This is a genomic window from Pseudoduganella namucuonensis, assembly GCF_900116645.1.
Taxonomy (GTDB): domain Bacteria; phylum Pseudomonadota; class Gammaproteobacteria; order Burkholderiales; family Burkholderiaceae_D; genus Rugamonas; species Rugamonas namucuonensis.
On record NZ_FPBO01000006.1, the window covers coordinates 57,672 to 173,014 of the forward strand.

Below are 115,343 nucleotides of genomic sequence, written 5' to 3' on the forward strand. Positions count from 1 at the left end.
ACACCCTGCCGCTGGTGGTGAACTTCGACCTGCCCACCGTGGCCGAGGACTATGTGCACCGCATCGGCCGCACCGGCCGCGCGGGCGCCGAGGGCGAGGCGATCTCGCTGATCTGCGCCGACGAGGTGGACCTGCTGCGCGCCATCGAGAAGCTGACGCGCCAAACCCTGCCGCGCCAGGAAGTGCCGGGCTACGAGGCCGACCACCGTGTGCCGGAGACCGGCCCCGCCGCCGTGAAGGCCGCCGCCGCGGCCAAAGCCGCCGCGAAGGGCGGCGCGAGGGGCGGCGTGAAAGGAGGCACGAAAGAAGGCACCGCGGCGGCCGACGCGCGGCCGCCGAAACGCGTTCCCGCCGGCCCGGAGGCGAAGCCGGACCCGGAACTGCCGCTCAGTTCCGATCCTCGCTTCCGCGACGGCAGCGAGCCGTTCGCGCTTCCGGTTGCGGCGGCCCCGCGCGCGGCCAGCCCCGGCAAGGCCCGCGCGCGGCCGGCGGGCGGCCATGGCGCCACCGGCCGGGGCGGCGGCAAGGCATCCGCGCCGGCGGTTCCCAAGGGCGCGGTGGTGGTCACCGGTGGACGCGGCGCGAAATCGACCGCGCGCTCGGCCGCGAAGGCCGCGGCCAAACCGCCGGCCTACGGCCCCAAGCGCGGCGCCAAGCGCTGAGCCACCGGCTGATACAATCGCGGATTCCCGAACACACGCACCACCGCAGGAGATTCAAATGAAGCAATACCTGGACCTCATCCAGACCGTCCTCGACACCGGCAGCTGGCAAGACAACCGCACCGGCATCCGCACCCTCAGCGTGCCCGGCGCCATGATGCGCTTCGACCTGTTGAACGACGGTTTCCCGGCCGTGACAACCAAGAAGCTGGCGTTCAAATCGGTGGTGGGTGAACTGTGCGCCTTCCTGCGCGCCTCCAGCAGCGCCGCCGACTTCCGCGCGCTCGGCTGCAAGGTCTGGGACCAGAACGCCAACGAGAACCAGCAATGGCTGGACAACCCGCACCGCACCGGCACCGACGACCTGGGACCGGTCTACGGCGTGCAATGGCGCCAGTGGCCCGGCTACAAGCTGCTGGACGCCGGCGCGTCCGCGCGCATCGCCGACGCCGAAAGGAACGGCTACCGCCAAGTCGCCCCGCTGGAGGAAAACAGCGTGAAAAAGGTCTTGATGTACAAGGCCATCGACCAGCTGCGCGAATGCCTGGACACCATCGTCAACAACCCCGGCAGCCGCCGCATCCTGTTCCACGGCTGGAACCCCGCCGTGCTGGACCAGGTCGCCCTGCCCGCCTGCCACCTGCTGTACCAGTTCATCCCGAACGCGACCACCCGGGAGATTTCGCTGTGCCTGTACGTGCGCAGCAACGACATCGGCCTGGGCACGCCGTTCAACCTGGCCGAGGGCGCCGCGCTGCTGGCCCTGGTGGCGCGCCTGACGGGCTACACGCCGCGCTGGTTCAGCTACTTCATCGGCGACGCGCACATCTACGAGAACCACATGGACATGGTCAAGGAACAGCTGACCCGCGCGCCCTTCCCCGCGCCGAAGCTGGTCATTTCCGACCGCGTGCCGGACTTCGCCAAGACCGGCAAGTACGAACCCGAATGGCTGGAAAGGATCGAACCGTCCGACTTCTCGCTGGAAGGCTACCAGCACCACGCGCCGATCACGGCCCCGATGGCGGTGTAGTGCGGCTGGACTTCATCCCCGGCACCATGTGCGACGAGCGCCTGTGGGGCAAGCTGGCGCCGCTGCTGCCCGCGGATGCCGAACCCAATTTCGTGCCGCTCCACACGGCGCGCACGCGGGCCCGGATGCGGTCCCTCATCGCGGCGCACACCGCGCCGCGGGCCAACCTGGTCGCCTTCTCCATGGGCGCCTATCTCGCGCTGGAGCACACGCTGGCCCATCCCGAACGGGTGGCCTCGCTGGTGCTGATCTGCGGTTCCGCGCGCGGCTTGCGTGAAGAGGAAAAGGAACGCCGCCAGCGCACCATGGCCGCGCTGGAAAAGCACGCCTTCGCCGGCATGCCGCCCAGCCAGCTGCGCGGCTTCCTGCATCCATCCAACGTGGACGACGCCTCCATCGCCGGCGTGATCCAGCAAATGTCGCTGGACCTCGGCAAGGAGACCATGCTGGCGCAGTTCGGCGCCTCCATGGAGCGTCCCGACCTGATGGAGCGCCTGCGCGAACTGCGCTGCCCCGTCATGATCGTGGGCTCCGAGGACGACGCCATGGTGCGCGCCGACGACCTGCGCGCGATGGTAGCCGCCCTGGATGGTTCGCCGCGCGCCACGCTGCACCTCATCCAGGGCAGCGGCCACATGGTCCCGCTGGAGGCGCCGGCGCCGCTGGCGGACTGCCTGCGCGGCTTCCTGGACGGCGCGCCGCCAACAACAAACGCGGCATAAAGGGCGCGCGGTGGGTTGCCAATGCGGCCCAAGAATGCGACCATGCGTCAGCCAACATATCAACCAAGTACGGAGACAGGATGACAAAATCGCTCGACATGGGCTGCGGCACCAACCCGCGCAATCCATTCAACGCCGAGGAGCTGTTCGGCGTCGACATCGCCGACGGCCTGGGACCCAACGTGCGCAAGGCCGACCTGGCCATTGAGCCGATACCCTTCGACGACGACACCTTCGAGTTCGTCAGCGCCTACGACTTCATCGAGCACTTGCCGCGCGTGGTGTACGCGCCGCACCGCCGCAACTCCTTCATCGAATTCATGAACGAAGTGTGGCGCGTGATGAAGATGGGCGGCTACTTCGTCTCGTCCACGCCCTGCTATCCGCACCAGGAAGCGTTCATGGACCCCACCCACGTCAACATCATCACCGAGATGACCTTCCGGGCCTATTTCGACAACGTCAACCGCTGGGGCCAGATCTACGGCTTCAAGGGCGCGTTCGCGATCCTGCAGCACGAGGTGCGCGGCTCGCACCTGTTCGTCATCATGCAAAAAGTGGAGGTCCCGCCGCCCAAGGAGGCGGCCGCGCCACCTGTGCCGCCAGGCGCGCCGGGCGCCCCGGTCTAAACTCCCCCCGAAGGAACTGAAGTAATTGGCGAGTCAAACAAATAATCCCCCCTTGGCCGCGCGTTTGCACGAAACCTCCATTCGGTATATTCTAAACCTCTGAATGGAGGCATGCCATGCGCATCGAAGCAGTGACAGCACCGGCCGCCGAAGACGACAACGCGTTCGCCGCGCTCATGCGGCAAACGGCGGACGACCGTCTCGGCGCGATGACGGCGATCCGCGAAGGCTTTCCCGCCAGTATGCTGAAGGAGGCCGGCACTTATTTCGAGGTGCCCGCCAGCCGCATCCGCGCCGTCGTGCGCCTGCCGGAAACGACCGCGCACTCGCTCGTCAAGCGCGGCGGAAACCTGGACGCGGCCGTGTCGGAACGCTTATGGCGGCTGGCGGATCTGATGTGGATGGCGCGGGATGTTTTCGAGGACGAGAACGCGGCCAAAATCTGGCTGCGCACCCCCAGCCTTGCGTTTCGTAGTTTGGCGCCCATGGATTACCTGGACACGGAGCCCGGGGCGATGTCGGTGCGCCAGGTGCTGAACGCGATCGCCACCGGCGGCGCGGCATGAGGCTATGGCGCATCTCCCGGTACAAGCACGCCCTGGACAGGCAATGCGCCGGATCGGCACTGTACGGCGGCCGATGGAACCCGATCGGCATGCCTGCGCTTTACGGCGCCACCTCGATTTCGCTGTGCAGCCTTGAGAAGTTCGTCCATGCCGGCGCCGGACCGTTCCCCCCGCTGGCGCTCGTCGCCATCGATCTTCCCGACGACAGTCCCCTGTATGTGCCGGAGATCGCCGCGCTGCCGCACGGCTGGGATGCCATGCCGACGTCGGGTCCGGCCCAGGTGTTTGGCGGCGCCTGGCTGGCCAGGGGCGCGGAACTGGCGATGAAGGTCCCTTCGGCGATTGTTCCGGAGGAGGCCAACGTCGTCGTCAACCCGCGCCACCCCGGCTATGCCCGGATCTTGCTGTCGATAGTACGGCCATTCGCGTTCGACCGGCGAATGTTCAAATAGGCCGGCCGCAAGACGGCGCTGGCCGGCTTTCCGCTCAGGCGACTTCGACCCGGTTTCTCCCGTTCGATTTCGCCGCGTACAAGGCACTGTCGGCGCGCGTGATGGCGGCGCCGATATCCTCTTCCGGTTTCAGCTCGGTCACGCCGAAGGACGAGGTGACACGCAGGCCATGCGGCCACTCCTGCGTGGTCATCGCGACCCGCAGTTTTTCCGCCAACATCGCGGCGTGCTCGATGTGGGTCTCCGGACACACGAGCAGGAACTCCTCACCTCCCCAGCGGACCAGCTTGTCGCTCGCGCGGACCTCGCGCCTGATGATGGCGGCAAAATGCCTCAGCACCTCATCGCCGGTGTTGTGCCCATGCCGGTCGTTGATCTGCTTGAAATGGTCGAGATCCATGAACACCACCGCCATCCCCTCGCCATAGTGCTCCGGAGTTTGCAGGCGCCTCATCAACGCCTCCCTGAGGCCCTGGCGATTCAAGGCCCCGGTGAGCGGATCGGTGTGGGCCTGGTCGGCCAGCTCGCGCGCCTCCAATTCCAGCGCCTTGTTGATGGTGGCCAGCAGTTCGAGGCGGGACTGGCTGGCCAGGAGACCGGACCGAAAGTGCAGCAGGCTGAGCGACAACCCGAATATCCCGCAGGCTATCCACGCGTACACCAGATACATGAGCAGTCTGGTCTTCGAAATCCATTTCCCCCGGAACTGGATCGAGCGCAGCTCCATCGTGACCACCTGGGCGCGCCCGATGCCTCCGGTCGACAGTTCCACCGCCGTCACGTTGTCCAGCCGGGTGTAGGTCTGGGCCAGCGGCACCTTGCGCATGTCCTTCCACCAGTCCGCCGTGCGCAGGAGGTTGACCGGGATCGTGAAGGTGGGCTGCGCGGGGAGCTCGAATTCGATCTGGTTGAAGCGCTGCGAGTTCCAGTCGTCGACGGTGGACAATTCCGGTTCGAAGTTAATGAGATAGAGCCTGATCTTTCGCGGCGATGGACCCTCGTAGTTCATGTCGAACGTGATCGTGTCGAACTGGGAAAAGTCCACGCCCTTGCCGCCCTCGCCCAACAGGAATTGCAGCTTGCAAAATGGCCACTGATAAGCCATCCCCAGCTCGCAGCGCATGACGAGGGCGTCCCTGGTTTGCACCAGGGACGCCACGGTATTGCCCTTCTCGTAGCGGTCGTCGGTCACCCTGGCGCCGTGCGGTTGGCGCGGCGAAAGCTCGAGCACCCGGGTCATGCCGAAGTGCTGCCAGATCAGCAGCGTGGGAGTCAGCAGCAACAACAGCCCCACCAGATACTGGGCCATCTTCATCGCGCGGGAGGGCGGCTGATTCATTCGCAGGCTAATGGTTGCTCACAGCAGGGATCATATATCGATACGCCACCGCGGGGCTAGTCGGTCTTTTTCCACACCGCCGGATTCGCCTCGATGGCCTGGATCAGGGCGTCCGAGATGGTCCTGTCGTCGGCGACCGACGGATGCCAGTTGCAGCCGGAGAACGTCAGGCCGTTCACCGCGATGAAGCCGACCCGGTCCTCGCCCGCCGCCTTCAGCCTGGCCACGACGGCCTTCACCTCCGCCTGGATTTCGCCGTTGGCGCCGTCCGTCGACCACAGCAGGAAGTGCGCCTGCGGATTCCTGGCGCGCAGCGCGTGGACGAACTGGACGTAACTCGCCTCGTAATCCGCATGCAGTTCGGCCCTGGTCTTCCATTTTTCGCCGGGATTCAGCGGGGTGGAAAAATCATTGGTCCCGAGCGAGATCACGATCAATTGGGGGCGCCAGGAAGCGGCCGTGTCGCGCGTGGCCTTGTCGAACAGGATGAAGGGATAGGCGACCGGCAATGGATCGCCGGCGAAGCCATTGAAGTTGCGCACGATACCGCGGCCGGAAATGGCGTGGACCCTGTAATCGGCGTTGTAGCGGGCCGCGGTGAGCGCCCCCAGGCCTTGGGTATTGTCGGTGGTGGACCAGATTTTCTCATCGTTGCACTCCCGTTCCGCCGAGGTATTGCCATACCCCACGGTGTGCGAATCGCCGATGAATTCGATTTGGCGCGCACGTCGCGGCGCCGGCAACGGGCGCGCGTCCGGGGCCAGGGCGAAGCCGCCAAACAGATTGGGGCCGGCCTGGCTTTCGTTGGCCACCGCGACGCGAACGGTATGCGCCCCGGCGTCCAGCCCTTCGATCACGTACCAGCCCGGGGCGGGTTTGCTCAAGGTGGCCGGCTCCTGCGCGTCGACGGTCACCCGCAGGTTGACATCGCCAGGGCCGACCCTGAAGTACAGGCTTCGCCCTTCGAAGGCGGTCTCGAAATAGGCGCCGGGCCACTGATATTTATAGCCGCCCGCCGCGCCCTCGCTCGACACGCGCCCGCCAATCGACGCGGGCAGGCTGGCAAATCCGGTTGGCGGCGCCGCGACCGCCGACACGGAGGGCTTGCCGGCGAACGCGGCCCCCGCCGCCAGGGCGCCCAACAGCGCCGCGATGATACCTCGCATCAATTGACTTCCCCTTCACGATGAAAACGATTTCACGCGAGACTATTACGCAAAGGCGCGCATTTGTAAAGGCGTGGACGGTTTTTTAAGCGAAGGGCTGGCCGATCGGGGCACCCTATTCCATCGACGCCATCAGCGCGTGGAAATACTTCGGCTCGCGGGTCTGGTACAGCTTGAACCAGGCCTCCAGCGTCGCCGGACGGAACACGTTCAACAGTTTGAACACCTCGTACGCGAACTCCAGCGGCGCCAGGCCGCTCGCGGTGATGAGGTTCCCGTCCCGCACCGCGGCTTGCTCCCGGTAGTGCGGACCGCCCGCGTAGGCGGGGCAGGACATGGCCAGGAATTCCCTTGCGTTGCTGGTGTGGGGCCGCTCGTCGAGCGCGCCGGCGCCGGCCAGCGCCGCGGTGGCGCCGCAGATGGCGGCCACCCGCTTGCCCTGGTCCAGTTGCTCCCGCGCGTAGCGAGCCATGGGTGCCGTTTCCGGCCGCTGCCAGGTCTCGCCTCCCGGCATCAGCAGCAGGTCGTCGGGCCCCATCCGCAGCGCGTCCAGGGCGATGTCGGGCTTGATCCGCATGCCGCCCATGGTCACGATCTCCTGGTCCGACAGGCCCACTTTCACGAGCGCGAAGTCGGCCGCCGGGTCGGCGAACATGCGCTTGCTGTGCAGTTCGGCCGTGATGTAGCCGATTTCCCAATCGGCCAGCGTATTCAAAACAACCAGGAACACTTTCATGTCTGCCTCCTGTTTTTCGAAACCTTTCGGAACCTTTCGAAACCTTATTTGCGCGCCAGTTCCGTCACCAGCACGAATATCTCGTGGCGTATGGCCGGTTTGGCGGCCTGCAACTCCTTGTCGGCCTTGATGTAGGCCGGCTTCGCCAGCTCGGCCTTTTCGGCGGCGCTGGGCTTGGGCGTGGTGTCGCCGATGCTGGGACCGCTGTTGTAGGTGTTCTTCAGCACCTTCTGGCCATAGGCGGACTGATAGAAGCGGACCATCTCCACCGCCGTCTCGGGCGTGACCAGCTTGGCCACCGGCGCGGCGAGGCGGCTGTAGACCTCTTCCGGCGTCACCTTGTCCAGCTTGGCCATCACGGCCAGGCGCTGCTGCTCGGTGGGATAGCGGCTGGAGCCGGCGACGGTGCGCATCAGCTTCTCGGCCTGCATGGCGGCCAGCAGGTCGTGCGCGGCTTTCACGGCCAGCGGGCTGGGGGCGGCGGCAGTGGCGGCGGCCGGCGCGGCGGTGGCCGCGCCCGGCAATACGCAAGCCGCGAGGGTCATCACGCCGCTTGCGGCCAGTGCTTTAATCGATTTCAAATTCAACTCCTTGTGTATGGGTACGTATGTCTACGGCGCATGCCGCCAGCCTCGCATCGTACCGCGGGGAGCCGAAAAAACGCTACACATTTGCCAACGGATGGCCGACACCGGCCTGTGTTGCGGGGATGACGGCGGCCGCCTGTCTTGCATGCAATTCGGAAACTATGATGCGATAATGACTCTGTTTATGGAAGTTCCCGCCTCTTAACGAACCACGGATAAAGAACGTGCCGCAGATCGAACGCAAGCTGGCCGCCATCATGGTGGCCGACATAGTCGGCTACAGCAGCATGATGGAACGGGACGAGTCGCGCACCTTCGCGCGGGTGCGCGCCGTGCGCGAAGGCCTGTTCAATCCCATCGTCGCGCAGTACGCGGGCCGCATCATCAAGACCACCGGCGACGGCTTCCTGGCCGAATTCCCCACCGGGACGGCCGCCCTGCACTGCGCCATCGACATCCAGCGCCAGAACCACGCCAACGAGGCCGGATCGCCCGAGGGCGAAAAGCTCCTGCTGCGCATCGGCATCAACCTGGGCGACATCATCATCGACGGCGACGACGTCTCCGGCGACGGTGTCAACGTCGCCGCCCGGCTGGAGCCCTACGCGCCCAAGGACGGCATCTGCGTCTCCAGCGCGGTGCGCGACCAGGTGCGCGGCGACCTCGACGTGCTGTTCGAGGACATGGGCGAACTGCACATCAAGAACATCACCCGTCCCATCCGCGCATACAGCATCAACCTCGCCAACACGCCGCTGGCCAAGCCCGGTCCGGCGGTGCCGGCGGCGCGGCGGAGCAAGCCCTTGCTGATCGCGGGCGCGGCCCTCGCCTGCCTGCTGGCCGGCGGCGGCTACCACTGGCAAAAATCGAACACGCCGCCAGCCACGCCGGCCGTCGCCGGCGAGGCCACGTCGGCCGCCGCGCTGTCGATCATCGTCCTGCCCTTCGCCAACCAGACCGGCGACCAGCAAAAAGCCTACGTCGCCGACGCGCTCACCAGCAGCATCACGGCGGACCTGTCGCGCATCCGCGACGCCTATGTGAGCTCGCCGGCGACCGCGCTCAGCTACAAGGACAAATCGCTGACGGCGCAGCAGATCGGCAAGGACGCGGGCGTGCGCTTCATCCTGCAGGGCAATGTGCTGAGCAGCGGTGAAAAGGTCCGCATCAGCGTCACCCTGACCAACGCGCAGACCGGCGCCACCCTGTGGGCCGACACGCTGGACGGCGACCTGACCAACCTGTTCGCGCTGCAGGACCAGGTGACCAACCAGATCGGCAACAGCATCGGCCGCCAGATGGTGATCGTGGCCGCCAGCGACAGCGAAAAGCATGTGGCCAGTCCCAAGGTGGCGGACCTGCTGCTGCGTTCCGCCGCCCTGCGCCTGCGCTCGCAGACCCTGCCCGTGCTGCAGCAGATCGAGGCGCTGGACCGGCAGGCGCTGTCGCTGGAGCCGAACAACGTCAACGCGCTGTCCGAGCTGGCCGTGTCGCTGTTCCGCCAGGCCTACAACTTCGGCAACCAGATGGAGCCCGAGCCGAAGGAAAGGAAATGGGCGGAGGTGCGCGACATCACCAAGAAGGTCAAGGAACTGGACCCGAACAACGCGGACATCCTGTACCCGATCGGCTTCTACGCCTCCAAGCACGACGACTTCCCCGGCTGGCGGCGCAGCGCCGAGGCCTACCTGGCGGCGCGGCCGAAAAGCCTGCTGCCGTATATCGGCATGGCCAATATGTACATCGCGATCGCGGAGCCGAGGAACGCCATCGACATGCTGAAAAAGGCCATCACGCTCGACCCCAGGCATCCACCCGAAACCATCTTCACCAACATGGCCCGCGCCCACATGGCGCTGGACGACAACGACGCGGCGCAGGAGTGGTGCCTGAAAGGGACCGAGATCCACCCCGCCTACGCCAACTGCTACGCCATCCTGGCCATGGTGTACGCGTCCAAGGGCGACACCGCCCGAAGCCGCGGCTCGCTCGACGACCTGCACCGGGTGGCTCCGCGCTACGGCATTCCCGAGTTCATGAAGCCACAGCCTTCCAGTCCGGCGGCCTACAAGACCTTCTACGAGGCCAAGTACCTGCCCATGTGGCGCAAGGCCGGATTGCCCGAGTAGCCGGCGCGGGCCGCGCTCTGGCTGTCGCCGGCGAACGCCCATGTTCGTGTAGACTCCCTTGCTTTCTTGAAAGGTTTTGAATGAAACATCTAGTGCTGGCAACCGCCGCCCTTCTCAGCTTTGCGCACTCCGCGAGCGCGCTCGACAACTCCGCCGCCGTCAAGGTGACGCCTCTGCTGAAAACCACCACGAGCTGGGATGGCAAGCCCATAGTCTATCCGCAGGGACAGGCCGAGGTAACGGCGTTGATCGTGGAGATCACCGCCGACGCGCAAACCGGCTGGCACGAGCATCCCGTCCCGTCGTTTGCGTACGTGCTCGAGGGGACGCTGGAGGTCAAGCTCGGCAAGGGAGAAACCAAGATCATGCGCGCCGGCGAAGTGCTGCCGGAAGTGGTCGGCACGCTGCACAATGGCCGCGCCCTCGAGGGGAAAAACGTCAAGCTGCTCGTGCTCTATACCGGATCGGTGGAAAAGAAACTCACCATCACGCATCCCGAGTTCACACCGGCGGCGCCGAACGCTCCAGCCACACGCTGACACTCCTCGTCATCCCGGCGCGAATGGACGTGGCCCGGCCGGCCCGCGGTGCGCGGCAACCGCCCGGCTTCGGCTATAGTCATCTCTTCAGCCCACAGCCGCCCGCCATGCCCAACCATACCGCGCCGTTTTACATCGTCATGAACGCCGGATCGGGTCACGAGGAGACCGATCTGCGCACCAGCACCATCACCGATGTGCTCAATGGCGCGGGGCGCGCCTTCCATCTCCGGATCGTCGAGCACGGGAACGAACTGGCGGACATCGCCGCCTGGGCCGTGCGCGAGGCGCGCGCGAACAACGGCGTGGTGGTGGCGGCCGGCGGCGACGGCACCATCAACACGGTGGCGCACCAGGCGGTGGGCTCGGGGTGCCCGTTCGCGGTGCTGCCCCAGGGCACCTACAACTACTTCGCGCGCACCCACGGCATTCCCGAGGACCTGGGCGACGCGGTCCGCGCCCTGCTGGACGCGCGCACGGAGGCCGTGCAGATCGGCATGGTCAACAATCGCGTCTTCCTCGTCAACGCCAGCATCGGCCTTTACCCGACCATTCTGGAGGAGCGCGAGATCGACAAGAAGCAGTACGGCCGCAGCCGGCTGGTGGCGCTGCTGTCGGCGCTCAAGACCATCCTGGGATCGGTGCGCCAGATGCGCATCGTCATCGAGCAGGACGGCGTCCAGCGCAAACTGCGCACGCCCACCCTGTTTGTCGGCAACAACCGGCTGCAGATGGAGCAAGTCGGCATCACGCCGATGTCCGAGGCGCTCGAGGATGGGGAGTTGGCGGCGCTCGCCCCCAAGACGGCGGGCAGCCTGGCCCTGCTGGGCCTGTTTCTTCGCGGCGCGCTGGGACGCCTCGGCGAGGCGGAGGACGTGGTGGTGTTCAGCTTCAAGCGCATGACGGTGAAGAAGCGCAAGCTGCCCGGCCGCCCGCGCATCAAGGTCGCCACCGACGGCGAGGTGAACGTCATGACCACGCCGCTGGAATTCAAGGTGGTGGAAGGCAAACTGCTGCTGCTCAAACCGGCGCCGGTTCCGGCGCCGGACATGTGACCGGCCGCCGATCGGCGACCGGCCAGTTTCTCGCACCGTCAGCTCCGCGCCTTGCGGTACGCGAACCGCGCCAGCACCGGCAGCACGAACAAGGTCAGCACGGTGGACGACAGGATGCCGCCGATGACCACCGTGGCCAGCGGCCGTTGGACCTCGGCGCCGGTGCCGACCGCGATCGCCATCGGCACGAAGCCCAGCGACGCGACCAGCGCCGTCATCAGCACCGGCCGCAGGCGGCTGGAGGCGCCTTCGACCACCGCGTCGCCGGACGGCATGCCCTGCGCCATCAGCGCGCGTATCTGCGAGATCATCACCAGCCCGTTCAGCACCGCCACGCCGCACAGCGCGATGAAGCCGACGCCGGCCGACATCGACATCGGCAACCCGCGCAGCCACAGCGCGAGCACGCCGCCCGTCAGCGCGAACGGCACGCCGGTGAACACCAGCAGCCCGTCCTTCAGGTTGCCGAACATGGCGAACAGCAGCGCCGCCAGCACCAGCAGCGTGAGCGGCAGCACCACTTGCAGCCGCTTGCCGGCGGACTGCAGTTGCTCGAACGTGCCGCCCCAGGTGGTCCAGTAGCCGGCGGGCAGCGGCACCTTGGCGCGGATGCTGCGCTCGGCCTCGGCGACGAAGCTGCCGATGTCGCGGCCCCGCACATTGGCCGTCACCACCACGTTGCGCTTGCCGTTCTCGCGTCCCACCTGGTTGGCGCCGGGCGTGGTGTCGAACACCGCGATCTCGCCCAGTTCCACGTAGGACGCCGGCGCGCCCTCGCGCGCGGGCAGCCGGACCGGCAGGCGGCGGATGTGGTCCGGGTCGTTGCGCAACTGTTCCGGCATGCGCACCACGATGCTGAAGCGCCGGTCGCCCTCGAACATCACGCCGGCCTCGCGGCCGCCAACGGCGGTCGATATGGTGGCTTGCACGTCGCCGATGCTCAGGCCCAGGCGCGCGGCCTTCTCCCGGTCGATGCGGATGGTCAGCATCGGCAGGCCTGTGGTGCGGTCGAACTTCACGTCCGCAGCCCCGGGCACGCCCTCCATCACCTCGGCGATGCGTTCGGCCATGTCCTGCATCGCGGCCATGTCGTCGCCGAACACCTTCACGGCCACGTCGCTGCGCACGCCGGAAATCAGTTCGTTGAAACGCATCTGGATCGGCTGCGTGAACTCGTAGTTGTTGCCCGGGACCTTGGCGGCCACCGCCTCCATGGCCGCCACCAGGGCGGCCTTGGGCCGGCGCGGATCGGGCCACTGGTCGCGCGGCTTGAGCATCACGTAGGTGTCCGTCACGCTGGGCGGCATCGGATCGCTGGCGATTTCCGCCGTGCCCAGCTTGGAGAACACCGTGCTCACCTCGGGGAAGGCCTTCAGCGCCGTCTCCAGCTCCAGCTGCATCGTCACCGCCTGCGTCAGGCTGGTGCCGGGGATGCGCATGGCGTGCAGCGTGATGTCGCCCTCGTCCATCGTGGGAATGAACTCCGTGCCCAGGCGGAAGGCCAGCAACACGCTGAGGGCCACGGTGACGGCGGCGCCGGCGGCGATGGCCGGCGCGTGCCGGAAGGCCTTGTTCAGCGACTGCACGTAGCGGCTGGTGGCGGCCTCCATGACGCGGCCCGGACGCTCTTGCACCGGCTTGTCCAGCAACAGCGCCACGGCGGCGGGCACGAAGGTCACCGACAGGATCATGGCGCCGACCAGCGCCGCCACCACTGTGAAAGCCATGGGATGGAACATCTTGCCTTCGATGCCGCCCAGCGCGAACACCGGCAGGTAGACGACGATGATGATCAACTGCCCGAACAGCAGCGGGCGGCGCGCCTCGCGCGCGGCGGCGAACACCTCGGCGTAACGCTCCTCGCGCGTGAGCGCCCTGCCCGCCGCGGCCTGCGCGTGCGCCAGCCGCCGCACACAGCTTTCCACGATCACCACCGCGCCATCGACGATGATGCCGAAGTCCAGCGCGCCAAGGCTCATCAGGTTGGCGCTGACGCCGTTACCCGCCATGGCGCTGAAGGTGAACAGCATGGACAGCGGGATCACGGCGGCCGTCAGCAGCGCCGCGCGGAAGTTGTGCAGGAACAGGAACAGCACGGCCACCACCAGCGCCGCGCCCTCCAGCAGGTTCTGGCGCACGGTGGCGATGGCCTTGTCCACCAGTATCGTGCGGTCGTAGACGGGGCGCGCCTGCACGCCCTTGGGCAGGCTGCGGTTCACTTCCGCCAGCCGCGCGTCCACGGCGCGCGAGACTTCGCGGCTGTTCTCGCCCACCAGCATGAACACCGTGGCCAGCACGACCTCGTGCCCATCCTCGGTGGCCGCGCCGGAGCGCAGCTCCTTGCCCAGGCCCACTTCGGCCACGTCCTTCACCCGCACCGGCACGCCGGCGCGGGTGGAGATCACCACGTTCGCCAGGTCCGCAATCGAGGTGGCCTGTCCCGGCGCGCGCACCAGGTACTGCTCGCCGTTGCGTTCGATGTAGCCCGCGCCCACGTTGCCGTTGTTGCGCTCCAGGGCCTCCACCACGTCGCCGATATCGAGACCATAGGCCACCAGCTTGCCCGGCACCGGCGCCACCTGGAATTCCTTGGCGTAGCCGCCGATCGGGTTGATGTCGGTGACGCCCGGCACGGTGCGCATCTGCGGCTTGATGACCCAGTCCTGGATCTCGCGCAGGTCCATCGGCGTGTAGGGCGTGCCGTCCGGCTTGAGCGCGCCCTCGCGCGCCTCCACGGTCCACATGTAGATCTCGCCCAGGCCGGTGGCGATGGGTCCCATCTGCGGTTCCAGTCCGGCCGGCAGGCGGCCGCGCGCCTCCTGCACGCGCTGGTTCACCAGCTGGCGCGCGAAGTGGATGTCGGTGCCGTCCTTGAACACCACCGTCACCTGCGACAGGCCGTAGCGCGACAGCGAGCGGGTTTGCTCCAGGTTGGGCAGGCCCGCCATCACCGTCTCGATGGGGAAGGTGATGCGCTGCTCGGCCTCCAGCGGCGAATAGCCCGGCGCGGCCGTGTTGACCTGCACCTGCACGTTGGTGATGTCCGGCACCGCGTCGATGGATAGCCTGGTGTAGCTGAAGGCGCCCACCGCCGTCATCACCAGCACGGCCATCATCACCAGCCAGCGCTGGCGTATCGAGAACTGGATGAGGCGGTCGAAGAGATTGGAGTCAGTGCTCATGGCTGGCCGCCGCCTTTCCGAGTTCCGCCTTGATCAGGAAGCTGTTCTTGGCGGCGTACTTCTCGCCAGCCTGCAGCCCTTCCAGCACCTCGGTGGACTGGCCGTCGCTCCGGCCCAGTTTCAGGGGGCGGGCCTCGAAGGCGTCGCCGTAGCGGCCGAAGACCACCGTGGCGCCGTTCAGTTCCTGCAGGGCCTCGTTCACCACTGCCACCTTCACCGGTTCCTCGGCGGCCACCAGCTCCACCTGCACCGGTATGCCGGGACGCCACAGGCCGTCCTTGTTGGCCAGCACCACGCGCGCCCTGGCGCTGCGGCTTTCCTCGCCGACCACGGCGTCGATGTGGGAGACGATGCCCTTGCCGTCGGCGTCGAACGACGTCCCGCGGACGGACACGCGCTGGCCGCGCTTCACGGCCGACAGGTCCTTCAGCGGCACGGTGACCTCCACCCACACCTCGGACAGGTCGACGATGGTGAAGATGGGCGTGTCCTCCTTGACCGCCTCGCCGTTGCTGACGTGGCGCGCCGCCACCGTGCCCGCGATCGGGGCGCGGATCTCGTAGCGCGTGAGCCCCGCGCCGCCGCCGGCCGCCGCGCCGTAGGAGGCCAGCTTGTCGCGCGCGGCGCGGTGGGTGATCTCGGCCTCCTGCATGGCCGCGCGGGCCTGCTGGTAGTCCTGCTCGGCCGAGATCTTCTCCTCCCACAGCCTGCGTTCACGCTCGAAGGTCTGCCTGGCCAGCTCCAGCCTGCGCTGCGCCGCCAGCAGGTCGGAACGCTGGTCGGCCAGGCCGGTGCTGGACAGCACCGCCAGCACCTGGCCCTTCGCGACCTTTTCGCCCGCGCTCACGCGCACCTGCTCGGCCACGCCGGACAGGCGCGGCACCACGTGCACCTGGCGCTCGTCGTTGGCGCGCACCTCGCCCGCCAGATTGAGCACCGTGCGGATGCTGGCCGGACCGGCGGCGTGCACATCCACGCCGCTGCGCTGCAGCTGTTTCGCGTCCATCGTCACGCGCGCCTCGACCTGCTCGAACGCGAAGCGGTGCGCCTTGCCCGCCGCCTTCGCGTCGATGGTGGCCTTGAAGGAATGGGGTTCCTCGATGATGGCGCGGCTCTTGTAGTGGTCCTGCTCGCGCGCGAACTCGATGCGTTGCGGCGCCCTGCCCAGGCGTTCGAGCTGCACCGTCACCGCCAGGTCGCCCGCCAGCGGCTTGCCGCCGGTGTAGGCGTAGACATGGAACTCGGGTTCGTGGCCCTCTTCCGAGATCTTCAGCTCCAGGCCGAAGTCGCCGTCGGTGAACATGCGGCCGCCGTGCGGCCCCTTCACGGTCTGGTCGCCCGTGTCCTCGGCGCGGACCTCCTTGGCCGCCGGCTTGGCGCCGGGGCCGGCTGCGGATTCGGCCGCGTGCTCGCCGCTTTCGGCGTGGCCGTGGCCATGCTCGTCTTCCTCGTGGCCGCCGCCTTCGCGCAGCAATGCGAACGCGGCGATGGCGCCGACCAGTACGACGGCGGCGATGCCCGTGATGTGGCGTTTTGCGATGGGGAGTTTCATGGATTTTCTTTCGTCTCGTCCGGGCCCAGGATGCGTTCCAGGCGGGCGTAGGCCCGCCAGGCTTCGCGCAGCGCCTGGGTGTATTGGGTGCGTGCGGCGACCAGCGTGCGCTGGGCGTCCAGTACGTCGATGAGGTTGAATTTGCCGTATTCGTAGCCCTTGGCGCTGGCGTCGAACGCCGATTGGGCGGCGGGAATCACGGTGTCGCGCACCAGGCGGGCCTCCTCGGCGCGCTGGATCACCTGTTCCCGCGCGAGGCGGTACTCGCCCTCGACGCGGACGGCGGCGCTGCGCAGTTCCGCCTGGGCGGTGTCGGCGCGGCCCAGGGCCTCGGCCAGCCTGCCCTGATTGCGGTCGAACAACGGCAGCGGCACCGAGATGCCGATGATGTTCTGGCGGCGCTGGGCCTCGCCCTCGCGCTTCACGCCCACGCTCAGCGTCAGGTCCGGGGACTGGCGCGAGCGTTCCACGCCGGCCAGCGCGGCCGAGTGGGCCGATTCGGCCTGGGCCTTGGCCAGCAGCGGCGAGCGGGCGTAGCGGGCGGCCAGCAGCGCCGGCGGCGGCAACTCGGGAAGCGCCACCCCCTCCGCGCCCAGGCGCGATTCAGGGGACAGACCCTCCGCGCCACAAGCCGAAGCGGGGACGGGCGTCCCGGAACGCGGGTCTGTCCCCGGCCCACGCCGGCTCTCGCAAGCACTTGATTCGCCGGCACCGACATCCGAGCCGGAAGTCAACCGCGCGTATGAACGTCCCAGCAACTGCGCGAGCTGCTGCCTCGCAGCGGCCAGTTCACCCGCCGCCTGCGCCGCCTCGATTCGCGCGGCGGATTCGGCCAGGCGCGCCTTGGCGTCCTCCACCGGCGACACCTTGCCCGCCTTCACCCGGCGCGCGACCGTGTCGGCCGCGCGCGCGGCCAGCGCCTGGGCGTCCCGCGCGTACGCCAGATGCGCCTCGGCGGCGATGGCGTCGTAATACGCCGTCGTCACGCCGGCGCGCAGTTCCGCGCCGCGCAGCTCCAGTTCCGCCCGCGCCAGCGCCTGCGCCTCCGAGGCCGCCTTGACGCGCGCGGAACGCTTGCCGCCCAGTTCCACGGTCTGGTTGATCTGGTACGTGGTGCTGCGCGTGGCCGCGTCCCCGCCCTCGCGCAAGGCGCTGAGTTCGGGGTTGGGGATGGCGGCCGCCTGCGACGCCAGGCCGGGAGTGGCCGCCAGCGTGTTGCGGGCGGCGGCCAGGCCGGGATCGGCGGCCCAGGCTTCCTGCAGGGCGCGCGCCAGCGTCGGCGGCGGGAATGGGGGCGCGGCCGGTCCGCCTTGCGGCTCCGCCTGCGCAAGCGCAGGGGCGGAGGCAAGCAGGCCGGCGCACACGCCCAATGTGAGCATGATGCGATGCATATGAATTCTCCAAGTCTTACGGCGAGGGAATCCGGCGGGCGCGTGGGCGCCGTGGAATCAAAGGGAGGGTGAAGCCCGCCGGATCAGGCGGGCAGCCACTTGGGCCGCTCGGGCCGTTCGAGGTAGGAGTTGGAGTGCAGCGGGTCGGTATGGGAGCGGATCGCGGCGGTGGGCATCAGCGGTCCGTCGAAGTCGCCGGCCCACGAGGTGGGCACGACACTGCCGCCATGGCAGGCGACGCAGCAGTTGCAGCAATTGCAGTAACCGTTCTTCTCGTGCAGCTCGTCGGCGGCGCTGGCCGCGTCCGCGGCCGGGCCTTGCTGCGCCACCACGGCGCCGGGCAGTTCCACGCACAGATCGACCATCGCCCAGGCGGACTGGAACGACATGGAGATCAGCAGCAGGAGAATGACGAGGCGGCGCATGGGGCCGATTATATAGCAGAACCGTCCCGCCCCGCGCAAGCCGTAAACGAACACCGGCCCCGCGGGATACGCGGGGCCGGATTGGCGGGGCCTGGCGCGGCCTGGCGCCGGCCTACGCGATCAGAACTCTTCCCAGTCGCTGTTCGCGCCGTTGGCGACCGCGCGCGGCTTCTGGACGGGCGCGGGGTGGGCCACCGCCAGCTTGCGCACCGGCGCGGCGGGCTTGACGGCCTGCTTGGCCGCGGGCCGCGGCGCGCGCGCCACCGGGGCGGCCGGCGCCGCGGTCAGGTACACGTCGTCGAGCTTGAACACGCTGACCACCTGCGACAGGCCGGACGCGCGCTCGTGCAGCGAATCGGCGGCCGACGCGGCCTGCTCCACCAGGGCCACGTTCTGCTGCGTCAAGCCGTCCATCTGCGTGATGGCGGAGTGGATCTGGTCCAGGCCCGCCGTCTGCTCCTGGCTGGCCGTGGTGATCTCGCTCATGATGCTGGTCACGCGCTGGATGCTGGTGACGATCTCCTGCATCGTCGCGCCGGCCTGGTCCACCAGCTTGGCGCCGCTGTCGACCTTGTTCACGGAATCGTCGATCAGCGCCTTGATCTCCTTGGCGGCCGCCGCCGAGCGCTGCGCCAGGTTGCGCACCTCGGACGCCACCACCGCGAAGCCCCTGCCCTGCTCGCCCGCGCGCGCCGCTTCCACCGCCGCGTTCAAGGCCAGGATGTTGGTCTGGAAGGCGATGCCGTCGATCACGCCGATGATGTCGACGATCTTCTTCGACGAGTCGTTGATGGAACCCATGGTGTCGACCACCTGGGACACCACCAGGCCGCCCTTGACCGCCACCTCGGAGGCCGACTGCGCCAGCTGGTTGGCCTGGCGCGCGTTGTCGGCGTTCTGCTTGACGGTGCCGGTCAGCTCCTCCATCGAGGAGGCGGTCTGCTCCAGCGAGCCGGCCTGCTCGGCGGTGCGCTGCGACAGGTCCATATTGCCGGCGGCGATCTGCCCGGAGGCGGCGGAGATGGTGTCCGTGCTGCCGCGCACCTCGGACACGATGTCGGCCAGGCTGCCCTTCATCTTGTCCAGCGCCGTCAGCAGCGAGCCGATCTCGTTGCTGCTGCGCGCCTCGGCCCGGCCGGTGAGGTCGCCCTCGGCCACGCGATTGGCCACGTCCATGGCCTGCTTCAGCGGCGCGGAAATCGCGCCCACCAGCACCACGCCGGCGGCCAGGCCGAGCCCGGCGCCCAGCACCACCACCAGGAACATGACGTTGCGGGTGCGTTCCAGGCTGGCCTTGACCGCCTCGTCGTTCGCTTTCACGCGCTTCTCGGTGAAGGCGGTGAAGGCCTTCATGGCCTCGTCGCCGACGCGGTAGGACGGGTTGATCTTCTTGATCAGCACCATCTCGGCGTCGTCCCACTGCTCGGCCTTGATGGCGGTGGCGGCGGCCTTGATGTGGTCCAGGCCCAGGCCCCCGCTCTTGTTGAACCACTCCTCGGCGAGCTTGCGCTCCTCGTCCGACTTGATGCTGGCGAGGTATTTCTCCCAGTTCTTGGCCAGCCGCGCCGACGTGGTGTCGATGATGGTCCAGTGGTTGGTCAGCGGGTGGTCGTGCAGCTTGTGCCACTCGAAGGCCGTGTTGTGCTGCAGCGCCTGGAGGATCTGGCTGCGGTTGGTTTCCATGTCCAGCCGGACGGCGGTGCGCTCGGTGGCGTTTTGCTGGTCCGCCAGGGTCACATCATTCAGCAGGGCGGCCGAGTGATTGGCTCCGTAGATGCCCATCACGCCGATCACCAGCATGAGTGTTATGAGGAACGCCAGTGCGACCACCACCAGGTTCTTGATCTTGATATTAGCCAGCATGTAATACTCCTTACTTGATAACTGCGCGCCTAGTGGACTTGCAGGGATTTGCTGCTGAAGAAGCGATGTAGCGCTCCCCTCAGCTCTTCGACTTCGTCAAACTCGATATAGGTCGCGTCGCACAGGTCGTCGAGCTCCCGTATCAGGGTGGTCTTGATCGGCGCGCCCTTCCACACCAGGAACAGCACCGGCGTGCGCCGGCCCTTGAACACGTGGTAGGCCAGTTCGAACGCGCTGCTCTCGCTCATGCCGACGCGGATGTTGATCATCACGTCCGCCTGGTCCAGCAGCGCCAGGCGGTGGCGGCGGAAGTTCTTCGGCGTGAACGGCAGATGGTGATTGCGCTCGAACGACTTGCGGAAGGTGTCCGCGCTTTCGGCCTCGGTCCCCGTCAGGTACTTGAACGGGTGCGGGATGCCGTTGGCGCTGTCGATCAACTGCAGGATGTCGGCGATCATGCGCTGCTGCCGCGCGTCCGACTCCGTGAACGGCTGGCGGATGAACAGTTTCAGCGGCGGCACGCCCACGCTGCGTTCGCGCGCGGCGCGGCGACGCTCCGGCAGCTTGGCCGAGGCGGCCGCCAGATCGGCCTCGGTGGGCTCGAGCCGGCCCCGCGGCCGCAGGGCGGTGGCGGCCTGCGCGGCGTGGCCGGCGTTACCCGCGTTGGCTGCCAGCGCGTGCAGCTCCTGCAGCGAGCTCAGCGCGAAATCGTCGGCGTGGCCCATCGCCTCGGCGGCCGCCTCGGCCGCCGCGATGGTGGTGTAGTAGACGGCGCCGGAAGCCAGCGTGGCCACCCGCAGCGCGCGCGAGGCGCCGATGGCGGTGCGCTTCTCGTCCACGGTGACCACCACCAGCGCGATGGACTTCGCGGCCAGCATCGCCATCACATCCTCGTCGCGCACCTCGCGCACCGGGATGTCGGCGGCGGAGATCACCAGCGAGGTGATGTGGCTGCCCAGCAGCTCGAACCCCATGGCGGCCAGCTGGCGCGCCAGCGCCACGGCGCGCGCCTGGTCGCCCTTGCGCACGCGCAGGTAGGCCTTGCCGCCGCGCGGCAGGCGCACGCCCGCGCCCAGTTGGGCCTTGTAATAGGCCTCGCCGAAGGTGCGGCCGCAGCCCATCACCTCGCCGGTGGATTTCATTTCCGGCCCCAGTATCGTGTCCACGCCGAGGAATTTGGCGAACGGCAGCACCGACTCCTTGACGCTGAAGTAGGGCGGCGTCACCTCCGCCGTCACGCCCTGCTCCAGCAGCGTCTCGCCGGCCATGCAGCGCGCGGCGATCTTGGCCAGCGGCAGGCCGGTGGCCTTGGAGACGAAGGGCACGGTGCGCGAGGCGCGCGGATTGACCTCCAGCACGAACACGGTGTCGCGCACGCGGCCGTCCACCTTGTTGCGCTGGACCGCGAATTGCACGTTCATCAGGCCCACCACGTTCAGGCCCTTGGCCAGGCGCACCGTCTGGCGCCGGATCTCGTCGACCGTTTCCCCGGACAGCGAATACGGCGGCAGCGAGCACGCCGAGTCGCCGGAGTGGATGCCGGCCTGCTCCACGTGCTCCATCACGCCGCCGATGACGACATTGCCGCCGTCGGACACGCAATCGACGTCGACCTCGATGGCGTTGTCCAGGAAGCAGTCCAGCAGCACGGGCGAATCGTGCGAGACCTTGACGGCCTCGCGCATATAGCGTTCCAGGTCGGCGCGCTCGTGCACGATCTCCATCGCGCGGCCGCCCAGCACATAGGACGGTCGCACCACCAGCGGGTAACCGATCTCCTCGGCCAGGCGCACCGCGTCCTCCTCGGTGCGCGCGGTGCGGTTGGGCGGCTGGCGCAGGTCCATCTCGTGCAGCAGCTTCTGGAAGCGCTCGCGGTCCTCGGCGGCGTCGATCATGTCCGGCGAGGTGCCGATGATGGGCACGCCGTTGGCCTCCAGCGCCAGCGCCAGTTTCAGCGGGGTCTGGCCGCCGTACTGCACGATCACGCCGGCCGGTTTTTCCAGCGCGACGATCTCCAGCACGTCCTCCAGCGTCAGCGACTCGAAGTACAGGCGGTCCGAGGTGTCGTAGTCGGTCGACACGGTCTCGGGGTTGCAGTTGACCATGATGGTCTCGTAGCCGTCCTCGCGCATGGCCAGCGCGGCGTGCACGCAGCAGTAGTCGAACTCGATGCCCTGGCCGATGCGGTTCGGACCGCCGCCCAGCACCATGATCTTGGTCTTGCCGGTGGGCTGGGCCTCGCATTCCTCGTCGTACGTGGAATACAGGTAAGCGGTGCGGGTGGCGAATTCGGCGGCGCAGGTGTCCACCCGCTTGTACACCGGCCGCACGCCCAATTGGTGGCGGTGCGCGCGCACCGCGTCCTCGTGCCGGTTCAGCAGCGCGGCCAGGCGGCGGTCGCCGAAGCCCTGCTGCTTCAGGCGGTACAGCACCGGCTTGTCCAGGCCCTCCAGGGTCTGGGTCTGCACCCACTGCTCCACCTCCACCAGGTCCTGGATCTGCGCCAGGAACCAGGGGTCGATGCGCGACAGGCGCTGCACCTCGTCCCGCGTCATGCCCTGGGCGAAGGCCTCGCCCACGTACCAGATGCGCTGCGGACCCGGCACCGCCAGCTCCTCGGCGATGACGGCGGCGCCGGTGTTGGCGCGGCGCAGGCCGTCCATGCCCACGTCCAGGCCGCGCAGGGCCTTCTGGAACGATTCCTGGAAGGTGCGGCCCATGGCCATCACCTCGCCCACGGATTTCATCTGCGTGGTCAGGCGCTCGTCGGCGCCCGGGAATTTCTCGAAGGCGAAGCGCGGCACCTTGGTGACGACGTAATCGATGGACGGCTCGAACGAGGCCGGCGTGGCGCCGCCCGTGATGTCGTTCTGCAGCTCGTCGAGCGTGAAGCCGACGGCCAGCTTGGCCGCCACGCGGGCGATCGGGAAGCCGGTGGCCTTGGAGGCCAGCGCCGAGGAGCGCGACACGCGCGGGTTCATCTCGATGACGATCATGCGGCCGTCCACCGGGTTGACCGCGAACTGCACGTTCGAGCCGCCCGTGTCCACGCCGATCTCGCGCAGCACCGCCAGCGAGGCGTTGCGCATGATCTGGTATTCCTTGTCCGTCAGCGTCTGCGCCGGGGCCACGGTGATGGAGTCGCCCGTGTGCACGCCCATCGGGTCCAGGTTCTCGATCGAGCAGACGATGATGCAGTTGTCCTTGCGGTCGCGCACCACCTCCATCTCGAACTCTTTCCAGCCCAGCAGCGATTCCTCGATCAGCAGTTCCCTGGTCGGCGACAGTTCCAGGCCGCGGGTGCAGATGCTGTGGAAGTCCTCGGCGTTGTGGGCGATGCCGCCGCCGCTGCCGCCCATGGTGAACGAGGGACGGATGATGGCGGGGAAGCCCAGTTCGGCCTGCGCGGCCCAGGCCTCGGCCATGCTGTGGGCGATGCCGGAGCGGGCCGAGCCCAGGCCGATCTTGGTCATCGCGTCCTTGAACTTGGCGCGGTCCTCGGCCTTGTCGATGGCCTCGGGCGTGGCGCCGATCAGCTCCACGCTGTATTTTTCCAGCACGCCGTTGCGGTACAGGTCCAGCGCGCAGTTCAGCGCGGTCTGGCCGCCCATGGTGGGCAGCACCGCCTGCGGGCGCTCCTTGGCGATGATGCGCTCGACCACCTGCCAGGTGATCGGCTCGATGTAGGTGACGTCCGCCATCTCCGGGTCGGTCATGATGGTGGCGGGGTTGCTGTTGACCAGGATGACCTTGTAGCCCTCCTCGCGCAGCGCCTTGCAGGCCTGCGCGCCGGAATAATCGAATTCGCACGCCTGGCCGATGACGATCGGGCCGGCGCCGATGATCAGGATGCTGTTGAGGTCTGTACGCTTAGGCATGCTGCTGGTCCTCCATGAGGCCGATGAAACGGTCGAACAAGGGCGCCAGGTCGTGCGGACCGGGCGAGGCTTCCGGGTGGCCCTGGAAGCAGAATGCGGGACGGTCGGTGCGCGCGAAGCCCTGCAGCGAGCCGTCGAACAGCGAGATGTGGGTGACGCGGCAGTTGGCCGGCAGCGATTCGGCGTCGACGGCGAAGCCGTGGTTCTGCGAGGTGATCATCACCTGGCCGCTCTCCACGTCCTGCACCGGATGGTTGGCGCCGTGGTGGCCGAACTTCATCTTGACGGTGCGCGCGCCGGAGGCCAGCGCCATGATCTGGTGGCCCAGGCAGATGCCGAAGGTGGGGATGGCGCGGTCGATCAGCTCGCGCGCGGCGGCGATGGCGTAGTCGCAGGGCTGCGGGTCGCCGGGGCCGTTGGACAGGAAGACGCCGTCCGGCTTGAGCGCCAGCGCGGCCTGCGCGCCCGCCTCGGCCGGCAGCACCGTCACGCGGCAGCCGCGTTCGGCCAGCATGCGCAGGATGTTGGCCTTCACGCCGTAGTCGTAGGCCACGACGTGGAAGCGCGGCCGCGTTTGCGCGCCGTAGCCCTGGCCCAGGCGCCATTCGGTCTCGGTCCATTCGTAGGCGTGCGGCGTGGTCACGGTGCGCGCCAGGTCCATGCCGTTCAGGCCGGGGAAGGCGCGCGCCAGCGCCAGCGCGCGCTCGGCCAGCTGTTCGCGCTGGGCGCCGCCGCCGGTGGCGATGGCGCCGTTCTGGGCCCCGCCCTCGCGCAGGATGCGGGTCAGCTTGCGGGTGTCGATGCCGGCGATGGCGACGATGTCCTGCTGGCGCAGCCAGTCCGACAGGCTCAGCGTGGAGCGGAAATTGGACGCCAGCAGCGGCAGGTCCTTGATGATCAGCCCTGCGGCGTGGATTTTCGGGGATTCGCCGTCCTCATGGTTGACGCCGGTGTTGCCGATGTGGGGATAGGTCAGCGTGACGATCTGGCGGCTGTAACTGGGATCGCTGAGGATCTCCTGGTAGCCGGTCATGGCGGTGTTGAACACCACCTCGCCGCTGGTCTGGCCGGCGGCGCCTATCGCCACCCCTTCGAACGTGCTGCCATCCGCCAGCGCCAGTACGGCCAATTCCACCTCGCCCAGGGCGTGCATGAGTGGATGCTTCATCTGCGTTTCCTCCGATCCAACTAGTGACTGTGAGCGGCATTCGATTTCCTTGTGGGAATAAAACACCGGCTCGGGAAGGTCACGATACGGGAAAAACGCAGGGATAAATCTATCCAATGCTCACATTAAAGTGTTTTCATGAGCCGCGTCCTAGACAATGGAATTGCCGTGATGCAATTGCGCAACGGTCGTTATTCGAAGCGCAATCTTCCCGCGCCCGGCGCCGCGGCAGCGGCGCGTATCGGGGGACGCTATAATGTCGGCCTTGGCCACACACCGTCCCGCAAGCGCAAAAAATGACACTACTGACCATCATCGTCGCCACCGACGCCGGGCGCGGCATCGGCATCGACAACACGCTGCCGTGGAAGCTGCCGGAGGACATGGCGCGCTTCAAGCGCCTGACGACCGGCCACCCCGTCATCATGGGCCGCAAGACCTACGACTCGATCGGCCGTCCGCTGCCGAACCGCCGCAACATCGTCATCACCCGCAACGCCGCGTGGCGCGCGGACGGCGTGGAGGCGGTGCACTCGCTGGACCAGGCGCGCGCGCTGGTCGCCGCCGAGGCGGAGGCCTTCATCATCGGCGGCGCCCAGGTCTACGCCGAGGCGCTGGCCGTGACCGACCAGGTGATCCTGACCGAGATCGGCCAGGCCTTCGCGTGCGACGCCTTCTTCCCGCCGCTGGGCGCGGAATGGCAGGAGCTGGAGCGCCAGGAGCACGTGTCGGCCAACGGCCTGCCCTACGCCTTCATCACCCTGCGCCGCCGCCCGGCCTGAGTTCATACAACAAACAGCATCAAAGGAATCCCATGTCAGGACACGGTTTTCACGTGCACGGCCCGCACGACCACGCGGTGGAACACGCCGCGCACAGCGACGACAAATTCTCCGGCAACATCGCCGTCACCACGGCCATCCTGGCCACGGTGGGGGCGCTGTTCGGCTACCAGGGCGGCGCCACGCAGAACGAGGCGGCCATGTTCAAGAACAACGCCGCCATCGACAAGACGCAGGCCGCCAACAGCTGGAACTACTACCAGGCCAAGTCCGGCAAGCAGAACCTGGCCGAGCTGGCCATCACGCTGCCGCTGGCGGACCAGGAGAAGTACAAGGGCGAGATCGCCCGCTACAAGGCCGAAAAGGAGGACATCAAGAAGGAGGCCGAGAAGTGGGAGGCCTCGTCCGCCGAATGGAACCGCAAGTCCGACGCGGCCATGCACACCCACCACCAGTGGGCGCTGGCCACCACCGCCGAGCAGATCGCGATCTCGCTGGCCGCCATCACGCTGCTGACGCACCGCCGCTGGCTGCTGTACGCGACCTACGCGGTGGCGGCGGCCGGCATCGCGCTGGGCGCCTTCGCCATGCTGCACGTGGACCCGCTCGCCCTGCTGACTGGCGGCGGCGCGCCCGCCCACTGACGAATCCGCTAAGATGGCTGCCAGCGGTCGCCGGCGGCGTATTTTTTTCACATGATTCCCGCGTTTTCTGCGAGAATCCCGTTCTTCTTTTTTTCGCCCAGCCCGCTCCGGACACCAAGCCCCGGGGCGTTTCTTCTTTTTGGAGACATGCATGAAATTTCGTTTCCCGATCGTCATCATTGATGAGGATTTCCGCTCTGAGAACACGTCCGGCCTGGGCATCCGCGCCCTGGCCGCCGCGATGGAAAAGGAAGGCATGGAAGTGCTGGGCGTCACCAGCTACGGCGACCTGAGCCAGTTCGCGCAGCAGCAGTCGCGCGCCTCGGCCTTCGTGCTGTCCATCGACGACGAGGAATTCGGCGGCGGCACCGTGGAGGAGACCGACGTGGCGCTGAAGTCGCTGCGCGCCTTCGTCGAGGAGATCCGCTACAAGAACGCCGACATCCCGATCTACCTGTACGGCGAGACGCGCACCTCGCGCCACATCCCGAACGACATCCTGCGCGAGCTGCACGGCTTCATCCACATGTTCGAGGACACGCCGGAATTCGTGGCGCGCCACATCATCCGCGAGGCCAAGTCCTACCTGGACGGCCTGTCGCCGCCCTTCTTCCGCGCGCTGGTGCACTACGCCAACGACGGCTCCTATTCCTGGCACTGCCCCGGCCACTCGGGCGGCGTGGCCTTCCTGAAGTCGCCGATCGGCCAGATGTTCCACCAGTTCTTCGGCGAGAACATGCTGCGCGCCGACGTCTGCAACGCCGTCGAGGAACTGGGCCAGCTGCTGGACCACACCGGCCCGGTGGCCGCCTCCGAGCGCAACGCCGCCCGCATCTACAACGCCGACCACTGCTACTTCGTCACCAACGGCACCTCCACCTCGAACAAGATGGTGTGGCACTCGACGGTCGCCCCGGGCGACATCGTGGTGGTGGACCGCAACTGCCACAAGTCCATCCTGCACTCGATCATCATGTGCGGCGCGATCCCCGTGTTCCTGATGCCGACCCGCAACCACCTCGGCATCATCGGCCCGATCCCGCTGGAGGAGTTCTCGATGGAGAGCATCCAGCGCAAGATCGACGCCAACCCGTTCGCGCGCGACGCCAAGAACAAGAAGCCGCGCATCCTGACCATCACCCAGTCGACCTACGACGGCGTGGTGTACAACGTCGAGACGCTGCGCGAAATGCTGGACGGTAAGATCGACACGCTGCACTTCGACGAGGCCTGGCTGCCGCACGCCACCTTCCACGATTTCTACAAGAACATGCACGCCATCGGCAAGGACCGTCCGCGCGCCAAGGAATCGATGATCTTCTCCACCCAGTCCACGCACAAGCTGCTGGCCGGCCTGTCGCAGGCCTCGCAGGTGCTGGTGCGCGAATCGGAATCGGTCAAGCTGGACAAGGACGCCTTCAACGAGGCCTACCTGATGCACACCTCCACCTCGCCGCAATACTCCATCATCGCCTCGTGCGACGTGGCCGCGGCCATGATGGAGGCGCCGGGCGGCACCGCGCTGGTCGAGGAATCGATCCTGGAGGCGCTGGACTTCCGCCGCGCGATGCGCAAGATCGACGAGGAATGGGGCAAGGACTGGTGGTTCAAGGTCTGGGGTCCGGACACCTTCGCCGAGGAGGGCATCGGCAAGCAGGAGGACTGGATCTTCGGCGCAGACAGCAAGGAATGGCACGGCTTCGGCGACCTGGCGCCGGGCTTCAACATGCTGGACCCGATCAAGGCCACCATCGTCAACCCGGGCCTGTCGCTGGACGGCCAGTTCGGCGACTCCGGCATTCCGGCCTCGATCGTGACCAAGTACCTGGCCGAGCACGGCGTGATCGTGGAGAAGTGCGGCCTGTACTCCTTCTTCATCATGTTCACCATCGGCATCACCAAGGGCCGCTGGAACACGCTGCTGACGGCGCTGCAGCAGTTCAAGGACGACTACGACAAGAACGCGCCGATGTGGCGCATCCTGCCGGAGTTCTCGCAGGCCAACCCGCGCTACGAGCAGATGGGCCTGCGCGACCTGTGCCAGCAGATCCACGACTTCTACAAGGCCTACGACGTGGCGCGCCTGACGACGGAAATGTACCTGTCGGACATGATCCCGGCGATGAAGCCGTCGGACGCCTTCGCCAAGATGGCGCACCGCGAGATCGAGCGCGTGGCGATCGACGACCTGGAAGGACGCATCACGTCCATCCTGCTGACGCCGTATCCGCCGGGCATCCCGCTGCTGATCCCGGGCGAGCGCTTCAACAAGACCATCGTCGACTACCTGCGCTTCGCGCGCGACTTCAACGAGCGCTTCTCCGGCTTCGAGACGGACGTGCACGGCCTGGTCAAGCGCGAGGTGAACGGCAAGCGCGACTACTTCGTCGACTGCGTCCAGCAGTAAGCCTTTACCGGCCGGCCTCACGGGCGGGCCTTCCCGGAAATCCCCCGGCCCCGCGACGCGGCGCCGGGGGATTTTTCATTGGTCCGCCCTGTCCTTGGGCCTTTGCGCGCTTGCCCGCGCTCAAACGGCGCGGCACGGCGCGGCCTACATTGGTGCCATGGAGACGATGGTAACGACCGATACGACCGATACGGCGGCGGCGTGGCTATATGTGGCGGATCCGTCGCTGAACGCGGCGGGCCAGCGGCTGGGGCGTGAACTCGCCGCCGCGGGCGTGGCCGTGCTGCCCAAGCCGCCGGGCGAACTGGGGGTGGTGCTGTTCGCGGCCTGGGACGCGCCAACGACGGCGCTGCTGGCGCAGCTGTCCGCGCGCGCCACCGTGCTGGCGATCTGCTGCGCGCCCTCGCCGCCCTCCCGCGGCTCGGCGTGGGAGGCGCTGGACGCCGGCGCGGCCGACTGCCTGCACTGGCCCGGCGGCGCCGGCGACGCCGCGCAGGTGACGGCGCGGCTGCGCCGCTGGCGGGCCGTGGCTCGGCTGATGGCCTCGGACACCGTGCGCGACTGCCTGGTCGGCGACAGCCCGGCCTGGCGCGCGCTGGTGCGCAGCGTGGTGGAGGTGGCGGCGTTCACGCAATCGCCCGTGCTGATCACCGGCGAGACCGGCACCGGCAAGGAGCAGATCGCCCAGCTGATCCACCGCCTCGGCGGCGCGCGCGGCGAGCTGATCCTGCTCGACTGCGCCACGCTGTCGCCCGAACTGTCGGGCAGCGAATTCTTCGGCCACGAGCGCGGCGCCTTCACCGGCGCGGCGGCCGCGCGCGACGGCGCGTTCGCGCTGGCCGACGGCGGCATCCTGTTCCTGGACGAGGTGGGCGAACTGCCGCCGTCCATGCAGGCGCAGTTGCTGCGCGTGATACAGGAGCGCCAGTACAAGCGCGTGGGCAGCAACACCTGGCAGCCCACCCGCTTCCGCCTGGTGTGCGCCACCAACCGCGACCTGGAGGCGGACGTGGCCAGCGGCGCCTTCCGGGCGGACCTGTACTACCGCATCGCCGGCTGGCGCTGTCGCCCCCCGGCGCTGCGCGAACGTCCCGGCGACATCCTGCAACTGGTGGACCATTTCCTGCGCCAGCTGGCCGGCGGCGAGCCGCCGCGGCTCGATCCCGCCGTGCGCGAATACCTGCTGACGCGCGGGTATCCGGGCAATGTGCGCGACCTGCGGCAGACGGTGGCGCGCATCTGGCACCGCCATTGCGGACCGGGACCGGTGACGATAGGCGACGTGCCGCCGGACGAGCGCCTGCACGGCGCGCGGGCCTGGCCGGACGCCGCCTTCGCCGCGGTGGTCGGCCACGCGGTGGACCTGGGCGTGAGCCTGTCGCACATCAGCCAGGCGGCGGCCGACGCGGCGATCCAGCTGGTGCTGGCGCAGGAACAGGGCAACAACCAGCGCGCCGCCGCCCGCCTCGGCATCACCGACCGGGCGCTGCAACTGCGGCGCAAGGCGGCGGCGCGGGAACCCGATTAGCGCCCCGTCAACGCCCCATCAGCCGCAGCAGGTTCTCGCCCAGCACCAGGCGCTCGTCGGCCTCGGACAATCCCAGCAGCTTCACCTTCTCCAGCTCCAGCCCGGGATGCAGCCAGGGGCCGTCCGTGCCGAACAAGACCTTGTGCGCGCCGGCGCGCTGCACCGCCTGCTCCAGCAGGTCGAAGCGGCGCACGGCGGAGGTGTCGGTGTAGATGTTCTTGTGCCGGACCAGGTGGTCGATCAGCGCCAGCTGCGCGGCCCAGTCGTCGGCGAAGCTGCCCAGGTGCGGCAGGATGAAGTTCACGTCCGGGTACTGCGCCGCCAGCAGCTCGGCCACCGCCACCTCGCCCACCGGGTCGTACAGCACCGGCACGCCGAAGTAGCGGGCCGCCGCGCACACCTCGCCGCTGATGCGCGCGTCGTGCCGGTGCACCTTGATGCCGGTGAAGCCGTACTGCTCCACCGCCGTGCGCACCAGGTCCGCGATCCGGCCCCGGTCGCGCCGCGTGTGGACGAAGGCGAAGCCGTAGAACTGGCCGGGCCGCGTCGAGACCAGGCGCGAGACCGCGCTGTTGGCCTCGGCGTAGTCCGAGTGGAAGGTGGCCAGCAGCACGGTGCGCGCGATGCCAGCCTCCTGCGCGCGGCGCAGGTAGCGGCCCAGCCCCGCGTCGCTGTCCCATGGGCCGGACAGGCCGTCGCCGGGGCCGGCGTGGCAATGGCAGTCGATGATCATCGCGGCCTCAGAAGTCGATGGGCTGGATGCGGGCCGCGCGGCGCTGGCGCCAGCGGCCGCGGTAGGCCTCGTCCTCGGACTCCCGGGCCGGCGCCATGTGCGGCGCGTGGCACTGCACCGCCTGCATCAGCGCGTCGCGCATGGCGGCCGGGCTGCCGTCGCTCCGCGCCGCCAGCTGCCCGGCCGTGCCGGCGATGCGCACGATGCGCCGCGCCACCTCCAGGTCGCAGTCCTCCTGCGCCAGGCCGGCCATTTCCATCTCCACCTCCAGCGCCTTGGCCACCGCGCCGCCCAACGCGGAGCCCAGCGCCGTGCCAACGCCCGGTATCGGGATGAAGGAGCCCAGCGCGCCGCCCACCATCGGCAGCGCCTTCTTCGCGATGCCCTTCAGCGCGCCGCCTATGGGCTTGGCGATCTTCTTGATGCCCTTCCATATCTTGCCCAGGAACTGGTCCAGCTCCGCCTCGCTGCTCACCGCCAGCAGTTCATAGGCCAGCTCCATTTCCTCCGCCTCGCTGAACATGGCCTCCTGCGCCAGGCCGAATTCCATCACCTCGAAGCCCCCCGCCGCCGTGTTGCGGCAGGACGCGCATTTGCAGTTTGTGCCGTACATGATTTCCTCCGTCGCTGGTTCCTCATTGCCGCCGGCGGACGGTTCGGCCCCGTCGTCCGCCGGCTCGTCCGGTTCAGCCGGTTCGTCCGCGCCATCCGGCGGCGGCTCGTCCGCCCGATACGCGCCGGCGCCCACGGGCCAGATGCCGTAGTACGGGCCGGGATAGGGCCATAGACCGGGCCACGGCCGCCGCCAGGTGCTCGGCCATGGCCGGGGCCAGGGCGGCGCCAGTCCAGGCCCGGGGCCCGGCCGCGGTCGCGGCCCGGGACCGCCGGGACGGCCCGGGCGGCCAAGGCTGCCCGGGCGCGCCAGCCCCACGCCGGCCCTGGGACCGCCCGCGCCGCCCGCGCGCCCCATCGACCCGGTTGCGCCCAGCCGTCCCGGCGCACCGGGGGCGGCTGGCCGGCCGGGAGGCCCCATGCGCCCGGCTGGCGCGGCGCGCGGCGCGGCCTGCGCGCGCGCGGGCCGCTGCATGCCGGCGCGCGGGGCCGCGGCCTTGCCCGCGGTTCTGCCTGCGGTTGCGCCGGCGGTCTTGCCCGCCATCTTGCCCACGGGCTTGCCGGCCGGCCTGCCCACCGACCTGCCCCCGCCGGGGCGGCCACCCCCGCCCCCGCGCACCGGGCGCATGCCGCGTTCGGACTCCATCTCGTCGCCGGACTCCAGCCCCAGTATTTCGAATTCCTCGCTCATGATGCCTCCCTCAGATGATGGATAAGCAGCGCGACCACGTGGGCCACGTCGTAGGGCGCGTGGTCCGCCCGCAGCAGGAACGCCAGCGCCGGGCCGGCGCCGCTGCGCAGCGGCACCGCGTTGAGCGCCGCCGCCATCGCCGCCGCGTGGCCCTCGTCCAGCCCGCGCGCGGGCAGCGGCACCACCTGCACCGGGAAATCCCCGCCCAGGCAGGCGACGCCGGCTTCGGCCAGGCCGCCGCGGAACTGCCGCACCCGCGCCAGCAGCATGCCGCGCAGATGCTCGCCGCGCTCCTGGTTCTCGCGCAGCGCCTGCCGCGCGGCGGCGATGACGGCGGCCGACGGCGGACTGGCGTGCGCGCGGCTCGCGCTTTGCCGCTCGAAACGCGCCACCAGCTCCACCCCGCCGCCCAGCACCGCCAGCGGCGCGCCAAAGCCCTTGGCCAGCGAGGCGCCCACCGCCACCGGCGCGCCCGCCAGCCCGTGCAGCCGCACCGAGCCCCCGCCCCGCTCGCCCAGCACGCCCAGCGCCTGCGTGTCGTCCAGCACCAGCAGGCCACCGGCGCCGCGCGCGATGCCGGCGTAATCGGCCAGCGGCGGCGGGCGCCGGTCGCCGGGGCTGTAGCCGTCGGCCAGCACCACCGGTGACAGATCGCGCTCCCGGCACTCCCCGGCCAGGCGCGCCAGGCCGGCGCTGTCGCCGTGCCTGAACACCCGCGGCGCGGGACCCGCCTTGAACGCGCACGCCGCGCACAGCCTGGCGATCGGATAGGCGGCGCCGTCCACCAGCAGCGCGGTGCGGCCCCGCGCCAGCATCTCGAACAGGTCGAGGTAGAGGTGCAGCGTGGACGGCAGCAGCGTGGCGGCCTCGCAGCCCTGCAGCGCGGCCAGTTCCCGCGCCAACTCGGCCGCCCCGGGCGGCTCCTCCAGCGCCGCCGGCTTGCCCAGCGTGAGCGCGCCCCGGGCGCGGGCGTGCCGCATGCCCAGGTACAGCGCGCTGGCGAAATCGACGCACCGCGCGCCGTCCTCCGGCCTCATGTCCGCAACTGCTGTGCGAGGCGCTGGCGCAGCAGGATCGACGGCAGCGTGGCGTCCGCGGTGGCGTCGGCGCTGTCGGCCGACAGGTCGATACCGGTCGCCGCGCGGTAGGCGTGGATGTAACCCTGCGCCTGCGGCCGCCAGAAGCGCGCCCAGTTGAAGGCCTGGGTCGATTCGTAGATGTCGCTCCAGTTGCCGTAGCGGATGGACAGCAGCAGCTGCTCGCCGAACATGGCCAGCGCGCGGAAATGCATCACGCTGGTGTCGGTCCAGTTCTGCAGCTTCTTCATCGCGTCCACCCGGTCCATCCACGGCTCGGGATAGGCCACCATCACGCGCGTGGGCAGGAACTCGCGGAACTCCGGCCGCGCCAGCAGCCATTGCTGCATCAGCATCTCGATGCGCGCGGTCGAGGGCAGATCGCCGAACTGGTTGTGCGCGCCCTGCGACAGGATCAGGTGCACCTCCTTGAGCGCGTTCAGCACGGGGAAGGCGTCGGCCTTGACGGTGGTGTCGTCGTCCTGCCGGTAGAAGGAGGTCAGCAGCCGCAGCAGGTGGTGGAAGGCCTCCAGGAACTTGGAGCGGCTGTCGGCGGGCCGGAAGTGCTGCACCGCCTTGCCGTCCAGCCGGATGCCGTAGTGGTGGTCGTACTCGTAGTTGCGGCGCACCACCGTCAGCCGGTGCTGCTCGTCCTGCGTGTAGCCCCACAGCAGGTTGTTCAGGGGCCGCAACGGATCGATCTCGATGTTGGCCAGCGGGTCCGGCCCCATGCCCGGCGCGCGCACGTTCTGGAAGCGCTGGGTGATGGCGTTCATGGTCTGCACCAGCATGCCCTCCTCCTGCCAGTACGACCAGATCAGCTCCAGCAGGCAGGGGTTCGACAGCCGCTCCTGGATGATGCCGAAGCACAGGTCGGCCTGCTGGCCCAGGTTGCCGATGTTGAGCGGAATGTCGGGCAGCTTGCGCCGGATCACGGCCAGGTAGGGCAAGGTCAGCGTGGTGCCGTCCACCTTCTCCAGGTAATCCTGCGCCAGCACGCTGGCCAGGTCGCCGCCGTTGGGGATGTCGCGCCGGTCCAGGTAGGCCGCGTCCTCGGCCGCGTTGAAGGCCAGCGGCAGGCTGAGGATGCCGCAGTTGACCATCACGAAGGCCTCGGTGGCCGCCTTCAGCACGCGGTAGGCGTCGCTGTCGTTGAAGGGCAGGAAGCGGCGCCCCTTCAGGCCCTGGAAGGCCGCGCCCTTGGTCAGGAAGCGCTGGCGCTCGAACTCGGGCGAGCCGGCGTTGCTGGCGTCGCAGAACAGCTGGTCCAGGAACTGCAGGTAGTTGGTGAAGGATAGCGCCTCGGTGCTGTTGCGGATCAGCGTCCACAGCGGCAGGTCCTCGGTCGGCTCGGTCTCCGTGCGCGTCAGCGAAACGCCGACGTTGCCCGAGATCGGGCTGGGCGTGCGCTGGTCGACGTCGACCTCCCCCGCCACCCCCAGCGAGGCCATGGCGCCGGGCGACACCGCGCCCGCCAGCTCGTCCACCGTCAGCAAGGCGCCCGCCGAGTCGCGCGCCATCGGCAGCCCGGCGGCCGAGATCACGCCTCGCGGCGCCGCGCCGCCGATCGCGGCCGCGCGGCCGCGCCGCGCGAACAGGATCTGGCCGTCGAAGCGGTGCAGGCCCGCGTGGCGCAGCGCCGAGATGAAACGGTGCCCGTCCGCGCCGTAGGGCAGCCAGGGCGTGCGCGCCACCACGCGCAGCTGGGTCGCGTCCAGGCCGGCGTCGCCGTCCACGTGCACGTCGGCGATCGCCTTGTCGCCCACGAAGGCGCAATTCTGGTCGACCTCCTTGCAGTTGGTTTCGAACGTCATCTCGATCCGCGGCCGGAACGGAAAGTCGAAGCACACGCTTTCGGTGCAGCCGTTGCGCACCGAGGCGCACTGGTAGTACAGCGCGTCCAGCCGCATCGGGACGATGTTGTCGTAGGCGGCGATGTAGGCGCCGGGGTCCAGCAGGTCGAACAGCGCCACGCCGTCGGCGTTGGTGAAGCCGGTGGCGGCCAGGTGCTCCTCGTCGGGCAGCCAGTTCTTCACCTCGTCCACATTGCAGGCCTGCATGCGCACGCCCTGCTGGTTGTACGCGTGATACAGCTTGATGGCGGCGTTGACGACGGGGGTGCCGGTCAGCGTGTCGTGCACCGTCGCCTGGATCGCCCCGCGCAGGTCCGCCCGGGCCGCCGCGTTCTTGATGTTTGCCATGTCTTTCTCCTTAAGGGATTGCTACGGTGTTCGGGCGGCCCTGGCCGCGATGCGTCGCCGCGTCGCTGCACAGCGCGCTGATATCGAGCGTGCTGCGCAGAGCCCAGTGCGTGAGCAGCCGGGCCAGCAGCACGCTTTCGTCCCCGGGCTCCAGGCGGCCGTCGGCGCGCGCCTGGCCCAGCACGGCGAACGCCAGCGCCGGCGCGGCCTCGTACATCTGTTGCGGCATGGCGCACCACAGCCGGAACAGGGCCGCCAGCCGGCGCGGCTGGCGCGCGCGCACCGCCAGCGCCTCGGCCAGGGCCCGTCCGCGCAGCGCCGCCGGCCGGTGTCCCGCCACCAGCGCCGCCAGCGCCGGCATGCTGTCCTGCAGCTGCGCCAGCAACACCCGCTGCGGCGCGGCCAGGCCGTCCAGCGGGTAGAACGATTCCCACAGCGCGGCCAGGCGGCGCCATTGCGGATGCGGGAACAGCAGCGCGCCCATCGCGCAACTGAGCTTGACGCGTATCCACGGCGCCGGATGCGGATCGTCCGGGTTGATGCGGAACACGAACACGCGCGGCAGGCTGACCACGCCGATCAGCCCCAGCGTGGCCGCCACGCCCACCCGCGCCAGCGACCAGAAGTCGGCCACGATCTCGGAGATCCACCGCTCCCACAGGCGCCACACCACCGGCGGGCCGCTGGCGCCGCTCTGCATGGCCTGCAGCACCGGCCGCATCGAGTTCACCAGGTCCAGCAGCGCGGCGCCCTGGTGGCCCACCTCGTGCACCAGCGACGAGGCGATGCTGGTGCCCACCATGCGCTCGCGCGGCACCCGCACGATGGCCACAGGGTTGTCGCCGCCGCCCGGCAGGCGCGTGCGCGCGCGCCGGATGGCGGCGCCCGGCCCCCGGTCCAGGTAGCACACCACGGGCGGCGCCTCGTAATAGCCGCCGGGCAGCGCCAGCGCGTCCGCCGACACCACGTCCAGGCCGGACAGCCAGACCCCGTTCTCGTGCTCGCTGCGCTGCGTGATGACGTCGTTGAACAGGTCGAACTGCGTCAGCGCGGCGTTGAACTTCAGGCGCAGGAAGGTGAAGCGGCGCTGCGCCTCGGCCGCCGTCGCGCCGCGTGCCGCCGGTCCCCGCAGCCAGGCCAGGTAGCCCTCCACCATGCGTTGCAGATCGTGCCGGCCTTGCGCCAGGTGGGCCTCGATGGCCGCTTGGGCGCTCGGCAGCAGGGCCGCGGCGGGCACCATCGGCTCGATCAGCGCGAAGGGACGCACCCGCGCCAGGCGCGCCAGCAGGGCGCGCGCCTCCTGCGACAGCATCCACACGGCGTAAGTGCTGATGGCCATGGCGGTTCAGGCGCCGTGCAGGATGATCTTGCCGCCCTGGCGCGTCCAGCGCCCCGACGCGCCGCCGCCGGCCGCGCCACCCATGCCACCCATGCCACCCATGCCGCCGCGCTGCATGCCGGATGCCTGGCCGCGTCCCTTGGGCCCGCACGCCGCGGCGCCCTGCGCCCCCGCCTTGGCCAGCAGCCCCGGGGCGTGCTGGCGCGCCGCCGCCGTCGCCGCCGCCTGCGCCACGGCGCGTGGATCGCCGCCGCGCGCCTGCGAGGCGCGGTTCACGGTGTCGGCGGCGATGCGCACGAAGGTTTTCGCGCCCTCGTACTCGCGGTCCTCGCCCATCATCTCGCCCTCCGCCTCCAGGCCCAGCGCGCCGCCGGCGGCCGAGGCCAGGCCGCTGCCGATCTTGGCGCCCAGCGGGCCGCCGAAGTAGCCGCCGATGGCGCCGCCGGCCATCGGCAGCGCCTTCTTGGCCACGCCCTTCAGTACCCCGCCCACCGCCTGCCCGATCGGCGACTTGATCACCGAGCCGGCCACGGAGGCGGCCTTCTTCAGGAAGTTGCCCAGGAACTGGTCCAGCTCCGCCTCATTGGTCACCGACAGCAGCTCGTTTGCCAGTTCCATTTCCTCCGACTCGGTCAGCAGGCCGCCCTCGCCGCTCCACTCGCCCTGGCCGAACTCGTACTGCTCGCCTTCATATCCCATCTCCTGGCCGAATTCCAGGGTCGTACGATCGATGTCATGCATGATTAGCTCCCGATGAAGGTGAAACGACAAACACACGAACAACGCCGGCGCGGACGCTCCGCGCCGGTTCAACAATCGAGCACCACCAGGCGCCCGCCCTCGCGCCGCCAGGCGCCGCCGCGCGGGCGGGCCTCGAGGCCCTGACGCAGCAGTCCGGGCGCGTGGCGCCGCGCCGCCAGCACCAGCGCGGCCTGCACGCGCGTGGCCGGGTCGGCCGCTCCGCCCGGCGCCAGCGCGCCGTCGACGACCGCCCGCAACAGCCGGGTCACCTGGCGGGCCAGCGCGAATTCCTTGTCCTCGGGGCTCAGGCCTTCGAGCTCCAGCCCGAAGATGGTCGCGGCCTTGCGCTTCAGGTCCGCCATGTCGCGCGGCAGCGCCGCCCGCGCCGCCCGGTCCAGCGCGGGCAGCAGGGCCGCGCCCAGCGGGCCGCGCAGGGCCGCCCTGCCGGCGGGTCCCGCGCCGGCCACCAGCCGCGCAAGGAAGCGTCCCAGGGCCGGGCCCGCGCCCGCTTCCAGCAGGGCCGCCCCATGCTCCATCTCGGCGCCCTCCTCCAGGCCCTCCTCCAGTTGCGCCGGGGCGGACGCGGACGGCGCGGAGGGCATCACTTCGGGAACGTAGTCAAGCAGGCGGCGGTTCATGTCTGGGCTCCGTTGGCGGCGCCACGCGGCGCCTGATCCTGACTTTGCAAACGCCATGCCAGCGCGCCGCCCCCAGGGAACGGGGCGGCGGCGGCGAAGCCAGCTTCGCCGGGGCGGCGCCTGGCGCGGAAAGCGGCGAAAAGCGCTTCGCGGCCGCCATTCCCGCGACGCCGAAAGGACTTTCATTCACCGCCGAAACGACTTTTATTAAAAAAGTCACCCACCCCGGAACGCCCTGCCGCAGCGCACCACAGATAGATGAATTGACTATTAGTTTATAAATACATACCAATAATCACCATAGCGAGCGTGGGGCCGTGCGGCTCGGCGGGCCCATGCTTCTTCGGTATCACCTCAGCCAGGGGAAGCGATGATTACCACAAGCAAGATGTTCCAGCCCATGATGTCGATCTTCCACAAGAAGCCGGCGCCAACGCCCGCGGCGGCGGACCAGCCTGGGCCAACCGCCCCGGCCGCCGCGCCGGAAACGCATGCGCGCGACCAGGCCGCGAAGGGCCGCAAACGATTCTTCCTCAGGCAGAAAAAGACCAGGAACGAGCAGCAGCAGCCGGCGGTCAGCGAGCCGTCCGGCCAGGGGACGAGTCGCGGCGGCTGGTTTGGACGGGGCAAGAGGCAAGAGTCGACGCCGATCGCCCCGCTCGGCCTGGCGCACGACGCGACCTTCCAGGGCCTGCTCAAACAGCTCAAACCGCTCCCTCCGGCGCCGAACGCGGACGCGGAGGCGATCGCGCAGGCGCATGTCCGGGACGACGCCGAACCCGCGGGACCGCAACTCATCGATCCGAAGACCAAGGAGGTCAGGCCGGAACTGCTGGGTGACCTGTCCGTGAAATTCAAGCACTTCCTGGACGGCGCCGCCGACTCCCTGGGCGCCAAGGCCGCCGGCGAATTGCGAACCGCGCTGGACGAACTGGCCCGCCTGGGCGCGGAAAGCCTCGCCGCCGCCGGCGCGCTGGAACGGATGACCGTCGCCGAGGACAGGATGATCGCCGAGAAGATGGCCGCCCGCTTCCTGGGCGAGGCGGTCCGCGACTGCTACGCCAGGGCGGCGGACATTTGCGAGGCCCACGCCGGCAAGGCCGGCAAGGGCAGCGAGCGGCAGAACAAGCTGGCGGCGATGACGGCGCTGTTCACCGAACTGAAACGCCACCACCTGTCCGCCTCGGCCACGCCGGCCTTCGAGGCCTTCACCAAGGCGGAAATACAGAACATGAAGGGGGTCAACCCCGGCATGGTCAGCGGCCGCTCCGGGGCCGCCCTCAGCAACACCAAGGCGCTGTCGGTCGACATCGCGTTCGGCAAGGACAAGATCACCAAGGCGGACCCGCTCAAGATCACCGGCGAAGCCGGCCTGGAATTCGAGGCGGCCGAGGAGCTGTCGGTCGACGACGACGGCGACCAGAATCGATGGGACAAGCGCAGCCTGACGGGCAGGATCGCCGCCATCTTCGACGGGGGTATCCTGGGCGGCAAGATAGCGGGCAAGCTGAAGGTGTCGATGGGCTCGAACTACGCCGAATCGGGATCGTTCCCGGAGCAGACCAAGATCTACGGCAGGCAGAAGGCCGACGAATCGTATATGAACCGGCTGTCGGATTCCGCCAACCCGACGGCGCGCAACTTGAAGAACTGGAGCAGGTCCGCCCAGAAGGTTCCTAAGACGCTGACCCTGGCCGACTACACCTCGGTCACCCTCCCCGTCCACCTGACGGAGCAAAAGGTCGCCAAGGGGGCGCAGAACACGGGCGCCATCCATGCGATGGCGAGGAAGGTCGGCCCCGAACTGGAAGCGCTCATGAACGACGCCTATCTCCCGCTGCAGCGTCCCATGGCCTATGGCGCCATGTCCGTGCCGGCCGGCGGCACGGGCCAGCGCGGCAAGGAGAAGACCACCAGCACCGTCGTCGAAGGGGTGATCGAGGGCTCGATGAAGGCCCTGGTTCCCGACGTGGGCGAGGACTACCTGAGCGTCGGGATGAGCGAATTGAAGGGGGCGATGATAGGCAGGAGAAAGGAGTTTTCCCTCGAGCGCCTGAAGCCCAGCCACGTGCACCTCTCCACCGCCTACACCAAGGACATGCGCAAGAGCCTGGACCTGTGGAAGGCGATCGAAACCAGCGCCCAAACCGACACCCGGCTGGCCTCCAAACTGGCGCAATACCACACCGTGACGAACAGGATCGCCCGGGCGACCGGCGGGCACGACCCGGAAACGCCCTACGACGCCGCCCTCTTCGGCCCGGTGACCGATATTCCCAAGGCCTACCTCGACACCATACTCGCGCCCGAGGAAACGCTGGAGGAACTGGCCCGGGCCATCTCGGAGGAATGCGACAGGCTGGGGCGGGATTACGACGTGTTCCAGCGGAACGCCGGCCTGCTGAACGCCGTGCCCGAAAAACGCGCCAGCGATCCGGTCAAGGCGCAGTACGCCACCTTGCACGGCGACGCCTACGGCAAGATCACCGGCAGCAGCTGGGCGCCCCCTGCGGGGGCCGGCGCGAGCCACCTGGAGGAACTGATTTCCAGTCCCGCCAAACGGGGCGAATTCCTGGCCGACGGCTACGACGCCCTCAGCACCGCGCTGGCCGGCGCCGGCAGCCATCTGGAGATCCTCAAGATGCGGCTTTCGCAAATGGACGACGTGCCGCCCGAACTGGCCAGGAGCATCATGGCGGCCGACGCCAGCTACGGCAGGACGAACGCGGCGCTGGTGCAGGCCGAACTCCCGCTGCACGAGGACACGCTGCACCGTTACAACACCATCGCCTGGACCTCGGTGTCCGCCAAAAACGAACTGGAGATGCAGGCCACGCTGACCGCCGGCGCCCAGCCGGATCTGGTCTCGAATCTCATGGATCAGCAAGACACCGAGGCCAACCTGTCGCTCGACACCGGCGTGGCGGGCCTCACGGCGACACTGGCCTGGAAGAACGTCACGGCGCGGCATCAGAACGTCGCCCGCTCGGGGGACTTCCGCGAATGGTCGCTGACCCTGGGCGGCGGCGGCCCGCTGGGCGGCGCCGCCGTGGAGCGGCTGGTCCTGCAGGCCCTGCACGCGATGAGGAAGGACGGCGGCGCCGACATCACGCCGTCGGAACGGGACGGGCTGAGGGACGCCTTGAAGACGGCGGCCAGCGCCGGCGCGCTGGACAAGGCCTCGAATATCGTCCTGACGTGGAAGCACCACAAGTATTCCAAGGCCGGGGACGACGCCTACCGGCAGCAGTATTTCCGCATCTCGGAACAGGACAAGCACACCTTCGCGCCGAGCGTCGCCATCCCCCTGGACGCGGCGGCCGTCACCAAGGTCAAGGCCGGCGTGCGCAGCACGCAGGAGATGAAGTACCCGATCTTTGAAATGATGGGCACCGATCTGTCGCACCACATCCTGTCCCTGGTGCGCCTGGACGAGCTGCAAACGAAAGCGAAGAACAAGGCCGCGGAGGCGGAGGCGGAGACATCGCCGCTCGACCTGTTGCGTGCGGAGTTCGAGGCGGAGCCTTACCGGAAGAACCAATTCTTCAGCTCCATGGCGATCCTGGATGTCGTCAAGGAATACAAGGACTTTCTCGCCTGGAAGTCCGACCCCATCGGCCACGATAGGCCCAACAGCGGCTTCGTCTTCTTCGACCTGGCCGAGATACAGGACCTGGTGCGCAACGCTCGGCAAGCCGAGGGCATGGCGGCGGGGAAGCAGTCGTTCACGATCGACGAGGAGAGCGGCGAGGTGAGGACGGAGCGGCGCGCCTCGCTGAGCGATCCGCTCGACATCCCCATGGAACAGCTGGAGGCGTTCGACAAAAAGGTCGAGGAGCGGATAGAGGAAAAGCGGCGCAATGGCCAGGAGGCCAGGTTGACGCCCGACGACCGGGCCGACCTCTTCCTCGGCACGCCGGAAGGCAAGGCGGTGTTCCAGTCCTACACGAAGCTGATCAGCACCTACAAGGAACTGAGCGCGACCGCCTCCACGCTGGCGGGATGGGATGGCCACCTGCGGGAGGACGAGCCGGATTGGCAAAGGACGAAACGCATCGCGACCTCGGGCAAGAACGCGGCCGCGGCGCTGATGGACATCGCCAAGGGCACGGGGCTGCGCCCGTCCCCCGGCGGCGGCGACGCGGCCACGCGGGTGCTGGATCAGCGCGGCTATTTCGCCGGCGAGCCCAGCAACCATGACGAGCTCTGGTACGATCGGCAATCCCAGGCGCAAACCGACGCGTGGCTCGCGCGCCATGGCCTGGCCAAGGCGGAGAATAAGCTGACCGGCATACATAGCTTGGTGGTCGCGCACCTGCAGCACGCCACCGGCGATTACGGCAGCCTGCACGTGCGCGAGGCGGCCGAGTATGTGGAGCGCCTGGGCGGCAACGAGCCCTCCGAGGCCGCGATGCGCCAGGTCGTCGAGGCGATCAACAGCAAGCACGGCGCCGTGCAGGCGCGCATGATCGCGCCCAACGACGAGAACAACGGGGCGCCCGTCTGGACGGGCGATCTCGGCGCGTCGGAACAGCCGGACGCGCGCTCCGTCGTGATCCTGCGCGGCCAGAATAGCGAAGGCGGCATCGAGTTCTCGGCGGTGGTGCGCTTGAAGGCCGCATCCGGTCCGGATATCCCCGAACACCTCAAGAAGCTGGACGGCGCGGTCGATATGCGTGAAAAAATCGTCGGCGCGCCGGGGCATCAGGTCGGCCACGATTCCGGCTTGACCGGCACCCAGTTGCGGGCGGCGATGGCCAAGCTGGGCGTGGAAAGAGGCCCGCTGAAGACCATGACCGCGAAGGCCGCCGACGGCATGCGGCCGGAGCGCAAGGCGCTGCGCGAGCTGGACGACACGCGCTTGCGCGCGCAGGCCGCGACCGCGGCGCGGCTCCAGGTGGGCGGCGCGGGTCCCTGGCGGGAAGCCGTCAAGGAATTGAAAAAGCGCGACGATATGCGGGACTTGTTGACCGCCGCGGCGACGGGACGTCCCGCCGAGCTGAAGACGGGGAAGGAATTGCGCACGGGCCAGCGGCGGGATGGCAAGACCGCCGAGGTGATGGCCCGCTTGAACCTCGGCGAGGTCGCGCACGAGGCGGAGCAGGCGCTCAATCCGAAAGTCAAGGCGGCCGCGGTGGAGGAACTGAGGAGGCGCGCCGGCCAAGCCGGGAACCCGCCGGAGACGGTCCCCGAACCCGACGCGCAGGCGGCGGAGGGCGGGTCCGCGCTCATCGAAACATCGAGCGCGCATCCCACCCCCACCTTCGCGGATATCCTTCGCTCGGAGCGGCCTTAGGCGCCAACGGGGCCGCCAAGGGCGGCTCCGGCGCATCGAAAGCCCCCGCGCCGCACCATGGGCGCGGCTTTCGCGCCACAAAATTGTAAAAAATACGAGGCTACGTTCGTTTCCGCACAGAAGCGCGGCGCAAATTCGGCCATTTCACTGCTAAGTTCGCTTAAATCGCGCAACATTTCTTCGCACCATTGCAAGCTTCCAGACAGCAAATTTCACGACCTCCCTAGAATCCTGCAAGTCTGAAATTGCCCATGGTAAAACAATGCTACGGATCACATTCGCCACCTCCCTGACCCTGCTGTTGGCCGCCTGCGGCGGCGACGGCGCCGACTCCCCAAGCACCCAAGCCCCTCCCCCGCCCGCGGTCAAGCGACTGCTCGCCGGCGGCACCACGGCGGCCAGCGCCATGACTTCCGCGCAGGCCTCGCGCTTCCTCGCGCAGGCCACCTTCGGCCCCAACGCGGAGGGCATCGCCGACGTCGCCGCCAGCGGTCCCGCCGCCTGGATCGACACCCAGTTCAAGCTGCCGCAAACCCTGCACCGCACCATGTACGAACAGCTCGCGGCCACGCTGCCTAGCGGCGAGAAAGCCGGCGCCGGCGAGTTCTACGCGAGCTTCTGGCACCAGGCCATGCGCGGCGAGGACCAGTTGCGCCAGCGCGTGACGTTCGCGCTGTCGCAGATCTTCGTCGTCTCCATGCAGGACGGCACGGTGGCCAACTACCCGCGCGGCGTGGCCACCTACTACGACACGCTGGCCACCCATGCCTTCGGCAACTACCGCGAGCTGCTGGAGGCCGTGGCACTGCATCCGATGATGGGCCTCTACCTGTCCCACCTGCGCAACCGCAAGGAGACCGGCACCCAGGTCCCGGACGAGAACTTCGCGCGCGAGGTGATGCAGTTGTTCACCATCGGCCTGTACGAGTTGAACCCGGACGGCAGCCGGCGCACGGCGAACGGCAGGTACATCGACACCTACGGCCGCGACGATGTGGCCGGCCTGGCCAAGGTGTTCACGGGATGGAGCTGGGGCGGGCCCGACAAGATCGGACACCGCTTCTACGGCGCCATGCCGGACCCGAACCGCGACTGGCTGCCGATGCAGAACTACCCGGACATGCACTCGAGCTCCGACAAGCAATTCCTGGGGCAGCGCGTGGCCGGCGGCGGCAGCGGCGAGGCGGACCTGAAAGTGGCGCTGGACACGCTGTTCAAGCACCCCAACGTGGGTCCCTTCTTCGGCCGCCAGCTGATACAGCGCCTGGTCAAGAGCAACCCCAGCCCCGCCTACATCGCCCGCGTTTCCGCCGCCTTCGCCGACAACGGCTCGGGCGTGCGCGGCGACATGCGGGCCGTGATCCGCGCCGTGCTGCTGGACCCGGAGGCGCGCGACGCCGCCATCCCCGCCTACAAGCTGCGCGAACCGGTGCTGCGCCTGGCGAACTGGCTGCGCGCCTTCGACGCGCGCTCCGCGTCGGGCCGCTACCGCGTCGGCAACCTGGACGATCCGCTGGAAGGCATAGGCCAGTCGCCGATGCGCGCGCCGTCTGTGTTCAACTACTACCGGCCGGGCTACGCGCCGCCGCGCACGGAGATCGCCTACTCGGGCCTGGTGGCGCCGGAGATGCAGATCGCGGGCGAACCCTCGGTGACCGGCTACCTGAATTTCATGCAGACGGCCATCCAGTTCGGCATCGGCAGCGGGCGCGATATCACGGCGAACTACTCGGCGGCAGCGGCGCTGGCCAGCCAGCCGGCCAAGCTGGTCGAGCACGTGGGCCTGCTGATGCTGAACGGGACCATGTCCCAGCGGCTGCGCAAGCGCATGCTGGCCGCCGTGGAATCGGTGCCGCAGCCCGCGCCCACCGGCTACAACGACGGCGCCGTGGAGAACGGCAAGAACAGCCGCGTCTACGCCGCCGTCTTCCTGGCCATGGCCTCGCCCGAATACATCGTGCAACGATAAGGACAAGCATGACTTCACACATGACTTCACATCACCCCTCGCGCCGCCGCTTCCTGCGCTCCCTCGCCACCGTGACCGGCATGGGTGCCATGCCCTTCGCGGCCAACCTCGCCGCGCTGGGCTCGGCCGCCGCCGAGGGGGCCGGCGACGACTACAAGGCGCTGGTGTGCCTGTTCCTCGCCGGCGGCAACGACCATTACAACACCGTGCTGGCCACCGACAGCGCGTCCTGGAGCGAATACCGGCGCCTGCGCGTGACCGAGGGCGCAAGCTCCATCGCGCTGCCCGAGGCCGGGGCGCCGGGCGGCGTGCTGCCGGTCTCGCCGCTGAACGCCCAGGGCCGCGCCTACGCGCTGCACCCGCAGCTGGGGCCTTTGAAAACCCTGTTCGACGAGGGACGCGCCGCCGTCGTCGCCAACGTGGGGACGCTGGTCCAGCCGACCACGCTGGCGCAGTTCCAGGCCCTGTCCGCGCCGCTGCCGCCCAAGCTGTTCTCGCACAACGACCAGCAATCGATGTGGCAGGCCTCGCGCCCGGAAGGCGCCAGCTTCGGCTGGGGCGGCCGCATCGGCGACCTGGTCGCCGGGGGCAATGCGCAGGCCACGTTCACCTGCATCTCGGCGGCGGGCAACGCGGTCTACCTGTCCGGCCGCGAAATACGGCAGTACCAGATCAGCGCGGCCGGCGCCATGCCGATACGCGGGCTGACCGGCACGCTGTATGGCGCCACCGTCAATCCGCTGCCGTCGGTCTCCTCCGGGCTGCAGAACAACATCTTCGAGAACGAATACGCGGACGTGGTGGAGCGCGCCATCCGCGCCCAGGCCACGCTGGCCGGGGCGATGGCGCCCGCCGGCGCGGGCGGCGTGCCGGATCCGTCGCCCTTCGTCACGCCGAACACCAACGAGGTGGCGCCGAACATGCTGGCCAAACAGCTGCAAACGGTGGCGCGCATCATCGCCGGCCGCGGCGCGCTGGGCGCGCGCAGGCAGGTGTTCTTCGTCAGCCTGGGGGGATTCGACACGCACGACAACCAGAAGGGCAACCACGCGGAGCAGATGGCGCGGCTGGCGCACGCGCTGTCCTACTTCGACGGCGTGCTGGCCGGCCTCGGCGGGACCGACATGCGCCGCAACGTGACCACATTCACGGCCTCGGACTTCGGCCGCACGCTCACCAGCAACGGCGACGGCACCGACCATGGCTGGGGCGCGCACCATTTCGTGGTCGGCGGCGCGGTCAAGGGGCGCGACATTTACGGCCAGTTCCCGCAAATCGGGCTGGGGCACGCGCTGGACGTTGGGCGCGGCGCCCTGCTGCCCACCGTGTCGGTGGACCAGTACGGGGCGACGCTGGGGAACTGGTTCGGCCTCTCGGCCACCCAGATCGCCGACGTGTTCCCGAATATCGGCAACTACGCCAGCCGCGACCTGGGCTTCATGGGCTGAGGCAAACTCAAACCGGGGACAGACCCGCGTTCCGCGCCTCATACCTTCTACGAGACGCGCGGCGCGGAGGGTCTGTCCCCGACGTGGCTGGCGTCGCGGGCTTCAGGCGATGACCGCCAGCGTCAGCGTGGCGACGTAGCCGTCGGTGACGTTGCCGGTCACGGTGGCCAGTTGCAGCGAATAGCCGTCGCTGAAGATGTTGTCGGTCGCGAAGCTGATCTGCGCGAAATTGCGCACGCTGGCGCTGTAGCCCGTCGTCGCGTAGACCTCGTTGCAGGTCGCGTTGGGGAAGGCGAACTGCGAAGTCTTGATGCGGTTGGACGCGTTGGTGCTCTTGGCCAGCGTCGGGTAGACCTCGAAGTGCACGTGCGGCATGCGGCCGGAGTAGCAGCCGGGGAAGATGGTGACGAAGGTGACTTCGCCGTTCGCGTCCGCCTCCTGCACGCCGCGCAGGTAGTTCTGGTCGGTGACGCCGCTCGAGTACAGCGAATAGTTGCCGTCGCGGTCGCAGTGCCACAGGTAGACCGCGAAGCCGGACCCCGCGCCGCAGCTGGCGTTGGCGTTCTGGATCTTCAGCTTGATGGTCAGTTTCACGCCGGCGGCCACGCCGGTGGCGCCATTGAAGCTGCCGCGGATGTCCTGGCGCACCACGCCGCTCTGGGTCAGCACGTTGACCACGCCGCTGCTGTTGCTGTTGGTGCCGTCGCCCGGATACGGGCCGCCCGTTTCCTCGGGGATCACGGTGCACGCGCCGGTGGTCGTGGTGGTGGTGCCGGTGGTCGTGGTCCCGGTCGTGGTGGTGGTCGTGGTGCCGGTGGTGGTGGTGCCGGTCGTGCTGGCGGTCGTCGAGCTGGCGTCCGAACCGCCGCCACCGCAACCCAGCACGGGCAGCGCCGCCGCGCCTCCCATCAACCACAGCAGGGACTTGCGGCGGCTGGTCGAGAGCTTCAACATTTTATCGAGATCGGCCGCGAGGCCTTGGTCGTGGTCGTGGTCGTGATGTTCCATCTGGTTCTCCTGCTTTGTTGGTTATACCGAAGTGTTGATCAGGTTGCCGCTGGTGCCCGCCCCGGGCATGTTGTCCGACAGCGCTTGCAAGAAGCTGGCCAGCTTGCCGCTGGAATCCGAACTGTCCGTGCCCAGCGCCGCCAGCAGGTTTTCAAACGAGGTCTCGAGCGAGGTCGTGGTATCGCTGGTCTCTTCCGTGCTGTCGGTGGATTCCTCGGCGTCGCTGGAGGAACCCAGCTTGGCGATCAGGCTTTGCAGGTCCGCCGCCAGCTGTCCCGGACCGCCGGGGCCACCAGGGCCGCCTGGACCGCCGGTCGGCGGCGGTCCATAGGACTGGCCATCGCCGGACGACGATGACGACGACGACGCGCCCTGCTCGTGCAAGGCGCCCATCAACTCCTGCAGGAAGCTGCCCAGCGCCTGCGCCGCGTTGGCGCTGCTGGTGGTGCTGTCACTGTCATCGGTGCCGCTGCTCGAGCTGGTGCCGCTGGTGCTGTCGGAAACCCCGATGGATTTCAGCGCGCTGGCGATGGCGTCGATGAAGCCGCCGCCTCCGTCCGGAGGTGGCGGTGGCCGCGTGCCCCGCGCCTGGCCGGTCTCGCCGACACCGCTGGTGGCGTTCAGTTTGTTTACGTAGCTCAGCTGGCTGGCGGCGCTGCTGGAAGTCAGGGATGTAATCGTCATGCGGTATCTCCTAATATGCGGTGTGGATCAGGAACGCGGTGCGCGGGGAGGCAGCTCGGCCATGCGCTGGTCCAGCTGCTTGCGCTGGTCGGCGGTCAGCACGGCCAGCAGCTTCTGCTCGGTGCGCACGCGCGCCAGCTCCAGGTTGGCCATGGCCTGCGCGGCCGATTGCGCCAGCGCCGCGGCCTTGGCGTCCTCGTACTTCTCCACGGTGCTCATCTGGTGCAGTCCCTCCTGCGCCTTGTGCAAATTCCTTTGCTGCTCGCGCAGGTAAGGCGCCTGGCCGTGCAGGATGGTGAACACCTTGTCCTGCTGGGATTCCGTCAGCGCCAGGCCACGCATGAATGGCGGCGGCGCGAACATCGGCGGCGGTCCACCGTGCGGGCCGGCTCCCTGCGGACCCGCGCCGTCGGGGCGCTGCCCATCGGGGCCGCCAGGGCCGCCGGGAACGCCATGGCCGCCGCGCATGCCCGGCGCCGCGCCGGGTGGCGGCATGCCGGGGCCGCCTGGGGTGTGCATGCCTGGTCCCGGGCCGAAGCCTGCGTCGCCACTCTCCACGGTGCTTTCCGCGAACGTGGCCAGCGGCAGCGCCAGCGCCACAGCCAGCGCCACGGTCAGCGGCGTCATGTTCTTGATCTTCATAACTGCTCCTCGTTGTTTGTTGAGTGCAGCCATTGTCCGGTCCGGGCATGTAAAGCGCGGTTAGCGCGGCGTAAAACCATGTAAAGAACGCGGTTGTAAATCGGGGTAAAAGCCGCTTTCCGCTTCCATCGGTGCGTTATCATGGGCTCTCGACAATCCACAAAGCCGCACAATGAGCAAGGTACTGCTGATAGACGACGATATTGAACTGGTGGGCATGTTCCAGGAATACCTGGAGCAGGAAGGCTTCGACGTGAAGACCGCGCACGACGGCGAGGCCGGCGCCGCGGCCGCCCTCTCCGGCCAGTACGCCATCGCCATCCTGGACGTGATGATGCCGCGCATGAACGGCCTGGAAACGCTGCGCCGCATCCGCGCGCACAGCCAGTTGCCCATCCTGATGCTGACCGCGCGCGGCGACGACACCGACCGCATCGTCGGCCTGGAGTTGGGCGCGGACGACTACGTCGCCAAGCCCTGCACGCCGCGCGAACTGACTGCCCGCATCCGCGCCATCCTGCGCCGCACCCAGGGCGCGCCGATGGACGGCGGCGCCAGTTCGCCGCTGGTGGTGGGCCAGCTCACCATGTGGCCCGAGCAGCGCCGCGCCACCTGGGCCGGCGACGCGCTGGAACTGACCAGCACCGAATTCAACCTGCTGGAAGTCCTGGCGCGCAACGCGGGCAAGCCCGTCAGCAAGAACATCCTGTCCGAACAGGGCCTGGGGCGTCCCATGGCGCGCTTCGACCGCAACATCGACGTCCACCTGAGCAGCCTGCGGCACAAGCTCGGCACCATCGCCGACGGCCGCTCCTGCCTGCAAACCGTGTACCGCATGGGCTATCAGCTCATCAAGGAGTGAGCGTGGGCCGCCTGTTCTGGAAGTTCTTCTTCTCCATCCTGCTGGCCCAGATGGTGGCCGGAGTGGGCATAGGGGGCGCCATCTGGCTGAAGAACCGCGACAGCGCATCCCCCCTGCAGCTCGACATCGACACCGGGCCGCGCGCCGAGGACGCCATCGCCTCGGCCGCCGTCACGCTGGAATTCGGCGGCGTGGAGGCCTTGCGCAAGCTGCTGGAGAATATGGACCGGCACCGCGTGTACGCCGTGAATGAAACGGGACATGAACTGCTGGGCCGCATCGCCCGCCCCGCCGCCGTGCAGGAAGCGCGGCAGGTGTTGGCGAACAGCCAGCGTCAGCGCGTGGTGCGCGAAACCAAGGCGGCCGATGGCCACCGCTATCTGCTGTTCCTGCCCGCGCGCGCGCCGGGCATGGCGCCGGACGGCCCGTCGGACATCATGCGCGGCGCCGAAATGGCCGCGATGGGCGCGGCCGGCGCCACGTTCGGCCGCGGTCCCCGCGGCCCCGGCAACGATGGTCCCGACGGTCCAGCTCCTGGCCCGCCGCCGGACGGGCGCTTTGGCGGACCTGGTGGCCCCGGCGGACCCGGCGGCCCCGGCGGCCCGGGTCCCGGCCCGCGCTTCCAGCCGCTCACGCCATTCGTCCCCATTGCCGCCGCCGTGCTGGCCAGCCTGCTGTTCGCCGCAGTGCTGGCGTGGTACTTCTCGCGCCCCATCCGTTCGCTGCGCCAGGCCTTCGAGGCCGCCTCGCATGGCGACCTGGCGCCCCGCTTCGCGCACGCATCCGGCAAGCGCGGCGGCGACGAACTGAGCGAACTGGGACGCGATTTCGATCACATGACCGCCCGCCTGCGCAGCCTGATCGACGGCCAGACCCGCTTGCTGCACGACGTTTCGCACGAACTGCGCTCGCCGCTGGCGCGCCTGCAGGCCGCCATCGGCCTGGCGCACCAGCAGCCGGAAAAAATGCGCGCGTCGATGGAGCGGATCGAACGCGAAAGCGTCCGCATGGACAAGCTGGTGGGAGAGTTGCTGACGCTGGCCCGGCTGGAAGCGGGCGCGCTCAATTCGGCCAAGGAGGAAATCAGCATGGCCGAGCTACTCGAAGAAATCGTCGGCGACGCCGAGTTCGAGGCCGCCTCGCACGACCGCGCCATCGAACTGCGCGGCGAGGCGGATGTCGCCGTCATCGGCCAGCCGGACCTGCTGGCGCGGGGGATCGAGAACATCGTCCGCAACGCCATCAAGCACAGCCCCGCGGGCGGCACGGTCAGGGTGGAGCTTGACCCGGACGAGGCCAGGGGCCAGTTGCGCATCCGCGTGCTGGACCGGGGGCCGGGTGTGGCGCCGGCGGACCTGGAGGCGATCTTCCAGCCCTTCTTCCGCGGCAGCGACCAGCCCAAGGACGTGGAAGGCCACGGTCTGGGCCTGGCCATCGCCCAGCAGGTGGTGCAGGCGCATGGCGGCAGCATCAACGCCCGCAACCGCGAGGATGGCGGGCTGTGCGTGGAGATCGGCCTGCCGATCTCCTGAGGACGAGAGGAAATTAAGCCTTGGGCAGGGTCACGCCGTGCTGGCCCTGATACTTGCCGTTGCGGTCCTTGTACGACACTTCGCACACCTCGTCGCTCTCGAAGAACAGCACCTGCGCGCAGCCTTCGCCGGCGTAGATCTTGGCCGGCAGCGGCGTGGTGTTGGAGAACTCCAGCGTCACGTAGCCTTCCCATTCGGGTTCGAACGGCGTCACGTTGACGATGATGCCGCAGCGCGCGTAGGTCGATTTGCCCAGGCAAACGGTCAGCACATTGCGTGGAATGCGGAAGTACTCGATGGTGCGGGCCAGCGCGAAGGAGTTCGGCGGGATGATGCAAACGTCGCTCTTGATGTCGACGAAGGAATTGGAATCGAAGTTCTTGGGATCGACGATGGTGCTGTTGATGTTCGTGAAAATCTTGAACTCGTCAGCGCAGCGGATGTCGTAGCCGTAAGACGAGGTGCCGTAAGAGATCACCTTGCGGCCGTCCTCCATGCGGACCTGGCCCGGCTCGAACGGCTCGATCATCTTGTGCTGCTCCGCCATGCGGCGTATCCATTTGTCGCTCTTAATCGTCATCGCAAAACCATTTTCTCAAGATTGCAGGGGGGCGCCGGGCGCCTAACACCCGGGATTTTACAATAAGGCCCTGCCTTGAAGGACAATTTCCGATTCAATACCGGCGGCGGCGCTTGATGCGGGCGGGCGCTCCAACCTGCGACAGCAGCCTTACGATCATTTCATGGGCGGCGGCGGCCGTCATTTGCGGATCCTCCATGGGGAACAGGTGGCCGCCCGGGACCATGCGCATGTTCCTGCGCACCAGGCGGCGCGTCGCCTCCAGGCCCGCCTGGCGGTTTTCCACCGATTCGGTGCCGCCAATAAAGCCGGCCGGCACGCGCAGGCCGCGCTTGACCAGCGCGCCGATATGGTGGGGCAGCGCGCGGTAGACCTCCGTCTCGTTCTCGCGCGAGTAGCGCAGCTGCACGCCTTCCGGGTGCGGCTTCAGGCCGGCGTCGATGTAATCCTGCAGCACGCCCGGTGCCCAGGCCTGGAAGATGTCCTTGCTGGCGAAATGCTCGTAGGCGGCTTGCGCGTCCGGCCACACGTTGCGGCGGCGGGCGGAAAAACGGGCGGGCGACAGGCGGTCCGCGATCGGCAGGCGGCGCATCACGCGCAGCAGCATGGCGCGCCAACCCGCCACCACCGGCGAGTCCAGCATCAGCACGCAGCGCACCAGGTCCGGACGCGTGGCCGCCACCATCAGGCTGAGCATCCCGCCCAGCGAATGGCCGACCAGGATCACGGGTTCGGTGTAGCGCGCAGTCAGCTCGTCGACCAGTTCCTTGACCTGGTGCGGCCAGCCGGTCTGCACCGGATACTGCGGGTTGTGGGCGTGCATATCCAGCGCCTGGATATCGTAATGCTCGCCGAGCAGTTCGAACAGGCGGCGGTAGGTCCCGGCCGGATAGCTGTTAGCGTGGGAAAAATGCAGCTTTGGTTTATTCATCCGGTAATTGTATGATGCCTGCGAGCAAAAGAATAGACGGGTTCCACTAACGTGCGCCGCCTCTAGCGGCCATGCCAGTAACGCGGGCGCTCGCGGCGGTATTCGGTCGCCCGCACATCCGGCCCCACGGTGATTTCGACCGCGCCCGCCTGGTCCGTGCGCAGGCGCCGTATGCCGAGCTGGCCGTACCGCTCATAGACCCTGGCCTGCGGATGATGATAGCGGTTCCGGTGGCCGACCTGGAAGACGCCGATTTCGGGACTCACCGCGCGAAGAAACGGCTCGGTGGACGAGGTGCCGCTGCCGTGGTGCGGGGCGAGCAGAATGTCGGCCCGCAGCCGCGCGCCGTCGCGCGCCAGCAGTTCCGCCTCTTGCGCCGCCTCGATATCGCCGGCCAGCAGCATGGCGCGGCCCGGAATCCCGACCTTGAGCACGCAGCTGCGCGCGTTCGGTTTCAGCGTGCCGTCGCCGTAGCTGGCGGCGTCGGGGTGGAGGAATTCGAAGCGCACGCCGTCCCATGTCCAGCCCTGCCCCGCCGCGCAGCGCACATGGCGGGCCGCCGCGCGCGCGACCGGATGGCCGGCCGCCAGCGACGTCGCGGCCCAGCCCACCTCCACGCCTTCCAGCACCGGCAGCGCGCCGCCGGCGTGATCGGCGTCGCTATGGCTGACGACCAGGCCGTCCAGCGCGGTGATGCCGCGCGCCCGCAGATACGGCAGGATGACCCGGTTGCCGCCGTTCGACTCCAGCGTGTAGGACGGCCCGGTGTCGTACAGCAGGCGGTGGCCACCGGTCTCGATCAGCACCGCCATGCCTTGGCCCACGTCGAACGCGATGGCCCGGAAGGCGGCGGGCGCGGGATGGCTGGGCGCCGCCGCCAGCAGCGGTATCCAGCTGAAGGCCCCCAGCCAGCGCACGGGCCAGCCGCGCGGCGCCAGCATCCATGCCGTGCCCGCCAGGGCCAGGCAGAACACCCACGGCGGCGGCGCGGGCGCGCTCCACGCCGCGAAGCTGGAAGCGCTCATCCATTGCAGGGCCTGCGCCAGCAGCCAGATGGCGCCATGCGCGAGCGTCAATACGGGGCCCGCCAGGAACTCTGGCAGCAGGCTGCCCGCCAGCGCAAGCGGCGTGACGAGCAGGCTCACCACGGGAATCGCGATCGCGTTGGCGACGGGACTGATCAGCGAAATCTGCGAGAACAGCAGCATCGTCAACGGCACCAGTCCCAGGGTGACGGCGGCCTGCACGCGCACCGCGAGCGCCGCGTTTGCGCGCAGCCGCTCGCGCCAGGACAACGGCGCGCGATGCGCATGGCTGGCATGCGCAAGGGAGCCGCCCCCCGCCGGGATCGCCGCGCCCGCCGCCACCAGCGCCAGTGCCAGCGCGGACGCGTCGGCGCGGGTGCCGGCGCCGGCGTTTGCGCCGGGGTCCGCGCCGGCCTCGCCGTGATGCGCGTGGGTGCGGCCAGCCGTGGCATACAGTATCGCGGCCACCGCGCCATAGGACAGCCAGAATCCCGGCCACATCACCGCCCAGGGATCGAACAGCACGGTGACGCCGGCGGCCAGGCACAGAATATGCGAAATGCTGGCCAGCCGGTCCAGCCACAAGGCCAGCGCGATCACGGCCAGCATGTACAGCGTGCGCTGGGCCGGCACGCCGAAGCCGGCCAGCAGCACATAGGCCAGCGCCGCGAGAAGGCCGGCGATGGCGGCCACCTTCTGCGCCGGCAGCAGCAGTGGCAACTGGGCGCGCGTGTAAAAGGAGCGCCGCCACAGCCAGGACGCGGCCAGCGCGAACAGCCCCGCGATCATCGTGATGTGGAGCCCGGAGATGCTGACCAGGTGCGCGATGCCGGTGCGGTTGAAGACCTGCCAGTCCGATTGCGAAATGGCGCGCTGGTCGCCGATCACCAGGGCGACGATCACGCCGGCGTACTCCTTGCCCTCGAGCGCCCTCAGAATACGGTCGCGCAGCACGGCGCGGCAGCGCTCGACGACGTTGCTAAAGCTGTAGGCGAACGGCGCCAGCCTGGCGTTCGGCCCTTCCTGCCGCACGTAGCCGGTGGCGCGCACGCCCTGCTCCAGCAGCCACAGTTCGTAGTCGAAACCGTGAGGGTTCGCGTTGCCGTGGGGCCGCTGCAGGCGCACGGTCAGCCGCCAGCGCTCTCCCGGCCGCACATCGCCCACCGGCACCTGTTCGCCGCGCAGCCCGGAGTACCAGGACAAGGCCACGCGCGGCGGTACTTTCACCGCGCCGCCGACGACCTGCTCGACCGCGAAGTTGAAACGCACGCTCTGGGGGGAACGGTTGGGAAGATTGTCGACGGTGCCGATCAGCGTGATGTTGCGGCCCTCGTCGGCGGCGGCCAACTCGGGTTCCAGCGCGGCCCGCGCGACGAGGGCCGCCCACAGGTAGCCCAGCAACGCGCCGCAGACCAGCGCCACGGCGGCCTTGGCTGCGGGCCGTGCCTTCGAGAGCCGCATCAGCCAGACCACGCCCATGCAGGCGCCTGCGACCGCCGCCAGCGCCGGATAGATATGCGGCGGCAGCGAGGCCTGCGTGTTCAGCCAGGCCGCTCCCGCAACAAACCCGGCTATCGTGCAACGCGCCATGCTGTACTCCTCGGCGAAAACGCACCGCCAAAGCGCCAATTGTCCCCACCGAGCCGTGCAGGGTATTGACGGGGCTCACGGCTTCGGGGAGGAGATCGTGCAAAAAATTCCACTTTGCACTTTTCACATCACGGAGGTAGACTGGAAATCGACTTCTTGAAAGGATATCAATGGGCCCGTACACCGCAAACCAACTCAGTGTGTTCTCCGCCATCATCGCGTCCAGTGCCGCCAACCGGAATTGGGACACCGCCACCGAGGTCAGTGATACTGGCGGCGAGCTTCAGGAAGTCCAATGCATGACGTTTGGCGGGAAGCTGTACATAGCCGGCAATTTCAGCGAGCACCTGGCGGTGAAGGCCTACCTGAACGCGTTCGGGGTCAACGATGAAGCCAGTTTTCTGAAGTGCATGGCCTACAGCCATTGGCTGCTGGCCATGCCTTTCCTGGACAGGATGTCTGCGGCAGGAGTGCAATACCGCGGCAATTATAGCGACACAGCGACCGCGGCGCGCGCCCTCGCGGCCCTTCCGTTCACCGAACTGACGGACGACGAAAAACTGAAGGCGGTCGCCCTTCTCAAGGGAACGGCCAAATCCGACGCGGACAAGTCCAAGGGATGGTTCCTGCGCAAATTCGTCGGCGCGGGGCCGCTGTCGGGCACGGCGGCCTACGTCAAACCCAAGCCCAAGCATGGCGTCGGGCTCGTGACTACGGCCCCTTCGCCCAAGGACATCAACGTGCTGGAAGACAGCGCCGATGTGCACGCCGAGCTGAAATTGCTGGGCTTTGCGTTTGACTGCGTGGGGACCAACCGGGGGCCCTATTTAAACAAACCTGTATGCGTGGGCGGGCTCAAAAAGACGTGCCGGTTCTGCGCGGCCTGGATCGACCACCTGGCAGGCCAGATGACCAAGGCGGGCATCGAAATCAACTTGCCCACGCTGGACAGCCGGACGCTGGGCTCAGGCGCGGGCAAGCGGCCAATCAGCATCCACGACGCAAAGTTGTCGCCGTATGTGAAGGCGATGTTCAATGGCGGATTGAATTCCCTCTGCAGCGACCTCAAGGATTTGAAACCAGTGCCAGTCGTTCCCCCACCGACCGCTCCGACCGGCCCTACCGGCCCTACCACCCCCACCGCGACGTAAGCTCCTCCACCGCCGCCGGCTCAGATCCCCATGCGCGGCAAGATGGCGCGCGCGTTCGCGGTGGTGGCGTCCCGCACCTCCTCCACGCCAACCCCGCGCAGCTCGGCCAGCACCGCGCCGATGCGCGGCACCTGGCCCGGCGTGTTGACGCCGGGATGCACCCACGCCGGCGCGATGTCCGGCGCGTCGGTCTCCATGACGATGGACGACAGCGGCAGCTCCGCCGCCAGCCGCCGTATCTGCAAGGCGCGCGTGAAGGTCAGGTTGCCGCCGAAGCCCAGCTTGAAGCCCACGTCGATATAGCCCTGCGCCTGCTGGAAGCTGCCGTTGAAGGCGTGGGCGATGCCGCCGTTGGGGGTGATCTGCCGCACGTGCTTGAGCACCTGGTCCTGCGACTTGCGCACGTGCGTCAATATCGGCAGCTTGAACTCGCGCGCGATGCGCAGCTGCTCGCGGAAGAAATGGATCTGCTTTTCGCGCATGGCCGGCTCGGTCAGCATGGGGATGAAGAAGTCCAGCCCCACCTCGCCTATCGCCACGAAGCGCGGATCGGCCATCGCGGTCTCCACCTTGGCGCGCAGCGCGGCCAGGTCGTCCTCCGTGGCGCTGGGCACGCAGATGGGATGGATGCCCAGCGCGTAGCAGGCGTTGTCGGTGCGCGCGGCCAAGCCGGCGACGATGTCCAGGTTGCCCCGGTCTATCGCCGGGATAACGATCATGGACACGCCCTGCTCCCGCGCCTTGCGCGCCTGCTCCAGAGAGCCGTCGTCGCCTCCGAACTCGTGCGCGTCCAGGTGGCAGTGCGTGTCTATCCACATGATCAGGCCTCCTGTTTCAATCCCTCGTCGGTCAGGCGCAGCACGCGGTCGCAGCGGCGCGCCAGTTCCGCGTCGTGGGTGACGATGACGAAGGCCGTGCCCAAGGTTCGGGACAGCTCCAGCATCAGGTCGAATATCTGCTCGGCGGTGTGGTGGTCCAGGTTGCCGGTGGGCTCGTCGGCCAGCACGCAGGCCGGCTGCGTGACCAGCGCGCGGGCCAGCGCCACGCGCTGCCGCTCGCCGCCGGACAGTTCACCCGGCACGTGCGTGACGCGCTTGGACAGGTTCACCCGCGCCAGGATTTGCTGCGCCTGTTCATGCGCCAGCGAGCGCTTCATGCGCCGTATCATCAGCGGCATGGCCACGTTGTCCAGCGCCGAGAACTCCGGCAGCAGGTGGTGGAACTGGTAGACGAAGCCCAGCGAGGCGTTGCGCAGGTCGCCGCGCGCGGCCTCGCCCAGGCTAGCGAAGTCCTTGCCCAGCAGGGAAACCATGCCGGTGCTGGGCGTGTCCAGCCCACCCAGCAGGTGCAGCAGCGTGGACTTGCCGGAACCGGAGGCGCCGACGATGGCCACGCGCTCGCCGCGCCGCACGTCGATGTCTATGCCCTGCAATACCTTGACGCTGTACGTGCCCTGCGTGAAGGTCTTGCCCAGCCCGCGGCAGGACAGCACCACCGCATTGTTGTTGATGTCACTCATAGCGCAGCGCCTCCGCCGGTTTCACGCGCGCGGCCCACCAGCTCGGGTAGATCGTGGCGAGGAAGGCCAGGATCACGGCGACGATGCCGATCCTGGTGACGTCCGGCCAGCGCATGTCCGATGGCACGGAGGTGATGTAGTAGATATCCTTCGACAAGAACTGTACTCCCAATAATTGCTCAATAAACGGCACGATCACATCGATGTTCAGGGCCACCAGCACGCCGCCGCCCACGCCGGCCGCCGCGCCCAGCACGCCGGCCAGCGCGCCCTGGATCACGAAGATCTTCATGATGGACGCGGGCGACGCGCCCAGGGTGCGCAGGATGGCGATGTCGGCCTGCTTGTCGGTCACCGTCATCACCAGCGTGGAGACGAGGTTGAAGGCGGCGACGGCGACGATCAGCGCCAGCACGATGAACATCATGCGCTTTTCGGTCTGCACGGCGGCGAACCAGGTGGCGTTCAGCTTGGACCAGTCGCGCACCTCCAGATTGCCCGGCATGGACTTCTTCAATTGCTCCGCCACCTCGGGGGCGCGGTGCATGTCCGCCAGCCGCAAGCGCAGGCCGGCCGGCGCCTGCAGGCGCAGCATGCGCTGCGCGTCCTCGATATGGATGAAGGCCAGGCCCGCGTCGAACTCCGCGTGGCCGGCGCGGAAAATGCCGGCCACGGTGAAGGAGCGCATGCGCGGCACCACGCCGGCCGGGGTGACCGTGCCCTGCGCCAGCATCATCGTCACCTTGTCGCCCACGTTCACCTGCAGCGCACGAGCCAGGTCTATGCCCAGCACGATCTTGAATTCGCCGGAGCGCAGCGCGTCGAAGCTGCCGTAGCGCACATGGCTGGCCACGTCCGACACGTTGGGCTCCTGCTCCGGCAGCACGCCGCGCACCACGGCGGGACGCAGCGTGTCGCCGCCGTGCTGCAGCATGGCCTGGGTTTCGACGAAGGGCGCGGCGCCCTTCACTTCCGGGTTCTTGAAGGCTTCCTTCGCGGCGGCCTGCCAGTCCGGCATGCCGGCCTCCTTGTCGAACACCTCGACGTGCGCCAGCACGGACAGCATGCGGTCCGTCACTTCCTTCTGGAAGCCGTTCATCACGGACAGCACGATGATCAGCGCCGCCACGCCCAGCGCGATGCCGGCCAGCGAGATAAACGAAATAAACGATATAAATCCATTGCGGCCGCTGCGCTTGCCCGCGCGGGTGTAGCGCAGGCCGACCAGCCATTCAAATGGGAGGTTCTTTAACATGCTCATACTCTATTCATAACGCAGCGCTTCGGCCGGCTTCACCTTGGCGGCGCGCCAGCTGGGATACAGGGTGGCCACGAAGGCCAGGCCGATGGCGGTGGCGCCGATCACGGCCACGTCGCCCAGGCGCAGGTCGGAAGGCACGGCGCTGATGAAGTAGATGTCCTTGGACAGGAACTTCATGCCCAGCGCGCGCTCGATGAAAGGCACGATGACATCGACGTTGGCCGCCAGCAGCACGCCGCCGGCCACGCCCATCAGGGTGCCCAGCACGCCCACCAGCGCGCCCTGCACCATGAAGATGTGCATCACCGAACGGGGCGAGGCGCCCAGCGTGCGCAGGATGGCGATGTCGGCCTGCTTGTCCGTCACCGTCATCACCAGCGTGGCCACCAGGTTGAAGGCGGCCACCGCGATAATCAGCGTGAGGATGATGAACATCATGTTCTTCTGCGTGTGCACGGCGGCGAACCAGTTGGCGTTCAGCTTGGACCAGTCGCGCACCAGCATGCCCTCGCCCATAGCGAACTTCAGCTCGGCCGCAATCCGGGGCGCGCGCTGCGTGTCCGCCACGCGCAGGCGCAGGCCGAAGGGGCCGGCCAGTTGCAGGATCTGCTGGCCGTCCTCCAGGTTCACATAGGCCAAGCCCGAGTCGAATTCATTGTGGCCAGCCTCGAAGGTGCCCACCACGGTGAAGATGCGCATGCTGGGCGCGGCGCTCATGGGATTGGCCCCGCTTTGCGCCAGCGCCATGGCGACCTTGCCGCCGACTTCCACCTCCAGCGCCTTCGCCAGTTCGGCGCCCAGCACGATGCCGAAGGCGCCGGGGCGCAGCGCGTCGAAGCTGCCCTGCTTGACCTGGCCCACCACGCTGGAGACCCTGGCCTCCTGCTCCGGCAATATGCCGCGCACGATGGCGGGCCGCAGCTTGTCGCTGCCGTGGACCAGCATGGCCTGGGTCTCGACGAAGGGGGCGGCGGCCTTCACTTCCTTGTTCTTCAGCGCCTCGCGCGCGACCGATTGCCAATCGGCCATGCCGCCGCCGCGCACGTCGTACATTTCGATATGGCCCAGCACCGACAGCATGCGCTCCGTGACCTCCTTCTGGAAGCCGTTGTACACGGACAGCACGATGATCAGCGCCGCCACGCCCAGCGCGATGCCGGCCATGGAAATGGCGGAGATGAAGGAGATGAAACTGTTGCGCCCACTACGCTTGCCCGCGCGCGTGTAGCGCAGGCCGACCAGCCATTCAAAGGGTAAATTCGACGGCAGATTCTTGATGTTACTCATGGGCTCCGATAAGGGGTGTAAACGTTCAGAGCCAGAAGTGTGCCACACAATCAATTTCCTAGGGTGAAACACCGCACCGTGGGCGGATGTCCGCCGCCGCCGCCGGTCGGGTAAAATGACGCCCCATGAATCAGCTCACCCTCGTCCTGCCTTTCGCCCTCACACCGCCGGAACTCGCCAACGACCTCGCCCGCGCCATGCAGACGCCCGCGCTGTCGATGTTACTCTCGCGCAATAACGAATCGGCGCCGGTCGTGACCGTGGCGGAGGCGCGCTTGCTGCCGCACGAGGCGTGGCTGGCGCGCGCCCATGGCGCGGCCGGGCCGGACGAGGCGCCGTTCGCGCATGCCGTCATGCGCGGCCTGGGACTGCCGGACCGCGAGGGCTGGTGGTTCGTCGTGCAGCCGGTGCACGTGCAGCTGGCGCGCACCCACCTGACCATGGCGGACCCGCGCCACCTCCGCCTGGAGGACGCCGATTCGCGCGCGCTGTTCGACCTGGTCCAGCCCTACTTCGACGAGGTGGGCAAGCCGCTGCTGTATGGGAGCGCGAACCTGTGGTTCATGCGGGCGGACGACTGGCGGGAGCTGCGCACCGCATCGCCCGACGCGGCCGCCGGCGAGAACCTGGCCGACTGGATGCCCGACGGCCCCACCAAGCGCGACTTCCGCAAGCTGCAAAACGAGGTGCAGATGCTGTGGCACGAGCATCCCGTCAACGAGGCGCGCCAGCAGGGCGGGCTGCAGCCGGTGAACTCCTTCTGGCTGTGGGCCGGCGCGGAAGATGGCACGGCAGGCGCCTTGAGCGGCAACGGCCCATTATTCGTCGCGGGCTGCCCCGAGTGGCTGGAAACGCTGGCGCCGCCGGAGCGTCGCGCGCCGACCGCCGCGTCGATGCTGGCGCAATCGGGCGACGCCACCGTCATGCTGGGCGACCTGATCGCCCCCGGCAAGGGCGGCGACTGGTCGCCCTGGCTGATGCACATGCAGCGCATCGAGCAGGAATGGCTCGCGCCCCTGCTGGAGGCGCTGAAGTCCGGCCGATTGGCCAGCCTGAAACTGGTGCTCACCAACCGCACCACGCTCGCCGAATTCACCATCACCAAAGGCTCGCTGCGCAAATTCTGGCGCAAGCCCTCACTCGCGAAGTTATCGTCATGACCCGTATCGCCACCCGTCCCTGCCCGTTCCGCACCTCGGAGCTGCTGCGCCAGGGCGGCATCCACCCCGTGCTGGCCCGCCTGTTCGCCGCGCGCGGCCTGACCGACCCGAAGGAACTGTCGAGCGAACTGGCGTCGCTGATCGCCCCATCGGGCCTGCTGCACATCGACGCGGCGGCCGTGTTCCTGGCCGACTCCATCGCCGCGCAAAAACGCATGGTGATCGTGGCCGACTACGACTGCGACGGCGCCACCGCCTGCGCCACCGCCATGCGCGGCCTGCGGGCGATGGGCGCCAATGTCGACTTCATCGTCCCCAACCGCTTCGAGTACGGCTACGGCCTCACGCCCGAAATCGTCGAGCTGACCGCGCGTGAAAAGCAGCCGGACATCATCATCACCGTGGACAACGGCATCGCCAGCATCGAGGGCGTGGCGGAGGCCAACCGGCGCGGCATCGAAGTGGTCGTCACCGACCACCACCTGCCGGCCGACACGCTGCCGGACGCGCGCGTGATCGTCAATCCCAACCAGCCGGCCTGCGGCTTCCCCAGCAAGAACCTGGCGGGCGTGGGCGTGGTGTTCTACGTGCTGCTCGCGCTGCGCGCCGAACTGCGGCGCCGCGGCGTGTTCGACGCCGCCACCCAGCCCAAGCTGGACAGCCTGCTGGACCTGGTGGCGCTGGGCACCGTGGCCGACGTCGTCAAGCTCGACTCCAACAACCGCATCCTGGTCGCGCAGGGCCTGAAGCGCATGCGCGCGGGCCGCATGCATCCGGGCGTGGCCGCGCTGTTCCGCGTGGCCGGCCGCCAGGCGCGCACCGCGTCGCCGTTCGACCTGGGCTTCGCGGTGGGGCCGCGCCTGAACGCGGCCGGACGGCTGGAGGACATGTCGCTCGGCATCGAATGCCTGCTGACCGACGACGAGGACCGCGCCTGGGCGCTGGCGCAGCAACTCAACGAAATCAACCTCAAGCGGCGCGAGATCGAGGCCGAGATGCAGGACGCGGCGCTGCTGCACCTGGACCAGTTCGAACCGGCCAACAGCTGCACCATCGCCGTGTTCGACGAGGCCTGGCACCAGGGCGTGATCGGCATCGTCGCCTCGCGCCTGAAGGAGAAGTTCTTCCGTCCGACGATCACCTTCGCGCCGGCGGGCGACGGCTGGCTGAAAGGCTCCGGGCGCTCGATTCCCGGCTTCCACCTGCGCGACGCGCTGGACCTGGTGTCCAAGCGCGCGCCGACGCTGATCGACAAGTTCGGCGGCCACGCCATGGCGGCGGGCCTGAGCATCCGCGCCGAGGCCTTCGACGCCTTCTGCCTGGCCTTCGAGGCGGTCGGGCGCTCATGGCTGAACGAGCAGCAGCTGGAACGGGTGATCGAGACCGACGGGCCGCTGGAGGACGAATGCTACACCACCCAGTTCATCGAGCTGATGGACGGCCAGGTATGGGGCCAGGGCTTCGCGCCGCCGCTGTTCTGCGACGAATTCCGCGTGGTCAGCCAACGGATATTAAAGGAGCGGCACCTCAAGCTGCTGCTCGAGAAAAACGGCGCACGCTACGACGCCATCTGGTTCGGCCACACCGAATCGCTGGGCGTGCGCGCCCGCGTCGCGTTCCGGCTCGACGCCAACGAATACAACGGCACCACCAAGGTCCAGCTGCTGGTCGAGCACGCCGAACCCGCCTGAAAAATTATCAAAAACACATCGGTGTCAGGCGCGACATTCGGACGGGGACGCCGAGTCATTTGGGCCGCTACAGCCGAGGCCGTGTCCGAATGTCGCGCCTGACACCGATGTAAAAGTGTTAATCGTCGTCGGCGGGGTCGAGGTCGGGGAACATCACGGAGGTGAAGCCGAAGGTGCGAAAGTCGACGATGCGGCTGGGGTAGAGGATGCCGTACAGGTGGTCGACTTCGTGCTGCACCACGCGCGCGTGGAAGCCGTCGGCCACGCGCTCGATGCGCTTGCCGTATTGGTCCTGGCCTTCGTAGCGCAGCCTGGTGTAGCGCGGCACGCTGCCACGCAGGCCAGGCACCGAGAGGCAGCCTTCGTAGCCTTCTTCCTTCTCTTCCGTCAGCGGCGTGATCACGGGGTTGATCAGCACCGTCTCGGGCACCTGCGGGGCGTCCGGGTAGCGCGTGTTTTGCTTGAAGCCGAAGATCACGATCTGCAGGTTGACGCCGATCTGCGGCGCGGCCAGGCCGGCGCCGTTGGCGGCGTGCATGGTGTCGAACATGTCGCCGATCAGCGCGTGCAGCGCCGGCTGGTCGAATTGCTGGACCGCCTCGGCCACCCGCAGCAGCCGCGGGTCGCCCATGCGCAGGATTTCACGTACCGTCATCGCACCTCCAGTTCCGATTGCACGTCCCGCAGGTAGGCGCGGAATTCCTCGCCCATCTCGGGGTGCTTCATGCCCATCGCGGTGGTGGCCTTGAGGTAGCCCAGCTTGGAGCCGCAGTCGTAGCGGGTGCCGTCGTAGCGGTAGGCCAGCACGCGCTCGTTTTTCATCAGCGCGGCGATGCCGTCGGTCAGCTGGATTTCGCCGCCGGCGCCGGTGCCGAGGTTTTCCAGGTAGTTGAAGATGCTGCCGGACAGCACGTAGCGCCCCACCACGGCCAGCGTGGACGGCGCCACGTCCGGCGCGGGCTTCTCGACGATGCCGGACACGATCTCGAGCTTTTCCTGGTAGGCGCTGGCGCTGACGATGCCGTACTGGCGCGTGTTTTCGCGCGGGACGTTTTGCACCGCGAGGATGGAGGCGCGTTCATACGCGTACACGTCGGTCATCTGCGCCAGCACCGGCTTGGCGTGGCCGTTGGTGTCCATGAAGTCGTCCGCCAGCAGCACGGCGAACGGTTCGTCGCCCACCACCGGCCGCGCGCACAGCACCGCGTGGCCCAGGCCCAGCGCCTCGGACTGGCGGATGAAGATGCAGTTCACATGCTTCGGTATGACGTTGCGCACCATTTCCAGCAGCGCGGTCTTGTTCGACGCCTCCAGCTCCGCCTCCAGTTCATAGGCCTTGTCGAAATGGTCCTCGATGGCGCGCTTGTTGCGGCCGGTGATGAAGATCATGTCGGTGATGCCGGCGGCCACCGCCTCCTCGACCGCGTATTGGATCAGCGGCTTGTCGACAATGGGCAGCATTTCTTTGGGCTGCGCCTTGGTGGCGGGCAGGAAACGGCTGCCCAGGCCTGCTACGGGGAAGACTGCTTTTCGGATTATCGTCATTTATTATTCTCCAGCAGCGCCAGCAGCGCCGCTTCATCAAGGATGGGAATTTCCAGTTCTTCTGCTTTGGCCAGCTTGCTACCTGCTTCCGCGCCGGCCACCACGTAGCCGGTTTTCTTCGATACCGATCCTACCACCTTGCCCCCGGCGGCTTCAATCATGGCGCCGGCCTGGTCGCGGCTCAGGTTGGGCAGGGTGCCGGTCAGTACGAATGTCTTGCCGCTCAGGGCGCCCTCGGACGCCGTCTGTTCCGGCAGTTGCGCCAGCAGCTCGTTGCGCAGCGCGTCCAGCGCCAGCAGCTGCCCGCGGTTGCCGGGCTGCGCCATCCATTCCTCCAGCGCGGCGGCGGTGGCGGCGGGCAGGCCGAACACGGTGAAGATGGACAGGTGCGCGAGGGCTTCCAGTGTCATGCCCTGCTCCACCAGTTGCCTGCAGCGGGGCTCGGTCATCTTGGGGATGCCCAGCGCGGCCATCAGCTTGACCATGTCCAGTTTCTCGCGCAGCTTGGCGCTGGGCGGGTGCTCGTCCCTGGGCTGCACGTGCTCGAGCAGCGCGTCGATGGCTTGCTGGTTCTTGGGCTCGGCGAAGAACTCGGCGATGGCCTCGGCCACGGTGCCGCCGATGTCGGGCAGCACGCGCAGCAGCGCCACCGGCGCGTGGCGGATCAGCGCAAAGCGGCCCAGCCATTCGGCCAGCGTCTTGCCGGTGGATTCGCCCACGTGCCGTATGCCCAGCGCGAACAGCAGCCGCTCCAGAGGCGGGTTCCTGCTGGCGGCGATGGCTTCGAGCAGGTTGTCTGCCCACTTGGTGGCGATCTTGCCCTGGACGACGGTTTCCGGCGTCGTGCCGTCGCGTTCATCGGCCAGCCGCTTCATCTTCAGCAGGTCGTCCAAGGTCAGCTTGTACAGGTCGGCCACGCTGTGCACCAGATTGCATTCGACCAGGTTGTCGATGTAGCGGTCGCCCAGGCCCTCGATGTCCATCATGCGGCGGCCGGCGAAGTGGCGGATGGCCTCCTTGCGCTGCGCGGAGCAGAACAGGCCGCCGGAGCAGCGGGCGATGGCCTCGCCCTCTTCCCGCACCACGTGCGAGCCGCACACCGGGCAGGTCTTGGGCAGCACGTAGCGCGGCGGCTCGGGCCGCGGACGCTTTTCCAGCACCACGGCCAGCACCTCGGGGATCACGTCGCCGGCGCGGCGCACGATCACCGTGTCGCCCACGCGCACGTCCTTGCGCTGCACTTCGCCCTCGTTGTGCAGGGTGGCGTTGGTGACGTTCACGCCGCCCACGAACACCGGCTCCAGCCGCGCCACCGGCGTGATGGCGCCGGTGCGGCCCACCTGCACCTCGATGTCGTGCACCAGCGTGGTGGCCTCCTCGGCCGGGAATTTGTGCGCGATGGCGAAACGCGGCGCGCGCGAGACAAAGCCCAGTTGCCGCTGGTCCGCCAGGCGGTTGGCCTTGTAGACCACGCCGTCGATCTCGTAGGGCATGCCGGGGCGGCTGGCGCCGATCTTGCGGTAGTACTCGAGCAGGCCGTCGGCGCCGCGCACCACGGCGCGTTCCTTGGCCACCGGCAGGCCGAGCGCGGCGTACCAGTCCAGCAGCGCGGAGTGCGATTCGGGCATGGCCGCGCCTTCCAGCGCGCCGATGCCGTAGGCGAAGAAGCGCAGCGTGCGCTGGGCGGTGATGCGCGAATCGAGCTGGCGCAGGCTACCCGCGGCCGCGTTGCGCGGGTTGACGAATTCCTTCTGGCCGGCCTCGCGCTGGCGCGCGTTCATCTTCGCGAAGTCCTCCTTGAACATCAGCACCTCGCCGCGCACGTCCAGCAGCGCCGGCATGCCGTCGCCGTGCAGGCGCAGCGGGATGCCCTTGATGGTGCGGATGTTGGCGGTGACGTCCTCGCCGGTGTAGCCGTCGCCGCGCGTGGCGGCCTGCACGAACAGGCCGTTCTCGTAGCGCAGGTTGATGGCCAGGCCGTCGAACTTCACCTCGGCGGCGTACTCCACTTGCAGCACGTCCAGCCCTTCGCGCACGCGGCGGTCGAAGTTCTCCACGTCCTCCTCGCTGAAGCCGTTGTTCAGCGACAGCATGGGCACGGTGTGCGTCACCTGCGCGAACTGCGGCAGCGGCGCCGCGCCAACGCGGAAGGTGGGCGAGTCCGGATTTTGCAGCTCGGGATGCGCCGCCTCGAGCCGCTGCAGCTCGATGAACAGCAGGTCGTACTCCGGGTCCGGTATGGTGGGCGCGTCCAACACGTGGTAGGCGTGCAGGTGGCGGTTCAATTCCGCGGTCAGCCAGGCCGCCCGCTCCAGCTTGGCCTGGTATTCCATGTCACTCATCGGGCGGCCTTCAGCAGAACAGGCGCAGCGCGCGGGTGGAACCGGCCGGGATGTCCGATGCGTCCATCTCGGCGTAGAACTCCTGCACCTGGCCGGCGATCTCGCCCAGCGCCTGGTCCGACAGCGGCTGGTTGTAGTCGTCCACGATGGTCGCGTCCAGGCGCGCCACCAGCGCCTTGGCGCAGGCGATCATGGCGCCGAAGCCGTCGCGCGCCGGCGCCACGCAGGGCACGTCCAGCAACAGGGTCAGGCGCGGCGTGGTTTCCTCGGCGAGCGTGACGTTGGTCGACAGCGAGAACAGGTGGCCGCCCTCGCCGTCCGGCATCACGTAGCGGCCGTCCGGACGCACGTCGAAGCCCTGCTTTTCCAGTGCGCCGATCAGGGTGTTGATGGCCCATGGGGCGCCGTTGGTCTGCAGGTTCACGCCCAGTTGGGCGTCGTGCCCGGAGACGAAGCGGTGCAGCGTCTTGGCCTCGGCCATCACTTCCATCATGTCCGGGATCTGCGGCTCGGCGCCGATCTCGTCGGACATGGCGCGCAAACGGGTCACCAGTTCGGAGTATTCGAGCTCGTTCAGCGCCGTGGTGCGGCTGGCCAACTGCACGCCGCCCTGCAGCTCGGTGTAGACGCCGCCATGCTTGATCGGTTCCCAGTCGCCGTTCACGTGCAGGCCGATGTAGTGCACCGGCTTGTTGCCCACCATGCGCAGCTTTTGCAGCGACGGCAGGATCTTGTCGCCGCGCACCGGCGCCTCCAGGGACAGCGGCAGCAGGCAGTCGATCAGCGGATCGACCAGGCTGGTGGCCAGTTCGGCGGCCGGGGTGGAGGCGTCGGCGCTGCGCACCGCTTGCGGCGCCGCGTCCGCGCCGTCGCCATAGGCTCCGGCGGCGGGAACCGCGGTGTCGGCGCCGCCGGCGGCGGGCGCGTGGCCGGTCGGCGCGGCGGCGGTGATGTCGGTGCCGTCCAGCGAGAAGCTGGGTTCATGGCGCGCGCCGGCGCCGGGCTCGTTCACGCGCATCAGCACGTCGTCGTGGTCGGACGAGAAGGCGCGTTCGACGCTCTTCTTGGCCTTGTACTCCTGCCATTTGTTGTAAGAGAAAACGCCGACGATGAAGACGCCGCCGGCTGCGATCAAACTCATTTGTAGGTCTGTCATGCTGCTTGTGCCTCGGAAGCGAAGTGTGCGGCGGATTCCATATCCACCGCCACGATGCGCGATACGCCCTGCTCCTGCATCGTCACACCGATCAGTTGATTGGCCATCTCCATCGCAATCTTGTTGTGCGAGATGAAGAGGAATTGGGTATGTTCGGACATGCGTTTCACCATGCGGCAGAAACGCTCCGTGTTGGCGTCGTCCAGCGGCGCGTCGACCTCGTCGAGCAGGCAGAACGGCGCGGGGTTCAGGCGGAACATGGAGAACACCAGCGCGGTCGCGGTCAGCGCCTTTTCGCCGCCCGACAGCAAATGGATGGTGGCGTTCTTCTTGCCCGGCGGCTGCGCCATGACCTGCACGCCGGAGTCCAGGATCTCGTCGCCGGTCATGATCAATTTGGCCTGGCCGCCGCCGAACAGGATGGGGAACAGTTCGGAGAAGTGGCCGTTGACGCGGTCGAAGGTGTCCTGCAGCAGGTCGCGCGTCTCCTTGTCGATCTTGGCGATGGCGTCCTCCAGCGTGTTGATCGCCTCGGTCAGGTCGGCGTTCTGCGAGTCCAGGAAGTTCTTGCGCTCGGAGGCCTGCGCCAGTTCGTCCAGCGCCGCCAGGTTGACGGCGCCCAGCATGGAGATGGCGTTGTTCAGGCGCGTGACCTCGCCCTGCAGGTAGGACGCCTTCATGTCCGGGTGCAGCTTGCCGGACAACGCGGCCTCGTCGGCCTGGGCCTCGGCCAGCTGCGCGGCGAACTGTTCCTGGTTCAGGCGCGCGGCCTGCTCCTTGAGCTGCATCTCCATGATCTTGTCGCGCTGCGGCTGCAGGCTGCGCTCGTTCTGCATGCGCGCCTCCTCCGAGGAGCGCAGCTGCTGCGTGATCTGGTCCAGTTCATGGCGAGCGTCGGACAGCGCGCGCTCCTGGCTAGTGCGGCGGTCCAGCAGCTCCTGCAGGCCCTCGTGGGCGGTGCCCGCCTCCAGCGCCTCCAGTTCGCGCTGGCCGGCCAGCAGGCTGTCGCCCACCTGCGCCGCCTGCGTGGTGGCGGTGGCGATGTTGCGGCGCAGTTCGTCGATCTTGCTGCGCTGGGACTTCTCGGCGTATTCCGCCTCCTGCGCGCCGCGCTCCATGTCACGCAGCGCCTGGCGCGCGTCGGCCAGCTTCTGCTCCTTTTGCAGGAACTCGGTCTGGCCGTCCTCGTGCTCGCCCTGCAGGTTGCCCAGCTCCATATCCAGCTGCTCGAACTTTTCCTCGGACTCCATCTTGGCCTGCATCTGCTCCGATTCCTGCGCGGCGATCTCCGCCAGGTCGGCGGCGATCTGCGTGCTGCGCTGGTTGAAGCGCGCCTCGATCTCGGACAGCTTCACCACCTCCAGCTGCAGCGTGTGCACGGACTGCGTGAGGCTTTGTATCTTCTGCCGCAGTTCGGTGACGGTGCGCGTGTGCGCCGTCACGGCCGCCTCGGCGCGCACCGAGCGGGCGCGCGCCTCCTCGTCCAGCAGCTGCTGCGCGCGCAGCTGCTTGGTGATGTTGTCGATCTCCTGCTGGCGCCCCAGCATGCCGTCCTGCTCCGAGTCCGCCGCGTAGAAGCGCACGCTGGACTGCGTGATGACGTGGCCCTGCGCGGTGACGAAGTAGCCGCCCGGCGGCAGCGTGGCGCGCGCCTTGAAGGCCTCCGCCGCGTCGTCCGCGATGAAGACGTTGTGCAGCCAGTCCTGCAGCACGCCGCGCAGACCGGGGTCGTTCAGCTTGAGCAGGTTGATGAAGGACTTCAGGCCCGGCGTCTCGGGCTGCGGGTAGCTTGGCGTGGCGACCGGCGCGAACAGCGCCAGCTTGGCCGGCGGCGCGTCGCTGAAGAAGTGCTTGGCCCAGTCGATGTTGGACACCTGCAGCGCGGAGGTGCGCTCGCGCAGGATGGACTCCATCGCGGTTTCCCAGCCGGCTTCGATCTGCAGCTTTTGCCACAGCCGCGGCAGCGCGTCCAGCTCGTGCTTTTGCAGCCAGGGCGTGACCTTGCCCTGCGTCTGCACGCGCTCCTGCAACTGGCGCAGCGCGTTCAGGCGCGCCTCCAGCTGGGCGTTGGCCGCGGCCTCCGCGTTCACCTGCAGCTGCGCGTCCTGCCGCTCGGCTTCGAGTTGCGGCTGTTTTTCCAGCGCCTCTTCCAGGTGGTAGCTCTGTTCCTCCAGCGTCTGCTGCTTTTCCTCCAGCTGCATCTTCAGGTTGGACAGGTGGCTGGAGTCCGGCAGGCTCAAGCCGTTCTTCTCCTGCTGCAGGCGTTCGCGCCGCACGGCCAGGCCGTTGAGGATGTTGTTGGCGTTGCGCTGGTGCGCCGATTCCAGTTCCAGCTGCTGCTGCGCCTGCATGATGCGGGCGCGCGACTCGGTGCTCTTGTTCTGCGCCTCGCGCCAGGCCGCCTCCAGCACCGGCAGCGATTCGGCCTTCTGCTCGGCCATCATGCGCGCCTGTTCGACCTTGGCGGCCAGCTCCTCGAGGTTGAACTCCGCCTCCTCGATCTGCTCCGTGTATTCCCGCGCCTGGTCCTGCCACTGGTCGCGCTGCGCGGCCAGGGTGCCCAACTGGTTCTGCAGCCGCGTGCGCGATTCGATGACGAACTTGATCTGCGCCTCCAGGCTGCCGATCTCGGAGTTGGTCTGGTACAGATTGCCCTGCGCCGTGTGCAGGCGGTCGCCCACCGAGAAGTGCGCCTGGCGCATCTGCTCCAGGCTCAGCTCCACGTGGCGCAGCTTGGCGGTCTGCTCCTCCAGGTCGGTCTGGGCCTGCTCCATCTCGCGGAAGTAGCGCGCCTGCTCGCTCTGCGCCTCGTTCTTGCGCAGCAGCCAGAGCAGCTTCTGTTTCTCCTCCTGGTCCGCGTTCAGCTGGTGGAAGCGCATCGCCACCTCGGCCTGCGCCTCGAGCTTTTCCAGGTTGGCGTTCAGTTCGCGCAGGATGTCCTCCACGCGCAGCAGGTTCTCGCGCGTGTCGTGCAGGCGGTTTTCCGTTTCGCGGCGGCGCTCCTTGTACTTCGAGACGCCGGCGGCCTCCTCCAGGAACACGCGCAACTCTTCCGGGCGCGATTCGATGATGCGCGAGATCATGCCCTGGCCGATGATGGCGTAGGCGCGCGGACCGAGGCCGGTGCCGAGGAAGATGTCCTGGATGTCGCGCCGGCGCACCGGCTGGCCGTTGATGTAGTAGGTGGAGGTGCCGTCGCGCGTCAGGGTGCGCTTGACGGCGATCTCGGCGTACTGGCCCCATTGGCCTGAGGCCTTGCCTTCATTGTTGTCGAACACCAGCTCGACGGACGCGCGGCCGGCCGGCTTGCGGTGGGTGGAACCGTTGAAGATCACGTCCTGCATCGACTCGCCGCGCAGTTCGGACGCTTTCGATTCGCCCAGCACCCAGCGCACGGCATCGATGATGTTCGATTTGCCGCAGCCGTTGGGACCTACCACGCCTACCAATTGACCCGGCACCTGGAAATTGGTGGGATCAACGAAAGACTTAAATCCCGACAATTTAATCGAAGATAAACGCACGTTCTAAGCCGAGTTTGGTATTGCCACAATGAAAAGTGGCCTATCATACCATTTCAGATGTAAAAACAGGCCAAAAACACACGTGCGTCCCCTCTAGAAGGGCGTCTGCGGCCCCTGGACGGGAGGCGGGGCGTGATGCCAATGCTGGCGCGTAAACGGCTGGTCGCGGCCCGATAGGACCAGGGCCAGGCGGGTCATCCACATCTCGGTGGGCAGCGGTTCGACGCGCGGCAGGATCAGCACGGCCGGGATGCACAGCGCGGCCAGCAGGCGGCCGAGTACGGCGTGCTCCTCGGTGCGCACGCTCCAGATGAAGGCCGCCGCGACCAGCAGGCCCAGCATGCAGCCGGCCACCACCTCCGACGCCGAATGCGCCAGCACCGGCACGCGCGACACGCCGATCATCAGCGCCAGCAGCACGCCGGCGGCCAGCGCGGCCTGGCGCCACGGATCGCCGGCGTTGCGCGTGGCCAGCCAGGCGGTGACGGGAAACACGGCCGACGCGCGCATGGCGTGGCCGCTGATGCCGGCGAACTCCAGCGAGGCCGAGCCCACGCCCCAGCCGATGAAGGCCACCTTGGTGGCCACCACCAGGCCCATGCCGGCGCCGAACAGCCCGCACCAGGCCAGCGTCATGCGCCACGACTTCCCGGCCAGCAGCCAAACGGCGATGGCCACGCCCAGCGGGCCCGTCACCGCCAGGCTGCCCAGCGCGCTCAATCCTTGCCACATCATCATTTGCGTGCGCCTCTTCGTTCCGTTTTCCCCCAGCACCCGGATTGTAGTCCAAGCCTCGGCGAGCGGTTTACAATTAGCGCAAAGCAAACATAGATAGGAAACGCCATGCCAGCAAAAACCTCCATCCTTTTCGTCTGCATGGGCAACATTTGCCGTTCGCCCACCGCCGAGGGCGTGTTCCGGCAGCGCGCGCAGGCCGCCGGGCTAAAGCTGGATATCGATTCGGCCGGCACCCACGACTACCACGTGGGCGATCCGCCCGACCCGCGCTCCACCCGCCACGCGGCGGCGCGCGGCTATGACTTGTCGGCGCAGCGCGCGCGCCGCGTGGCGGCCAGCGACTTCGAGTGCTTCGACCACATCCTGGCCATGGACCACGACAACCTCAAGCTGCTGCAAGCGGCCTGTCCGCCGGAGTACCGGCACAAGCTGGGCCTGTTCATGCAATACGCCGCCAATTCGAAATCGGCGGTGGTGCCGGATCCCTACAGCGGCGGCGCGCAGGGCTTCGACATCGTGCTCGACTACATCGAGGATGCCTCGGACGGCCTGGTCGCCGCCCTGGCCCTTCGAGAAAAAGCGTGAACTCAGTCCTTCAGCACGGTTAACACCTCGTAGCACGCGCCCATGGTGTGGTAGTCCACCTTGCCGGCCGGGCTCTTTTCGTCGCTGAGCTTGCTGTTGTCGGCGCCGAGCAGGCGATACCAGGCGCCGTGCCGGTGGTCCACGAAGTGCTCCCAGCTGTAGGCCCAGATGCGCTCGTACCAGTCCCAGTAGCGCTGCTCGCCGGTGCGCGCGCCCAGCAGCGCGGCGGCGGCCAGGCTTTCCGCCTGCACCCAGAAGTACTTGAGGTCGTCGCAGATGCTGTCGTCCGGCGCGAAGCCGTAGTGGATGCCGCCGTGGCGCTCGTCCCACGCCTTCGACAGCGCCGCGTCGAACAGCTCCGCGGCGCGCGGCAGCAGCCAATCCGAGCCGCCGGCCAGGTGCTCGCCATGGCGCTCCATGATCAGCAGCAGCTTGCTCCACTCGGTCAGGTGGCCCGGCTGGAAACCCCAGGGACGGAAGATGTTGCTCTTGTCGTGGCGGTTGTAATCGCCGTCGACGGACCAGTCGGCATGGTAGTGCTCCCACACCAGGCCGCCCGCCAGCGCCGCCTGGCGCAGCGTGATGTTGCGCGCCAGCTCCTCGGCGCGCAACAGGTAGGCGCGCTTGCCGCTGGCCTCGAACGCGGCCAGCAGCGCCTCGCAGGCGTGCATATTGGCGTTCTGGCCCCGGTATGGCAGCACGGCCGACCAGTCGGCCAGCGCCTCGTCGGCGTACAGGCCATGGGCCGGCTCCCAGAAGCGCGCCTCCATCAGCGCGAACGTCTCGTCCAGATGCGCCAGCGCCCCCGTCTCGCCCGCCATGGCGGCGTGGGCGTAGGCCAGCAGCACGAAGGCCAGCCCGTAGCAGTGGTTGGTGCCGTCGGTCACCGTCGCGGCGCCGTCGCGCCATTGCAGCTCCCAGGCGTAGCCGCCGGTTTCGGGATTGCGGTGGGCGTCGCGCAGGAAGGCCAGGCCGTGGCGCAGGCGCTCCAGGTCTGCCGCCTGGCCGAACTGCCGGTACGCCATCGCGTAGTTGAAAATGAAGCGCGTACTGCTGACCAGGTGGCGGCTGTGCGCGTCGTAGACCGCGCCGTCGTCCTTGAAGTAATGGTAGAAGCCGCCGCTGGGGTCGACGCAACGGGGATCGTAGAATTGCCGGGTGTGGCTGATATGGTTGAGCAAGGTGAAACGCGCACGGAAGTCGGGTAGCATGAGTGGTTCCATCGGTAAGAAGATAAATCGTGGGCGCGCGGCGCCCCCTCGCGGCCGCCGCAAAGGCGGGCACGTCCGTCAAAAACAAAGATCGGGTGGGCGGCTAGGCTTGGCGCTGCGTCATCTGCATGGCGCGGGCGGGGCCGCAAACGGTGCTGGCGCGCACCACCAGTTCGACCGGGGCAATCTTTTCGACCACCTCGTCGCGCGGGCCGTCCAGCAGCAGGTCCACGCCCAGCCGGCCCAGTTCCAGCTTGTCGATGCGCAGCGTCGTCAGCGGGCGGTGCCCGAGCACGGCGTTGGCGATGTCGTCGAAACCGACGATCGACACGTCGTGCGGCACCTTCAGGCCGGCGGCCAGGCAGCAGCGCATCGCCACTAGCGCGGCGCTGTCGTTGAAGCAGAACACCGCGTCGGGCGGATTGGGGAGCGCCAGCAGCGACCGCATGGCCTCCATCGCGCCGGTCTCCACGTCCACGCCGTCGGGCAGGATGGCCTCCAGGCGCGGATCGGCCAGGATGCCGGCCTCGTACAACGCCTGTCGGTAGCCGCGCGCCCGTTCGCGGATGCTGTAGTGGCCCAGCGAACCGCAGATGAAGCCCACCCGGCGCCGCCCCAGCGCGATCAGGTGCCGGGTGGCTTGGTAGCCGCCCATCATGTTGTCCGGGTTGACCGAGCTGTAGCCGCGCAGCCGCATGTCGACCAGCACCAGTTGCTTGCCCAGGCCGCGCAGGGCGTGCAGCGCCTCGGGTTCGAAAAAGCCGGCGCAGATGATGCCGTCCGGCGCGTGCCGGCGTATCTGTTCGGTCAAGCCCTCCGCCGGCCCGGCCGCCATGAACGACAGCACGATGCCGCGCTTGCGGCAGACCTCCTCGGCGCCATGCAGCACCTGCGAATAAAAGGGACTGCTCGACGCGGTGTTGTGCTGCTGGTGCAGCAGGAAGGTGAGCCGGCGCACGCGCTTGGCGCGCAGCCGGCACAAGTCGTAACCCAGTGCCTGGGCGGTCGACAGCACGTGCTGGCGCGTCAGCTCGGTCATGCCCGGCTCGCTCTTCAACGCCCGCGAAATGGTGCCGACCGACAGGCCGGCCGCCTTGGCGACGTCGTGCACCGTGACCCTGCCCTGTGTCATCGCGACCATGGGCGGAGGCCTGCGGCAAAATGGTAATGGGGCATCATCTCTCCATTCAAAAAAGGGGCGCCGTCGCCGGTGGAAGACGATCGGCGGCTTCAACACCATTGCAGTCTCGCACACCCATGAAACCGTTTGCAAGAAATCCTTGAATTCCGGTCAAGTTTAGCGGATTTTACTAAACTTACATCTATTTCCCGGGCCAGGATTCAAGCTTTCCCTCGCAATGCAGGGAGATGGCAGGCAATGAAGTTTAGTAAATATAACTAAACTACATCGAAAAACGCCGCGACGGTTGACCCTGGACGCGCCCGGATGCAGACTTTCCTGGCATTCAAAAACAACTACACCAAGGAGACCTTATGGACCACGCCGCCGCCAAGGCCATGGCGCGCACCACCCCGGCGGGACGCGACGGCGACACCGCGCCGCTCGTCATCGTCACCATCCTGTTCTTCATGTGGGGGCTCCTGACCTCCCTCAACGACGTGCTGATACCGCACCTGAAAGCCATCTACACGCTCAGCTATGTGCAGGCGATGCTGGTGCAGTTCTGCTTTTTCAGCGCCTACCTCGTCGTCTCGCTGCCGGCCGGCATGCTGATCAGGAGGATAGGCTACCAGCGCGGCGCGGTCGCCGGCCTGGCGGTCGCCGCCGCCGGCTGCGCGCTGTTCCACCCCGCCTCCCGCTCCGGTTATGGCCTGTTCCTGCTCGGCTTCTTCGTGCTCGCCGCCGGCATCACCGTGCTGCAGGTGGCGGCCAATCCCTATGTCACCGTGCTTGGCGACGCCCGCCACGCCTCCAGCCGCCTGACGCTGACACAGGCGTTCAATTCGCTCGGCACCACCTTGGGGCCGGCCGTGGGCGGGGCCCTGATCCTGTCGGAAGGCGCGGGCGCGGGCGGCCTGGCGCAGTTGTCGGGCGCGGCGCTGGAGCGCTTCCGCGCCGCCGAGGCGGCCGCCGTGCAGGGCCCCTACCTGGCGCTGGCGGCGGCGCTGCTGGTGCTGGCGATCGTCTTCGCGCTGGTGCGCCTGCCCGTCATCGAACACGGCGACGCGACCGGCGACGCGGCGCACGCCCCTGGCGCCGCCGGCCCGGTGCTGGCGCAACGCCACCTGGTGCTGGGCGCGATCGGCATCTTCCTGTACGTGGGCGCCGAGGTGAGCATCGGCAGCTTCCTGATCAACTTCATCGGCGCCCCCAACATCACCGCCCTGGCCCCGACCGACGCGGCGCACTATGTCAGCTACTACTGGGGCGGCGCCATGGTCGGGCGCTTCATCGGCTTCGCCGCGATGCGCCGGGTCAGCCCGGGCAAGGCGCTGGCGGCCACCTCCGCCGCCGCCATCGCGCTGCTGCTGGCGGCGATGCTGTGCGACGGCACGCCCGCGATGTGGAGCCTGATCGCGGTCGGCCTGTGCAACGCCATCATGTTCCCGACCATCTTCAGCATGGCGCTGCACAAGCTCGGCAAGCTCACCGGCCAGGCGTCCGGCATCCTGTGCATGGCCATCGTCGGCGGCGCCATCGTGCCGTTCTGCCAGGGATTGATGGCGGACCTGGCCGGCCTGCAGGTCTCGTTCATGGTGCCGGCCGCATGCTATGTGTTCATCCTCTATTTCGGCCTGAAATACGCCAATATGTACGCCAACACCGTCCACCACCGGGAGTCTTGAATGAAACGCATCACCCACCTCTACGCGAGCCTGCTCATGCTGGGCGTTATCGGCATGGCCGCCGCGGCGCCCGCCGCGAACCCGGCCAGCGACTACGTCACCGTCAAGCAGACCCAGTTCTCGCGCAACGGCCACGCCTACTACATCGCCGGCGCCAACTTCTGGTACGGCGGCTATCTGGGCGCCGGCATCGGCGGCGACCGCGCCCGCCTGGTCCGGGAACTGGACCGCATGCGGGCCCTGGGCCTCAACAACCTGCGGGTGCTGGCGGTGTCCGAGAAGACCGACATGAAAAGCGCCGTGAGCCCCGCCAGCACCGCCGCGCCCGGGCAATACGATGAACAGCTGCTGGCCGGCCTGGACTTCCTGCTGGCCGAAATGGCCAAGCGCGACATGACGGCGGTGCTCTACCTGAACAACTTCTGGCAATGGTCCGGCGGCATGACGCAGTACCTGAACTGGTTCGAGGGCAGCCCCGCCATCGATCCCAACGTCACCAAGGACTTCGACGATTTCATGGACAAGAACGCGCGCTTCTACGTGAACGGCGCCGCGCAGGCCGAGTACCGCAACGTGATCCGCAAGATCGTCGAGCGCACCAACACCGTCACCGGCAAGGCGTACAAGGACGATCCGAGCATCATGTCCTGGCAGCTGGCGAACGAGCCGCGCCCCGGCAACGACAAGGCGACGCCGGCGCAGAAGGCCGCCTACATCAAGTGGATAGACGAGACGGCCGCCTACATCCATGGCCTGGCGCCGCGCCAGTTGGTGAGCACGGGCAGCGAGGGCCTGGCCGGTTCGGCCCAGGATAGCCAGCTCTTCCTCGACGCGCACGCCACGCCCCGGATCGACTACCTGACCTACCACTTGTGGCCGAAGAACTGGAGCTGGTTCGACTCGCACAAGCCAGACGCCAGCTGGAACGAGGCGATCGGCAAAAGCCGCGACTACCTGCAAAGGCACGTGGCGCTGGCGCGCACGCTGGGCAAGCCCATCGTGCTCGAGGAATTCGGCCTGGACCGCGACGGTCCCTCCTTCAGCGTGAAATCCGGCACCCGCTGGCGCGACCGCTTCTACAAGGAGGTGTTCGACTTCGTGGCCGACGGCGCCGCCAGGGGCGAGCCCATCGCCGGCTTCAATTTCTGGGCCTGGGGCGGCGCCGGCCGCGCGGCCAACGCCGACTTCTGGTGGAAGCCGGGCAATGACTTCATGGGCGATCCGCCACAGGAGGAGCAAGGCCTGTATTCGGTGTTCGACACCGACGCCAGCACGCTGAAGCTGATCAAGCAGGCCGCCGGCCGCCTGCACGCGCTGGAACGCAAAGCCCCCTCGCGGCCATCGACCAAGCCCGCGGCGGCGGTGAAGCCATGACCCTGCCGCGCCCTTCCCGGCTGGCGGCGGCCGCCGCGCTGGCCCTGTCGCTGCTCGCCGGCCCCGGCCACGCGGACGGCATAGGCGCCACGCCGGCACCGCGCGCCAAGGCCTATCCGTGGATGACGATAGAGCGCTGGAACGACATGGTCGCGCAGCAGAACGCGCGCGCCCTGCAAGGCGGCGTGGACTTGATGTTCGTCGGCGATTCGATCACGGAGGGCTGGACGCCGGCCCTGTGGGAACGCTATTTCGGCGCCTACCGTCCGGCCAACTTCGGCGTCGGCGGCGACCATAGCGGCAACCTGCTGTGGCGCTTGCGGCAGGCGCCGTTGCGCGGACTGGATCCGAAAGCCGTCGTGCTGCTGATCGGCGTGAACAATCTCAACCTGGCGCCCGAGACGCCGGAGCAGACCTTCGCCGGCGTCAAGGCCGTGGTGGCGCAGCTGCGCGCCAGCTATCCGGGCGCCCGCATCCTGCTCAACGCGGTCTTCCCCTATGAGCAATCGCACGCCAGCCCCAGGCGCGCGCAGGTGGCGGAGCTGAACCGCTTGATCGCCACGCTGGGCGACGAACGGCAGGTGTTTTTCCGCGACTACGGCCCGTTGATGCTGGACGCCCAGGGCGATATTCCGGCAGCGATCATGCCGGACTTCCTGCATCCCAACGAACAGGGCTACCGCATCTGGGGCGAGGCGATGCTGCCGGACATACGCAAACTGATGCAAAAATGAAGCCGCGCCGTCCATATCACGCCTTTGCGGCCACCCTGGCCGGCCCCCTGGCCTTGGCGGTGGCGATGGCGACCGCCGCCATCGTCGCCCTGCAGGCGCCGGTCGCGGCCGCGGAGGCCGCCGAAGCCGCGTCCAGCCTGCGCATGGTGCGCGCCGCCGACGCCCCGCTTTACCGCATGGGCCGCACGGCGGACGGCAACGACGGCGGCGTGCGCCTCGCCTATCCCGGCGCCAGCCTGTTCCTGCGCTTCGCCGGCAAAACGCTGGCCGTGGACGCGTCCAGCACCGGCAATCCAGGCTACATCGAGGTGCAGGTCGACGACCAGGCGCCGCGCCTGGTCGCGCTGACTCCGGACACGCGGCGCGTGGAGCTGGTGCGGGACGCCGGCGGCGCCACGCACGAAGTCAGGATCATGCAGCGCACCGAGACCTGGCAAGGCATCACGCGCCTGGCCGGCTTCGCGCACGACGGCCAGCTGGCCGCGTGGCCGCAGCCGGAGCAACGCAAAATGCTGGTGCTGGGCGACTCGGTCACCTGCGCGCAAGGCATAGACCGCGTGTCCGGCGACGCCAGGTCGAGCTCCATGACCAATCCGCGCGCGTCCTACGGCATGCTGGCGGCGCAGGCCCTGCGGGCCCAGGTCGCGCTGGTGTGCTACGGCGGCCGGGGGTTGGTGCGCACCTGGGAGGGCAAGAGCGAACTCAATCTGCCCGAGTTCTACGAGCTGGCCATCCCCGACCCGGCCGCGCCGGCGCCGTGGGACCATCGCCGGTACGATCCGGACGTCGTCGTCAGCGCCATCGGCACCAACGACTTCACCGTCGGCGTGCCGGACCGCGAAAACTATGTCGGCGCCTACACCAGCCTGGTGAACACCATGCTGCGCAACCACCCGCACGCGCAAATCGTGCTGACCGAGGGCGCCATCCTGAACGGCGAAGGCAAGACCGCCATGCGCGCCTTCATCGCCGAGACGGCGGCGCGGGTCGGCAGCCCGCGGGTGCACATCATGCCCTCGACCCACTACCCGGGCGACGCCGAGGACGCCCATCCCACCCGCGAACAACACGCCGCGATGGCGCGCGAACTCGCCGAACACCTGCGCGCGCTTTTGCGCTGGTAATCCCCATACCGCGGCGATGCCCTGCCCGCGCCGGGCGCATCACAATAAAACCATGGAGACACAGATGAAACCACAAATGAACGCACGCCCGCTCGCCATCGCGGTGGGCCAGGCGCTGGCCGCGCTGGCGGCCGTCGCCATCGCCGCCGCGTCGCCCGCCCACGCGGCCGAAACGGCCCCCCGCCCCTGGATGGACCGGTCGCTGAGCGCCGACCAGCGCGCCACGCTGGCCCTGCAAGCCATGACGCAACAGGAGAAACTGGGCTGGGTGCTGGGCCACTTCGGCGCCGATTTCGCCAACAAGACCAAGAAGCATCCGGCCGCGCTGCCATTCTCGGCCGGCTATATCACCGGCGTCCCGCGCCTCGGCCTGCCGGCCCTGTTCGAGACCGACGCCGGCCTGGGCGTGGCCACGCAAGCCACGGCCACGCCGCGCGAGCGCACCTCGCTGCCGTCCGGCCTGGCCACCACGGCCACGTGGGACAAGCGGCTGGCCTACAACGGCGGCGCCATGATAGGCGCGGAGGCGCGCGCCTCCGGCTTCAACGTCATGCTGGCCGGCGGCGTCAACCTGCTGCGCGAGCCGCGCAACGGCCGCAATTTCGAATACGCGGGCGAGGATCCGCTGCTGGCCGGCACCATGGTGGCCCAGCAGGTCAAGGGCATACAGTCGAACCACCTGATCGCGACCACGAAGCACTTCGCCGTCAACGACCAGGAAACCGGCCGCTTCGTGCTGGACGCGCGCATCGGCGAGGCCGCCAACCGGACCTCCGACCTGCTGGCGATGCAACTGGTGCTGGAGCAGGCCGATCCCGGCTCCGTGATGTGCTCCTACAACCGCCTGAACGGCGTCTACGCCTGCGAGAACGACTACCTGCTGAACCAGGTGCTGAAGAAGGACTGGGGCTACAAGGGCTATGTGATGTCCGACTGGGGCGCGGTGCACAGCACCACGCAGGCCGCCAACGCGGGGCTGGACCAGCAGTCCGGCTGGGAATTCGACAAGTCGCAGTACTTCGGCGGCGCGCTGGAGGAGGCGGTCGCCAACGGCCACGTGACGCAGGCCCGCCTGGACAACATGGTGCACCGCGTGTTGCGCGCCATGTTCGACAAGGGGGTGGTGGACCATCCGGTGGCCGAGGGCGGCGCCATCGACTTCGCCGCGCACGGCCTGGTCACCCGCACCGGCGCCGAGGAAGGCATGGTGCTGCTGAAGAACGAGGGCGGCCTGCTGCCGCTGAAACCCGGCGCCGGGAAGATCGTCGTGATCGGCGCGCACGCCGACGTGGGCGTGCTGGCCGGCGGCGGCTCGTCGCTGGTGTATCCAATCGGCGGCAACGCCGTGCCGGGGCTGGAGCCCAAGGTCTGGCCGGGGCCGGTGGTCTATCACCCCTCCTCGCCGCTGAAGGCGATCCAGGCGCGCGCGCCCGGCGCCACCGTGGTCTACGACGACGGCACCGACCCGGCCCGGGCCGCGCGGCTGGCGGCCGGCGCGGACGTGGCGCTGGTGTTCGCCCAGCAGTGGGTGGGCGAGGCGCTGGACGCGACCTCGCTGTCGCTGCCGGATGGACAGGACGCGCTGATCGCGGCGGTCGCCAAGGCGCAGCCGCGCACGGCCGTGGTGCTGGAGACATCCGGCCCGGTCACCATGCCATGGGTGGGACAAAGCGCGGCCGTGTTGCAGGCATGGTACCCCGGCACCAGCGGCGGCGAGGCCATCGCGCGGGTGCTGTTCGGCGAGGTCAATCCCTCCGGCCGCCTGCCGGCCACCTTCCCGGTGTCCGAAAGCCAGCTGCCCCGTCCCGTGCTGGACGGCGATCCGAAGGACCAGACCACGCGCTTCGCCGTCGATTATCACGAGGGCGCGGCGGTGGGCTACAAGTGGTTCGACCTGAAGGGGCTCAAGCCGCTGTTCCCCTTCGGCCACGGCTTGTCGTACACGCGGTTCAGCTATTCCGGCCTGGCCGCCAGCCAGAAGGACGGCAAGCTGCAATTGCGCTTCAAGGTGAGCAACACCGGCGCCGTCAAGGGCAAGGACGTGCCGCAGCTGTACGTGGCGCCGCTGAACGCGAAGTGGGAAGCGCCCAAGCGCCTGGCAGGCTGGGACAAGGTGGAGCTGGCGCCGGGGGCAAGCACGGAGGTCAGTGTCGCTGTCGATCCGCGCCTGCTGGCGACCTACGACAGCCGCTCCAAGACCTGGCGCATCGCCAAGGGCGGCTACAAGGTGCTGCTGGCGCGGGACGCCGGCGGCGCGGACGCCGCCAGCGTGACGGTCCAGCTGCCGCAAAGCACGCTGGACCTGTCGGGTAAACCGTTGCGGTAGGCGTATCAGAATTTCGGCAGCCGTTCCAATGTGATCACATTGGAACGGCTGTAGACCTTCTTCTTGTGGTCATTGGTGTTGTAGTACTCGCCGGTCCAGAAGTTGTTCGGGCCGGTGACGCCCGGCGCGCCGTCGCCATCGCTCCAGACCATGAACCACAGCCACCACGCGCCGTCCGTGGCGATCTTGTCCGGATCGGGAATGTAGCTGTTCTCGCTCAGCGCGATGGGTTTTCCTTCCGCCGTGGTTTTCCGCAATTGCGTGTAGGTCTCGATCTGCGAACGATAGCTCTTGTTGTCGGACTGGTCGTAAATATCGTGGCTCATGACATCGACCACGTCGTCGCCGGGATACCACGCCGGGTCCTGCCCGTTCCATACCCAGATGAGATTGTGCAGCCCGTGCACATTCACCAGGCGGTCATGCAGATGGCGCCACAGCAGAATGTAGGCGTGGGCCTGGGGCGCGCCGTCGGCGCGCTTGCGGCCCCACCAGAACCAGCCGTCGCCCTTGTAGCCAGAGGCCTCGTGCAGCGGGCGCCATAGCACCGTCACGCCCGCGTCGGACAGCCTTTTCAGCTCGGCCGCGATCAGGTCGATGCCATCGTTGATCTGCTGGTAGGCCGGGCTGTTCTTGTCCAGGGCGCCTTGCGCGAGCGGGATCGTGAACGCCGTGTTCTTGCTGGTGTCGGCCTCCTGGGCATAGAAGTTGGCGCTGTTCACCTGTGCCGTCTTCAGCAAGGCCGGATCGCGCCAATGCCAGCTGAACTCCACCAGGCCGCCCTTGTTCGCGAAGGCGATCGCCTCCTCGGTCTGGCGCCTGCCCTCGGCCCAGGTGGCGGTCATCCCGTAGTTCATGAAATCGTAGCCCATCAGCGCGGGATATTTTCCCGTGTCGGCGTAAACCCGCTCGGCCATGTCGATCGAGTCCTCCCAGGTCAGGTCCGACTGCCCGGCGATGACCTGCCTGCCCCAGACGCTGCGCAAGTAGGCGTAGACCGCCCGCGTCTTCGCGTTCGCCAGGGCGTCCACCGGCGCGTCGCGGCCGGCGCGCGCCGGCGCGGCGCCGCGGTTGTCGGGGCAAAAGCTGCGCGCGATGCAGTATTGGCCCTTCTCGTAGCCCCAGGCGCCGCCGTCGGCGCCGCACAGCGGCCAGTTCTTCCCGTTCACCGGGCAAGTCTCGGCGACGGGTACGGGGACGACGACTGTGCCGGTGCCAGCGCCGGTGCCTGTGCCGGCGCCGGCCGTGGTTGGATTCTGCACGCCCCCCGCGCCCGGTCCGCCGCTGCAGGCCGACAAGGCCAGGACGGTGGACAAGGCGAGCAGACGCGCGCTTGCGTGTGTTGTTTGTTTCATTTTTTCTCTTGGAGGGAATGGCGCGGAGCGCGCCGGCGCTTGCGGTCCGGGTTGCGGACCGCAAGGCCATCAGGATGAAGGACTTAGAACGAGTAACGCAGCTGCGCGGTGTAGCGCGGGCCGGTGGCGAACCAGGAATGGCCGCTGGTGCCCGCGTGCTGCTGCATCAACTGCTTGAACACGGCCTTGTTCAGGTTCTGCGCTTCCAGGCCGAACTGCAGCTTCTCGGTGATCTTGTAGAAGATCGACGCGTCCAGCTGGCCGTAGGCGTCCGCCCACAGCGGCAGGCCCCAGGCGATGTTGGTCGCGCCATAGGTCGGGCTGGCCGAGTTGGTGTCCTTGCCGTCGGTGCCGCGCGTGCCCCAGGTGTTGACCGCCTGCAGGTTCTTCGAACGCCAGTTGTAGGCCAGGCGGGCCGAGACCGGGCCCTTGTCATACATCAGCGACAGGTTGCCGGACTGGCGCGACAGGCCTTGCAGCGGCAGGTTGCCGAAGCTGCGGCCGTCGGTGTCGCAACCGTTGACGTACAGGTTCACGTTGACCGCGCCGTCGCCGGTGGTGCAATACGGCGAGAAGACCGGGTTGTACAGCTTGCGCTTGCTGTCGACGAAGGTGAAGCTGGCTTGCACGCCCAGGCCCGACAGCCACTCAGGCAGATTGTCGTAGTACTGCTGGTAGGCGACCTCGAAGCCGCGCGCGTGGCCGCGGGCGCCATTCACCGGCGAGGTGATGGTGAAGCTGTGCGTCTTGCCGTCCGCGCCGGCGACGTCGTAGGTGTTCAGTTGATTGACGATGATGTCCTTCAACTGCTTGTTGAACACCGCGACGGTCAGGGAACCGCTGGGCGCGAAATACCATTCCGCCGTCACGTCGAGCTGCTTGGAGGTGGTGGGCTTGAGCATCGGATTGCCCGCGCCGGTGCCGGTCAGGCTGACGCTGTTGACGGTGATGGCCTTGGTGGCCTCGTTGGTGCTGGTCTTGATTTCCTCCATCAGCGTGGTGTAGCCCTGCAGCTGCGAGAAATCCGGGCGCGACATCGCCTTGCCCAGGGCCAGGCGGAATTGCAGCTTCTCGCTGGCCTTCATGCGCAGGTTCAGGCTGGGCAGCACATTGCTGTAGGAATTGGCGAAATCCTGCTGCTCCGAGAACGCCGCGATATCGGGGATCGCCACGCCGGACACGCTGGCGCCCGGCGGGAAGGTCGGCACCGATGGCTTGAACACCGTGTAGCCGGCCGCGGTCGAATTGGTGCGCACGTAGCGCAAGCCGATGTTGCCGTCGATCGGATACTTCAGGTCGTCGAAGCCGAAGCGCAACTGGGAGTAGAAGGCCTTGGTGCGTTCCGACACGTCGTTGATCTCGGCCGGGTCGGTGCCGAAAGTGGAATTCTTCCACGCGAAATCGCAGCTGCCCCAGCCCTGCTTGGTGGTCTGCTCCTTGCAGACGATGTCGTAATACTTGTGCAGCGCCTCGTAGGTGCCGGGATAGCCGACCGCTAGGCTGTCGTTCGGGAACACCACCGAGGGCACCGACGTCTTGCCGTTGAAAAAGTTGGGGTAGGTGTGGACATTGGTCTCGTTGCTGAAGCGCGGATCGCCCAGGTAGGCGAGCTGCGAGATGTTCCAGCCCAGCATCCATGGCTGGGTGATGGCTTGCCAGTTGTAGCTGGGGTTGGAGTTGTGGGTGTGCGAATTGCGGTCGGTCAGCCGCACGCCGAAGCGCAGGTCGCGCAGCACTGAATGGTCGAATTCGTACTGCACATCGGTTTTCCAGGCCTTGCTGTCGGCCTTGGACCTGTCCCGGTGCTCCATGGTGTAGGCCCAGTAGTACTGGTTCGGGTCGGCCAGCATGGCGCGCTGGGCGTCGGTGAAGATCAGGTTCGGCATGCCGCCGGTCAGGTCCAGCCGTTGCGACTGGATTTGCAGGCCGGTGGCCACGTCGGAGTCGAAGCCCTCGCTCCGGGCGCGGATGCGCTGCAGGTCGTTGCGCACGGTCCATTGCGGCGACACGCGCCACTGCACATTCCAGTTGACATCGGTGGTCGAGGAATCGCGGGTGGCGACGCGGCGGTCCGGATTGTAGTTGATGCCGCCGTGTTCGGGATCGGACAGCGTCCCGGTCAACATCATGCCGTTCGCGTCGTAGGTGGCGTCGCTCACCTTGATGTCGTACGGGGTGGTGTGCTGCATCAGCATGGCCTGCTCGGACCACTTCATGTGGTAGTCCGACTTGAAGTAGGTCAGCGCGGTGGTCAGGCCCGTGAACGGGCGCCACTGCGCGGCGGCGTACTGGCCCTGGCGCTCGCGCTCGAAGTCCTGCGTGCGCCACAGCGCGCCCTTCGGCACCCACACGGTCTTGCCGGGCACCACGTTGTCGCGCGGGTAGAAGGCGTCGATCTTGATGGCGTCGGTGCGGGTGTCGCTCTGCGACTTGGCCAGGTCGACCAGCAGGCCGATTTCACCGATGCCGGTCTTCCAGCGGTCCGACAGCATCAGCGAGGCCGACGGCGTGGCCTTGCCCTCCTTCAGCGTGGAGTAGCTCTTCTGCCCCGACACGGAACCCTTGAAGCCCTTGAAGTCGAACGGCATGGCCGTGCGCAGATTCACCAGGCCGCTGATGGCGCCCTCGATCTGCTCCGCCGAGGGATTCTTGTAGACGTCGACGCCGGCCATCAGCTCTGGCGGCACGTCCTCGAAGTTCAGGGCGCGGCCGCCGTTGGCGGAGAAGGAATCGCGTCCGTTCAATTCCGAGCGCACATAGTTCAAGCCGCGGATCGCCACGCCCGAGCCCTCGACCGCGTAGTGCTGCGGGTCGCCCGCCATGCTGCGGTCCATGGTCACGCCGACCACGCGCTGCAGCACCTCGGTCACCGACCGGTCGGGCAGTTTGCCGATGTCGTCGGCGACGATGGAATCGACGATTTCGTCCGCGTTCTGCTTGATCTTCTGGGCCGACTGCAGCGCGGCTCGCTGGCCGCTGACCACCACCACGGTGGCGCCGTCGGCCTGCTGCGCATAGGCCGGCAATACCAGCGTGGCGCATGCGCTGGCGACGGCCAGGTTCATAAGCTTTCTTCGTGTTGGGTACGGCATGTAGTCTCCTGATTCCGATTTGTTTTTTGGCGCGCAGCCATGGCTCTGGTGGCCATCCGCCTTGAAGTAGGCCAGCTGCTATAAGGGCTGCTTCGTTGCGGCCCCGTGAAATCAGTATTGCATCGCGAAAATGCACGGGTCAAACGAATTGGAATTAGGCGTTGTTGTTTAATGGAATTTACTAAACGAACGCTGTTTAGCGAGGGCTGCAGGCGTGCCGGCGCGGCCGCGCGCGGCGGAGGGAAAGGAGGGTGGAATTCCCGGCGCCCGGCGCGGGCCCGGCTGGGGGATGGATCAGGCGGCGGCGCTGGCCGGCGGATCGAGACTGGCGTCGTTGACGGCCATCTCGCCGATGGCCTGCGACAGCGCGCGCGCCACCACGCCCTCGGTGCGGAAGGCGCGGGCCTTGCCGTCGCGGAAGCGTTGCGCCAGCTCGTCGCCGGACAGCGAGAACGCCTCCTGGCGCGAACTGGTGGAGAAGATGTAGAGCGTGCGCAGCGGACTGATCCAGGCGAGCTTGACCTTGCGCACGCCGCCGTCGTCCTGGTCGAACTCGACCCAGGCGCCGCGCGACAGCGTGTCGACCTCGATGGCCGCGTCGTCGTCCAGCGGCGGCTCGGGCTCCGGCGCCTTGGCGGCGGCCTGCGCCTCCAGTTCCAGACGGCGCTCGGCGGCCTTGCGCGCCACCTCCATCGCGATCTCGACCTGGCGTTCCGGCGACACCTCCAGCGGCGCGCGCACGATGGAGGCGTGGCACTCGGCCAGTTCGGCGAAGAACTGCAGCCGGTCCGCGTCCTGCCACTTGATGATGTCCAGCCACTTGTTCAGCGTGGACAGCAGCTTGGGCAGCTTGCCGATCAGTTGCTTGCGCTCCTCGGCCGTGATCTTGGGCTTCACGCTCCAGATCAGGTCGTCCATGGTCTGGGTGGCGTTCTTGACGGCGCCCGGCTTTTCCTCGTCCACGCTGTAGGCCAGCGTCAGCACGGACACCCACTTGTTTTCCAGGAAAGCCTCCACCACCGCCACCACTTCGCCGGTGCCGATGCGCAGCGCCACGGCGTTGCGGGCGGACTTGCCGGCCTCGGCCATTTTTTCCTGCTTCAGCGCGGCCTTGATCGGTTCCGCGATGGCGGTCGCGGCGGCCGCCTCCTCGGCCTTGATCGAGGCCTCCAGTTCGTTGACCGCCTCGCTGAAGACGGACATCTCGTGATCGTGGTCGCGCCCCACGCGCTCGACGCTGCGCTGCATGGCCTGGAACATGGGATCGTCCGGGCTCTTGCGCTGCTCCCAGCCCATGCGCGACAGCAGGTCGATCATGCGCCGCGCGGGGTGGGCGTCCTGGAAGAAGAAGTCCTTGTCCACCAGCGCGGCCTTCAGCACCGGGATCTGCAGGAAGCGGATCAGGTCGCGGATTTCCTGGGGGATGTTCTGGTCGCGGAAGACGGTGTCGAAGATGGCCGACAACAGGTCGATGGTGCTTTCGTCGGCGCGCGTCAGGCTGCCCTGCGGGGCGTTCTTCTTGATGTTGGGCAGGTAGAAAACATTGGGGGCGGTGGCCGCCGCGCCGGGCTCGCCAGGAGCGGCGCCAGCGCCGGCGCCGGCCAGTCCGGCCGCGCCCGCCGCCGCGTTCAGCAGATTCAGCAATCCTTGCGCGCCGGCCGGGACGAAGCCGGTCGCCACGCCGGCGGTGAAACCGGCCGCCGGGCTCGCGCCGCCACCGGCGTGCGGCGAGGGAAAGCCTCCCGGCGTCCCCGATACGTGGTCCACGCCCGGCGCGGCGATAAAGCCGGGATAGGCGACAGCGCCCTGCCCCGCCATGCCCGCGCCGGCAAAGCCGCCCGCCGCGTGGCCGGACGAGGCCAACGTGCCGTTGACCACGCCTCCAGCCGGGATGCCGGCGGCACCGCCTATGGCGCCTGCCATAGGCATGCCATGCGCGCCGCCAACAGCGCCGCCCATCATGCCAGCCGCTCCGCCGACTGCGCCGCCAGCGGGCATGGCCGCCGCGGGAACGAAGGAGCCGGGAACAAAGCCAGCGGGGACAAAGCCCGCCGGCGCCATCCCCGCGGGAGCCAGCGCGGCGGCGGCCATGGACGCGCCGGGGGCGCCGAACATCATCGCCGGCCCCGGCTGCTGCCCGACGGCGCCCGCCGGCATGGCGACCTGCTGGACCTGGGCCAGGTAATTCAATAACGGCTGCTTGGACGTGGTCTGCGCGGCGCGCTGCGCCACCTCGTTGCTGGCGCCGCCCTGGAAGCCCTGAGCCGGCCCCTGAGCCCAGGCGCCCGCCTTCAGGTTGGCGATGTCGGGCAGGTCCGGAATCATCAATTCCGGGTCCAGCGCGGGATCCTGCGCCACCGAGAAGAACTGGCGCAGCTGCTGGGCCAACTCGGCCTGCTGTTTGCGCTTGCGGGCCGGGTTGGCGCTGCTGGCGTCGTGGCTGTCCGCCTTGCGCGCCTTGTAGCTGTCCACCGATCCGGGTTGTTCCGCCTTGCGCTGCAAGGTCGCGTTCAACTCGTCGAACATGGACGACAGCTGGATGAACAGGTCCGGCTTGAGCAGCGGCAGCAGCAGGTTGGCCGACTCCTCGTCCGCCGTGAACGCCAGCCAGGCTTGCTGCAGCGCGCCCAGGAACACCTCGGGACGGAAGGGATTCTGGTTCACGCGCAGGATATCGCGGTCCAGCAGGAAGGCCAGGCGCACGTTCAGCGTGGCCAGCGCATCCGAATACAGCACCTCGAACGGCTTGGCGAGGCTGCCCAGCGTGACCTTGCTGTCCATTTCCTCGAACGGCACCAGCGACAGGCCCTGCTCCGCCACGCGCGGCTTGGCCTTTTGTCCGGGCGCCAGTTCGGCGATTTCGCGCCGCAGCGCGCGCTCGATTTCCTTGGTCAGCAGGCTCAGATAACCGTAATGGTTGGTGCGCAGCAGGTTGCCCGCGCGGATGCGCGCCTGGATCTCGCGCACATCCCCCTCCAGGTCGCCATCGGCCAGCGCGGAGACGATGCGGTTGGAAAAGTCCAGGAACTGGTCGCTGACATGCTTGTTGACGATCTCGATCAGATTCTCCAGCAGCGCATGCCGCGGCGTGACCGCTTTTTTGGGCGCTACGGAAGTTGTCGGATGTGAAAGCATGGTCTAACCTGATTGGATGTGGGCAGCCGCGATACCACATTCTTGCACATTATTGCCACAAGGCAATAGCCCACGGGAAACAATTAGCGATTTTTTTTGCGGCAAGCGGGTTCCAGGAGGAATGGAAATGAAATCCAGGCAGAAAGGCCAGAAGCAAGGCTATCAGGATAACACCAACCAGGGCGTGAGCCAGGCGGACAGCGGAAGCAGACAGTCCGGCGCCAAGGGATCGGCATCGGTGGGGCGTCAGGAAGCCCAGGGTGGCGCGGTGGACCGCAACGAGGAAAGCCGGCGTTCGCGCAGCGCGGACAAACGGGTGGAAACCGGCCGCACCGGCAACCGGAGTGGTTCGCGCGGCCGCTGAGTTCACGCCAGCGGGCCGCCGCGCGCCGCGCTATATATTGGTGACGCGCCGCCCTTTGGGCGGCATGAAGTCCGCCACCTTGTGCACCATCTTCACGGCCGCCGCCTGCGCGGCCGTCAGGTGCAGGTCCGAATAAGCGTGGACTTGCCAATGCTCCTCGCTGAACTCCACGTGGTTGCGCAGGATCTCCTCGGTCCGCGCGTCGTCCGCCTGCAGGCCCTCGACGATGATGCGCAGCGCTTCCGGCCGGGCGCCGGACGGCGCGCTGGCGTGCGAGCGATGCACCATGAAACGCGCGGTGCTGCTGGCGTAGCGTTTCTGGCCGGACAGGAACAGGATCACCGCGATGGACGCCACCGCGCCCGCGTTATACATGTGGAAACGGACCGGCAGCTTGCTCAGGTAGTTATATAAGCAGATGCCGTCGCTGACATAGCCGCCGTTTGACTGGATCAGGATATGCGCGTCGGTGATCATGTCCTCGGTCATGTCGGCGACGGCATCGAAAACCCGATGCACCATATCGCTGTTGACATCACCGGACAGGGTAAACCACGCGTGGCCCTGTAATTTGTCCTGCTCATCCATGGTTTTTCCTCGCAAGTTGATGTCCAGATTCTAACAAATCGCGGGTGTGAAAGTCCTGAGCGAGGCATTCGTGCGCGTGGCAACGCGGCCAACCGTTGGCCTTCCTCCATCACAAAAAACCACAATTCGCCCTCCGCCCCTTTGCAATCGCGGCATGTTGTTAGTGCGAACTAAAAACTCGTCTACAGTTATACCACCGCCCTCGTGGCGGCGACAAGGATCCGGGAACCGACTCGGCCACCGCCCAGGTTCTGACGCGAAAGAACACCAGCCCTTCACTCACCACCGAATTGACCTGGGCCTTCCTGAAGATGAAGGTCAACGACGAGGTCAATGTCCGCATCGGCAGGGTGGTGATTCCCGCCTTCCTGATTTCGGATTACCAGAATGTCGGCTACGCCAACACCATGATGCGGCCGCCGATCGAAATCTACGGCCGCTTCCCTCTCGAGGGAGCCAATGGCGCCGACTTTAATTACCAGCATGCTTTCGGCAACACCAACTCGTGCCGGTGGGCGCTGGGCCGCCCACCGGTATTAAGGATGCGGTTACTGTGGTCGGTGCCTCCCTCTATTTCGTCTTTTAAGGAGGCCGGCATGACAAATAAAATGACCTCGATGGTTTTGTGCGCCCTGCTGGCGGCCGCTTTGCCGGCCTCCGCTGAAACCGTGGTAATCGTCAATCCCAAGAATCCGGCCACCCACATGTTTTCGGAACAGGCGGCCCAATTCCTCCTCGGAAAATCGACGATGTTTACGCAGATAGACCAGGCCGAAGGTTCGGCCGTCCGCCAGGATTTCTATCGCAAGGTTGCGAATATGGAGGAGGCCCGGGTTAAAGCGATCTAGACCAAGCTGGTATTTACCGGGAAGGCCACTCCACCCATGGAATACAAATCCAACGCCGAAATCAAAAAGGCCGTGGCTGACGATCCCAAGGCGATAGGTTATATTGACAAGTCGGCGGTGGATGATACGGTCAAGGTTATTCTGACATTGCCGTAACCGTGGAACACGCTGCGGCGTAGCCGATACGCCGCAGCGTTTTATATTCCAGCCCCCTGCCCGCACGCCTCTCTTCCCCTTAGTACTCTGTCACCTCCACCATGGCTTGCCGCCCCCCTTTTTGGCGTTCCGACGTCCAAATCACGCTAGTTTTTAGCATGATCATGCCCGAACTGAGCATAAACCCGACGTTTTGGCCATAAACGTCAATCGGACGGCGGCCAATAGGCCAAGCAATGCAGGCGTGAATCAGCCATTGAACCGAGCAAAAGAACGCAATTCGACGGCCATGACGGCGCTGCAAAGCCAGGTCAACGAGATAAAAATGCGGCGCTGTTCATTGATGGCGGAGGATTATTATCCTGTGGTCCAGTGCACAGGGACGCCAGGTTTTCCACGCCACCACCAGGCAGACCGGAAATATCCTTCCCCGGACAAGTTTCAGCTTCGACATTTCCCGCCGCAGACCCTCGTTGTCCCCGCGCAGGCGGGGAGCCAAGTTGGCATGCAAACTTGGATTCCCGCCTGCGCGGGAATGACTCTGACTTAACGGCATTAAGGGAATTCTGTTAAGTCAGCGTCATTCCACATCGGCGAATTGAAATCATCGCTGCCTGCTTGGTGACTACGTGACCCCGTTCCGCTCGTTCCGCAGGCATGGAGCGGTGCTCCATGAATTCCCTGCTATACTCTGCGCGGGACGACTTGATAACGACTTCGGCCGCTTGACTTAACGGCATACGGCATTACCCATTTCAAACTAGCTTTCGCCGGCCGCCGCCATTGCGCAATCCTTTGAGTATTTTCATCACGGATATACGGGAAATACTCACGCCGCTTCACAGCACAATATAAGCTCTTGATTCACACATACAATTGCCAGCCAAAATCATTTCGCGGCAGCCCTTTCGCGAGGCGTCCCGGGGGCGCCGCCTTGCCCCGGCAAGATTGACATTCTCGCCCGTCTGGCATATATTCCTCAGTCTTGATCGGGAGAGGGCAACCCAGCGTTGCCGCCGAAGGGGCACTACCCAAAAACTCTCAGGCAAAAGGACCGGTCAAGGGCCAGCAGCGCGAAGTCGCGGCTGGGTCAAACTCTGGAGAGCGGCCGCGGCGAATACGCCGGCGGCCCACCGAAGGGGCGTGCGGACCTCATCCGCTATCTCTCAGGTACCAAGGACAGAGGGGTCCGCGTTGCATTGTGCTGTGCATTCTGCTTCTGTTAACCCCTTTTTCTGGACGGCCCCATGACGCTCAAAGCGACCCCACTCAATAACGCCCACCGCGCCCTCGGCGCCCGCATGGTCGATTTCGGCGGTTGGGACATGCCCGTCAACTACGGCTCCCAAATCGAGGAACACAACGCCGTGCGCACCGACGCCGGCATGTTCGACGTGGCCCACATGTGCGTGGTCGATATCAAGGGCGCCAACGTGCGCGCCTTCCTGCGCGGCCTGCTGGCCAACAATGTGGACAAACTGCAAACGAGCGGCAAGGCCCTCTACTCCTGCATGCTGAATCCGCAAGGTTTCGTCATCGACGACCTGATCGTCTATTTCATTAGCGAAGACTGGTTCCGCCTGGTGGTCAACGCCGGCACCGCCGAAAAAGACGTGGCCTGGATGCAGGCGCAAAACGAGGCGACCAACAGCGGCCTGGCCATCACCCAGCGCCGCGACGGGGCCGACGCGATGGCGCTGATCGCCGTGCAAGGCCCGAACGCCCGCGCCAAGGTCTGGGAAGTGATCCCCGGCACGCAGGCGGCCACCGCCGAGATGAAGCCGTTCAACGTCGCCTTCGTGAAAGACACCCCGTTCGGCGAGGCCATGGTGGCCCGCACCGGCTACACCGGCGAAGACGGCTTCGAGATCGGCGTCGCCGCCGGGCAGGCCGAGGCGCTGTGGAACGCGCTGAACGCGGCCGGCGTGAAACCGGCCGGCCTGGGCGCGCGCGACACGCTGCGCCTGGAAGCCGGCATGAACCTGTACGGCCAGGACATGGACGAAACCGTCAACCCGCTGGACGCGGGCCTGGCCTGGACCATCGACTTGGTGAGCGAGCGCGACTTCATCGGCAAGGCCGCCCTCCAGAAAATGGGCCAGAACGCCCAGTTCGTGGGCCTGATCCTGCGCGAAAAAGGCGGCGTGCTGCGCGCGCACCAGAAAGTCATCGTGGCCGGCAGCGAGCAGGCCGGCGAGATCACCAGCGGCACCTTCAGCCCGACCATGCAGCAAGCCATCGCCCTGGCGCGCGTGCCGAACGGCGTGCAAGTCGGCGACACCGTGCACGTGGAAATCCGCGACAAGAAGCTGGCCGCCACGGTCGTGAAGCTGCCGTTCGTCCGCAACGGTAAAATCCTGGTTGCCTGACCCGAATTCAACTAACAATAATCCCAACTGGAGCTACACATGAATATTCCCGCAGATCTGAAGTACACCGAGTCCCACGAGTGGGTGCGCCTGGAAGCCGACGGCACCATCACGGTCGGCATCACCGAGTTCGCGCAGGACGCGCTGGGCGATATCGTCTTCGTCGAGCTGCCTAAGGTCGGCACCAGCTACACCGCCGGCGACGACGCCGCCGTGGTGGAATCGGTGAAGGCCGCTTCGGACATCTACGCTCCGCTGTCGGGCGAAGTGACCGCCGTGAACGAGGCCGTGACCGACGCGCCCGAATCGATCAACGCCGACGCCTACGCGGCATGGCTGTTCAAGATCAAGCCGACCGACGTTTCCGCCCTGGACAGCCTGCTGGACGCGGCCGCCTACGGCAAGACCACCGAAGGCTAATTCGTCTGTTTGGGGGCCGGCACCGCGTTGGCCCTATTCCAGCAAAACCAGATGCAACCCCTGGGGTCGGACCCCACGGGTCTGACCCCGGCAGTTGCCAGTGGTTTCGGACGCATCCCAGATTCCTCTCTGCCCTACCCGCCATCATGACCCGTACCAGCCTGACCCAACTCGAAGCCCGCGATGCCTTCATCGCCCGCCACATCGGCCCGGACGCCGCCGAACAGCAACAGATGCTCGACGTGCTCGGCTACGCCACGCGCGCCGCGCTGATCGACGCCATCGTGCCGCCTTCCATCCGCAACAAGAGCGCCCTGCCGCTCGGCCAGTTCCACGAGCCGATGCCTGAAACGGAAGCGCTGTCCAAGCTGAAAGGCCTGGCGTCCAAGAACAAGGTACTGAAGTCGCTGATCGGCCAGGGCTACTACAACACCCACACGCCGGGCGTCATCCTGCGCAACATCTTCGAGAACCCGGCCTGGTACACCGCCTACACCCCGTACCAGCCCGAAATCTCGCAGGGCCGCCTGGAAGCCATCCTGAACTTCCAGCAGGTGGTGACCGACCTGACCGGCATGGGCATCGCCAACGCGTCCATGCTGGACGAGGGCACCGCCGCCGCCGAGGCCATGACGCTGATCCAGCGCGTGGGCAAATCGAAATCGAACCTCTTCTACGTAGCCAACGACGTGCTGCCGCAAACCCTGGAAGTGGTGCAGACCCGCGCCCTGCCGCTGGGTATCGAGGTGCGCACCTTCGACCCGGCCGAACTGGCCGGTGTCAGCGGCGCCTTCGGCGTGCTGCTGCAATACCCGGGCGCGAACGGCGTGGTGCGCGACTACCGCGCCGGCGTCGAGGCGGTCAAGGCCGCCGGTGCGATGGTCGTCGTGGCGGCGGACCTGCTGGCCCTGACCATGCTGACGCCTCCGGGCGAATGGGGCGCGGACGTCGTGATCGGCAACAGCCAGCGCTTCGGCGTGCCGCTGGGCTTCGGCGGCCCGCACGCCGGCTACCTGTCCACCCGCGACGAATTCAAGCGCTCGATGCCGGGCCGCCTGGTCGGCGTGACCATCGACCAGCAGGGCAACAAGGCCTATCGCCTGGCCCTGCAAACCCGCGAGCAGCACATCCGCCGCGAAAAAGCCACCTCCAACATCTGCACCGCGCAGGTGCTGCTGGCGGTGATCGCCTCCATGTACGCCGTGTACCACGGCCCGGCGGGCCTGCTGCAGATCGCCAAGCGCGTGCACCGCTACACCGGCATCCTGGCCGCCAACCTGCGCACGCTGGGCTACTCGGTCAACGACACCTTCTTCGACACGCTGACCGTGAAGACCGACCGCGCCGACGCGCTGCACGCGGCAGCCGTCGCCCACGGCGTCAACCTGCGCAAGATCGACGCCAACCACGTCGGCGTGTCGCTGGACGAAACCGCCAACCGCGCCGACATCGCCACGCTGTGGTCCGTGTTCGCCGCCGGCGTCAGCAACGCGCCCGCCGCGCCGGACTTCGACACCGTGGAAGCGGGCGTGGAACGCGCCTTCCCCGAAGCGCTGGGCCGCCAGAGCGCCTACCTGACGCACCCGGTCTTCAACCGCTACCACTCCGAAACCGAGATGCTGCGCTACCTGCGCAGCCTGGCCGACAAGGACCTGGCGCTGGACCGCACCATGATCCCTCTGGGTTCGTGCACCATGAAACTGAACGCCACCAGCGAAATGATCCCGGTGACCTGGCCCGAGTTCTCCTCGATCCACCCGTTCGCGCCGAACGACCAGACCGTCGGCTACCGCGAGATGATCGACCAGTTGGAAGAGATGCTGTGCGCCGTGACCGGCTACGCCGCCGTCTCGCTGCAGCCCAACGCCGGTTCGCAGGGCGAATACGCCGGCCTGCTGGTGATCCAGAAATACCACCAGTCGCGCGGCGAAGGCCACCGCAACATTTGCCTGATCCCGTCGTCGGCGCACGGCACCAACCCGGCGTCGGCCAACATGGTCGGCATGCAGGTGGTGGTGACCGCCTGCGACGAGCGCGGCAACGTGGACCTGGCCGACCTGAAAGCCAAGGCCGAGCAGCACTCCAAGAACCTGGCCTGCGTGATGGTGACCTACCCGTCCACCCACGGCGTGTTCGAGGACGGCATCCAGGAACTGTGCGACATCATCCACTCGCACGGCGGCCAGGTGTACATCGACGGCGCCAACATGAACGCGCTGGTCGGCGTGGCCGCGCCGGGCGCCTTCGGGGGCGACGTCTCGCACCTGAACCTGCACAAGACCTTCTGCATCCCGCACGGCGGCGGCGGACCGGGCGTCGGCCCGATCGGCGTCGGCGCGCACCTGGCCAAGTTCCTGCCTAACCAGCGCTCCAACGGCTACGTGCGCAGCGAAGACGGCATCGGCTCGATCTCGGCGGCGCCGTTCGGCTCCGCCTCCATCCTGCCGATTTCCTGGATGTACATCGCCATGATGGGCGGCGCCGGCCTGACCTCGGCCACCGAGACCGCCATCCTGAACGCCAACTACATCGCCCGCCGCCTGGCGCCGCACTACCCCGTGCTGTACTCGGGCCACGACGGCCTGGTCGCGCACGAGTGCATCCTGGACCTGCGTCCGCTGACCGACGCCACCGGCATCAGCAACGAAGACGTGGCCAAGCGCCTGATGGACTTCGGCTTCCACGCCCCGACCATGAGCTTCCCGGTTCCCGGCACGCTGATGATCGAGCCGACCGAATCCGAAGCCAAGGCGGAGCTGGACCGCTTCATCGACGCGATGATCGCCATCCGCGGCGAGATCGCCAAGGTGGAAAGCGGCGAGTTCGACAAGGCGAACAACCCGCTGAAGTTCGCGCCGCACACGGCCGAGGTGCTGATGTCCGACAACTGGGACCGCAAGTACAGCCGCGAAGTGGCGGCCTACCCGGTGCCGTCGCTGCGCAGGCAGAAGTACTGGCCCACCGTCGGCCGCGCCGACAACGTGTACGGCGACCGTAACCTGATGTGCGGCTGCGCACCGATCAGCGATTACGAATAAGCCGCGGCAAAGTCCGGGGTCAGACCCATCGGGTCTGACCCCGGCAGTTGCCAGTGGTTTTCGGCGCAAAGCCCCTACGCCGCGGTATTCAGCTCCGCCGCCTCCAGCGGAGCCTCCTCCCACACCGCCGCCTGCGTGATCTCCTCGCAACTCGTCACATTCCCCTGCACGTCCAGCTTCATCCACATCAGCGCGCCGCCCGGCGTCACCCCCACCGCGTGCACGCCCGACTGCGCCGGATCGCCGCACAAGGCCGTCGCCACCATGGTGTCGGCGATCGCCCGGGGCTGTCCCCACGCCGAACCCAGCTCGCGCGACACCAGCCACAATCCGCCCGCGCCGTCCGTGTAAGCCAAGTGCTCGCCGGTGCCATCGCGGTCGCTCCACACCAGCTCCGCCCCGTTCACCCGGGCCACCGGCTGCGGCACGTCGTGCCCGCCGCGATACACCACGATGCCCTCGCCCGCCACGAACACGTCCGGCACGTTCGGCACCGTCCCCTGCGCCAGATGGAAGCTGGACGCCAGATAGGGCAGCGCGCGGTACTCCACGTTCACCGCCCACCCGAACTGGTCGGGGAAGGACGCGAAGGTCAACGCCGCCGCGCCCCCTTCCCGCACCAGCGTCCACGCGCCCGGCAAACGGTAACTGCCCACCGCGTAGCCCAACACCCTGGCCAGCCCCCCCTGCAAACGCAAGGGCGACATCGGCGTGGACGGCGCGGCGGCGTTGAAGTACCAGGTGTTCTCCTCGTCCTGCGCCCGCGCCGTCACCAGCACCAGCGGCGCGGCGCCCGCCAGCAGCGGCCCGAAAGCCACGCGCGTCGCGACCGCCCCTTCCGGAAAACCGCGCCGCCGCATCTGCATGGTGCGGAACGCCTTGATCCAGCCCGCTTCGTCCATACTGCCCGACAGGCCCGAGGCCACGTACAGCGTGCTGGCCTCCGCCCCCTCGCGCGCCCCCACCGCCAGCGCCACCGCGACCGTGCCGTCGCCGGCCTGGCGCACATCCACGCACTGCACCCGGTGGCGCATGGGATGCGGCAGCGCCGCGCTCAGGTCCGTCTGCGACCAGTTGCCGAACGCCGTGCGGCGGAACATATATAGATGCAGGTTGCCGCCCACCGCGAACACCAGCGGCGAGCCGGCGCCGTCGCGCACCACGAAGAAGGGGCGGCGCGCGTCGACCGGCGCCGCGCAGGGATCGCCGCCTTCGCCCGCCTCGGCCAGACGCACGAAATAGCCGCGCACCAGTTGCGCCATCGTCAGGCCCGCCTCCGCCTGGCGCCGGCGCCACATCGGCATTTCCTTCGGCGCCTCCGCGCCATAGCGGCCCATCACCGCGTCGTAGGCGCGCGCGGTGCGCTCCTCCGCGTCCAGCCCAGCCAGTTCCGGCAGCGCCAGCAACACCAGGGCCAGTTCCGCCCTGCCCCGCGCGGCGCTCGCCTGCATGACGATCAGCGAGGTCCACGCCAGCACCTCGTCGGCCACCGGCTCGCGGCGCAGCACGATGCGCGCCACGCGCGCGGCCGCGTAACTGGAGGCCCCGGAAGGGATGGCCGCGCCGGTGCCCTGGTTGCAGCGTACCGCCGCGCCGGCCTTCGCCGCCGGCTTGGCGCCGGCCAGATCCAATGCCGCATAGGCAAACAGTTTGCTCATTTCAACGCTCCTCGTGGACCAGGTCCAATTCAATGTTTCCGTCTTCGTTCAACTGGATGCCGCGATAGCACAGCTGCGGACCGGCCGGCAGCACCAGCTGGCCCGCCGCCTGGCCGAACATCGCGGTGGCCGCCGCGCCCAGTTCCACCATCACGCTGCCCTGCAGCGCGGCGAAACCGGCGTGGTTGCCTTCCCAGTCGTTGGTGATCTTGTTCATGTTCAGCAAATGGGCCAGCGCATCGGACACCACATACATGCCGACCACGCCCGAATCGGTCGCCGCCGGCGCGCGCTTGCCGCCCACCGTCACCGCGATGCCGCCATTGGGCGCCGGCACGAACTGCAGCCGCATCGACCAATGCATGGTGGTCCGCGCCCAGCCCTTGCCCATGTAAGTCTTGCGCATGAACGGCGCCACGCGTTGGTTCATGCGATCCCACTCGTAGCGCATCAGAGAGCTATATAGATCCACCGTCAGCCGGGACACGCCCTGCGCGTCCGGCTGGGACGACACCGACACGCTGAACTGCAAGTCCTGCTCGGACTCGCGGTCGTGCAAATGGCGGTTGCCCTCGCGCCAGTGCAGCAGCACGTGGTCCCGGTAACTCCAACCGTGCGCGTTCGGCACGAAGGCCGCGCGGGCGCCGTTGTCCAGCGTGGCCGCCGCGCCCGACTTCTCGTTGACGGTTTCATCCAGATCCAGTTCGCCCTCCTGGTCGCGGCGCGCATGCAGGTAATCCGGCAAGGCGGTCAGGCGCCGCTGGATCGGATCCACCAGCAGCGGCTTCAGGAAGCGTTTGAAAAAAGTCTCGCGCGACACGATCAGCTTGCCGGCGGCGCCCTCGGCCACCGGCGGAGGCGGATTGAAATGCCCGGCGGTTCCGCTGTACAGGCGCGGCTCGTGCGCGATCTTGCGCTCGCCACTTACCTGCAGGAAATTCAATGTGCCGCACGCGGCCAGATTCGCCCCGCAAGGCAGGAGGCCTTCCAGAATATCCGCCGCATGTGTCTTGCGCGTGACAGCGTAGCCGAGCACGAAGGGATTGCCGGGACCGGCCAGGCCTTTCAGCCAGGCGCCGATGAAGTTGGCGAAGTTGTTGGCCAGGAAAGAGTTGTCGGTGGCCAAGTCGGTGTGGGCGGCGTCCGGATGCATCAGATCGCTTTGCTCGAAATCCAGCACCGCCGCCTGAAGGCGGAAATGCGCCTCGTCGAAGCGGCCGATGCGGTTGATCGTTCCGGGCGCGGCGGGCGCGGCGCCGTTCAGCAGATCCTGCATGGCGACCGGCAGCAACTGCACTTTGACATTGAATGCGATTTTCCAGCCGGCAATGGATTGCTTCAGGATGCTGGTCCTGTTGCCAAAGCCGTTGTAAAAGCTCATGTTGCCGGAATTGAAAGTCAGCGACAGCCGGGCCATGCGCGGCGCGCCGGTGTCGAAACTGATGCCGGGTGTCGCCAGGACCGCCCTGTCCACGCCCTCGCCGCCGATCAGCAGGCCCGCCTCGTCCAAGTCTCCCACCTGGACCGCCCGCGGCAGCAAACCATGCTGTCGCATCGAGGCAAATTGCTTGTTGACCGTCTCCGGCGCCAGCGCCCAAACCTGGTCGAAGCCCCCCAAGAGGCGGTCGCTCCCCGGCAATTCGTCGGACAACGAGGCGATGAGATCGCCGGCGTCGATGTTGTTGCCATTGGTTAACATAGAAACGTTTGTCATGCTACTATCCTTCTTGAGGGAATGCTAATATTTGTTCTGCGGAATGACTGCACTGTATTGACATTCATCTTCCGGCGCCTTCCGGCAACCTTCCGGCGTCATAAGTGTTTGTTTTCAAAGTAAATTTAATTTGCAACGGCGGGCGGGTATGGGTGACAGGGGCTTTCGCTTCGGCGACTGGCAGATAGATCCAGACAGCAATACACTGAGCAATGGCACGGCCCAGGCTCAGCTGGAGCCCAGGGCGATGGATGTGCTGCGCTATTTATGCCGCCATCCGGGCGCCGTCATCCCAACGGAAGAAATCCTCGAAGCCTGCTGGGGCAGTTCCGAGATGGGTGACAACCCCATCCACAAGGCCATCACCCAGCTGCGCCGCGCGCTGGGCGACTCCGCCAGCGAACCCCGCTATATAGAGACAGTCCGCAAGCGCGGCTACCGCGCCATGGCGGCGGTGATCGCCAATGAGACGGCCGAGGAAGGCAGCTGGCTGCAGGGATCGCCGTTCCGGGGGCTGGAGGCTTTCCAGGAAAACCACGCCGCGATCTTCTTCGGAAGGATGCAGGCGTGCTCGCAGTTGCGGGAGTTGGTTACCAAGCAGACCGAGCAAGGCAGTGCCATGGCGCTGGTGCTGGGACCTTCCGGCTCGGGGAAGACTTCTTTGGTGAGGGCAGGTTTGCTGCCGCAGTTGATGGAGGCGCAGGCGGGGCCGACTTCGCCGATCGCGCTGGCTTGCACGCTCTACATGGATTGCGCGGATCTGGCGGAGGGAAATCTGTTCCAGGCGCTGGCCGCCGTGCTTATCGATGCGGAAGTTGATGGAAAATTGCTCTTTTCCGGCGAAAATGCAGAGGCTCTAGGCAAGCAACTGGACTCTTTAGATGTCGAAACTATCGCCGGAAGGTTTGATGGATTCTCCGGAAGAATTCGAATCAGCTTGTTTGTAGACCGCCTAGAGGCCATTTTCCGGGCCCCCGGAGTGACCGACGAGATCCGCATTCGATTCGTTGCCGTGTTGGAACATTTGTCGCGCTCAGGTGCGATTCTGGTGATGCTGGCCTGCCGCAACGACTTCTACCCCGATGTCGTTGCCCTATCCGCGCTGATGACATTGAAATCTCGCGGCGGTCACTTCGACCTCACCCCTCCCGATGGCGCAGATATAGCCCAGATAGTTCGCTTGCCCGCTCGTGCAGCTCAACTGCACTTTGAACAAGATCAAACGACTGGTGCAAACCTCGACGACATTCTTTGTGATGCAGCACGTGGCAACCCCGACACACTGCCGTTATTGCAATATTGCTTAAATGAGCTTTACCGGCAGCGTCGCGAAGACGGAATGCTCTGTCTAGAAGTCTTCAGGCAGCTGGGTGGAATTGAAGGCTCAATTGCTGTTCGAGCTGAGCAGGTTGTAACAGCCCTGGCCCCAGCGCAGCTCTCAGCCCTACCACATGTGTTATCGCTGCTGGTCGATATTGCAGAGGAAAAAGGCGCCATAACTGCTCGCCGTGCAGCTTGGTCAGCCTTGCAGGGCGCTAATGAACGCGACTTGGTGCGTGCGCTGGTCGAAGCGCGTCTGTTCGTCAGCGAACTATCCGGCGACGTCCCGAGTTTTGGAGTCGCGCACGAAGCGCTGTTGCGCCGCTGGCCTCGTGTTGCGGAATGGATAGAAAAGCACCGGAATGCGCTGCAGGTACGCACTCGTCTTAGCCTAGATGCTGATCGCTGGATCGCCGCAGGCCGTCCACGAGACTTGCTCTTGCCTGCTGGGAGCCAGATTAATCAGGCCCGTGGTCTTATGGATCTGGTGGGGTTCTCTCTTGCCGAACGAGAACTTGAATATGTCCAATCCTCGCTACGGCGTGTGAAATTAGGCGAGCGTATCAAACTCTTGGTCATGAGCTTTGTCGTCGTCTTGGCCATTCTTGCCGGCGTTCTTGGTCTCGCAGCTCGTAGCTCACAACAGGAAGCGGAGCTGCATCGTATTGAGGCAGAGGGCTTGATGGGTTACATGCTAGGGGAGTTCGTCGAAAAACTCCGTCCACTTGGACGATTGGATTTGCTGGATGGCATCAGCAGCAAAGCACTATTGTATCTGGCCGAGTCTAAAACGGTGGATGAAAATCAGACATCTTTAGCGCAGCGTGCCAAAGCACTGCACTTGATTTCAGAGGTCAATTATGCGCGTGCTGATTTGAGTTCAGCATTGAAAGCATTGACTGCTGCGAGATCCATACTTCAAAAGCAAGACTTCGAAGGCAATGTCTCCAAGAGCCTATTGAAGGATTTAGGCGCAAATTCATTCTGGCTCGGACAGATCTATTTAGATCGGCGAGATTGGGCACTCGCTGGAAGACATCTGGAGGAATATCGTAACTATAGTCATCGCTTGGTCAATTTGGATCCTACTGACATCGACGGAATGATTGAATTTGCATACTCCCACAATAGCTTAGGAAAGCTCGCACTGAGACGAGGTAACTTTGATCAAGCTGCGGCGGCCTTCACGACATCAGTGAAATATGAGCGAGACGCACTTGCAAGAAAACCAGGAACGCAGAACTTAATTGCCGATCTGGCAAACAGTTTGTCTTGGTTGGCCAGCACAAAAGCAAGGCTTGGCGAATTAAACGAAGCAATGTCGTTATACGTTCAAGAAGAAGCGTTACTTAGAGAAATTCATGCGACAGCCCCAAGTAACGCTACATGGGCACTAAGGCTGGCTACGTCGATGTGGCGTCAAGGCGAACTATTCGTAGCATTAGGAACTCAGGGAATCGCAATCGAAAAACTTAAGAATGCTGAAATTTTATTCATTGGATTAAGCCAAAAGGATCCAACTAACCGTGAGTGGCAGCTTAAGTTGCTTGCAGTTCAACTGAGACGAATTGCTGCAGCCAGTGTGAACGTTACGTCTATCTCAACCATTTCCGAACTAAGCATATTGCATGAGAAATTATCATTATTGAGTAAGCTCGATCCCAAACATAGCGAGTTGGCACAGTGGACAACATCCGCACTGCAAGAGAAAGCTAGCGCATTTCTTCGAATGGGACATATTCAGGAAGCGCAAAGTACTCTAGCGGGGACGATAACAACACTTGAGCACCTTTACAATGGGGACAAGCAAAGTCTATCTCTGACATTAAATCTTGTACAGGCACTACTTATTCAAGCAGAAATTGCAGACGCAAGAAAGAATAGCGCAGAAGTGGTGTTTGCCTGCAAAAGGGCAGAATCATTGTTAAGCAATGCGACCCTCCATGATTCAGATTTTCGCGCACTAGCATTGCAAGTTAGGGTATATCTTTGCATAGGAGAAGAAAAAAAGGCTGCGCCATATATCAATAAACTCAATCGAATGGCATATCGCGAATTTCGATATAACCAATACATTTCCCAACCACGACATAGAAAAGGCTAGTGATGTCCACCACATGCAAACCGACTCCACCAACCGAGTTCACGAACGTATTAGTTACCGCAATTCCTGAAAAAGATTCAGTTACCGGAAAAACCAAATATAAAACAACTTTCTCCCCGGAGTCAATTACAATCACTACCAACGACGCGGTGATTAACTATCAACTAGTGGAGCCCACTCCGAAGGATGTCAAATTCAAGAAAATGACGGTAAAGCCGGAAGATAATGACCAATTAAGTGTGCCATCTATTAGCAAAAGCGGAAAAATAATTACTTTCAGCGACGCGAACACTACGAAAGAAACACTGGCAATCTCCCTAAAATTCAGTGATAGCGCAGGGACTGAATTCGTGGTGGATCCCGATGTGAATAATGATCCAGAGCCTCAATAGGTAATTCGGGCGGCGGCATTGAAATCTATCTATGCCGCCACCTCCCAATCCTCGGCGAGACGACCACCGAACCAACCAATGTCAACAATTCATAGGGGAACCGCCCTGAATCCACCGTGACATTACAAACGAAAATGCCAGTAACGGTCGAATTCAGACCGATTGGCATTGACAACGCATCATTACTTGCCGCAAATCTGTCGAAGGTTTATTTAAAGAACGAGCCGAAAAACCTTACAAAGGAAGACAATGAGAACTCTGATTTTCTCCCTCTGGGATAAAAGCCGTCATGGGCAAAAAGAAAAAGACAAATCTTCAGACCCAAGCATTCTATCCAACGACGAAGTTGGTTTAGTTGCTGGCGCTCCAGAAGTTGTTAATGATCCTGATCCAGTTTAACATTTCGTTAATGTGCGCCCCTGATTTCCGGACTTGATAATATCTCAGATCAATACCGATCACTCCAATATTGACCATATCATTGCCGAATTTTCACTCATCAAATTTACAATGGAGAATAGCATGATTTTCCTTTACCAGCTTACATTAACTCCTAACAACAAAGTAATTTCACTTAACGATCAGCCACAAGAAATGCTGAAATTACTGACTGATGACGAGCTTCTTGCTATTTCTGGAGCCCCAGACGTCAATAATGACCCTCAGCCAGTTTAAGGCATCGATAGATTTTGACGCCATTTCCTAAAGCGATATTATCGGGAGTTTTTGAAAAATTAGCTTTAATAGAGAATTGTCAACCATGAATAAAAACCCACAATCTTCGCCGATCGATAACCCACAGACTCTTTCTGAGGAAGATATTGCGGCGGTAGCTGGCGCCCCAGATGTCGAAAATGAGCCAGACCCACGCTAAAATCGTCTATTGACAATTTTCTTGGCAAAAAAGTTCGCTTTTAACAATTGTCTCGTGACACTCCAATAGCGAGAGTTTATTGCGCGGCTTGTATGTTCAAGGCTTTCAGTTAACATGGGCCGCTCTTGATCTCTGGGCATCAGCGATGGTGTAGATCTCCTTCTTTGTTGCTAACATTTTCTTTAGCAATGTCATGAATTCCTGGGACTGTTCCCCTATGAGAAACGTGACTTTACTTCCTAAAATATTAGTAACATCTAACGTTTAGATAGCGTCAAATGGATAGTTTTTTCAGAAAGTTGCCTTGGTGACATGATGGGATTCAAAGAAACTGTGGTAGAAGTGATTTCATAGCGCAATTGGGAAGTTGATCAAATTGAGCATTCCAGTTCTACAACGGAGGGTATGTCTACCTCAGGTGCACAAAAATGTGATTAAGGCTGCAATTTCGTCTTCAGACAGAATTCGTGGGATATCGCTCACTGAATTGTTTGTTAAAACGGCATTATCTCCAACTCAGAGCTCTTGGTAGTTTTTGGAAACCCTGAGTTTGAAATGACCACATCGCAATTATTTCGGGCAATGAATCGGGCCGTCGTATTGAGTCTTTCGATTTTTCAAAGCTCTTGGTCCCGCCATCCTCCACCGCACTAAGATACGAACCAAGTTTCAACTGAAAAAGAAACATCTGTGAAGAGAAATCTATTTAGGCCGGAAGCGGTCGCGCATAAAAATCAGCGCCTGCATGGCGCCGTCATCCTATCCCGCACTTGGTCATATCCAGCATTAACGCTGCTTTTCTGCGGGATAGTTGCCGGCCTTCTCCTGTTTGCCTATCACTTCGGTTTCACTCGAAAGGAAACCGTGACCGGCTTGGTCATACCGAATCGCGGCGTGATTCAGCTCGCCGCGCCCCAACAAGGAATCATTACCCAAATCCGCGCCTCCGAGGGCCAGGCGATTAACGTCGGTGATCCATTGTTTGTCCTATCCAGTGAGCGGACCAGTGCCAAAGGCGAAACGCAAGCCTCCGTCAACGACGCGCTGGCATCCCGCATCACCCACTTGCGCAAGGAATTGGACCAGCAAGGCCTCCAAAGCGCCAACAAGCATCAGGAGATATCCGCGCGCCTGGAGAATCTCCACGCGAGCATGAGGCAGCTCGAAAGCGAACTGGTGTTACAACGCCAAAAGACCAAGATCGTCCGCGACCTGTCCAGCAGCCTGAACGAGCTTGCGGCCGAAGGCGGCGTCTCCCAGAACGCCGCCCGTCAAAAGGCGGCGGATCTCATCGAGCAGGAGACAAAGATATCCGCCCTGGAAGGCCAACGGCTGGCCGTGCAGCGCGACATCGCGGCATTGAACGCTTTGCTCAGCGATCTGCCATTGCAAGGCGGGCGCGAAGCTTCCCAAATAAAACGCGGCATCGAGGAACTGAAACAGCAAGCCAGCGAAAGCGAAGCGAAACGTCAGCTAATCGTGCGGGCCGAGCAAGCTGGCAAGTTGGCTGGAATCGTCGTTGATGTAGGCCAGGCCGTCACGGCAGAGCAACGCCTTGCCAATCTGCTCCCCAAGGACAGCTTGCTGGAAGCCGAGCTGTACGTCCCCACCAAGGCTGCCGGCTTTGTGCGCCCCGGCACCGAAGTCTTGTTGCGCTACGACGCCTACCCCTATCAAAAGTTCGGCCAGTTTCATGGCCGCGTACGTGAAATCTCGCTCACCACCATTCCCCTGGGCGAGCTGCAGCGAGGCCGTGGCTTGTCATCTGGCTCGAACTCCTCGCCGATAGACGCCTCGGAGCCCGTATATCGCGTCCGCGTGAGTTTGGACGCGCAGGACGTTGTCGCTGCGGGACGAGCGTATTCCCTCAAGCCCGGCATGCAGCTGTCGGCCACGCTGGTGCTCGAGCATCGAACCCTGCTGGAATGGGTACTTGAGCCCCTGCTCAGCATATCGGGACGTTTGTGATGGAGTCGCATTAAATTGGAAATGATCGGACTGCGCCGCAAGGTGCCCATCTTCTTGCAGACCGAGGCCAGCGAGTGCGGCCTGTGCAGCCTCGCCATGGTCGCGGACTACCTCGGTTGCCGCACCGACCTGGCGTCGTTGCGCCTGCGTTTCCCCATCTCCCGCAAAGGGGCGACGCTTCAAAGCCTGATACAAATCGCGCGCGCGCTGAAGCTCGACAGCCGCCCGCTGAAACTGGACATGCACAATCTGCCGCAGCTGCGGCTGCCGTGCGTGATCCACTGGGACATGGATCACTTTGTCGTGCTGGTCTCGGTTTCCGGCCGGCGGGCCGTCATCCATGATCCAGCCATCGGCGTGCGCAGCTTTACGATGGAAGAGTTCAGCAAGCACTTTACCGGCATCGCGCTGGAGCTGAGCCCGGCCACGGATTTCACGCCCACCGACCAGAAACTGCACTTCACCTTGCGTGGCCTGATGGGCCATATCACCGGTCTGAAGCGCGGCCTCGGGCAAATCCTGCTACTGGCGCTGGGACTGGAAACCATAGCGATCGCCCTTCCCTTCTTTCTCCAGTGGGTTGTGGATCACGCCTTGGTATCTGCGGACCGCGATCTGCTTACTACCCTGGCGTTGGGATTTGGACTACTGGTGCTGATTCAGGCCGCCATCAGTGCCGTACGTGGCTGGTTTGTTGCGGCCATCAGCACGCAGCTCAATTTCCAGTGGCTGGGAAATGTGTTTGCGCACTTGGTCAAACTGCCCTTGGAGTACTTCGAGAAGCGCCATGTGGGCAACATCATGTCCCGCTTCGGATCCATCACAACCATTCAGAAGACGCTCACCGGTGGCTTCGTCCAGGCGATGGTTGACGGCCTGATGGTTGCCGGCACCTTCGGCATGATGCTGCTGTACAGCCCTCGCCTGGCGAGCGTCTCGCTGATCGCTGTGGCGATATATGCCCTGATGCGCTGGGCGTTGTTCCATGGGCTGCGCACGGCGACGTCGGAGCAGATCATTCACGCGGCCAAGCAGACGACGCACTTTTTTGAAACCGCCAGCGGCATTCAAAGTATCCGTCTGTTCGATAAAGGCGAGCAACGGCGTTCCGGATGGCTAAACATTTTGGCCGAACAGTTCAATGCGGAGTTGCGCATTCATCGTATCCGCATCAGCTACGAAACGGCGCAAACGCTGCTGTTCGGCCTGGAGCGCGTGCTCGTCGTATGGCTGGCCGCCAGCGCGGTGCTGGATCGCTCGTTCACTGCGGGGATGCTGTTCGCCTTTATCGCTTACAAGGATCAATTTTCGACGCGGCTCGCGGCCTTGGTCGACAAGATCGTCGAGTTCAAAATGCTCAAGCTGCACGGCGAAAGGGTGGCCGACATCGTGATGGCGGAAGCCGAAGTCATGAGCGGCCATGAAGCCGACGAAGTCGATCTGACGCAGGTCACGCCCAGCATCGAGCTGCGCGGCATCTCGTTCCGCTATTCGCCAACCGAACCCTACGTTTTCGAGAACATCGATCTGAGGATCGAAGCCGGGGAATGCGTGGCGATCACGGGCATTTCAGGCTGCGGTAAGACAACCTTGGTCAAAGTGATGCTGGGGCTACTAATGCCCACGCACGGCGAGGTGCTGGTGGGCGGCAAACCGATTCAGCGACTGGGGCTGACCGCGTATCGCCAGATGATAGGAACCGTCATGCAGGAGGACCGTCTCTTTTCTGGTTCGATCGCCGATAACATCAGCTTCTTCAATCCCCTGCCTGAATGGGACCGTATCAAGGAAAGCGCTCGCCTGGCAGCTATCGATACAGAAGTTGAAAGCATGCCCATGGGCTACAACACCATTACCGGTGACAGCGGCGTTGGGATCAGTGGCGGGCAGAAGCAGCGAATACTGTTGGCTCGAGCCCTCTATCGGCAGCCGAGCATCCTGGTCCTGGACGAGGCGACGAGCGAATTGGACATCGCCAATGAGAAAAGCGTAAACGCCACTGTCAAGTCTATGGGCCTCACCAGGATTGTGGTCGCGCACCGGTCGGAGACGATCGCGACTGCGGATAGGATCATTTCGGTCAAGGGTGGGAAGCTGGTTTGCCATGATGATAATTTCAGTTTGACAAAATGTACTGCTTAATTGCAGAATGAGCACTCCCTGATCGCAACAAGAAATTTGCTTCATTAGCATCTAATGCGCGACTAAGTTCAAAAATGAAAGCGCCAGCGACCTTGAGCAATTTGGCTGACGCCGAGGATGCATGCAGATTTGACAATACGACCGCGTTGAATGAGGAATGGATTACCAGCTATATTTACCAGATAATTTTTAACCATGAGAGGAGAAATATGAAATTTGTAAAAAAGTTACTGGAGAAATTTACAGCCAAAGACATCTCGACTATTAACAATGATTTCAGCCTTGCTGCCAAGCCGCTTTCGGACTTCGAAATTATTGCCGTGGCCGGTGGTCCAGATTTGGACAATGATCCACCACCAACTTAATAGGTCGTCATCAAAACCAACTCAACCATTATTTAGCGAACCTTACAGTTTGATGGCAGCAATGGCGACTCCATATCCAAGGAAAACATCTCCGATGCTTCAGTTTCACCTCAATATTGGATGAGCAGGAATTGAGCTAAATTTATTTTAAGAAACGGAACTCGTAATGCCCCGAATTTCGGGGCATTCTTACATTTGAGCATAGCCAAATTTGGAATTTCATGGAGAAACAAATGCAAAGGACAAAGCAGGTGGCGCACAAATTTTTCCAAAAGTGTAATATAGAGGCTCATCGTTCAGGAGGATGACCGTCAACCACCCCGGCCTAAAGGCCGGAGCGTGTAAAGGCTCGGTTGACCAGACTTAGCGCAAAACGTCGCGCTACGTTGCAACGAAGTACAAGACGCACCTTGGGATGCTTCCTCAGTCCTAAGCTCTGCAAGCGGCAGGAGCAGACAAGCATAGGGTACGCACGAAACGGCCTGTCGCAAAGTTCGCAAGAACCTAAGCTGCGTTGCAACACTGTCGAGGGGAGCGGCACCGCAACGTGTCCGTCACTAGGCGCGTAAGCGCAATTGGGGGTATCAACGTGGCAGTATTTGTGTTGGACAGGAAGCAAGCGCCGCTGATGCCATGCAGCGAGAAGCGCGCGCGCAAGCTGCTCGCCGCCGGAAGGGCGCGCGTACATCGCCTGTTGCCGTTCTCTATCCGGCTTGTCGATCTCGCGGCCGTAGATTGCGTCTTCCAGCCGGTCAAAATCAAGCTCGACCCTGGCAGCAAGACCACGGGCATTGCCCTGGTTCGCGAGAGCGAAACACGGGACGCGGCGACGGCTGAAGTCAAGCGCTCAGCCAACGTCTTAACCCTATTCGAGTTGGTTCACCGGGGCCGTCAGATCAGCGAGGCGCTGAACGCCCGCCGCCTGATGCGCCGACGCCGCCGTGGCAGTCTGCGCCACCGCGAACCTCGCTTCCAGAACCGTGGGAATCAGGGACACGGTTGGCTCGCGCCGAGCCTGCGACATAGGATGGATACGACGCTCGCATGGCTGGTCCGGTTGCGCAAACTGGCGCCAGTGACAGCTATCGCGCAGGAATTGGTGCGTTTCGACATGCAGAAGATGGAAAACCCAGAGATAGCCGGCATCGCATACCAGCAAGGCACGCTGGCGGGGTACGAGGTGCGCGAGTACTTGCTTGAAAAGTGGGACCGCAAGTGCGCCTACTGCGACGCCAAGGACGTACCGCTCAACCTCGACCACGCGCACGCCAAGGCTCGGGGTGGATCGAACCGTGTTTCCAATTTGGTTCTGTCCTGTGTGCCATGCAACCGCAAGAAGGCCGCGCGCGACGTCCGGGAATTTTTGGCCCACGATCCGGCTCGGCTCGCGCGCATCCAATCCCAGTTGAAACGTCCGCTGAAGGACGCCGCCGCCGTCAACGCCACGCGTTGGGCCTTGTCTCATGCGCTCAAAGCGACTGGATTGCCGCTCACGACAGGATCGGGCGGTCTGACAAAGTTCAACAGAACCCGCCTCGGCATTCCCAAGACCCATGCGCTCGATGCCGTTTGCGTGGGTATGGTCGATGCCGTCGTCAACTGGCTCAAACCCACCTTGGCGCTCAAAGCGACCGGGCGTGGCTGCTACCAGCGCACGCGCCTGGATGCCTACGGTTTCCCACGCGGCTATCTGACGCGAAAAAAACGCATTCACGGCTTCCAGACTGGGGATATGGTCAAAGCCCTGGTCACAAAAGGCAAGAAGATCGGCGCGTACACCGGGCGCGTCGCAGTGCGCGCAACCGGCAGTTTCAACATACAAACGCAACACGGGGTCGTACAAGGCATATCACACAAGCATTGCAAGATCGTTCAGCGTGCGGACGGATATGGTTACTCACTGGTGGCAAAAACGGACGCGACTGGCACGCCACCAAAGCAAGGAACGCTGCGCGTTCCTTGCCCTGCCACCCCGGCCTGAAGGCCGAGGTTTCACGCGCAAATCTGATGAGGCAATCGATCAAAGCGGCTTTGTTGTCCGGTCTGCTTTTCCCGGGGCTCGGGCAGATCCTGGTGCTCAAGCGGTTGGCGCGGGGATGTATTTTCCTGGTGCCGACGCTGTTGGGCGCTCTCTATATTCTGAAAGTGGCATACACGCAGATGAACGCGCTGGCCGGCCGGCTGGCCGACGGTTCGCTGCCTTTCGACGTGCAGCTGATCGCCGAGCAGATCGCCGCCTCGCGGGTCGATGGCCCGGCCATGACGGCGGCCACCCTCGCCTGCGTTCTATGCTGGTCCGCCAGCATCCTCGATGCGCTCTTCTTCGGCAACGATCCCCATCTCTCCCCCCACCCCAAACTGAAGGAAGGAAATCCATGAGACAGCCTGTCTATGCGTCGGCCTTTGTGGCCGCGTTTTTGTTCGCGGTGTCGGGTGCTGTGTTGGCGCAGGGCGCGGGGATCAAGCGCACCGTGGTGACGAAGTCGGACGTGGCGGCGCCGGGGCACGAGGCGGTGGTGGCGCGCGTGGAGCTGGAGCCGGGCGCGGTGGCGGGTCGGCATACGCATCCGGGCGATGAGATCAGCTATGTCCTCGAGGGCGAGGGGGAGTTGCTGATTGATGGGGAGGATCCCAGGCGCGTGAAGGCGGGGGAGGCATTCGTTATCCCGGCGGGGAAGGTGCATGACGCCAGAAACGTGGGCGGGACGGTGATGAAGCTGGTTGGGGTGTATGTAGTCGAAAAAGGAAAGCCGCTGGCGGCAGCGGCTAAGTAGAACTTGGGTTCCCCCGTTCCGGTCGTTTCGCAGGCGCAGAGCGATGCTCTGCGAAACCCCTGCTTCACCCTGCGCGGGAACGACGATGTGCGGCGGACCTGGTTCTTCTTGCACGGGACGGACTATTACAGCAGGCATGGGCTCTACGCCGTGAATTCGCTGCTAGACGAGGCGACGGAACCGGGAACAGACCCCGATTCGGCGGCGCTGATGATGGCCAGCGCCGTCACCGAGGGGTCTGTCCCCTGGATGCGGCGCGGGTGGATGGGGATCAGCTCAGCTTGGCCGCGTGCTCGCGCGTGGCGTGGAATTGCAGCTTCGGCCAGCGTTCCTGCGTCAGGCGCAGATTCACACCGGACGTCGCCAGGTACGCCATGTTGCCGGCGGCGTCGTAGGCGACGTTGTGGCCCAGGGCGGCTTCGAAGTCGACCAGGGATTTCTTGTCGTCGCTGGAGACCCAGCGCGCGCTGCTGATGCTGGTGCCTTCGAACACGGCGTCGACGCCGTATTCGTTCATCAATCGGCTGGCCACCACCTCGAACTGCAGCACACCCACCGCGCCCAGCACCAGTTCACCGCCCTGCACGGGCTTGAAGACCTGCACCGCGCCCTCCTCGCCCAGCTGCTGCAGCCCCTTGTGCAACTGCTTGATCTTCAGCGGGTTGCGGATGCGGACCTGGCGGAAGAAGTCCGGCGCGAAGTACGGGATACCGGTGAAGGTCAGCGCCTCCCCTTCCGAGAAGCTGTCGCCGATCTGCATGTTGCCGTGGTTGGGCAGGCCGATGATGTCGCCGGCGTACGCCTCTTCCACCTGTTCGCGCGACGATGCCATGAACGTCACCACTGACGACACTTTCACCTCGCGCCCCAGGCGCAGGTGCTTGACCTTCATGCCGCGCTCGAAACGTCCCGAGCACACGCGCAGGAAGGCGATGCGGTCGCGGTGGGCCGGGTCCATATTGGCCTGGATCTTGAACACGAAGCCGGTGAATGGCTGTTCGGTCGGTTCGACCACGCGCACGGTGGCGTCGCGGCCGCGCGGCGCGGGCGCCCAGTCGACCAGCGCGGACAGGATCTCGCGCACGCCGAAGTTGTTGA

The 115,343-nt window shown here is 66.3% G+C and carries 87 protein-coding genes, 1 pseudogene and 2 riboswitches (2 of these 90 cut by a window edge); of the genes and pseudogenes, 45 read left to right on the forward strand and 43 right to left on the reverse strand.

The features are described from left to right. The 6 genes from BM436_RS08405 to BM436_RS08430 form a co-directional block, all read left to right on the forward strand. A protein-coding gene (locus tag BM436_RS08405) for a DEAD/DEAH box helicase (protein ID WP_093555062.1) crosses the window boundary here: on the forward strand, positions 1-662 show its end. The gene continues 931 nt to the left of window position 1, outside the view; 662 of the gene's 1,593 nt are visible here — the last part of the coding sequence; its start codon lies beyond the left edge, outside the window; the stop codon is at positions 660-662. 58 nt (positions 663-720) lie between these two features. Continuing rightward, positions 721-1,695, forward strand: coding sequence for a thymidylate synthase (locus BM436_RS08410; protein ID WP_093555063.1), 975 nt, complete (start codon positions 721-723; stop codon positions 1,693-1,695). Beyond that, entirely contained in the window at positions 1,695-2,417 is a 723-nt protein-coding gene (locus BM436_RS08415; protein WP_229489643.1) for an alpha/beta fold hydrolase, read from the forward strand. The genes BM436_RS08410 and BM436_RS08415 overlap by 1 nt, the downstream gene beginning before the upstream one ends. 80 nt (positions 2,418-2,497) lie before the next feature. Beyond that, positions 2,498-3,046, forward strand: a complete 549-nt coding sequence (locus tag BM436_RS08420; RefSeq protein ID WP_093555064.1) for a methyltransferase domain-containing protein — start codon at positions 2,498-2,500, stop codon at positions 3,044-3,046. 116 nt (positions 3,047-3,162) lie between these two features. Further along, a complete protein-coding gene (locus BM436_RS08425; protein ID WP_093555065.1) occupies positions 3,163-3,612 on the forward strand; it encodes an Xre family toxin-antitoxin system antitoxin in 450 nt (149 codons plus the stop codon). Continuing rightward, positions 3,609-4,064, forward strand: a complete 456-nt coding sequence (locus BM436_RS08430; protein WP_093555066.1) for an RES family NAD+ phosphorylase — start codon at positions 3,609-3,611, stop codon at positions 4,062-4,064. Before BM436_RS08425 ends, BM436_RS08430 begins: the two co-directional genes overlap by 4 nt. 34 nt (positions 4,065-4,098) lie before the next feature. Here the strand turns inward: BM436_RS08430 and BM436_RS08435 are convergent, their stop codons facing one another. The 4 genes from BM436_RS08435 to BM436_RS08450 form a co-directional block, all read right to left on the reverse strand. Next, positions 4,099-5,403, reverse strand: a complete 1,305-nt coding sequence (locus BM436_RS08435; protein WP_093555067.1) for a GGDEF domain-containing protein — start codon at positions 5,401-5,403, stop codon at positions 4,099-4,101. A 56-nt stretch (positions 5,404-5,459) separates the two neighbouring features. After that, the gene (locus BM436_RS08440) at positions 5,460-6,569 is read right to left on the reverse strand and encodes an SGNH/GDSL hydrolase family protein (protein WP_093555068.1); all 1,110 of its coding nucleotides are present in this window, start codon (positions 6,567-6,569) and stop codon (positions 5,460-5,462) included. Positions 6,570-6,684: 115 nt separating this feature from the next. Further along, complete coding sequence (locus tag BM436_RS08445; RefSeq protein ID WP_093555069.1) at positions 6,685-7,305, reverse strand: DJ-1/PfpI family protein; 621 nt, start codon at positions 7,303-7,305, stop codon at positions 6,685-6,687. A gap of 44 nt (positions 7,306-7,349) precedes the next feature. Then, positions 7,350-7,886 (reverse strand): hypothetical protein, encoded by a 537-nt coding sequence (locus BM436_RS08450; protein ID WP_177307060.1) that lies wholly within the window; start codon positions 7,884-7,886, stop codon positions 7,350-7,352. 230 nt (positions 7,887-8,116) lie between these two features. Here BM436_RS08450 and BM436_RS08455 point away from each other — a divergent pair, with 230 nt between their 5' ends. The 3 genes from BM436_RS08455 to BM436_RS08465 all read left to right on the forward strand — a co-directional run bounded on the left by BM436_RS08455 (position 8,117) and on the right by BM436_RS08465 (position 11,615). Then, positions 8,117-10,021, forward strand: a complete 1,905-nt coding sequence (locus BM436_RS08455) for an adenylate/guanylate cyclase domain-containing protein (RefSeq protein WP_093555071.1) — start codon at positions 8,117-8,119, stop codon at positions 10,019-10,021. Between the two features lie 80 nt (positions 10,022-10,101). Continuing rightward, entirely contained in the window at positions 10,102-10,560 is a 459-nt protein-coding gene (locus tag BM436_RS08460) for a cupin domain-containing protein (RefSeq protein WP_093555072.1), read from the forward strand. A gap of 107 nt (positions 10,561-10,667) precedes the next feature. After that, positions 10,668-11,615 (forward strand): diacylglycerol/lipid kinase family protein, encoded by a 948-nt coding sequence (locus tag BM436_RS08465; protein ID WP_093555073.1) that lies wholly within the window; start codon positions 10,668-10,670, stop codon positions 11,613-11,615. Between the two features lie 38 nt (positions 11,616-11,653). Here BM436_RS08465 and BM436_RS08470 read toward each other — a convergent pair whose 3' ends face one another. The 7 genes from BM436_RS08470 to carA form a co-directional block, all read right to left on the reverse strand. Beyond that, positions 11,654-14,797: an efflux RND transporter permease subunit gene (locus BM436_RS08470; protein WP_093555074.1), complete on the reverse strand. Its 3,144-nt coding sequence runs from the start codon at positions 14,795-14,797 to the stop codon at positions 11,654-11,656. After that, positions 14,787-16,349, reverse strand: coding sequence for an efflux RND transporter periplasmic adaptor subunit (locus BM436_RS08475; RefSeq protein WP_093555075.1), 1,563 nt, complete (start codon positions 16,347-16,349; stop codon positions 14,787-14,789). The genes BM436_RS08470 and BM436_RS08475 overlap by 11 nt, the downstream gene beginning before the upstream one ends. Then, positions 16,346-17,740, reverse strand: a complete 1,395-nt coding sequence (locus BM436_RS08480) for a TolC family protein (RefSeq protein WP_093555076.1) — start codon at positions 17,738-17,740, stop codon at positions 16,346-16,348. The genes BM436_RS08475 and BM436_RS08480 overlap by 4 nt, the downstream gene beginning before the upstream one ends. A gap of 83 nt (positions 17,741-17,823) precedes the next feature. Further along, positions 17,824-18,165 (reverse strand): hypothetical protein, encoded by a 342-nt coding sequence (locus BM436_RS08485; protein WP_093555077.1) that lies wholly within the window; start codon positions 18,163-18,165, stop codon positions 17,824-17,826. A gap of 120 nt (positions 18,166-18,285) precedes the next feature. Next, positions 18,286-20,028, reverse strand: a complete 1,743-nt coding sequence (locus tag BM436_RS08490) for a methyl-accepting chemotaxis protein (RefSeq protein WP_093555078.1) — start codon at positions 20,026-20,028, stop codon at positions 18,286-18,288. Between the two features lie 29 nt (positions 20,029-20,057). Next, entirely contained in the window at positions 20,058-23,906 is a 3,849-nt protein-coding gene (gene carB / locus BM436_RS08495; RefSeq protein ID WP_093555079.1) for a carbamoyl-phosphate synthase large subunit, read from the reverse strand. Further along, positions 23,899-25,074, reverse strand: a complete 1,176-nt coding sequence (gene carA / locus BM436_RS08500; protein WP_229489653.1) for a glutamine-hydrolyzing carbamoyl-phosphate synthase small subunit — start codon at positions 25,072-25,074, stop codon at positions 23,899-23,901. Before carA ends, carB begins: the two co-directional genes overlap by 8 nt. Positions 25,075-25,245: 171 nt before the next feature. Here carA and BM436_RS38330 point away from each other — a divergent pair, with 171 nt between their 5' ends. The 5 genes from BM436_RS38330 (at position 25,246) to BM436_RS08520 (ending at position 30,435) form a co-directional block, all read left to right on the forward strand. Beyond that, positions 25,246-25,374: a hypothetical protein gene (locus tag BM436_RS38330; RefSeq protein WP_259741428.1), complete on the forward strand. Its 129-nt coding sequence runs from the start codon at positions 25,246-25,248 to the stop codon at positions 25,372-25,374. Further along, the gene (locus BM436_RS08505) at positions 25,371-25,856 is read left to right on the forward strand and encodes a dihydrofolate reductase (protein WP_093555080.1); all 486 of its coding nucleotides are present in this window, start codon (positions 25,371-25,373) and stop codon (positions 25,854-25,856) included. Before BM436_RS38330 ends, BM436_RS08505 begins: the two co-directional genes overlap by 4 nt. 32 nt (positions 25,857-25,888) lie before the next feature. Next, complete coding sequence (locus BM436_RS08510; RefSeq protein WP_093555081.1) at positions 25,889-26,500, forward strand: DUF4337 domain-containing protein; 612 nt, start codon at positions 25,889-25,891, stop codon at positions 26,498-26,500. Positions 26,501-26,651: 151 nt separating this feature from the next. Next, on the forward strand, positions 26,652-28,907 hold the full coding sequence (locus tag BM436_RS08515) for an arginine/lysine/ornithine decarboxylase (RefSeq protein WP_093555082.1): 2,256 nt from the start codon (positions 26,652-26,654) through the stop codon (positions 28,905-28,907). Between the two features lie 166 nt (positions 28,908-29,073). Then, a complete protein-coding gene (locus BM436_RS08520) occupies positions 29,074-30,435 on the forward strand; it encodes a sigma-54-dependent transcriptional regulator (protein ID WP_093555083.1) in 1,362 nt (453 codons plus the stop codon). A gap of 7 nt (positions 30,436-30,442) precedes the next feature. Here the strand turns inward: BM436_RS08520 and BM436_RS08525 are convergent, their stop codons facing one another. The 7 genes from BM436_RS08525 to BM436_RS08555 all read right to left on the reverse strand — a co-directional run bounded on the left by BM436_RS08525 (position 30,443) and on the right by BM436_RS08555 (position 38,466). After that, entirely contained in the window at positions 30,443-31,168 is a 726-nt protein-coding gene (locus BM436_RS08525) for an amidohydrolase family protein (protein WP_093555084.1), read from the reverse strand. Between the two features lie 7 nt (positions 31,169-31,175). Beyond that, positions 31,176-32,471, reverse strand: coding sequence for a hypothetical protein (locus BM436_RS36040; protein ID WP_143133012.1), 1,296 nt, complete (start codon positions 32,469-32,471; stop codon positions 31,176-31,178). Beyond that, positions 32,468-33,508, reverse strand: a complete 1,041-nt coding sequence (locus tag BM436_RS08535) for an aminotransferase class I/II-fold pyridoxal phosphate-dependent enzyme (RefSeq protein ID WP_093555086.1) — start codon at positions 33,506-33,508, stop codon at positions 32,468-32,470. The genes BM436_RS36040 and BM436_RS08535 overlap by 4 nt, the downstream gene beginning before the upstream one ends. Next, positions 33,505-35,748, reverse strand: coding sequence for a hypothetical protein (locus BM436_RS08540; RefSeq protein WP_093555087.1), 2,244 nt, complete (start codon positions 35,746-35,748; stop codon positions 33,505-33,507). The genes BM436_RS08535 and BM436_RS08540 overlap by 4 nt, the downstream gene beginning before the upstream one ends. A 10-nt stretch (positions 35,749-35,758) precedes the next feature. Beyond that, complete coding sequence (locus tag BM436_RS08545; RefSeq protein ID WP_093555088.1) at positions 35,759-37,087, reverse strand: hypothetical protein; 1,329 nt, start codon at positions 37,085-37,087, stop codon at positions 35,759-35,761. 6 nt (positions 37,088-37,093) lie between these two features. Continuing rightward, the gene (locus BM436_RS36985) at positions 37,094-37,828 is read right to left on the reverse strand and encodes a hypothetical protein (RefSeq protein ID WP_093555089.1); all 735 of its coding nucleotides are present in this window, start codon (positions 37,826-37,828) and stop codon (positions 37,094-37,096) included. 68 nt (positions 37,829-37,896) lie between these two features. Further along, the gene (locus BM436_RS08555; protein ID WP_093555090.1) at positions 37,897-38,466 is read right to left on the reverse strand and encodes a hypothetical protein; all 570 of its coding nucleotides are present in this window, start codon (positions 38,464-38,466) and stop codon (positions 37,897-37,899) included. Positions 38,467-38,510: 44 nt separating this feature from the next. On the opposite strand from BM436_RS08555, the gene BM436_RS36050 reads away from it, so the two are divergent. The 4 genes from BM436_RS36050 (at position 38,511) to BM436_RS08570 (ending at position 47,179) form a co-directional block, all read left to right on the forward strand. Then, a complete protein-coding gene (locus BM436_RS36050; protein WP_143133013.1) occupies positions 38,511-38,747 on the forward strand; it encodes a hypothetical protein in 237 nt (78 codons plus the stop codon). An 89-nt stretch (positions 38,748-38,836) separates the two neighbouring features. After that, positions 38,837-43,762, forward strand: coding sequence for a hypothetical protein (locus BM436_RS08560; protein ID WP_143133015.1), 4,926 nt, complete (start codon positions 38,837-38,839; stop codon positions 43,760-43,762). A gap of 262 nt (positions 43,763-44,024) precedes the next feature. Beyond that, positions 44,025-45,731 (forward strand): DUF1800 domain-containing protein, encoded by a 1,707-nt coding sequence (locus tag BM436_RS08565; RefSeq protein WP_093555092.1) that lies wholly within the window; start codon positions 44,025-44,027, stop codon positions 45,729-45,731. Between the two features lie 20 nt (positions 45,732-45,751). After that, positions 45,752-47,179: a DUF1501 domain-containing protein gene (locus BM436_RS08570; RefSeq protein ID WP_093555093.1), complete on the forward strand. Its 1,428-nt coding sequence runs from the start codon at positions 45,752-45,754 to the stop codon at positions 47,177-47,179. A gap of 102 nt (positions 47,180-47,281) precedes the next feature. On the opposite strand, the gene BM436_RS08575 is transcribed toward BM436_RS08570, so the two are convergent. The 3 genes from BM436_RS08575 to BM436_RS08585 are packed head-to-tail and all read right to left on the reverse strand — an operon-like array spanning position 47,282 to position 49,513. Further along, the gene (locus tag BM436_RS08575; RefSeq protein ID WP_177307062.1) at positions 47,282-48,187 is read right to left on the reverse strand and encodes a peptidase associated/transthyretin-like domain-containing protein; all 906 of its coding nucleotides are present in this window, start codon (positions 48,185-48,187) and stop codon (positions 47,282-47,284) included. A gap of 21 nt (positions 48,188-48,208) precedes the next feature. Continuing rightward, positions 48,209-48,871 carry a hypothetical protein gene (locus tag BM436_RS08580; RefSeq protein WP_093555095.1) on the reverse strand — a complete coding sequence of 221 codons (663 nt, stop codon included), beginning with the start codon at positions 48,869-48,871 and terminating at the stop codon, positions 48,209-48,211. Between the two features lie 27 nt (positions 48,872-48,898). After that, positions 48,899-49,513: a Spy/CpxP family protein refolding chaperone gene (locus BM436_RS08585; RefSeq protein WP_229489656.1), complete on the reverse strand. Its 615-nt coding sequence runs from the start codon at positions 49,511-49,513 to the stop codon at positions 48,899-48,901. A 172-nt stretch (positions 49,514-49,685) separates the two neighbouring features. On the opposite strand from BM436_RS08585, the gene BM436_RS08590 reads away from it, so the two are divergent. Then, positions 49,686-50,375: a response regulator transcription factor gene (locus BM436_RS08590; protein ID WP_093555096.1), complete on the forward strand. Its 690-nt coding sequence runs from the start codon at positions 49,686-49,688 to the stop codon at positions 50,373-50,375. Between the two features lie 2 nt (positions 50,376-50,377). Beyond that, positions 50,378-51,907 carry a sensor histidine kinase gene (locus tag BM436_RS08595; protein WP_093555097.1) on the forward strand — a complete coding sequence of 510 codons (1,530 nt, stop codon included), beginning with the start codon at positions 50,378-50,380 and terminating at the stop codon, positions 51,905-51,907. 13 nt (positions 51,908-51,920) lie between these two features. Here the strand turns inward: BM436_RS08595 and dcd are convergent, their stop codons facing one another. The 3 genes from dcd to BM436_RS08610 form a co-directional block, all read right to left on the reverse strand. Further along, on the reverse strand, positions 51,921-52,487 hold the full coding sequence (dcd, locus tag BM436_RS08600) for a dCTP deaminase (protein WP_093555098.1): 567 nt from the start codon (positions 52,485-52,487) through the stop codon (positions 51,921-51,923). A gap of 94 nt (positions 52,488-52,581) precedes the next feature. After that, the gene (locus tag BM436_RS08605; protein WP_093555099.1) at positions 52,582-53,418 is read right to left on the reverse strand and encodes an alpha/beta fold hydrolase; all 837 of its coding nucleotides are present in this window, start codon (positions 53,416-53,418) and stop codon (positions 52,582-52,584) included. A gap of 62 nt (positions 53,419-53,480) precedes the next feature. After that, the gene (locus BM436_RS08610; protein WP_093555100.1) at positions 53,481-56,033 is read right to left on the reverse strand and encodes a DNA internalization-related competence protein ComEC/Rec2; all 2,553 of its coding nucleotides are present in this window, start codon (positions 56,031-56,033) and stop codon (positions 53,481-53,483) included. A gap of 170 nt (positions 56,034-56,203) precedes the next feature. On the opposite strand from BM436_RS08610, the gene BM436_RS08615 reads away from it, so the two are divergent. Beyond that, complete coding sequence (locus BM436_RS08615; RefSeq protein ID WP_093555101.1) at positions 56,204-57,184, forward strand: hypothetical protein; 981 nt, start codon at positions 56,204-56,206, stop codon at positions 57,182-57,184. Between the two features lie 20 nt (positions 57,185-57,204). Here BM436_RS08615 and BM436_RS08620 read toward each other — a convergent pair whose 3' ends face one another. The 4 genes from BM436_RS08620 to BM436_RS08635 are packed head-to-tail and all read right to left on the reverse strand — an operon-like array spanning position 57,205 to position 61,251. After that, positions 57,205-58,002, reverse strand: coding sequence for a TatD family hydrolase (locus BM436_RS08620; protein WP_093555102.1), 798 nt, complete (start codon positions 58,000-58,002; stop codon positions 57,205-57,207). 2 nt (positions 58,003-58,004) lie between these two features. Continuing rightward, positions 58,005-58,703: a lipoprotein-releasing ABC transporter ATP-binding protein LolD gene (lolD, locus tag BM436_RS08625; protein WP_093555103.1), complete on the reverse strand. Its 699-nt coding sequence runs from the start codon at positions 58,701-58,703 to the stop codon at positions 58,005-58,007. Further along, entirely contained in the window at positions 58,696-59,964 is a 1,269-nt protein-coding gene (locus BM436_RS08630; protein WP_093555104.1) for a lipoprotein-releasing ABC transporter permease subunit, read from the reverse strand. The genes lolD and BM436_RS08630 overlap by 8 nt, the downstream gene beginning before the upstream one ends. 3 nt (positions 59,965-59,967) lie before the next feature. Next, positions 59,968-61,251, reverse strand: coding sequence for a lipoprotein-releasing ABC transporter permease subunit (locus tag BM436_RS08635; protein WP_093555105.1), 1,284 nt, complete (start codon positions 61,249-61,251; stop codon positions 59,968-59,970). A gap of 125 nt (positions 61,252-61,376) precedes the next feature. Here BM436_RS08635 and BM436_RS08640 point away from each other — a divergent pair, with 125 nt between their 5' ends. Together BM436_RS08640 and recJ are read left to right on the forward strand one after the other, a co-directional pair. Continuing rightward, a complete protein-coding gene (locus BM436_RS08640) occupies positions 61,377-62,411 on the forward strand; it encodes a hypothetical protein (protein ID WP_093555106.1) in 1,035 nt (344 codons plus the stop codon). After that, positions 62,408-64,102 (forward strand): single-stranded-DNA-specific exonuclease RecJ, encoded by a 1,695-nt coding sequence (recJ, locus tag BM436_RS08645; protein WP_093555107.1) that lies wholly within the window; start codon positions 62,408-62,410, stop codon positions 64,100-64,102. The genes BM436_RS08640 and recJ overlap by 4 nt, the downstream gene beginning before the upstream one ends. Positions 64,103-64,220: 118 nt before the next feature. Here recJ and def read toward each other — a convergent pair whose 3' ends face one another. The 6 genes from def to BM436_RS08675 all read right to left on the reverse strand — a co-directional run bounded on the left by def (position 64,221) and on the right by BM436_RS08675 (position 73,407). Then, positions 64,221-64,757, reverse strand: a complete 537-nt coding sequence (gene def / locus BM436_RS08650; RefSeq protein WP_093555108.1) for a peptide deformylase — start codon at positions 64,755-64,757, stop codon at positions 64,221-64,223. Beyond that, positions 64,754-65,647: a UTP--glucose-1-phosphate uridylyltransferase GalU gene (gene galU / locus BM436_RS08655; RefSeq protein WP_093555109.1), complete on the reverse strand. Its 894-nt coding sequence runs from the start codon at positions 65,645-65,647 to the stop codon at positions 64,754-64,756. Before galU ends, def begins: the two co-directional genes overlap by 4 nt. Beyond that, complete coding sequence (gene ligA, locus BM436_RS08660) at positions 65,644-67,989, reverse strand: NAD-dependent DNA ligase LigA (RefSeq protein WP_093555110.1); 2,346 nt, start codon at positions 67,987-67,989, stop codon at positions 65,644-65,646. The genes galU and ligA overlap by 4 nt, the downstream gene beginning before the upstream one ends. A gap of 10 nt (positions 67,990-67,999) precedes the next feature. Next, positions 68,000-69,145, reverse strand: coding sequence for a cell division protein ZipA C-terminal FtsZ-binding domain-containing protein (locus BM436_RS08665; RefSeq protein WP_093555111.1), 1,146 nt, complete (start codon positions 69,143-69,145; stop codon positions 68,000-68,002). Beyond that, entirely contained in the window at positions 69,142-72,669 is a 3,528-nt protein-coding gene (gene smc, locus BM436_RS08670) for a chromosome segregation protein SMC (protein ID WP_093555112.1), read from the reverse strand. The genes BM436_RS08665 and smc overlap by 4 nt, the downstream gene beginning before the upstream one ends. A 93-nt stretch (positions 72,670-72,762) precedes the next feature. After that, on the reverse strand, positions 72,763-73,407 hold the full coding sequence (locus BM436_RS08675) for a phosphatase PAP2 family protein (protein ID WP_093555113.1): 645 nt from the start codon (positions 73,405-73,407) through the stop codon (positions 72,763-72,765). Positions 73,408-73,512: 105 nt separating this feature from the next. Between BM436_RS08675 and BM436_RS08680 the strand changes: the two genes are divergently transcribed. Then, positions 73,513-73,992, forward strand: a complete 480-nt coding sequence (locus tag BM436_RS08680) for a low molecular weight protein-tyrosine-phosphatase (protein WP_093555114.1) — start codon at positions 73,513-73,515, stop codon at positions 73,990-73,992. 2 nt (positions 73,993-73,994) lie between these two features. Here the strand turns inward: BM436_RS08680 and BM436_RS08685 are convergent, their stop codons facing one another. Continuing rightward, on the reverse strand, positions 73,995-75,203 hold the full coding sequence (locus tag BM436_RS08685; RefSeq protein WP_093555115.1) for an AGE family epimerase/isomerase: 1,209 nt from the start codon (positions 75,201-75,203) through the stop codon (positions 73,995-73,997). 103 nt (positions 75,204-75,306) lie between these two features. After that, a complete protein-coding gene (locus BM436_RS08690) occupies positions 75,307-76,344 on the reverse strand; it encodes a LacI family DNA-binding transcriptional regulator (RefSeq protein WP_218164832.1) in 1,038 nt (345 codons plus the stop codon). A 353-nt stretch (positions 76,345-76,697) separates the two neighbouring features. Here BM436_RS08690 and BM436_RS08695 point away from each other — a divergent pair, with 353 nt between their 5' ends. The 5 genes from BM436_RS08695 to BM436_RS08715 all read left to right on the forward strand — a co-directional run bounded on the left by BM436_RS08695 (position 76,698) and on the right by BM436_RS08715 (position 83,569). Continuing rightward, positions 76,698-78,011 carry a sugar MFS transporter gene (locus BM436_RS08695; RefSeq protein ID WP_093555116.1) on the forward strand — a complete coding sequence of 438 codons (1,314 nt, stop codon included), beginning with the start codon at positions 76,698-76,700 and terminating at the stop codon, positions 78,009-78,011. Next, entirely contained in the window at positions 78,012-79,385 is a 1,374-nt protein-coding gene (locus BM436_RS08700) for a glycoside hydrolase 5 family protein (protein WP_093555117.1), read from the forward strand. Beyond that, positions 79,382-80,119 carry a GDSL-type esterase/lipase family protein gene (locus BM436_RS08705; RefSeq protein ID WP_093555118.1) on the forward strand — a complete coding sequence of 246 codons (738 nt, stop codon included), beginning with the start codon at positions 79,382-79,384 and terminating at the stop codon, positions 80,117-80,119. Before BM436_RS08700 ends, BM436_RS08705 begins: the two co-directional genes overlap by 4 nt. Next, positions 80,116-81,243, forward strand: a complete 1,128-nt coding sequence (gene axe2C / locus BM436_RS08710; protein ID WP_229489666.1) for a bifunctional acetylxylan esterase/glucomannan deacetylase AxeC2 — start codon at positions 80,116-80,118, stop codon at positions 81,241-81,243. Before BM436_RS08705 ends, axe2C begins: the two co-directional genes overlap by 4 nt. A 76-nt stretch (positions 81,244-81,319) precedes the next feature. Continuing rightward, the gene (locus BM436_RS08715; RefSeq protein WP_229489677.1) at positions 81,320-83,569 is read left to right on the forward strand and encodes a beta-glucosidase family protein; all 2,250 of its coding nucleotides are present in this window, start codon (positions 81,320-81,322) and stop codon (positions 83,567-83,569) included. 5 nt (positions 83,570-83,574) lie between these two features. Here the strand turns inward: BM436_RS08715 and BM436_RS08720 are convergent, their stop codons facing one another. From BM436_RS08720 to BM436_RS38460, 3 genes are all read right to left on the reverse strand, one after another. Further along, positions 83,575-84,924, reverse strand: a complete 1,350-nt coding sequence (locus BM436_RS08720; RefSeq protein ID WP_093555120.1) for a glycosyl hydrolase — start codon at positions 84,922-84,924, stop codon at positions 83,575-83,577. A gap of 83 nt (positions 84,925-85,007) precedes the next feature. Beyond that, positions 85,008-87,989: a TonB-dependent receptor gene (locus tag BM436_RS08725; RefSeq protein WP_229489679.1), complete on the reverse strand. Its 2,982-nt coding sequence runs from the start codon at positions 87,987-87,989 to the stop codon at positions 85,008-85,010. A 321-nt stretch (positions 87,990-88,310) separates the two neighbouring features. After that, the gene (locus BM436_RS38460) at positions 88,311-91,151 is read right to left on the reverse strand and encodes a DUF1631 family protein (RefSeq protein WP_093555122.1); all 2,841 of its coding nucleotides are present in this window, start codon (positions 91,149-91,151) and stop codon (positions 88,311-88,313) included. A gap of 127 nt (positions 91,152-91,278) precedes the next feature. On the opposite strand from BM436_RS38460, the gene BM436_RS08735 reads away from it, so the two are divergent. After that, entirely contained in the window at positions 91,279-91,515 is a 237-nt protein-coding gene (locus tag BM436_RS08735; protein ID WP_143133016.1) for a hypothetical protein, read from the forward strand. 30 nt (positions 91,516-91,545) lie between these two features. Here BM436_RS08735 and BM436_RS08740 read toward each other — a convergent pair whose 3' ends face one another. Continuing rightward, complete coding sequence (locus BM436_RS08740; protein ID WP_093555124.1) at positions 91,546-92,103, reverse strand: ATP-dependent Clp protease proteolytic subunit; 558 nt, start codon at positions 92,101-92,103, stop codon at positions 91,546-91,548. 617 nt (positions 92,104-92,720) lie between these two features. Here BM436_RS08740 and BM436_RS08750 point away from each other — a divergent pair. From BM436_RS08750 to gcvP, 5 genes and pseudogenes are all read left to right on the forward strand, one after another. Then, positions 92,721-93,107, forward strand: a pseudogene (locus BM436_RS08750) (type 2 periplasmic-binding domain-containing protein). A gap of 244 nt (positions 93,108-93,351) precedes the next feature. Next, a complete protein-coding gene (locus tag BM436_RS36055; protein ID WP_143133017.1) occupies positions 93,352-93,657 on the forward strand; it encodes a hypothetical protein in 306 nt (101 codons plus the stop codon). Positions 93,658-94,087: 430 nt separating this feature from the next. After that, a riboswitch (glycine riboswitch) is annotated at positions 94,088-94,174 on the forward strand. Between the two features lie 20 nt (positions 94,175-94,194). Further along, a riboswitch (glycine riboswitch) is annotated at positions 94,195-94,300 on the forward strand. A 54-nt stretch (positions 94,301-94,354) separates the two neighbouring features. After that, on the forward strand, positions 94,355-95,476 hold the full coding sequence (gene gcvT, locus BM436_RS08755; RefSeq protein ID WP_093555125.1) for a glycine cleavage system aminomethyltransferase GcvT: 1,122 nt from the start codon (positions 94,355-94,357) through the stop codon (positions 95,474-95,476). Positions 95,477-95,515: 39 nt separating this feature from the next. Further along, positions 95,516-95,896: a glycine cleavage system protein GcvH gene (gene gcvH / locus BM436_RS08760; RefSeq protein WP_093555126.1), complete on the forward strand. Its 381-nt coding sequence runs from the start codon at positions 95,516-95,518 to the stop codon at positions 95,894-95,896. 146 nt (positions 95,897-96,042) lie between these two features. Continuing rightward, on the forward strand, positions 96,043-98,934 hold the full coding sequence (gene gcvP / locus BM436_RS08765) for an aminomethyl-transferring glycine dehydrogenase (protein WP_093555127.1): 2,892 nt from the start codon (positions 96,043-96,045) through the stop codon (positions 98,932-98,934). Positions 98,935-99,008: 74 nt separating this feature from the next. On the opposite strand, the gene BM436_RS36990 is transcribed toward gcvP, so the two are convergent. Beyond that, on the reverse strand, positions 99,009-100,592 hold the full coding sequence (locus BM436_RS36990; RefSeq protein ID WP_093555128.1) for a hypothetical protein: 1,584 nt from the start codon (positions 100,590-100,592) through the stop codon (positions 99,009-99,011). Between the two features lies 1 nt (position 100,593). Next, positions 100,594-102,306, reverse strand: a complete 1,713-nt coding sequence (locus BM436_RS08775) for a hypothetical protein (RefSeq protein WP_143133018.1) — start codon at positions 102,304-102,306, stop codon at positions 100,594-100,596. Between the two features lie 148 nt (positions 102,307-102,454). Between BM436_RS08775 and BM436_RS08780 the strand changes: the two genes are divergently transcribed. From BM436_RS08780 to BM436_RS08805, 10 genes are all read left to right on the forward strand, one after another. Further along, a complete protein-coding gene (locus tag BM436_RS08780) occupies positions 102,455-105,730 on the forward strand; it encodes a winged helix-turn-helix domain-containing protein (RefSeq protein WP_093555130.1) in 3,276 nt (1,091 codons plus the stop codon). A gap of 2 nt (positions 105,731-105,732) precedes the next feature. Beyond that, positions 105,733-106,122, forward strand: coding sequence for a DP-EP family protein (locus tag BM436_RS36065; RefSeq protein ID WP_143133019.1), 390 nt, complete (start codon positions 105,733-105,735; stop codon positions 106,120-106,122). A gap of 249 nt (positions 106,123-106,371) precedes the next feature. Next, entirely contained in the window at positions 106,372-106,521 is a 150-nt protein-coding gene (locus BM436_RS36995) for a hypothetical protein (RefSeq protein WP_177307064.1), read from the forward strand. Between the two features lie 123 nt (positions 106,522-106,644). After that, positions 106,645-106,797: a hypothetical protein gene (locus BM436_RS37000; RefSeq protein ID WP_177307066.1), complete on the forward strand. Its 153-nt coding sequence runs from the start codon at positions 106,645-106,647 to the stop codon at positions 106,795-106,797. A gap of 889 nt (positions 106,798-107,686) precedes the next feature. Next, the gene (locus BM436_RS08785; protein ID WP_093555131.1) at positions 107,687-108,964 is read left to right on the forward strand and encodes an HlyD family secretion protein; all 1,278 of its coding nucleotides are present in this window, start codon (positions 107,687-107,689) and stop codon (positions 108,962-108,964) included. 21 nt (positions 108,965-108,985) lie between these two features. Further along, a complete protein-coding gene (locus BM436_RS08790; RefSeq protein ID WP_093555132.1) occupies positions 108,986-111,106 on the forward strand; it encodes a peptidase domain-containing ABC transporter in 2,121 nt (706 codons plus the stop codon). 74 nt (positions 111,107-111,180) lie between these two features. Further along, a complete protein-coding gene (locus BM436_RS36070) occupies positions 111,181-111,471 on the forward strand; it encodes a hypothetical protein (RefSeq protein ID WP_143133020.1) in 291 nt (96 codons plus the stop codon). 601 nt (positions 111,472-112,072) lie between these two features. Then, the gene (iscB, locus tag BM436_RS08795) at positions 112,073-113,452 is read left to right on the forward strand and encodes an RNA-guided endonuclease IscB (RefSeq protein WP_229489788.1); all 1,380 of its coding nucleotides are present in this window, start codon (positions 112,073-112,075) and stop codon (positions 113,450-113,452) included. A 26-nt stretch (positions 113,453-113,478) separates the two neighbouring features. Continuing rightward, on the forward strand, positions 113,479-113,850 hold the full coding sequence (locus BM436_RS08800; protein WP_143133021.1) for a hypothetical protein: 372 nt from the start codon (positions 113,479-113,481) through the stop codon (positions 113,848-113,850). Continuing rightward, positions 113,847-114,245, forward strand: coding sequence for a cupin domain-containing protein (locus BM436_RS08805; protein ID WP_093555135.1), 399 nt, complete (start codon positions 113,847-113,849; stop codon positions 114,243-114,245). The genes BM436_RS08800 and BM436_RS08805 overlap by 4 nt, the downstream gene beginning before the upstream one ends. Positions 114,246-114,516: 271 nt before the next feature. Here BM436_RS08805 and BM436_RS08810 read toward each other — a convergent pair whose 3' ends face one another. Continuing rightward, positions 114,517-115,343, reverse strand: partial view of a peptide chain release factor 3 gene (locus BM436_RS08810; protein ID WP_093555136.1) — the final stretch only. The gene runs 841 nt beyond the window's last position; only the last 827 of its 1,668 coding nucleotides appear in the window; the start codon falls outside the window, past its right edge — the gene reads right to left on this strand; its stop codon occupies positions 114,517-114,519.

Excerpts from the sequence above, each read along its gene's own strand:
- BM436_RS08440 (WP_093555068.1), bottom strand. The coding sequence starts at position 6,569 with ATGCGAGGTATCATCGCGGCGCTGTTGGGCGCCCTGGCGGCGGGGGCC.
- BM436_RS08465 (WP_093555073.1), top strand. The coding sequence starts at position 10,668 with ATGCCCAACCATACCGCGCCGTTTTACATCGTCATGAACGCCGGATCG.
- BM436_RS08695 (WP_093555116.1), top strand. The coding sequence starts at position 76,698 with ATGGACCACGCCGCCGCCAAGGCCATGGCGCGCACCACCCCGGCGGGA.
- BM436_RS08475 (WP_093555075.1), bottom strand. The coding sequence starts at position 16,349 with ATGAAACTCCCCATCGCAAAACGCCACATCACGGGCATCGCCGCCGTC.
- BM436_RS08685 (WP_093555115.1), bottom strand. The coding sequence starts at position 75,203 with ATGCTACCCGACTTCCGTGCGCGTTTCACCTTGCTCAACCATATCAGC.
- carB (WP_093555079.1), bottom strand. The coding sequence starts at position 23,906 with ATGCCTAAGCGTACAGACCTCAACAGCATCCTGATCATCGGCGCCGGC.
- BM436_RS08805 (WP_093555135.1), top strand. The coding sequence starts at position 113,847 with ATGAGACAGCCTGTCTATGCGTCGGCCTTTGTGGCCGCGTTTTTGTTC.
- BM436_RS08735 (WP_143133016.1), top strand. The coding sequence starts at position 91,279 with ATGAAATCCAGGCAGAAAGGCCAGAAGCAAGGCTATCAGGATAACACC.
- dcd (WP_093555098.1), bottom strand. The coding sequence starts at position 52,487 with ATGACGATTAAGAGCGACAAATGGATACGCCGCATGGCGGAGCAGCAC.
- BM436_RS08420 (WP_093555064.1), top strand. The coding sequence starts at position 2,498 with ATGACAAAATCGCTCGACATGGGCTGCGGCACCAACCCGCGCAATCCA.
- BM436_RS08605 (WP_093555099.1), bottom strand. The coding sequence starts at position 53,418 with ATGAATAAACCAAAGCTGCATTTTTCCCACGCTAACAGCTATCCGGCC.
- BM436_RS36070 (WP_143133020.1), top strand. The coding sequence starts at position 111,181 with ATGAAAGCGCCAGCGACCTTGAGCAATTTGGCTGACGCCGAGGATGCA.
- BM436_RS08435 (WP_093555067.1), bottom strand. The coding sequence starts at position 5,403 with ATGAATCAGCCGCCCTCCCGCGCGATGAAGATGGCCCAGTATCTGGTG.
- BM436_RS08630 (WP_093555104.1), bottom strand. The coding sequence starts at position 59,964 with ATGAGCATGTTAAAGAACCTCCCATTTGAATGGCTGGTCGGCCTGCGC.
- BM436_RS08565 (WP_093555092.1), top strand. The coding sequence starts at position 44,025 with ATGCTACGGATCACATTCGCCACCTCCCTGACCCTGCTGTTGGCCGCC.
- BM436_RS36995 (WP_177307064.1), top strand. The coding sequence starts at position 106,372 with ATGAGAACTCTGATTTTCTCCCTCTGGGATAAAAGCCGTCATGGGCAA.
- BM436_RS08570 (WP_093555093.1), top strand. The coding sequence starts at position 45,752 with ATGACTTCACATCACCCCTCGCGCCGCCGCTTCCTGCGCTCCCTCGCC.
- BM436_RS08680 (WP_093555114.1), top strand. The coding sequence starts at position 73,513 with ATGCCAGCAAAAACCTCCATCCTTTTCGTCTGCATGGGCAACATTTGC.
- BM436_RS08425 (WP_093555065.1), top strand. The coding sequence starts at position 3,163 with ATGCGCATCGAAGCAGTGACAGCACCGGCCGCCGAAGACGACAACGCG.
- gcvT (WP_093555125.1), top strand. The coding sequence starts at position 94,355 with ATGACGCTCAAAGCGACCCCACTCAATAACGCCCACCGCGCCCTCGGC.
- BM436_RS08640 (WP_093555106.1), top strand. The coding sequence starts at position 61,377 with ATGAATCAGCTCACCCTCGTCCTGCCTTTCGCCCTCACACCGCCGGAA.
- BM436_RS36065 (WP_143133019.1), top strand. The coding sequence starts at position 105,733 with ATGTCCACCACATGCAAACCGACTCCACCAACCGAGTTCACGAACGTA.
- BM436_RS08635 (WP_093555105.1), bottom strand. The coding sequence starts at position 61,251 with ATGAGTAACATCAAGAATCTGCCGTCGAATTTACCCTTTGAATGGCTG.
- BM436_RS08725 (WP_229489679.1), bottom strand. The coding sequence starts at position 87,989 with ATGAACCTGGCCGTCGCCAGCGCATGCGCCACGCTGGTATTGCCGGCC.
- BM436_RS08665 (WP_093555111.1), bottom strand. The coding sequence starts at position 69,145 with ATGACAGACCTACAAATGAGTTTGATCGCAGCCGGCGGCGTCTTCATC.
- BM436_RS08510 (WP_093555081.1), top strand. The coding sequence starts at position 25,889 with ATGTCAGGACACGGTTTTCACGTGCACGGCCCGCACGACCACGCGGTG.
- gcvH (WP_093555126.1), top strand. The coding sequence starts at position 95,516 with ATGAATATTCCCGCAGATCTGAAGTACACCGAGTCCCACGAGTGGGTG.
- BM436_RS38460 (WP_093555122.1), bottom strand. The coding sequence starts at position 91,151 with ATGCTTTCACATCCGACAACTTCCGTAGCGCCCAAAAAAGCGGTCACG.
- axe2C (WP_229489666.1), top strand. The coding sequence starts at position 80,116 with ATGAAGCCGCGCCGTCCATATCACGCCTTTGCGGCCACCCTGGCCGGC.
- BM436_RS08675 (WP_093555113.1), bottom strand. The coding sequence starts at position 73,407 with ATGATGATGTGGCAAGGATTGAGCGCGCTGGGCAGCCTGGCGGTGACG.
- BM436_RS08430 (WP_093555066.1), top strand. The coding sequence starts at position 3,609 with ATGAGGCTATGGCGCATCTCCCGGTACAAGCACGCCCTGGACAGGCAA.
- BM436_RS08775 (WP_143133018.1), bottom strand. The coding sequence starts at position 102,306 with ATGACAAACGTTTCTATGTTAACCAATGGCAACAACATCGACGCCGGC.
- BM436_RS08555 (WP_093555090.1), bottom strand. The coding sequence starts at position 38,466 with ATGAACCGCCGCCTGCTTGACTACGTTCCCGAAGTGATGCCCTCCGCG.
- ligA (WP_093555110.1), bottom strand. The coding sequence starts at position 67,989 with ATGAGTGACATGGAATACCAGGCCAAGCTGGAGCGGGCGGCCTGGCTG.
- BM436_RS08705 (WP_093555118.1), top strand. The coding sequence starts at position 79,382 with ATGACCCTGCCGCGCCCTTCCCGGCTGGCGGCGGCCGCCGCGCTGGCC.
- BM436_RS08515 (WP_093555082.1), top strand. The coding sequence starts at position 26,652 with ATGAAATTTCGTTTCCCGATCGTCATCATTGATGAGGATTTCCGCTCT.
- BM436_RS38330 (WP_259741428.1), top strand. The coding sequence starts at position 25,246 with ATGCAATTGCGCAACGGTCGTTATTCGAAGCGCAATCTTCCCGCGCCC.
- lolD (WP_093555103.1), bottom strand. The coding sequence starts at position 58,703 with ATGAGTGACATCAACAACAATGCGGTGGTGCTGTCCTGCCGCGGGCTG.
- BM436_RS08535 (WP_093555086.1), bottom strand. The coding sequence starts at position 33,508 with ATGAGGCCGGAGGACGGCGCGCGGTGCGTCGATTTCGCCAGCGCGCTG.
- BM436_RS08700 (WP_093555117.1), top strand. The coding sequence starts at position 78,012 with ATGAAACGCATCACCCACCTCTACGCGAGCCTGCTCATGCTGGGCGTT.
- BM436_RS36985 (WP_093555089.1), bottom strand. The coding sequence starts at position 37,828 with ATGCATGACATCGATCGTACGACCCTGGAATTCGGCCAGGAGATGGGA.
- BM436_RS08580 (WP_093555095.1), bottom strand. The coding sequence starts at position 48,871 with ATGACGATTACATCCCTGACTTCCAGCAGCGCCGCCAGCCAGCTGAGC.
- BM436_RS08615 (WP_093555101.1), top strand. The coding sequence starts at position 56,204 with ATGGGCCCGTACACCGCAAACCAACTCAGTGTGTTCTCCGCCATCATC.
- BM436_RS08560 (WP_143133015.1), top strand. The coding sequence starts at position 38,837 with ATGATTACCACAAGCAAGATGTTCCAGCCCATGATGTCGATCTTCCAC.
- recJ (WP_093555107.1), top strand. The coding sequence starts at position 62,408 with ATGACCCGTATCGCCACCCGTCCCTGCCCGTTCCGCACCTCGGAGCTG.
- BM436_RS37000 (WP_177307066.1), top strand. The coding sequence starts at position 106,645 with ATGATTTTCCTTTACCAGCTTACATTAACTCCTAACAACAAAGTAATT.
- BM436_RS36990 (WP_093555128.1), bottom strand. The coding sequence starts at position 100,592 with ATGAGCAAACTGTTTGCCTATGCGGCATTGGATCTGGCCGGCGCCAAG.
- BM436_RS08525 (WP_093555084.1), bottom strand. The coding sequence starts at position 31,168 with ATGATCATCGACTGCCATTGCCACGCCGGCCCCGGCGACGGCCTGTCC.
- BM436_RS08690 (WP_218164832.1), bottom strand. The coding sequence starts at position 76,344 with ATGGTCGCGATGACACAGGGCAGGGTCACGGTGCACGACGTCGCCAAG.
- BM436_RS08790 (WP_093555132.1), top strand. The coding sequence starts at position 108,986 with ATGATCGGACTGCGCCGCAAGGTGCCCATCTTCTTGCAGACCGAGGCC.
- BM436_RS08540 (WP_093555087.1), bottom strand. The coding sequence starts at position 35,748 with ATGGCAAACATCAAGAACGCGGCGGCCCGGGCGGACCTGCGCGGGGCG.
- BM436_RS08780 (WP_093555130.1), top strand. The coding sequence starts at position 102,455 with ATGGGTGACAGGGGCTTTCGCTTCGGCGACTGGCAGATAGATCCAGAC.
- BM436_RS08480 (WP_093555076.1), bottom strand. The coding sequence starts at position 17,740 with ATGCATCGCATCATGCTCACATTGGGCGTGTGCGCCGGCCTGCTTGCC.
- galU (WP_093555109.1), bottom strand. The coding sequence starts at position 65,647 with ATGACGATAATCCGAAAAGCAGTCTTCCCCGTAGCAGGCCTGGGCAGC.
- BM436_RS08505 (WP_093555080.1), top strand. The coding sequence starts at position 25,371 with ATGACACTACTGACCATCATCGTCGCCACCGACGCCGGGCGCGGCATC.
- BM436_RS08445 (WP_093555069.1), bottom strand. The coding sequence starts at position 7,305 with ATGAAAGTGTTCCTGGTTGTTTTGAATACGCTGGCCGATTGGGAAATC.
- BM436_RS08410 (WP_093555063.1), top strand. The coding sequence starts at position 721 with ATGAAGCAATACCTGGACCTCATCCAGACCGTCCTCGACACCGGCAGC.
- BM436_RS08610 (WP_093555100.1), bottom strand. The coding sequence starts at position 56,033 with ATGGCGCGTTGCACGATAGCCGGGTTTGTTGCGGGAGCGGCCTGGCTG.
- BM436_RS08470 (WP_093555074.1), bottom strand. The coding sequence starts at position 14,797 with ATGAGCACTGACTCCAATCTCTTCGACCGCCTCATCCAGTTCTCGATA.
- BM436_RS08800 (WP_143133021.1), top strand. The coding sequence starts at position 113,479 with ATGAGGCAATCGATCAAAGCGGCTTTGTTGTCCGGTCTGCTTTTCCCG.
- BM436_RS08720 (WP_093555120.1), bottom strand. The coding sequence starts at position 84,924 with ATGAAACAAACAACACACGCAAGCGCGCGTCTGCTCGCCTTGTCCACC.
- BM436_RS08590 (WP_093555096.1), top strand. The coding sequence starts at position 49,686 with ATGAGCAAGGTACTGCTGATAGACGACGATATTGAACTGGTGGGCATG.
- BM436_RS08585 (WP_229489656.1), bottom strand. The coding sequence starts at position 49,513 with ATGAAGATCAAGAACATGACGCCGCTGACCGTGGCGCTGGCTGTGGCG.
- BM436_RS08575 (WP_177307062.1), bottom strand. The coding sequence starts at position 48,187 with ATGGAACATCACGACCACGACCACGACCAAGGCCTCGCGGCCGATCTC.
- BM436_RS08490 (WP_093555078.1), bottom strand. The coding sequence starts at position 20,028 with ATGCTGGCTAATATCAAGATCAAGAACCTGGTGGTGGTCGCACTGGCG.
- BM436_RS36040 (WP_143133012.1), bottom strand. The coding sequence starts at position 32,471 with ATGAGCGAGGAATTCGAAATACTGGGGCTGGAGTCCGGCGACGAGATG.
- gcvP (WP_093555127.1), top strand. The coding sequence starts at position 96,043 with ATGACCCGTACCAGCCTGACCCAACTCGAAGCCCGCGATGCCTTCATC.
- BM436_RS08460 (WP_093555072.1), top strand. The coding sequence starts at position 10,102 with ATGAAACATCTAGTGCTGGCAACCGCCGCCCTTCTCAGCTTTGCGCAC.
- carA (WP_229489653.1), bottom strand. The coding sequence starts at position 25,074 with ATGAAGCATCCACTCATGCACGCCCTGGGCGAGGTGGAATTGGCCGTA.
- BM436_RS08545 (WP_093555088.1), bottom strand. The coding sequence starts at position 37,087 with ATGGCCATCAGCACTTACGCCGTGTGGATGCTGTCGCAGGAGGCGCGC.
- BM436_RS08485 (WP_093555077.1), bottom strand. The coding sequence starts at position 18,165 with ATGCGCCGCCTCGTCATTCTCCTGCTGCTGATCTCCATGTCGTTCCAG.
- BM436_RS08715 (WP_229489677.1), top strand. The coding sequence starts at position 81,320 with ATGAACGCACGCCCGCTCGCCATCGCGGTGGGCCAGGCGCTGGCCGCG.
- BM436_RS08740 (WP_093555124.1), bottom strand. The coding sequence starts at position 92,103 with ATGGATGAGCAGGACAAATTACAGGGCCACGCGTGGTTTACCCTGTCC.
- def (WP_093555108.1), bottom strand. The coding sequence starts at position 64,757 with ATGACGGTACGTGAAATCCTGCGCATGGGCGACCCGCGGCTGCTGCGG.
- BM436_RS08620 (WP_093555102.1), bottom strand. The coding sequence starts at position 58,002 with ATGTGGATAGACACGCACTGCCACCTGGACGCGCACGAGTTCGGAGGC.
- BM436_RS08520 (WP_093555083.1), top strand. The coding sequence starts at position 29,074 with ATGGTAACGACCGATACGACCGATACGGCGGCGGCGTGGCTATATGTG.